General features: G+C 70.2%; 105 protein-coding genes, 1 tRNA gene and 1 other RNA gene (2 of these 107 cut by a window edge). 59 read left to right on the plus strand and 48 right to left on the minus strand.

Going from position 1 to position 113760, the window contains the following annotated elements:
• The 7 genes from ABZ795_RS03660 to ABZ795_RS03690 form a co-directional block, all read left to right on the plus strand.
• Positions 1-174, plus strand: partial view of a PadR family transcriptional regulator gene (locus ABZ795_RS03660; protein ID WP_327022593.1) — the final stretch only. 345 nt of this gene lie to the left of the window's left edge; 174 of the gene's 519 nt are visible here — the last part of the coding sequence; its start codon lies beyond the left edge, outside the window; its stop codon occupies positions 172-174.
• Between the two features lie 72 nt (positions 175-246).
• Positions 247-1368, plus strand: coding sequence for a peptide chain release factor 2 (gene prfB / locus ABZ795_RS03665; RefSeq protein ID WP_327022592.1), 1122 nt, complete (start codon positions 247-249; stop codon positions 1366-1368).
• Positions 1369-1486: 118 nt separating this feature from the next.
• On the plus strand, positions 1487-2167 hold the full coding sequence (ftsE, locus tag ABZ795_RS03670) for a cell division ATP-binding protein FtsE (protein WP_013731749.1): 681 nt from the start codon (positions 1487-1489) through the stop codon (positions 2165-2167).
• Positions 2168-2236: 69 nt separating this feature from the next.
• A complete protein-coding gene (gene ftsX / locus ABZ795_RS03675; RefSeq protein WP_327022591.1) occupies positions 2237-3112 on the plus strand; it encodes a permease-like cell division protein FtsX in 876 nt (291 codons plus the stop codon).
• A gap of 144 nt (positions 3113-3256) precedes the next feature.
• Entirely contained in the window at positions 3257-3736 is a 480-nt protein-coding gene (gene smpB / locus ABZ795_RS03680) for an SsrA-binding protein SmpB (protein WP_327022590.1), read from the plus strand.
• 107 nt (positions 3737-3843) lie between these two features.
• Positions 3844-4219: a transfer-messenger RNA gene (gene ssrA, locus ABZ795_RS03685) on the plus strand.
• A gap of 108 nt (positions 4220-4327) precedes the next feature.
• Positions 4328-5290 carry a hypothetical protein gene (locus ABZ795_RS03690; protein ID WP_357528558.1) on the plus strand — a complete coding sequence of 321 codons (963 nt, stop codon included), beginning with the start codon at positions 4328-4330 and terminating at the stop codon, positions 5288-5290.
• A 4-nt stretch (positions 5291-5294) separates the two neighbouring features.
• Here ABZ795_RS03690 and mdlC read toward each other — a convergent pair whose 3' ends face one another.
• The gene (mdlC, locus tag ABZ795_RS03695) at positions 5295-6890 is read right to left on the minus strand and encodes a benzoylformate decarboxylase (protein ID WP_357528560.1); all 1596 of its coding nucleotides are present in this window, start codon (positions 6888-6890) and stop codon (positions 5295-5297) included.
• Positions 6891-7144: 254 nt separating this feature from the next.
• Between mdlC and ABZ795_RS03700 the strand changes: the two genes are divergently transcribed.
• Together ABZ795_RS03700 and ABZ795_RS03705 are read left to right on the plus strand one after the other, a co-directional pair.
• Positions 7145-7735 carry a YqgE/AlgH family protein gene (locus ABZ795_RS03700; RefSeq protein ID WP_357529005.1) on the plus strand — a complete coding sequence of 197 codons (591 nt, stop codon included), beginning with the start codon at positions 7145-7147 and terminating at the stop codon, positions 7733-7735.
• Positions 7736-7825: 90 nt separating this feature from the next.
• Positions 7826-7898, plus strand: a tRNA-Ala gene (locus ABZ795_RS03705).
• 588 nt (positions 7899-8486) lie between these two features.
• On the opposite strand, the gene ABZ795_RS03710 is transcribed toward ABZ795_RS03705, so the two are convergent.
• The 4 genes from ABZ795_RS03710 to ABZ795_RS03725 form a co-directional block, all read right to left on the minus strand.
• Positions 8487-9677 carry an ABC transporter permease gene (locus tag ABZ795_RS03710; protein WP_357528562.1) on the minus strand — a complete coding sequence of 397 codons (1191 nt, stop codon included), beginning with the start codon at positions 9675-9677 and terminating at the stop codon, positions 8487-8489.
• A 10-nt stretch (positions 9678-9687) separates the two neighbouring features.
• Positions 9688-10374 carry an ABC transporter ATP-binding protein gene (locus tag ABZ795_RS03715; protein ID WP_357528564.1) on the minus strand — a complete coding sequence of 229 codons (687 nt, stop codon included), beginning with the start codon at positions 10372-10374 and terminating at the stop codon, positions 9688-9690.
• A gap of 2 nt (positions 10375-10376) precedes the next feature.
• The gene (locus tag ABZ795_RS03720) at positions 10377-10943 is read right to left on the minus strand and encodes a hypothetical protein (protein WP_357528566.1); all 567 of its coding nucleotides are present in this window, start codon (positions 10941-10943) and stop codon (positions 10377-10379) included.
• Positions 10944-12859: 1916 nt separating this feature from the next.
• Positions 12860-13429 carry a TetR/AcrR family transcriptional regulator gene (locus tag ABZ795_RS03725; protein WP_357528568.1) on the minus strand — a complete coding sequence of 190 codons (570 nt, stop codon included), beginning with the start codon at positions 13427-13429 and terminating at the stop codon, positions 12860-12862.
• 103 nt (positions 13430-13532) lie between these two features.
• On the opposite strand from ABZ795_RS03725, the gene ABZ795_RS03730 reads away from it, so the two are divergent.
• Positions 13533-14441: a chlorophyllase gene (locus ABZ795_RS03730; RefSeq protein WP_357528570.1), complete on the plus strand. Its 909-nt coding sequence runs from the start codon at positions 13533-13535 to the stop codon at positions 14439-14441.
• A gap of 103 nt (positions 14442-14544) precedes the next feature.
• On the opposite strand, the gene ABZ795_RS03735 is transcribed toward ABZ795_RS03730, so the two are convergent.
• The gene (locus tag ABZ795_RS03735; RefSeq protein ID WP_357528572.1) at positions 14545-17352 is read right to left on the minus strand and encodes an NACHT domain-containing protein; all 2808 of its coding nucleotides are present in this window, start codon (positions 17350-17352) and stop codon (positions 14545-14547) included.
• 372 nt (positions 17353-17724) lie between these two features.
• Between ABZ795_RS03735 and ABZ795_RS03740 the strand changes: the two genes are divergently transcribed.
• Entirely contained in the window at positions 17725-18693 is a 969-nt protein-coding gene (locus ABZ795_RS03740; protein WP_357528574.1) for an aldo/keto reductase, read from the plus strand.
• 24 nt (positions 18694-18717) lie between these two features.
• On the opposite strand, the gene ABZ795_RS03745 is transcribed toward ABZ795_RS03740, so the two are convergent.
• Positions 18718-19173 carry a GNAT family N-acetyltransferase gene (locus tag ABZ795_RS03745; RefSeq protein ID WP_357528576.1) on the minus strand — a complete coding sequence of 152 codons (456 nt, stop codon included), beginning with the start codon at positions 19171-19173 and terminating at the stop codon, positions 18718-18720.
• 82 nt (positions 19174-19255) lie between these two features.
• On the opposite strand from ABZ795_RS03745, the gene ABZ795_RS03750 reads away from it, so the two are divergent.
• Entirely contained in the window at positions 19256-19834 is a 579-nt protein-coding gene (locus tag ABZ795_RS03750) for a TetR/AcrR family transcriptional regulator (RefSeq protein WP_357528578.1), read from the plus strand.
• A gap of 8 nt (positions 19835-19842) precedes the next feature.
• On the opposite strand, the gene ABZ795_RS03755 is transcribed toward ABZ795_RS03750, so the two are convergent.
• Positions 19843-20241, minus strand: a complete 399-nt coding sequence (locus ABZ795_RS03755; protein WP_357528580.1) for a carboxypeptidase-like regulatory domain-containing protein — start codon at positions 20239-20241, stop codon at positions 19843-19845.
• Positions 20242-20479: 238 nt separating this feature from the next.
• Between ABZ795_RS03755 and ABZ795_RS03760 the strand changes: the two genes are divergently transcribed.
• Positions 20480-21907 (plus strand): sigma 54-interacting transcriptional regulator, encoded by a 1428-nt coding sequence (locus ABZ795_RS03760; RefSeq protein ID WP_357528582.1) that lies wholly within the window; start codon positions 20480-20482, stop codon positions 21905-21907.
• A 2-nt stretch (positions 21908-21909) separates the two neighbouring features.
• On the plus strand, positions 21910-23862 hold the full coding sequence (locus ABZ795_RS03765; protein ID WP_357528584.1) for a VWA domain-containing protein: 1953 nt from the start codon (positions 21910-21912) through the stop codon (positions 23860-23862).
• Positions 23863-23875: 13 nt separating this feature from the next.
• Here ABZ795_RS03765 and ABZ795_RS03770 read toward each other — a convergent pair whose 3' ends face one another.
• Entirely contained in the window at positions 23876-24574 is a 699-nt protein-coding gene (locus ABZ795_RS03770; protein WP_357528587.1) for an RICIN domain-containing protein, read from the minus strand.
• Between the two features lie 57 nt (positions 24575-24631).
• On the minus strand, positions 24632-24916 hold the full coding sequence (locus ABZ795_RS03775) for a DUF427 domain-containing protein (protein WP_327022562.1): 285 nt from the start codon (positions 24914-24916) through the stop codon (positions 24632-24634).
• A gap of 106 nt (positions 24917-25022) precedes the next feature.
• On the opposite strand from ABZ795_RS03775, the gene ABZ795_RS03780 reads away from it, so the two are divergent.
• From ABZ795_RS03780 to ABZ795_RS03820, 9 genes are all read left to right on the plus strand, one after another.
• Entirely contained in the window at positions 25023-26405 is a 1383-nt protein-coding gene (locus ABZ795_RS03780) for an FAD-binding oxidoreductase (RefSeq protein ID WP_357528589.1), read from the plus strand.
• Between the two features lie 52 nt (positions 26406-26457).
• On the plus strand, positions 26458-27801 hold the full coding sequence (locus tag ABZ795_RS03785) for a class I SAM-dependent methyltransferase (RefSeq protein WP_357528591.1): 1344 nt from the start codon (positions 26458-26460) through the stop codon (positions 27799-27801).
• Positions 27802-27969: 168 nt separating this feature from the next.
• Positions 27970-28527, plus strand: a complete 558-nt coding sequence (locus ABZ795_RS03790) for a helix-turn-helix domain-containing protein (protein ID WP_327022559.1) — start codon at positions 27970-27972, stop codon at positions 28525-28527.
• Entirely contained in the window at positions 28520-29359 is an 840-nt protein-coding gene (locus tag ABZ795_RS03795; protein WP_357528593.1) for an SRPBCC domain-containing protein, read from the plus strand. Before ABZ795_RS03790 ends, ABZ795_RS03795 begins: the two co-directional genes overlap by 8 nt.
• Positions 29360-29732: 373 nt before the next feature.
• Positions 29733-30914: a hypothetical protein gene (locus ABZ795_RS03800; RefSeq protein ID WP_357528595.1), complete on the plus strand. Its 1182-nt coding sequence runs from the start codon at positions 29733-29735 to the stop codon at positions 30912-30914.
• Positions 30911-32419, plus strand: coding sequence for a hypothetical protein (locus ABZ795_RS03805; protein ID WP_357528597.1), 1509 nt, complete (start codon positions 30911-30913; stop codon positions 32417-32419). Before ABZ795_RS03800 ends, ABZ795_RS03805 begins: the two co-directional genes overlap by 4 nt.
• A 214-nt stretch (positions 32420-32633) precedes the next feature.
• Positions 32634-34799, plus strand: a complete 2166-nt coding sequence (locus ABZ795_RS03810) for an EAL domain-containing protein (RefSeq protein ID WP_357528599.1) — start codon at positions 32634-32636, stop codon at positions 34797-34799.
• 37 nt (positions 34800-34836) lie between these two features.
• On the plus strand, positions 34837-35595 hold the full coding sequence (locus tag ABZ795_RS03815; protein WP_357528601.1) for a MerR family transcriptional regulator: 759 nt from the start codon (positions 34837-34839) through the stop codon (positions 35593-35595).
• A gap of 55 nt (positions 35596-35650) precedes the next feature.
• Positions 35651-35977 carry an antibiotic biosynthesis monooxygenase family protein gene (locus ABZ795_RS03820; RefSeq protein WP_327022553.1) on the plus strand — a complete coding sequence of 109 codons (327 nt, stop codon included), beginning with the start codon at positions 35651-35653 and terminating at the stop codon, positions 35975-35977.
• A gap of 26 nt (positions 35978-36003) precedes the next feature.
• Here ABZ795_RS03820 and ABZ795_RS03825 read toward each other — a convergent pair whose 3' ends face one another.
• Positions 36004-36258 carry a hypothetical protein gene (locus ABZ795_RS03825; protein WP_357528604.1) on the minus strand — a complete coding sequence of 85 codons (255 nt, stop codon included), beginning with the start codon at positions 36256-36258 and terminating at the stop codon, positions 36004-36006.
• Between the two features lie 220 nt (positions 36259-36478).
• Between ABZ795_RS03825 and ABZ795_RS03830 the strand changes: the two genes are divergently transcribed.
• The 3 genes from ABZ795_RS03830 (at position 36479) to ABZ795_RS03840 (ending at position 39430) form a co-directional block, all read left to right on the plus strand.
• Positions 36479-37582 (plus strand): hypothetical protein, encoded by a 1104-nt coding sequence (locus ABZ795_RS03830; RefSeq protein WP_357528606.1) that lies wholly within the window; start codon positions 36479-36481, stop codon positions 37580-37582.
• Positions 37583-37655: 73 nt separating this feature from the next.
• On the plus strand, positions 37656-38930 hold the full coding sequence (locus ABZ795_RS03835) for an RNA polymerase sigma factor (RefSeq protein ID WP_357528608.1): 1275 nt from the start codon (positions 37656-37658) through the stop codon (positions 38928-38930).
• Between the two features lie 119 nt (positions 38931-39049).
• Positions 39050-39430 (plus strand): YciI family protein, encoded by a 381-nt coding sequence (locus tag ABZ795_RS03840; RefSeq protein WP_327022549.1) that lies wholly within the window; start codon positions 39050-39052, stop codon positions 39428-39430.
• A gap of 40 nt (positions 39431-39470) precedes the next feature.
• Here the strand turns inward: ABZ795_RS03840 and ABZ795_RS03845 are convergent, their stop codons facing one another.
• A complete protein-coding gene (locus tag ABZ795_RS03845) occupies positions 39471-39914 on the minus strand; it encodes a MarR family transcriptional regulator (RefSeq protein WP_357528610.1) in 444 nt (147 codons plus the stop codon).
• A 69-nt stretch (positions 39915-39983) separates the two neighbouring features.
• Between ABZ795_RS03845 and ABZ795_RS03850 the strand changes: the two genes are divergently transcribed.
• Positions 39984-41195 (plus strand): multidrug effflux MFS transporter, encoded by a 1212-nt coding sequence (locus tag ABZ795_RS03850; protein WP_357529007.1) that lies wholly within the window; start codon positions 39984-39986, stop codon positions 41193-41195.
• 60 nt (positions 41196-41255) lie between these two features.
• On the opposite strand, the gene ABZ795_RS03855 is transcribed toward ABZ795_RS03850, so the two are convergent.
• The 4 genes from ABZ795_RS03855 to ABZ795_RS03870 all read right to left on the minus strand — a co-directional run bounded on the left by ABZ795_RS03855 (position 41256) and on the right by ABZ795_RS03870 (position 45675).
• The gene (locus tag ABZ795_RS03855) at positions 41256-41987 is read right to left on the minus strand and encodes a DivIVA domain-containing protein (RefSeq protein WP_357528612.1); all 732 of its coding nucleotides are present in this window, start codon (positions 41985-41987) and stop codon (positions 41256-41258) included.
• A gap of 51 nt (positions 41988-42038) precedes the next feature.
• Positions 42039-42392, minus strand: coding sequence for a nitroreductase/quinone reductase family protein (locus ABZ795_RS03860; protein ID WP_357528614.1), 354 nt, complete (start codon positions 42390-42392; stop codon positions 42039-42041).
• Between the two features lie 151 nt (positions 42393-42543).
• Complete coding sequence (locus tag ABZ795_RS03865; RefSeq protein ID WP_357528615.1) at positions 42544-44763, minus strand: choice-of-anchor J domain-containing protein; 2220 nt, start codon at positions 44761-44763, stop codon at positions 42544-42546.
• Between the two features lie 231 nt (positions 44764-44994).
• A complete protein-coding gene (locus tag ABZ795_RS03870; protein WP_357528617.1) occupies positions 44995-45675 on the minus strand; it encodes a lytic polysaccharide monooxygenase in 681 nt (226 codons plus the stop codon).
• A gap of 318 nt (positions 45676-45993) precedes the next feature.
• Here ABZ795_RS03870 and ABZ795_RS03875 point away from each other — a divergent pair, with 318 nt between their 5' ends.
• Positions 45994-46188 carry a type IV toxin-antitoxin system AbiEi family antitoxin domain-containing protein gene (locus ABZ795_RS03875; RefSeq protein WP_357529009.1) on the plus strand — a complete coding sequence of 65 codons (195 nt, stop codon included), beginning with the start codon at positions 45994-45996 and terminating at the stop codon, positions 46186-46188.
• A gap of 35 nt (positions 46189-46223) precedes the next feature.
• Here the strand turns inward: ABZ795_RS03875 and ABZ795_RS03880 are convergent, their stop codons facing one another.
• Positions 46224-49295, minus strand: coding sequence for a DUF3427 domain-containing protein (locus ABZ795_RS03880; protein WP_357528618.1), 3072 nt, complete (start codon positions 49293-49295; stop codon positions 46224-46226).
• 591 nt (positions 49296-49886) lie between these two features.
• Between ABZ795_RS03880 and ABZ795_RS03885 the strand changes: the two genes are divergently transcribed.
• A complete protein-coding gene (locus ABZ795_RS03885) occupies positions 49887-50069 on the plus strand; it encodes a hypothetical protein (RefSeq protein WP_357528620.1) in 183 nt (60 codons plus the stop codon).
• A gap of 170 nt (positions 50070-50239) precedes the next feature.
• Here ABZ795_RS03885 and ABZ795_RS03890 read toward each other — a convergent pair whose 3' ends face one another.
• Positions 50240-51046 carry an inositol monophosphatase family protein gene (locus tag ABZ795_RS03890; protein WP_357528622.1) on the minus strand — a complete coding sequence of 269 codons (807 nt, stop codon included), beginning with the start codon at positions 51044-51046 and terminating at the stop codon, positions 50240-50242.
• The gene (locus ABZ795_RS03895; RefSeq protein ID WP_357528623.1) at positions 51043-51858 is read right to left on the minus strand and encodes a DUF5919 domain-containing protein; all 816 of its coding nucleotides are present in this window, start codon (positions 51856-51858) and stop codon (positions 51043-51045) included. The genes ABZ795_RS03890 and ABZ795_RS03895 overlap by 4 nt, the downstream gene beginning before the upstream one ends.
• A gap of 220 nt (positions 51859-52078) precedes the next feature.
• On the opposite strand from ABZ795_RS03895, the gene ABZ795_RS03900 reads away from it, so the two are divergent.
• From ABZ795_RS03900 to ABZ795_RS03910, 3 genes are read left to right on the plus strand one after another with little or no spacing between them, the layout of a single operon-like run.
• Positions 52079-52333 carry a hypothetical protein gene (locus ABZ795_RS03900; RefSeq protein ID WP_357528625.1) on the plus strand — a complete coding sequence of 85 codons (255 nt, stop codon included), beginning with the start codon at positions 52079-52081 and terminating at the stop codon, positions 52331-52333.
• Positions 52330-52593 carry a DivIVA domain-containing protein gene (locus ABZ795_RS03905; protein ID WP_357528626.1) on the plus strand — a complete coding sequence of 88 codons (264 nt, stop codon included), beginning with the start codon at positions 52330-52332 and terminating at the stop codon, positions 52591-52593. The genes ABZ795_RS03900 and ABZ795_RS03905 overlap by 4 nt, the downstream gene beginning before the upstream one ends.
• Positions 52590-52841, plus strand: a complete 252-nt coding sequence (locus ABZ795_RS03910; protein ID WP_357528628.1) for a hypothetical protein — start codon at positions 52590-52592, stop codon at positions 52839-52841. The genes ABZ795_RS03905 and ABZ795_RS03910 overlap by 4 nt, the downstream gene beginning before the upstream one ends.
• 193 nt (positions 52842-53034) lie before the next feature.
• Here the strand turns inward: ABZ795_RS03910 and ABZ795_RS03915 are convergent, their stop codons facing one another.
• The 3 genes from ABZ795_RS03915 to ABZ795_RS03925 all read right to left on the minus strand — a co-directional run bounded on the left by ABZ795_RS03915 (position 53035) and on the right by ABZ795_RS03925 (position 55054).
• The gene (locus tag ABZ795_RS03915; protein WP_357528629.1) at positions 53035-53943 is read right to left on the minus strand and encodes a cellulose binding domain-containing protein; all 909 of its coding nucleotides are present in this window, start codon (positions 53941-53943) and stop codon (positions 53035-53037) included.
• A gap of 40 nt (positions 53944-53983) precedes the next feature.
• Positions 53984-54634: a hypothetical protein gene (locus ABZ795_RS03920; protein WP_357528631.1), complete on the minus strand. Its 651-nt coding sequence runs from the start codon at positions 54632-54634 to the stop codon at positions 53984-53986.
• Positions 54635-54733: 99 nt separating this feature from the next.
• Positions 54734-55054 (minus strand): GYD domain-containing protein, encoded by a 321-nt coding sequence (locus ABZ795_RS03925; protein WP_357528632.1) that lies wholly within the window; start codon positions 55052-55054, stop codon positions 54734-54736.
• A gap of 177 nt (positions 55055-55231) precedes the next feature.
• Here ABZ795_RS03925 and ABZ795_RS03930 point away from each other — a divergent pair, with 177 nt between their 5' ends.
• Positions 55232-56563 carry an AAA domain-containing protein gene (locus tag ABZ795_RS03930; RefSeq protein ID WP_357528634.1) on the plus strand — a complete coding sequence of 444 codons (1332 nt, stop codon included), beginning with the start codon at positions 55232-55234 and terminating at the stop codon, positions 56561-56563.
• Positions 56564-56569: 6 nt separating this feature from the next.
• Here ABZ795_RS03930 and ABZ795_RS03935 read toward each other — a convergent pair whose 3' ends face one another.
• Positions 56570-59806, minus strand: a complete 3237-nt coding sequence (locus tag ABZ795_RS03935) for an NACHT domain-containing protein (protein WP_357528635.1) — start codon at positions 59804-59806, stop codon at positions 56570-56572.
• A gap of 227 nt (positions 59807-60033) precedes the next feature.
• On the opposite strand from ABZ795_RS03935, the gene ABZ795_RS03940 reads away from it, so the two are divergent.
• A complete protein-coding gene (locus tag ABZ795_RS03940) occupies positions 60034-63282 on the plus strand; it encodes an AAA family ATPase (RefSeq protein ID WP_357528637.1) in 3249 nt (1082 codons plus the stop codon).
• Between the two features lie 32 nt (positions 63283-63314).
• On the opposite strand, the gene ABZ795_RS03945 is transcribed toward ABZ795_RS03940, so the two are convergent.
• Together ABZ795_RS03945 and ABZ795_RS03950 are read right to left on the minus strand one after the other, a co-directional pair.
• Positions 63315-64172: an ABC transporter permease gene (locus ABZ795_RS03945; protein WP_357528639.1), complete on the minus strand. Its 858-nt coding sequence runs from the start codon at positions 64170-64172 to the stop codon at positions 63315-63317.
• A complete protein-coding gene (locus ABZ795_RS03950; protein WP_357528641.1) occupies positions 64169-65182 on the minus strand; it encodes an ATP-binding cassette domain-containing protein in 1014 nt (337 codons plus the stop codon). The genes ABZ795_RS03945 and ABZ795_RS03950 overlap by 4 nt, the downstream gene beginning before the upstream one ends.
• Positions 65183-65405: 223 nt before the next feature.
• Here ABZ795_RS03950 and ABZ795_RS03955 point away from each other — a divergent pair, with 223 nt between their 5' ends.
• Positions 65406-65702 (plus strand): hypothetical protein, encoded by a 297-nt coding sequence (locus tag ABZ795_RS03955; protein WP_357528643.1) that lies wholly within the window; start codon positions 65406-65408, stop codon positions 65700-65702.
• Between the two features lie 292 nt (positions 65703-65994).
• Entirely contained in the window at positions 65995-67599 is a 1605-nt protein-coding gene (locus tag ABZ795_RS03960; protein WP_357528645.1) for a M28 family metallopeptidase, read from the plus strand.
• Between the two features lie 95 nt (positions 67600-67694).
• Here ABZ795_RS03960 and ABZ795_RS03965 read toward each other — a convergent pair whose 3' ends face one another.
• Genes ABZ795_RS03965 through ABZ795_RS03975 form a run of 3 tightly spaced genes read right to left on the minus strand, consistent with a single transcriptional unit; the run spans position 67695 to position 70101 of the window.
• Entirely contained in the window at positions 67695-68396 is a 702-nt protein-coding gene (locus ABZ795_RS03965) for a hypothetical protein (RefSeq protein WP_357528647.1), read from the minus strand.
• Complete coding sequence (locus tag ABZ795_RS03970; protein ID WP_357528649.1) at positions 68393-69169, minus strand: ABC transporter permease; 777 nt, start codon at positions 69167-69169, stop codon at positions 68393-68395. Before ABZ795_RS03970 ends, ABZ795_RS03965 begins: the two co-directional genes overlap by 4 nt.
• Positions 69166-70101: an ATP-binding cassette domain-containing protein gene (locus ABZ795_RS03975; RefSeq protein ID WP_357528651.1), complete on the minus strand. Its 936-nt coding sequence runs from the start codon at positions 70099-70101 to the stop codon at positions 69166-69168. The genes ABZ795_RS03970 and ABZ795_RS03975 overlap by 4 nt, the downstream gene beginning before the upstream one ends.
• Before the next feature lie 134 nt (positions 70102-70235).
• Between ABZ795_RS03975 and ABZ795_RS03980 the strand changes: the two genes are divergently transcribed.
• The 3 genes from ABZ795_RS03980 to ABZ795_RS03990 all read left to right on the plus strand — a co-directional run bounded on the left by ABZ795_RS03980 (position 70236) and on the right by ABZ795_RS03990 (position 72817).
• Positions 70236-71477 (plus strand): histidine kinase, encoded by a 1242-nt coding sequence (locus tag ABZ795_RS03980; protein WP_357528653.1) that lies wholly within the window; start codon positions 70236-70238, stop codon positions 71475-71477.
• The gene (locus tag ABZ795_RS03985) at positions 71474-72163 is read left to right on the plus strand and encodes a response regulator transcription factor (RefSeq protein ID WP_357528655.1); all 690 of its coding nucleotides are present in this window, start codon (positions 71474-71476) and stop codon (positions 72161-72163) included. The genes ABZ795_RS03980 and ABZ795_RS03985 overlap by 4 nt, the downstream gene beginning before the upstream one ends.
• Positions 72164-72274: 111 nt before the next feature.
• Positions 72275-72817 (plus strand): hypothetical protein, encoded by a 543-nt coding sequence (locus ABZ795_RS03990; protein WP_357528657.1) that lies wholly within the window; start codon positions 72275-72277, stop codon positions 72815-72817.
• Between the two features lie 89 nt (positions 72818-72906).
• Here ABZ795_RS03990 and ABZ795_RS03995 read toward each other — a convergent pair whose 3' ends face one another.
• Entirely contained in the window at positions 72907-73689 is a 783-nt protein-coding gene (locus ABZ795_RS03995) for a D-Ala-D-Ala carboxypeptidase family metallohydrolase (protein WP_357528659.1), read from the minus strand.
• A gap of 289 nt (positions 73690-73978) precedes the next feature.
• Here ABZ795_RS03995 and ABZ795_RS04000 point away from each other — a divergent pair, with 289 nt between their 5' ends.
• Positions 73979-74608 (plus strand): hypothetical protein, encoded by a 630-nt coding sequence (locus ABZ795_RS04000; RefSeq protein WP_357528661.1) that lies wholly within the window; start codon positions 73979-73981, stop codon positions 74606-74608.
• Between the two features lie 74 nt (positions 74609-74682).
• Here ABZ795_RS04000 and ABZ795_RS04005 read toward each other — a convergent pair whose 3' ends face one another.
• The 3 genes from ABZ795_RS04005 to ABZ795_RS04015 form a co-directional block, all read right to left on the minus strand.
• The gene (locus ABZ795_RS04005; RefSeq protein WP_357528663.1) at positions 74683-76134 is read right to left on the minus strand and encodes a M28 family peptidase; all 1452 of its coding nucleotides are present in this window, start codon (positions 76132-76134) and stop codon (positions 74683-74685) included.
• A 108-nt stretch (positions 76135-76242) separates the two neighbouring features.
• Complete coding sequence (locus tag ABZ795_RS04010; RefSeq protein ID WP_357528665.1) at positions 76243-76884, minus strand: NAD(P)H-binding protein; 642 nt, start codon at positions 76882-76884, stop codon at positions 76243-76245.
• 62 nt (positions 76885-76946) lie between these two features.
• Complete coding sequence (locus tag ABZ795_RS04015) at positions 76947-78179, minus strand: serine hydrolase domain-containing protein (RefSeq protein WP_357528667.1); 1233 nt, start codon at positions 78177-78179, stop codon at positions 76947-76949.
• Positions 78180-78249: 70 nt separating this feature from the next.
• Between ABZ795_RS04015 and ABZ795_RS04020 the strand changes: the two genes are divergently transcribed.
• The 4 genes from ABZ795_RS04020 to ABZ795_RS04035 all read left to right on the plus strand — a co-directional run bounded on the left by ABZ795_RS04020 (position 78250) and on the right by ABZ795_RS04035 (position 80992).
• Positions 78250-78846 (plus strand): pentapeptide repeat-containing protein, encoded by a 597-nt coding sequence (locus tag ABZ795_RS04020; RefSeq protein ID WP_357528669.1) that lies wholly within the window; start codon positions 78250-78252, stop codon positions 78844-78846.
• 119 nt (positions 78847-78965) lie between these two features.
• Positions 78966-79925 carry a hypothetical protein gene (locus ABZ795_RS04025; protein ID WP_357528670.1) on the plus strand — a complete coding sequence of 320 codons (960 nt, stop codon included), beginning with the start codon at positions 78966-78968 and terminating at the stop codon, positions 79923-79925.
• A 66-nt stretch (positions 79926-79991) separates the two neighbouring features.
• Positions 79992-80429 (plus strand): nitroreductase family deazaflavin-dependent oxidoreductase, encoded by a 438-nt coding sequence (locus ABZ795_RS04030; RefSeq protein ID WP_327022502.1) that lies wholly within the window; start codon positions 79992-79994, stop codon positions 80427-80429.
• A 281-nt stretch (positions 80430-80710) separates the two neighbouring features.
• Positions 80711-80992, plus strand: coding sequence for an adhesin (locus ABZ795_RS04035; protein WP_357528671.1), 282 nt, complete (start codon positions 80711-80713; stop codon positions 80990-80992).
• An 8-nt stretch (positions 80993-81000) separates the two neighbouring features.
• Here ABZ795_RS04035 and ABZ795_RS04040 read toward each other — a convergent pair whose 3' ends face one another.
• Positions 81001-82083 (minus strand): hypothetical protein, encoded by a 1083-nt coding sequence (locus tag ABZ795_RS04040; protein ID WP_357528673.1) that lies wholly within the window; start codon positions 82081-82083, stop codon positions 81001-81003.
• A 92-nt stretch (positions 82084-82175) separates the two neighbouring features.
• Between ABZ795_RS04040 and ABZ795_RS04045 the strand changes: the two genes are divergently transcribed.
• Positions 82176-83060, plus strand: coding sequence for a sulfotransferase domain-containing protein (locus ABZ795_RS04045; protein ID WP_357528674.1), 885 nt, complete (start codon positions 82176-82178; stop codon positions 83058-83060).
• A gap of 120 nt (positions 83061-83180) precedes the next feature.
• On the opposite strand, the gene ABZ795_RS04050 is transcribed toward ABZ795_RS04045, so the two are convergent.
• From ABZ795_RS04050 to ABZ795_RS04060, 3 genes are all read right to left on the minus strand, one after another.
• A complete protein-coding gene (locus tag ABZ795_RS04050) occupies positions 83181-83708 on the minus strand; it encodes a PepSY domain-containing protein (RefSeq protein ID WP_357528676.1) in 528 nt (175 codons plus the stop codon).
• Between the two features lie 186 nt (positions 83709-83894).
• Positions 83895-85169, minus strand: a complete 1275-nt coding sequence (locus ABZ795_RS04055; RefSeq protein WP_357528678.1) for a HAMP domain-containing sensor histidine kinase — start codon at positions 85167-85169, stop codon at positions 83895-83897.
• Entirely contained in the window at positions 85166-85861 is a 696-nt protein-coding gene (locus ABZ795_RS04060) for a response regulator transcription factor (protein ID WP_327022496.1), read from the minus strand. The genes ABZ795_RS04055 and ABZ795_RS04060 overlap by 4 nt, the downstream gene beginning before the upstream one ends.
• 103 nt (positions 85862-85964) lie before the next feature.
• Here ABZ795_RS04060 and ABZ795_RS04065 point away from each other — a divergent pair, with 103 nt between their 5' ends.
• The 3 genes from ABZ795_RS04065 to ABZ795_RS04075 all read left to right on the plus strand — a co-directional run bounded on the left by ABZ795_RS04065 (position 85965) and on the right by ABZ795_RS04075 (position 88960).
• On the plus strand, positions 85965-86456 hold the full coding sequence (locus ABZ795_RS04065; RefSeq protein ID WP_357528680.1) for a septum formation initiator: 492 nt from the start codon (positions 85965-85967) through the stop codon (positions 86454-86456).
• A gap of 254 nt (positions 86457-86710) precedes the next feature.
• The gene (locus ABZ795_RS04070) at positions 86711-87103 is read left to right on the plus strand and encodes a cupin domain-containing protein (protein ID WP_327022494.1); all 393 of its coding nucleotides are present in this window, start codon (positions 86711-86713) and stop codon (positions 87101-87103) included.
• Positions 87104-87169: 66 nt separating this feature from the next.
• Positions 87170-88960: a glycoside hydrolase family 15 protein gene (locus tag ABZ795_RS04075; protein ID WP_357528682.1), complete on the plus strand. Its 1791-nt coding sequence runs from the start codon at positions 87170-87172 to the stop codon at positions 88958-88960.
• 35 nt (positions 88961-88995) lie between these two features.
• Here the strand turns inward: ABZ795_RS04075 and ABZ795_RS04080 are convergent, their stop codons facing one another.
• Both ABZ795_RS04080 and ABZ795_RS04085 read right to left on the minus strand, forming a co-directional pair.
• Positions 88996-90189 (minus strand): threonine synthase, encoded by a 1194-nt coding sequence (locus tag ABZ795_RS04080; protein ID WP_357528684.1) that lies wholly within the window; start codon positions 90187-90189, stop codon positions 88996-88998.
• A 16-nt stretch (positions 90190-90205) separates the two neighbouring features.
• Positions 90206-91252: a DNA polymerase ligase N-terminal domain-containing protein gene (locus tag ABZ795_RS04085; RefSeq protein WP_357528686.1), complete on the minus strand. Its 1047-nt coding sequence runs from the start codon at positions 91250-91252 to the stop codon at positions 90206-90208.
• 112 nt (positions 91253-91364) lie between these two features.
• Here ABZ795_RS04085 and ABZ795_RS04090 point away from each other — a divergent pair, with 112 nt between their 5' ends.
• Complete coding sequence (locus tag ABZ795_RS04090; protein ID WP_357528688.1) at positions 91365-92153, plus strand: aldo/keto reductase; 789 nt, start codon at positions 91365-91367, stop codon at positions 92151-92153.
• A 28-nt stretch (positions 92154-92181) separates the two neighbouring features.
• On the opposite strand, the gene ABZ795_RS04095 is transcribed toward ABZ795_RS04090, so the two are convergent.
• The 5 genes from ABZ795_RS04095 to ABZ795_RS04115 are packed head-to-tail and all read right to left on the minus strand — an operon-like array spanning position 92182 to position 98048.
• Positions 92182-93390 carry an MFS transporter gene (locus tag ABZ795_RS04095; protein ID WP_327022489.1) on the minus strand — a complete coding sequence of 403 codons (1209 nt, stop codon included), beginning with the start codon at positions 93388-93390 and terminating at the stop codon, positions 92182-92184.
• On the minus strand, positions 93387-94877 hold the full coding sequence (locus tag ABZ795_RS04100; protein WP_357528691.1) for a condensation domain-containing protein: 1491 nt from the start codon (positions 94875-94877) through the stop codon (positions 93387-93389). Before ABZ795_RS04100 ends, ABZ795_RS04095 begins: the two co-directional genes overlap by 4 nt.
• A complete protein-coding gene (locus ABZ795_RS04105) occupies positions 94861-96405 on the minus strand; it encodes an amino acid adenylation domain-containing protein (protein ID WP_357528693.1) in 1545 nt (514 codons plus the stop codon). Before ABZ795_RS04105 ends, ABZ795_RS04100 begins: the two co-directional genes overlap by 17 nt.
• On the minus strand, positions 96402-96635 hold the full coding sequence (locus ABZ795_RS04110; RefSeq protein WP_357528695.1) for a phosphopantetheine-binding protein: 234 nt from the start codon (positions 96633-96635) through the stop codon (positions 96402-96404). The genes ABZ795_RS04105 and ABZ795_RS04110 overlap by 4 nt, the downstream gene beginning before the upstream one ends.
• A 45-nt stretch (positions 96636-96680) precedes the next feature.
• Positions 96681-98048 (minus strand): condensation domain-containing protein, encoded by a 1368-nt coding sequence (locus ABZ795_RS04115; protein ID WP_357528696.1) that lies wholly within the window; start codon positions 98046-98048, stop codon positions 96681-96683.
• A 147-nt stretch (positions 98049-98195) separates the two neighbouring features.
• Here ABZ795_RS04115 and ABZ795_RS04120 point away from each other — a divergent pair, with 147 nt between their 5' ends.
• Both ABZ795_RS04120 and ABZ795_RS04125 read left to right on the plus strand, forming a co-directional pair.
• Positions 98196-99308, plus strand: coding sequence for a histidine kinase (locus ABZ795_RS04120; protein WP_357529011.1), 1113 nt, complete (start codon positions 98196-98198; stop codon positions 99306-99308).
• Entirely contained in the window at positions 99305-99982 is a 678-nt protein-coding gene (locus ABZ795_RS04125) for a response regulator transcription factor (RefSeq protein ID WP_357528698.1), read from the plus strand. Before ABZ795_RS04120 ends, ABZ795_RS04125 begins: the two co-directional genes overlap by 4 nt.
• A 61-nt stretch (positions 99983-100043) precedes the next feature.
• Here the strand turns inward: ABZ795_RS04125 and ABZ795_RS04130 are convergent, their stop codons facing one another.
• The gene (locus ABZ795_RS04130; RefSeq protein ID WP_327022483.1) at positions 100044-101168 is read right to left on the minus strand and encodes a cellulose binding domain-containing protein; all 1125 of its coding nucleotides are present in this window, start codon (positions 101166-101168) and stop codon (positions 100044-100046) included.
• A gap of 312 nt (positions 101169-101480) precedes the next feature.
• Here ABZ795_RS04130 and ABZ795_RS04135 point away from each other — a divergent pair, with 312 nt between their 5' ends.
• Both ABZ795_RS04135 and ctaD read left to right on the plus strand, forming a co-directional pair.
• Positions 101481-102587 (plus strand): FAD-dependent monooxygenase, encoded by a 1107-nt coding sequence (locus ABZ795_RS04135; protein ID WP_357528701.1) that lies wholly within the window; start codon positions 101481-101483, stop codon positions 102585-102587.
• A 114-nt stretch (positions 102588-102701) separates the two neighbouring features.
• A complete protein-coding gene (gene ctaD / locus ABZ795_RS04140) occupies positions 102702-104459 on the plus strand; it encodes a cytochrome c oxidase subunit I (RefSeq protein WP_327022481.1) in 1758 nt (585 codons plus the stop codon).
• 183 nt (positions 104460-104642) lie between these two features.
• Here the strand turns inward: ctaD and ABZ795_RS04145 are convergent, their stop codons facing one another.
• The 4 genes from ABZ795_RS04145 to ABZ795_RS04160 all read right to left on the minus strand — a co-directional run bounded on the left by ABZ795_RS04145 (position 104643) and on the right by ABZ795_RS04160 (position 110521).
• Positions 104643-105872 carry an MFS transporter gene (locus ABZ795_RS04145; protein WP_327022480.1) on the minus strand — a complete coding sequence of 410 codons (1230 nt, stop codon included), beginning with the start codon at positions 105870-105872 and terminating at the stop codon, positions 104643-104645.
• A gap of 71 nt (positions 105873-105943) precedes the next feature.
• Entirely contained in the window at positions 105944-106525 is a 582-nt protein-coding gene (locus tag ABZ795_RS04150; RefSeq protein ID WP_327022479.1) for an isochorismatase family protein, read from the minus strand.
• Positions 106526-106539: 14 nt separating this feature from the next.
• On the minus strand, positions 106540-107826 hold the full coding sequence (locus ABZ795_RS04155) for a nicotinate phosphoribosyltransferase (protein ID WP_357528704.1): 1287 nt from the start codon (positions 107824-107826) through the stop codon (positions 106540-106542).
• 16 nt (positions 107827-107842) lie between these two features.
• Complete coding sequence (locus ABZ795_RS04160; RefSeq protein WP_357528706.1) at positions 107843-110521, minus strand: LuxR C-terminal-related transcriptional regulator; 2679 nt, start codon at positions 110519-110521, stop codon at positions 107843-107845.
• Between the two features lie 137 nt (positions 110522-110658).
• On the opposite strand from ABZ795_RS04160, the gene clpS reads away from it, so the two are divergent.
• The 6 genes from clpS to ABZ795_RS04190 form a co-directional block, all read left to right on the plus strand.
• On the plus strand, positions 110659-110949 hold the full coding sequence (gene clpS / locus ABZ795_RS04165) for an ATP-dependent Clp protease adapter ClpS (RefSeq protein WP_327022476.1): 291 nt from the start codon (positions 110659-110661) through the stop codon (positions 110947-110949).
• 2 nt (positions 110950-110951) lie between these two features.
• Positions 110952-111446 (plus strand): DUF2017 domain-containing protein, encoded by a 495-nt coding sequence (locus ABZ795_RS04170; protein ID WP_357529014.1) that lies wholly within the window; start codon positions 110952-110954, stop codon positions 111444-111446.
• 54 nt (positions 111447-111500) lie between these two features.
• Positions 111501-111989 carry a M67 family metallopeptidase gene (locus ABZ795_RS04175; RefSeq protein WP_357528708.1) on the plus strand — a complete coding sequence of 163 codons (489 nt, stop codon included), beginning with the start codon at positions 111501-111503 and terminating at the stop codon, positions 111987-111989.
• 64 nt (positions 111990-112053) lie between these two features.
• Entirely contained in the window at positions 112054-112392 is a 339-nt protein-coding gene (locus ABZ795_RS04180; RefSeq protein WP_327022473.1) for a MoaD family protein, read from the plus strand.
• Between the two features lie 11 nt (positions 112393-112403).
• The gene (locus tag ABZ795_RS04185; RefSeq protein ID WP_327022472.1) at positions 112404-113369 is read left to right on the plus strand and encodes a cysteine synthase; all 966 of its coding nucleotides are present in this window, start codon (positions 112404-112406) and stop codon (positions 113367-113369) included.
• A 268-nt stretch (positions 113370-113637) separates the two neighbouring features.
• Positions 113638-113760, plus strand: partial view of an MBL fold metallo-hydrolase gene (locus tag ABZ795_RS04190; protein WP_357528710.1) — the 5' end (the start) only. The gene runs 624 nt beyond the window's last position; only the first 123 of its 747 coding nucleotides appear in the window; the start codon lies at positions 113638-113640; its stop codon lies beyond the right edge, outside the window.

Raw genomic sequence — 113760 nt, forward strand, 5'->3', positions numbered from 1 at the left:
AGCCTCCAGGTCGCGGCGAACGAATACCACACCGAAGCCCTGGCCCGGGTACGCGAGCAGGTCAAGAACGCGCGCAAGGAAGGCGACATGTACGACGCCAGCGCGCTGGAGTTCGCCGTGGCGTACCACAAGGCCGCCCTCTCCTGGCTCAAGAGCGCACCCGTCGGCAGCTGATCAGTTCCTGTTTTGGCTCGGAGTGCGGGGCTCGCAAGCTCACTCCTCCTCCGAGCAGTACCCTTGTCTGTCGTGACAGCTGCCGATTACGCCGACCAGCTCAAGGATCTCGACGCCACCCTGCGCAACATCGAGGCGGTGCTCGACCTGGACCGCCTGCGGGCGGACAAGGCGCGCCTGGAAGAGCAGGCCTCCGCCCCGGATCTGTGGGACGACCAGGCCCGGGCCCAACAGGTGACCTCGCAGCTGTCGTACGTCAACGGCGAGATCGACAAGCTGGGTAGCCTGCGCGCCCGGCTCGACGACGCCAATGTGCTGCTGGAACTGGCCGAGGCGGAGGCCGACTCGGGAGTGCTCTCCGAGGTCGAGTCCGAGGTCGCCGGGCTGACCAAGGCCATCCAGGAGATGGAGGTCCGCACCCTGCTCTCCGGCGAGTACGACTCCCGGGAGGCCCTGGTGGCCATCCGGGCCGGCGCCGGTGGGGTGGACGCGGCGGACTTCGCGGAGATGCTGCTGCGGATGTACCTGCGCTGGGCGGAGCGGCACGGCTACCCGACCGAGGTCTACGAGACCTCGTACGCCGAGGAGGCGGGCCTCAAGTCGGCCACCTTCACGGTGAAGGTGCCCTACGCCTACGGCACGCTGAGCGTGGAGTCCGGCACCCACCGGCTGGTCCGGATCAGCCCCTTCGACAACCAGGGCCGTCGGCAGACCAGCTTCGCCGGGGTCGAGGTGCTGCCGGTGGTGGAGCAGACCGACCACATCGACATCCCCGAGAACGAGATGCGGATCGACGTCTACCGTTCGTCCGGGCCGGGTGGGCAGAGCGTCAACACCACCGACTCGGCGGTCCGGATCACCCACATCCCCACTGGCATCGTGGTGACCTGCCAGAACGAGAAGTCGCAGCTGCAGAACAAGGCCTCCGCGCTGCGGGTGCTGCAGGCCCGGCTGTTGGAGCGCAAGCGCCAGGAGGAGCAGGCCAAGATGGCCGGCCTGAAGACCGACGCGGCGGGCTCCTGGGGCGACCAGATGCGCTCGTACGTGCTGCACCCGTATCAGATGGTGAAGGATCTGCGTACCGAGCAGGAGACCGGTAACCCCAGTGCGGTCTTCGACGGTGAGCTCGATTCCTTCATCGAGGCCGGTATCCGCTGGCGCAAGCAGCAGCAACTCGCCGGCGACGCTGCGTGACCGATCGTGGGCGGAGTGCGTCATCGATCTCCACATGACGTGCGGGATCAATGACTCACCCCGCAATCGCGGGGCGTAGGACTTGGCACGACAGTTACACGGCGTAGACTCACCACCCGTGATTCAGCTTGAGCAAGTGACGAAGACGTACCCGAAGGCGTCGCGGCCTTCGCTCGACAACGTGTCCGTGTCGATCGACAAGGGCGAGTTCGTCTTCTTCATCGGCCCATCCGGCTCCGGCAAGTCCACGATCATCAAGATGCTGCTGCACGAGGTGACCCCCAACAAGGGTCGCGTCGTCGTCAACGGCAAGGACGTCACCTCGATGCGGTCCTGGAAGCGCCCGCACTTCCGCCGCTCGATCGGCTGCGTCTTCCAGGACTTCCGGCTGCTGCCCAACCGCACCGCGTACGAGAACGTGGCTTTCGCGCTCGAGGTGATCGGCAAGACCAAGGCGGTGGCCCGCCGGGTCGTGCCGGAGGTGTTGGAGCTGGTCGGGCTCGGTGGCAAGGAGCACCGCTACCCGCACGAGCTCTCCGGTGGTGAGCAGCAGCGTGTGGCGGTGGCCCGGGCGTTCGTGAACCGTCCCCTGATCCTGTTGGCCGACGAGCCGACCGGAAACCTGGACCCGGACACCTCCATCGAAATCATGCGACTGCTGGACCGGATCAACCGCACCGGCACGACCGTCGTGATGGTCACGCACGACTCCAACATCGTGAACCAGATGCGCCGCCGGGTCATCGAGATCGAGAGCGGCCGCATCGTCCGCGACCAGGCCCGCGGCGTCTACGGGTGACCTGGCGAACCCAGCGCACCCCGATCTGACGACGAACACCTCACGCCGGAGAGCCGGAGGAATATCCCGATGCGGATGAAATACGTCCTGTCCGAGGTACTGGTCGGACTGTGGCGCAACGTGACGATGACCATCGCGATGATCATCACGTTGGGCGTCTCGCTGACCATGCTCGGCGCCAGCGGCCTGATCTACACCAAGGTCGCTGACATGAAGGACCTGTACTTCGAGAACATCCAGGTGTCGATCTTCCTCAAGACCGACATCTCCGAGGAGGAACGCACCTCACTGGGTTCCCGGCTGGAGGCCGACCCGCTGATCTCGCAGGTCACCTACGTCAACAAGGACGAGGCGTACCAGCGCTTCCAGGAGATGTTCCGGGACTCGCCGGACCTGCTCAGCGCGGTCAAGGCGGACCAGTTGCCCGAGTCGTACCGGCTGAACCTGGTGGACCCGGAGCAGTACAAGTCGATCTCGGAGCAGTACTCCTCGGCCGCCGGGGTCGATCAGGTGGTCGACCAGAGTCAGGTGCTCGACAAGATCTTCAACCTGTTCACCGCCGGACAGAACGTCGCACTGGCCGCCGCCATCGCGATGGCGGTGGCAGCGTTGCTGCTGGTGGCCAACACGATCCAGGTGGCCGCGTACAGCAAGCGGCGCGAGGTGGCCGTCATGAAGCTGGTCGGCGCCTCGAACTGGTTCATCCAGGCACCATTCGTCCTGGAAGCCGTGGTCGCCGGCCTGATCGGCTCGCTGCTCGGCCTCGGGGCCCTGGTGGCGTTGAAGAAGTTCCTCTTCGACGACGCCCTGAGCGCCCTGCAAGGGCTGTTCGCCCCGGTCAGTTGGAGCGAGGTGCTGCTGACCTTCCCAGTGATGGCCGGCGTCGGTGGTCTGATCAGCGCGATCACCGCCTGGGTCACCCTCCGCTTCTACCTGCGGGTCTAGTTTTCGGTACGACCTTCGCGAGGGCCCTTCGGAGCGGGAACAAACCGCGCGGAAGGGCCCTTGTCATTCGGGTAGCATGATCTCCGCTCTCCGGCCGCCAGGCCGCCGAGGGCAGTGGGCTAGGGGAAAGGAGGTGGCGCGGCGATGCCACGGGAGAAGGGGCGCAAGGTCGTCGCCTCCAACAAGAAGGCCCGTCATGACTACGCCATCCTCGACACGTACGAGGCAGGCATGGCGTTGACCGGCACCGAGGTGAAGTCACTGCGGGCCGGGCGGGCCTCGTTGGTCGACGCCTTCGCCCAGGAACGCGACGGCGAGCTGTATCTGCACGGCATGCACATCCCGGAGTACACCCAGGGCACCTGGACCAACCATGAGCCCCGGCGTACCCGCAAGCTGCTGCTCAAGCGGTTGGAGATCGACCGGCTGATCGGCAAGGCCCGGGAGGGCGGGCTGACCCTGGTGCCGTTGCAGGTCTACTTCTCCGACGGCTGGGCCAAGGTGGAGATCGGCCTGGCCAAGGGCAAGAAGGCGTACGACAAGCGCCAGGACCTGGCCAAGCGGGACGCGGACCGGGAGATCCAACGGGCGGTCGGCCGACGCGGCAAAGGCATGAGTGAGTAGTTTGTCCGGTTCATTCATCCCTGGTGTCGGCGACCTGACCTCGGGATGAATCCGGTTGCGGCAGGCGTTACGCTTGTCAGAGCCGCCGGAAGATGGCGGCCCGTCGAGGGGGTGACTGGTTTCGACTTCGTACGTTGCGGCAGGGGAAGCGAGCCGAGGAAGCCGACGTCGTCTCGAGAATCGTTCGTCGGAAAACAATAAGCGCCAAGAGCAATCGCGCTGACTTCGCTCTCGCCGCCTGAGGCGAGTAGTGAGTCTGTCGGCCTGGGAGTGCCTTCGACCCAGTTAGCCGGCATCAGCTAGAAGGCTGGCCAACCGGACCCGGTCGCGGGGTCCGTGCGGCGAGATTAATCAGCGACTGGGCCCGTCACACCGACTCGCTCGCGTGATCGGAGGGGCCGAGTAGAGGCACAGCGAGCTGCGCTCGGAGAAGCCCTGACAAGGCGGCGAAGGACCCGGGTTCGATTCCCGGCACCTCCACCACCTGAACTGCGCGCCCCGGCCATCCGGCCGGGGCGCGCAGTCGTGTCTCCCCGGAAGGAATCGATCTTGTCAGGGAACCTGGTGCCGGGTAGGCCCGTCAGAGCAGGTATGCGTCGTCTCGCCGCCCGGTTGGGCCTGCCCCTGATGATCGTCGTAGCCGGTTGTGCACCGGCAGGCACCGGCCCGACCGGTCCCCTCCCCTCCGACCAGGACCAGGACCAGGACCAGGACCCCTTCGACCGGCGGGCCACCGCGGTGGCCGAGGGGTGGCGCCCCGGGCCCGGCTGGAGCACCGGCTACATCCCCCTTCAGGACCCCACCCTGCTGATCGGCGAGGCTGACTTCACCCCCGCCACCCAGACGGCGTTCCAGGCCGGCTGGTACCGCAAGCCGGCCGATCTGCCGGCCCGGCAGCCCGACTCGGGCACCATCCGCTTCCCGGACGGGGAACTGCGGGTACCGCTGGTCGACGCCGACGAAGCCTTCCGGACCCTCACCAACGGCGTCGAGCCGCCCTCCTGCCCGGGGGCGAAGAAGCCCGAGGTTCCGCCGCCGCCCGCCCCTGGTGGCGACCCGGACGGCACGGTCAGCAGCCGCCCCCAGGGCGAGTGTGTAGCACTCACCATCAGCAAGGTCGAACTGGGGACCGCGCCGCTGCACACCAACCGTGGCGAGGCACAGGTGCCGGCCTGGCTGTTCACCGTGGAGGAGATCGGCGCCGTGGTGGCCACCACCGCGGTCGCGCCGCAGGCGGTCGGTAGGGTGCCCGACCCGGTCGTCCCCTCCGACTCCGCTCCGGAGGGGCTGGTGGCCGCGCAGAACATCATCGAGGTCGACGGGACGAGGCTGGCCTTCCGGCTGGGGGTCGGCAGCTGCGACTCCGAGATCACCCCGCTGGTGCAGGAACGGGAGGACCTCGTGGTGGTGGGCGGCTCGGTGGTGCGTTCCACGGACGTCTGCGACGCCATGCTGAAGCTGGAGGAGGTCGAGGTGACCTTGAAGGAGCCGCTGGGCACCCGACCCGTCCTGGACGCCCTCACCGGCGCGCCGCTACGGGTCGGCGGCAACTGACCCCTCAGAGCAGCGGGGGGATGTCCGTCCGGATGGGTACCGGCAGCACGGTCGGGCCCTCCGCGCGCAGGGCGAGGTCGAGGGCCTCACCCAGGTGCTCGGGGGTCTCGACCACTGTGGTGGCGCAGCCGTAGCCACGGGCCACCGCGCTGATGTCGATGCCGGGAAGATCCAGCCCGGGTACCCCGGGGGTGTGTTTCAGCTCGGCGAAGGACTTGAGGATGGCGTACTGCTGGTTGACCGGGACGATCACGACCAGCGGCAGCCGCAGCTGGGCGGCGGTCCACAGGGCCTGCACGGAGTAGTGGAAGGCACCGTCCCCGATCACCGCAACCACCGGTCGGTGCATGCCGGTGTGGCGTTGAGCCAGGGCTATGCCGACCGCCGCCGGCAGGCCGTACCCTAGGCCCCCGCTGGCCATCGTGAAGTACGAGCCGGGTCGGCGCAGCCGCAGGCGCCGGCGCAGCGCGGAGAGGTTCGACGGGGACTCCTGCACCAGCACCCCGTCCTCGGGCCAGTGCCGGGCCAAGGCGGCGAAGAGGGCGTCCGCACTGAGCGGAAGGGAGTCCTCGACCGAGGGTGGGTCGGGTCGGGGAGCCGGTGGGGGCCGGTCCACCGGCGGCAGCAGTTCCACCAGGGCGGCGAGGGTGAGCCCGGCGTCGCCGAGCAGGCTGTCACCGACCGGGGCCCGGGCGGCCTCCTCCGGATCGTCCGTGACGTGCAACAGGCGGGCCCCCTGGGGCACGGTGGCCCCGGGAATGTGCGGGTAGTACCGGAACACCGGGGCGCCGACCACCAGCACGGTGTCGTGCCCCTCCAGCCGCTCGGCCAGTGGCCCGGCGGCGTAGGGCAGCACCCCCTGGAAGTACGGGTGGTCCTCGGGGAAGGCGGTGCGTTCGGGCGCGGGTGCCGACCAGACCGGCGCGACCAGCCGCTCGGCCAGGGCAGTAGCCGCCTCCCAGGCCCCGGCGCGGTCCACGGCCGCACCGAGCACCACCACCGGTGACCGGGCCTCCGTCAGCGCGGCGGCGAACTGCCGCAGCCGCTGCGGGTCGGGCGCGAACCGGGTAGCCACCGTCCGCGCCTCCGGCAGGGGGTCGGCGGGCTGCGCCCAGTCGTCCAGGGGCAGGGAGAGGAAGACCGGCCCGGCCGGTGGCTGGACGGCAGTGGCGTACGCCCGCATCAACGAGGCCGGTACGTCCTGGGCGCGGACCGGTTCGTGGGCCCATTTGACGTACGGCTGGGGCAGCTCGGTGGGACGGCGGGCGGTGAGGCGCGGTTCGAGCAGCAGCATCTGCCGGGTCTGCTGCCCGGCGGTGACGATCAGGGGGGTCCGGTTGTGCCAGGCGGTGACGATGTTGCCCATGGCGTTGCCGGTGCCCGGGGCGGTGTGCAGATTGACATGTGCGGGGCCCCCGGTCACCTGGGCGTACCCGTCGGCCATGCCGATCGCCGAGGCCTCGTGCAGCGCGTGCACGTACTGGAAGTCATCGGGGAAGGCCTGCAGGAAGGGCTCCTCGGTCGACCCGGGGTTGCCGAAGACGGTCGTCATGCCCAGTGCGCGGAGCAGCTCGTAGGTGGTGTCGCGGACCGTTGCCATCGCTCCTGAATCTAGCCCGATCGCTCCGGCCGGCAGGGGCATTCGGGATTGCCGGGAGCCCTTCGGTCGGGGCTGGCGCAGCGGGCAGAGCCGGCCCCGATGTCGATCACTCGGCGATCAGACCGTCGCCACGGCCGGGGTCGCAAGCTATCGTGCCAGACATGGCTACGACAGCGCGGATGGCACCGGTGGGGCCTGTCGTTGGTGTGCCGGACCGGCCCTGCCCGCCGCGACGAGGCTGACGGGTACGCGTGATGCAGGGAGAGGGGCAGGCGATCGGCGGGCGGGCCATGGAGTCGATGATCGGGAAACTGCTGGTGGCGACGCCCGCACTGAAAGATCCGAACTTCGACCGTACGGTGGTCCTGTTGGTCGCCCACGAGCCCGGCGGGGCCCTCGGGGTGGTGCTGAACCGGGCCACCGAGGTGCCGGTGGCCGACGTGCTGCGCGACTGGGGCGACCTGGCCCGGCACCCGGCGGTGTTGTTCGAGGGCGGCCCGGTGCAGCCCGAATCGGCGATCTGCCTGGCCCGGATGCATCCCCCGGTCCGCCGCCTAAAGGGCTTCCACCAGGTCTCCGGAGCCGTCGGCACCCTGGACCTGTCCGTCGATCCGGAGCGGCTGCGGGAGAACGTGCAGACCATCCGGGTCTTCGCCGGGTACGCCGGTTGGGGCGGCGGGCAACTGGAGCAGGAGATCGAGGAGGGCTCCTGGTTCGTGCTGGACGCCCTGCCCGGCGACGCCTTCGTCGAACGCCCCGACGACCTGTGGCCCATGGTGCTGCGCCGGCAGGGCGGCATGATGGCCGCGGTGGCACATTTCCCACCCGACGTGGCCCTGAACTGACCCGCCGGAGGGGGGTACCCCGCGAGATGACCATGCCGGGCGTCGTGTGTATAGTTCTTCCAGTGCCCGGGGAACCGGGCGCGAACGCAAGGGGCCGTGGCGCAGCTGGTAGCGCACCACACTGGCAGTGTGGGGGTCAGGGGTTCGAGTCCCCTCGGCTCCACCTTGTGTAGAAAATCGGCGTCGGTCTTTGATCGGCGCCGATTTTCTGATCATCATGCTTACACGATCGCCCCATACTGCTGCTCACGGACATGGTGAGGCGGTCCAGGCATTCGCTCTCCAACAGCTTCTGCCCGTCGAGTTCGTTGGTCGCGGTGCTGGCCGGGGCGCGCACGTTCGCCGCGATCAGCGACCGGGTCCGAGATCTGGACCGGTCGGCGTGGGGCCGACTCGGGTTCGCCGACCGGGCGCCCGCGGCCACGACGGTGGCGGCTGCTGATTCGTATCGACGCCGAGGTGCTGTCGCCGGTGTTGGCCCGGTGGCTGCGCGCCCGGACGGCGCCCGTGGCCGTTGCCGGGGCGGCGGTGGCGTCTTGTCGCCGTGCAGGGCAAGGTCGGAATCCGGGCCCGGCTCGCCGGCGGACGGGCGGGTGTGTGTGGACGAGTTCGGGCCGCTGAACCTGCAACCCCGCCCCGGCCGCGCCTGGCGACACCATGGGCAGCCGGTGCGGCTGCGGGCCACCTACACCCGCGACCAGGCGACGGTACAGGGTCAGATTTCCGCCGTCCATCTCGTAGTCAAAGCCTTTCACTCCCGCAGGACACGGATCATGTCAACGCGAGCGGCTGCTATTGCGGGAACCAACCCTCCGGAAAGCCCGGCGGCCACCGCAGCGATGAAGCCGTACACAGCAGCTTGCCACGGGAATCCGGGCTGATCGATGGCGGAAGCGGGATCCAGGACGCGCGGGACGTACCAGGTTACACCGATGTAGGCGATCCCGATCGCCAAAGCGGCCGCTAGTGTGCTGAGGGTCAGCGTGGTGGTGAGCACGAGCCCGAGTACACGTTTGCGTGTCGCTCCGATTGCACGACGAAGGCTGAGTTCGCGGGTGCGTTCTCGTAGTGTTGCGAGCCCAATATTGAGCAGTCCGACTACGGCGACGAACAGAGTGACTGCGGCCACGACGCTGATTAAGCGCTGGGTCCGCTCCAGGCTTATCAGGAAGTCTGCCAGGCTGCTGGTCAATTGTGGGTCTGCACCTTGGTCTTGTGCCGCCAGCGCGTCGTCGATATCGCGCATCTTCTCGCGGATCATTGCCTGGCTTGCCCCGGGGTAATGAACGAGGAGCTCTGGACCTTGCCCTGAGTGACTCGTGATCGACGGATTAAAGTGTAATGCCGATCGCAGTGACTGGTAAATTCGCGGTTCGCGGCGTCCATCGGCGACGACGCCGATCACTGGCCGATCGTAGGGAAGAAGGTTCCCACTCAGGCGGATCCTCAGTCTACTTCCTACGCTGCCCCCGAGTTGCCTGCTCGCAACGTCGTTCAGCACTACACCGTCAGGGAAGACTGCTTCCCCTGCTGGCAGCCACGTGCCGCCGAGAACGGGCATCCGCCGTACGAGGTTCAGGTCAACGGTTGCCAGCACTATACGCAACGACTCGGACTCTCCGGCGAAGTCGCCGAGGATGGGTGCCGCCTCACCGGGCCGCTCCATTTGAAGCGCGTAGTGTCCGCCGGTGGCGGACACTTGACGGTCGAGTTCCTTGGTGACTTCGGTCAGTCTGGCTTCCGTGATGAGCCCATAGTCCAAGGTCGTAGCCATTGTCCATAGGCGGCCGTTCATCTGCTCGTCTTGAGCGACAAAGACCTCGCGTACGACAGTTCCGATCGTAGTGACAGCGACCAGTGACAGAATCGCTATGAACAGGCCAAGCGCGGCCAAGACGGATCGCACTTTATGTGCACGCAGATCCAGCGCGGCGTCTCGCATCAATCGCATGTCATGCCACCGAGTCGTGCAGGGTGCCGTCGCGCAGGCGCATGACACGATCTGCCCTTGCCGCAACCTCTACATCGTGAGTCACCAGCACCAAAGCCGTCCCGTTGCCCCGCGCCTCGCCGATCAGGAGATCAAGCACGTCTTCCGCCGTCGCTTCATCCAGGGAGCCTGTGGGCTCGTCTGCCAGGATGACGCGTGGCTTTCTCACAAGCGCACGCGCCACCGCAACCCGTTGTTGTTCGCCCCCTGACAGCTGGCGAGGATAAGCATTTCTGCGAGCGTCGAGTCCGACCGACGCCAGCCCCTCATCCACTCGTCGCCGAATCTCCTTCGTGGGGATCCGTTTGCCTTGCATAAATGGCAGCGCCACGTTCTGGGCAGCCGTCAGGTGCGGCAACAGAGAGTAGTTCTGGAACACGAAACCGATATGCGCACTACGCAGATGCGACCTGGCTGAGTCGGTGAGCCCGGCGGTGTCGTGACCAGCGATGTAGACGGTTCCGCTGTCGGGCCGGGCGAGAAGTCCGAGCATTGCGAGTAGCGTGCTCTTTCCACTCCCTGACCGTCCTACCACGGCCACGAGCTCCCCACCGTGCACCGAAAGGTTCACATCACGCAAGATCTGCAAACGCTCGCCGAGGGCGAGGCCGACCGCCTTGTTCAGACCGTTGACTTGAAGGGCATGCATCGCTATCGCACAAGAGCCGGAGGCGAAGCGAGTACCCGCATACCAGCATCGAGTCCGGAAGTGATCTCCACGATTGCGCCGTCGGTTGCGCCGAGCCCAACCTCGCGAATGGTGACAGTCCCGTCATCCAGCACCAGCGACACCTCGCCTCGGTCGGCGGATCCCGCGACCGCTGTCACCGGAAGCGTGGGAACGTTGGTGACCTGCCCGCTCGTGATAGCGATCTGACCCTGAAGGCCAGCAAATGCACGAACGTCTTGCGGGACAGCGCAGACGACCGTCGGGCTGGCGGCAGAACCTGCCTCGGGGTTCGGCTCGACCGACGGCACCTCTAACAATGTGCAGTCGAACCCAGCCGGCCCACCTGTTATTGACCCAGTCGCCTTCAGATCTCCGCTCAGGAGACGGTACGCGTCGGTCGGGGGCAAAGCACCCTGTAGCCCAAACCCGAGATACCGCAGTTGCGCGACAGGCACACCACCCACGACCTCCCCGCCGTCGGGAACCAGCCATCGCTCGAACCGTGCTGCGACGGATGACCTGACATCTCGTGCCTTCAACCTGAACACCGGCGCACCCTCGCTTACTTCACCGCCTTGTCCACCGACCCAGGTATGCCGCACGATCCCATCGCTGGGCGCGAGAATGCTAAAGGCTGGGAGCGGGAGCATAGTGCCGTCAATAGCAACGACAGCGCTAATGTCGCGGCGCACAACTTCCACTGTGCGCGGATCTGGCGCCGAGGCCCCCGCGATGCCCGCCGTGGGAGATTGTCCGTCCTCCCTGAGTGCCAATGTAGCTACTACCCCACCAGCGCCCCCTATCGCCGCCAGAGTTAGGCCCACCAGAATTCCCAGTGCTTTCCTCACCGGGGTGGCACCGGGCAGTTCAACTCAGTGGTCTCTGTCAGCGGGCGGAGGTCGCCAGCACGGGTAGCCTCCAGCTTGGAATCCAGAGTCGCCCTATCATTCGGCAAGAGGCCGACTTTGTAAAATGGAGTCTCAGGGACCCGCAGCACCTGCGCCAAGGCGGCGGCTCGATCGGCTTCCACCGTCGCGTCAATTAGTGCGCGACTCCATGCGCAGAACCAATACGAAGTCGCATCGACGCTACCGGTATTGAGGCCGTAAACTATCCCAGCTCCATCAGCCGCTACGTCCTTGTAAACGGGCTCTGGCGGCCACTCCCAGTCGCTGGGAAGCGCCCACTTCTCGGCTTCGTCCCGGTACTCCCGCTCGGCCTCCTGATGTGTAAGCGCAGGAGGATTGCCGCTCCCCGCACCTTCAGCAGCGCTATTGCTGCAGGCGCTCGTCAACAGCAACACGCCAGCCAGAATAGTGGCCGGGGCAAAGTGAACCTTGCGTAAACCGAGTGCCTCGGAGTTCAGATTTGCGCTGGGGCTCTGCTTTGCGCGCTCTCGTGGCACCAAGAGCTGAAGCATTTTCCCCAATTCGTTGCCTTCCTGTTCAATCTCTCCGCACGAAACGTGCGGCCGCGAAAAGTTTGGAACTCCGAGCTCGCCAGTAGTCGCCTCGTAGAGTGGCGTGGTGATGCTGTCGCACCCATCCAATGAATCAATCGACCAGCTGGTGCGCTTCGCTCTACTGTTGATAGCGTAACTGGCTGGCGTGGCATGCGACCTAGTAGTACTGTTGTCCCGTGAAGTCGTTTGAACCGCAATTGAAATCGCACCAAGTAATTCGACGGAACATGTTCTTGAACTGGTATCCGTTCGACATGCCGGAGTAGAGTGTTTGCGTGTTGTTTAGGGTATGAAAATCGGAGTAGTTGAGTAGGCTGCAATTAGTGGAGGCGGGGCCGATCCTCAGCCCGCTAGTCGGGAGAGCGCTGAACTTTGCCTCAACGATCCCGTTGCCCTCCTTGTAGCGAATATTGCTAGAGCAGAAGTAACTCGCGTTGCTGTAAACGGTGCCCGAGATACTCCTCCACCTGGCGGCATGGGCTGGAGATGCCACCACCAATGTGGATGCAGCAGCGAGGAGAAGCCCAGCCGCAGCGGCTGCGATCTTTCGTGAACTAACTCTGATCCTCATTCTCGGATCCTCCGAAGAAATATTGCGATGGCTGGAACCCCGACACCTGCCTTCGCGCATTCCGGGCGTTGAGTCCTGCGCCAAACGGAATCGCGCAGTTGATCTTACGTCGACGGGCATCGCTGCGCAAGCGCATGTTCCCGAAGGTGCTGACTGGGGGCAGGTCCCAGGGCCGGTGTAGTTGGATGAGGTGTTTCCGACCTGGAGTTTTATGTCTGGGGTGGGTCTACTGCAGACGGGTGTGACTCCAGAGCCAAAGCAAAGTCTGTTTACTGTGGCCGGGATGTGTTGAGCAGGGCGGGATGGGCGTTTTGTCGGCGTGGTGGTTTTCCTCGTCGAACAGGACGTCACGGCCAGTGGGTAGCGGACCCCGTCCGGCATCGAGCTGACGCCAGACTATGGCCGGCGCCGATTTGTGATGGCGAGATGCCTCACCTTGCGCTGCGGCATCCGGCGAGCAGGCGGGCCACCATGTCCTGCGCCTGGGCCCGCTCGTAGCCCGGGCCGAGGATGCACAGGTTCCCCACCGCGCGCATGAGGGTGTACGCGGTCACGCCGGGGTCGATCTCGCCTGCGGAGACACCTGCGGCGATCAACGACGCGCAGGCCGGGACGAGCTCGTCGAGCATCAGCGAATGCAGGGTGAGCAGGCTCGGGTCGTCGGACTGCAGGGCGACCCCCAGCCCGTGCTTGGTCACCAGGAACTCCACGAAGGCCCCGATCCAGCGCGTCAGGGCCTCGCCGGGCGCGATGTCCTCTCGCTGCAGTGCCGAGGCCAGCGCCACGCACTCCTCGATCTGGTGGCGGTACACCGCAGTGACCAGTTCGGCGCGGTTCGGGAAGTGGCGGTAGACCGTGCCGAGACCCACTCCGGCCCGTCCGGCGATGTCCCGGATGGGTGCCTGCACTCCCTGCTCCACGAAGACCGCCGCAGCGGCGGCGAGAAGTGTCTCGCGGGTGCGGCGTACGCCTGCCTCGCGTGCCCCGGGCGACTCGGTCACGGTTCCTCCTTGTTGGCGGAACATTGTTCCGCTAGCTTTGACGGAACGGTGTTCCGCCAATTGTGGCAGGCGCCCTCCCCGCGGCAGAGGAAGCAGCGACATCATGCACCTGCACCAACTCGCCCAGCAGATCATGGCGATCAAGCCCGTCCCCGTGCCCACCACCGGACGTGACTTCGACCTGGCGGTCAAGGTCACCGCCCCGGTTTCCGGCCACGACCTCCCAGTGCTCGTGTTCTCGCACGGCAACGCCTGGTCCATGGACGCCTACGAGCCGCTCGTCGACCGGTGGGCCGCCACCGGCTTCGTCGTCGTCCAGCCGACCCACCTCGACTCCCGCCGCCACGGCCTGGGGTTCGACGACCCGCGATTCGGCACCATCTGGCGAGTCCGAATCGCCGACCTGCACGCCGTCCTGGACAACCTCGACGACATCCTCGGCCGAGCGGGGCTGGCCGGCCGCACCGACCGGGAGCGGGTCGCCGCCGTCGGGCACTCCTGGGGTGGTCAGAGCGTCGGCACCCTCCTCGGTGCCCGGGTGCTCGACGCCGACGGCACGCCCGGGGAGGATTTCTCCCATCCCTTGGTCAAGGCCGGGGCGCTGCTCACCGCGACCGGTACCGGCGACTCGCTGACCCCCTTCGCGGTGGAGCATCTGCCGTTCATGCGGCCGGACTTCTCCACCATGACCACGCCGGCCCTCGTCGTCGCGGGCGGCAAGGACCAGTCGGCGATGTCCACCCGTGGGCCGGACTGGTTCACCGACGCCTACCACCTCAGCCCCACGCCCAAGAGCCTGTTCACCATCACCGACGGTGAACACACCCTCGGTGGGGTGGCCGGCGAGCAGGTAGCCGAGACCAGCGACGAGGATCCCGCCCGCGTGGCCCTGGTAGCCGAGGCGGTCTCCGCCTATCTCCTCGACACCTTCGACCTCGACGGTACGACCTGGAAAGCTCTCACCGAAGGCGCTGCGGCCAGCGACTGCGCCTACCACGTCGAGCACAGGTGAGCCCTGGTGCCTACCGGGCCGGAGCGGGTGCGCCCCGGCCCGGTACCTGCTCAGTGGTGCCGGCGGAGGGCAGTCTTGCTCTGTGGGTGCTGATGCTGCCTGTTCAGCCGATAGGGGATGCCTCTCCATGTAAATACTTCGTGAGGAGGTCGAGGGCGTGCGGCTCGAGACACCACTGCTCGACCACGCGTGTCGCGTGATTGATGCGGTTGGGCTGGTGACGGGCGAGGCTCAGGAGGTTGACGATGTTACTCGGCGAAACGGTCTGGCCGGAGGCGAACAGTTGCGTGTAGGGGAGCAGCAGCAGGACTGCTGCCGACCGATGGAGTTGCGACAGCCGCATGAACCGTGTGGTCGACACCTGCGGGGCGAGAAGGGCGATCTCCTCGCGCATGGCCGCGAAGCCGTGCAGGCGTGACTCTGGGGCGGTCAGCCAAGGCCATGGCTGGCTGATCATAATGTCGTAAAGCTCGGACAGTCGCGATAGGAGCCAGCCGTCATGCGCATCGCCTCGGTCGTTCGTCAGCGCCAGCGTTAGCAGGAGCTGTGTTTTTGACGCTAGCCCGACCTGACCCACAAGGGTTTCCTGGTAAAGAATCCTGATCCCGTGTTCACGTAGGTGCTCGGGCCGGGGATCAAGCATCGCCTCCCACCGGTGTGCCTCGCTCGGCAGTTCAAGGTCATGCATGCGAGCGGCGATGTGCTCGGTCATCTCGTTGTCGTTGCGCGAGAAGTTCCTGAGGAACGCGAGTAGGAAGGCCGGAGTGTTCTTGGCCCAGCCGACGTCAGCGAACGCCGCCGATCGGCTGAGCAGTGCGTCGATTACAAAACTCGCGACACGGCTGGCGTTCTCCGGTAGCGAAACCAGCAGGAGATCAGATAGCGGCTGGTCGATGAACCGGATCTCGGATCGAGGGCCGTGAGGCAAGAAGAGGCGTCGGGAGTCGGCCGGGACCGCGCACGAGCGATTGATCGCACGTAGACACAGATCCTGGAGTGACGCGTTGTTGAGTGTCAGGTGGCTGGTGAGCCGAGCTGCGAAGCATAGCCGGACAGCATCTGTCGCCTTGTTGTCGTCGCGTACAAGGTGGGCTACGAACCGGTTGGCGCCGCCGTCGCTGTTGCGGTCCAGGATCTGCACTGCTAGTTCGCTCACCACCGACCAGGACGCGTCGCCGATGCGCGGGCGCAACGCTTGCCAGGTGGCCTCGACCGTCTCTTGCTTGCGTACCAGGTGCAGGGCGGCGAAGTACTCCAGGAAGGTGCTGTGTGTGAAGCCGTACAGCGGCCCCTGACTATCGGTTCCGGTCTCGGTGAGCACCCAAGCCCGACCGGCGCAGAACGCGAGGAAGTCCTCGGCAGCAGCGGCGGCCTCGTGGTCGGTGGCGTAACGTTCTTCTCGCAGGTACTTGGTCAGGAAGCCGAGAATTTCCCGCTTCCGCATCTTCTGCCCCTTAGAGGGGTCAGCGAATAGCTTCCAAGCAAGTTCGGTGATAGCCGGCCTGACGTCAACTACGTACTTCAGGGGCACGGAGATGTCGCGGCGTTTGTCCCAGCGCTCGAACAGCAGTTCGGCGCACTGCTCGTATATTTCGGTGCGGTGTCGCGGAATGTAATGTTTCGAGGCGTAAAGCGAGCAAAGCAGCGACAGGAGAAGTGGGTTGCGGCGCAGGTCGTCCACTGTCTCCGTTTCGGCCATGAGGCCGTGGGCCAAGCGCTCCCGCTGCGCCGGTGTCGAATCATTGTCGAGGGCGAACCATTTCACGGCGTACTGCTTGCACTGCTCGCCGGTGAACGGCCGTACCAGTGCGCGAGGGAAGGATCGAGGATCGAGCGGTGCTTCGTCATAACCGATGATTCGTGAGGTGACAACCATTCTGGTGTCGGGATATCGGTTGGAGAACGCCTCGACCAATTCGCCGAAACGGCAGCGGGCCTCACGCGTGCCGAGTTCGTCCACGCCGTCGATGATCACGACCGCGCTTCCCGATTTCAGTAGGTACTCCAGTCCGTGCTCGGGTGGTGTGACGTTATAGGGGTTGCGCGACGTTGCGTCCAGAAATTCGTTGAGCGTGTGACCGCCTTGGAGCAGGTGTGCATGATCCCGCGCGACCAGTAGGAAGGGCACCTTGTCGGTGAGCCCGGGAACATTATCGGTTGCCAGGTCAAAGGCCAGCTTTGCGGCAAAGGTTGATTTGCCGGCACCAGGATCGCCCAGTACGACGAGCCGGCGGTGAACCGCGAGCAGTTCGCGAATTCTGAACGATCGGGTGGGATCCGCGTTCTGGGCGAACGCGGGTTCGACGTGGAGGCTGCCATAGCTGGTTATCGGTCCGGTTGCGAGATGAGTCAGACGTAGAATGGACCGGAGCTCGCGGACCTGGCGACGCAATTGCATGCTGTACTGGTGGATGATCGAGAGGCCCCGTAGGTGCGCTACGAACTCGTTGTTGCGCAGTTGATGACAGGCCATCGCGGTTGCAGCGCTGGCCGCCTGGGGTTGTCTGGCCGCGTCAAAACGTTGCATTGTTCCTACAATGACGACCGTCAGGAACTGCAGGATTATATCACCGCCGATTCGGACGTCCCCCGAGTCGAGGGAGGTGACACGGCTCAGGCTGCTGCGGATCTCATGCAAAAGGTTCGTGTGTCGATCGTTATCCCAGCCAGTCGCCTGCCATAGCAGCACTTGATTTGCCAGGAATTCAAACTGCGCGGACTCGAGGAATCTGTGCAATTCGTCCGCGTTTGCAGGGTTCAGTCGTTCGAGGAATTCGGCGATAGTTTGCTGGGCGACGGGATGTTCGATTTTATCTTTGAGCCGTCTGGTCTTCCAGGTTTCCTTGATTGTGGCCCCGAGGTATTTCGCTGCCTGCGCGCTGGACCTTATGAAGATGCTCTCGATCGACACTCGTGCGATTATGCCATGGGCAATTGAATGAGCCCTATCTTTCGTGATCAAAGGCTCCTGAGCAGGCACTCGGCGGCGTGTCGCTGCTCCAGATAGGACGAATCTCTAGGCAGGGCGGCAGTCGACCAAGACGGAGGTGCGTCGTGGAGTTGGATCGTCAAGGCCATCGACCTGGCCACTGTCCCGGCGGATCCGTACCGCCACCTGTGCGGCATCGAATGGCTACGGCACGACGGGCCGCGAGTCGTGCGACAACGGGCGGTTGTCGCCGACCATGAACATTTGGCCTCGCGGTCCGACGACAGGTGCAGGAATCGGTGCGGCCGTGTCACTGGGGGTAAATCAGAGGTCGGGACGGGTACCGTTCCAGCCATGCGCTACGTGCGGCTCGACACCCCGAAACCCCTGTCCAAGATCGGCCTAGGCACCTGGCAGTTCGGGTCGCGGGAGTGGGGGTACGGTCCGGACTACGAGAAGTTGGCGGGGGCCATCGTCCGGCGGGCGGTCGAGTTGGGCGTCACCCTCTTCGACACCGCAGAGCTGTACGGTTTCGGTCGCAGCGAGCGGATCCTCGGCGCCGCCCTGACCGAGGCCCGGGACAAGGTCACCGTCGCTACCAAGATATTTCCGGTGCTGCCGGTGGCCGCCGTGGTGCAGCAGCGGGCGGTCGCCTCGGCGGCCCGGCTGGGGACCACCCGCATCGATCTCTACCAGGTGCATTCGCCCAACCCGGTGGTCAGCGATCAGAACACCATGCGGGGGATGCGGGCCCTCCAGGAGGTCGGCCTGGTCGGCGAGGTGGGGGTCAGCAACTACAGCCTGCGTCGCTGGCAGGTGGCCGAGGCCGCGCTGGGCCGTCGGGTGTTGAGCAACCAGGTGCGCTACAGCCTGATCGACCGCAAGCCGGAGGACGACCTTCTGCCGTACGCGGAGCAGGCCGGTCGCCTGGTCATCGCGTACAGCCCGTTGGCGCAGGGGTTCCTCTCCGGGCGGTACGACGCGAATCATCCGCCGGTCGGGGCGGTGCGCAGGGCCAACCCGTACTTTCTGCCGGAGAACCTGGAGCGCGGCACCGCCCTGATCGAGACCCTGCGTCAGGTGGCCGCCGCGCACGACGCCACCCCCAGCCAGATCGCCCTGGCGTACGTGTTGCGGCACCCCAACGTGGTGGCGATTCCGGGGGCCTCCACGGTGGAGCAGGTGGAACGCAACGCCGCCGCCGCGGAGATCGACCTGGCCGAGGACGAGTACGCCGCTCTGGTCAACGCGGCGCGGGCGTTCCGCCCGGTCACCGGGCTGGCCGCCGTACCGGGAATGCTCCGGGCCCGCGCCGGACGCTGACCAGCAGCCAGCGACGAGGGTCGGTCAGGGTAGGTCGCGGGCGTAGCAGATGGACAACGGCGCTCCCCGGTACGGGCCGAAGTTGTCGATGCGGTGGTAGCCCTCGCGCTCGTAGAAGCGCATGGCCTCGGGCTGGGCGGTGCCGGTCTCCAGCAGCAGGGTGCGTACGCCCAGCTCGCGGGCCTGGTGCTCCAGGGCGCGCAGGATGGCGACGGCGACCCCGGTGCCCCGGGCGGCCGGGATGACGTACATCCGTTTGATCTCGGCGGAGTCGGGGGTGAGCGGGCGCAGGCCGCCGCAGCCCACGGCGGTGCCGTCGGCGTCGCGGGCGACCAGGAAGACCGGGACGCTGGCGGCGGTGGGTTCCTCGCCGGGTTCGTGGTTGTCGTTGCCGTAGCGGGCGTCGAGTTCGACGCGCTGCGCCTCGCGCAGCCGGACCGCGTCGGTGGACTCCCACGGCTCCTGGTCGACGAGGACCATGACGACCTTCCTTCCGCCCAGACTCCGTAACAAGCGTTACCGTAACGTACGCTACGGATCGGCTCTCCCGGAAGGGGTACGGATGGCCAGACGACGTGACCTGGTCGACCAGCAGCAGCGGCTGTCGGCGGCCACCTGGTCGGTGCTGGCCGAGCGGGGTCTGTCCGGCCTGACCCTGCGGGCGGTAGCCGAGCGGGCCGGCTGCACCACCGGGATGGTCCTGCACACCTTCGCCGACAAGCAGGCTCTGCTGGTGCACGCCCGGGAACTGCTGCACCGGCGTACCGGCCAGCAGGCCGACGCGGCGCAGGCGGCCGCGGACAGCCCTCGGGCGGCGCTACGGGCCGTGCTGTGGCAGGCGGCCTCGCCGACCGAGGAGAAGCGGGAGCAGGCACGGGTGTGGGTGGGTTTCCTGGCCGCAGCCCTGGCCGACCCGGTCCTGGCCGACCTGCACCGCTCCTACAACCGCCGGTTCGTCGACCGGATCGCCGCTCTGGTCGCCGAGGCACGGCCGGACCGGTCGCCGACCGACTGTACGGCCACCGCGACCAGCCTGGTGGCCCTGGTCGAGGGGCTGAACGTGCTGGCGGCCGTCGATCCGGCCGTCTACTCCGACCAGGCCCAGCGCGAGGCCATCGACACCGCCCTGGCCGCTCTCTGACCCGTTGGTCAGGGGAGGGTGAAGTCCAGCCGGACGACTCCGCCGGCGGTGACGGTAGCGGTCTGCGGCGGGCTGTCCCGCTCCTCGCTGCTGATCACGATCTCGTAGCGGCCCGGCAGGAGTCGCCACTCGTACTGCCCGGTGTCCCCGGTGAGCACCCCGATCTCCGGTATCGCCGGAGCCGGATCGTCGAGGGCCCTGACCTGGACGGCGGCTCTCTCGACGGGGGCGCCGGCGGCGGTGGTGACGGTGCCGGTCACGATGCCGGTCGTCTCGTCCATGGTCGAGGGCGGTGCCGGGCCGTCGTCCGAAACCGGGCGATCACCGCCGACCATCAGCAGGCTCGCCCCGATCAACAGCGGCGTGGCGATCAGGAGTATGAGCACCCCGAGGCGCTTCCTGCTCATGACTGCTCCCCTCCAGGCATCCACGACGATAGCTGAATGCGCCGCCCGGGTCACCGGTTCCACGCCGGTCGATGTCGATCCCTGTCTCATGCGCCGCTACGGTTGGTTTCGGACAAATCGCGTAGCGCATCGATCATCTTTGTGGTCCGCGCCGCCACCCGGGGCCTTGCGGTATCGACAATCCGACCCGGTCGGGCTAGCGGGCCTGATCGCGGCGAGTGCGAGCTAGCGTGGTCTGGTGAGCAGCTTTCCGGCAACTCCGATCCCGTCGCCCGATCTGCCCGCCACCCTCGGCGCGTTACGCGCCGCCGGATGGCGATACCGCACCGTCAAGCAGGAGTTGCGGGACAACCTGCTGGCCCGGATGCGGGAAGGTGCGCCACGCTTCGCCGGCATCGTCGGGTACGACGACACCGTGCTGCCCGAGGTGGAACGGGCGCTGCTGGCCGGACACGACATGGTGCTGCTCGGCGAGCGGGGCCAAGGCAAGACCCGGCTGATCCGGTCCCTGGTGGAGCTGCTGGACGAGTGGACCCCGGTGATCGCCGGATCGGTGCTCAACGAGCACCCCCTGCACCCGGTCACCCCGTCATCCCGGGCGCTGGTCGCCGAGGCCGGCGACGACCTGCCGGTCGGCTGGCTGCACCGCTCGATGCGCTACGGCGAGAAGCTGGCCACCCCGGACACCAGCGTCGGCGACCTGATCGGCGACGTCGACCCCATCCGGCTGGCGCAGGGGCGCACCCTGGGCGACCCGGAGACGATCCACTTCGGTCTGGTGCCGCGTACCAACCGGGGCATCTTCGCGGTCAACGAGCTGCCCGACCTGGCCGAGCGGATCCAGGTGGCGTTGCTCAACGTGCTGGAGGAACGGGACATCCAGGTACGCGGCTACCAGCTGCGGCTGCCGCTGGACCTGCTCCTGGTGGCCAGCGCCAACCCGGAGGACTACACCAACCGGGGGCGGATCATCACCCCGCTCAAGGACCGGTTCGGCGCCGAGATCCGTACCCACTATCCGACCGACCTGGAGTTGGAGCTGGCGCTGATCCGGCAGGAGGCCGACCTGGTCGCCGAGGTGCCGGAGCACGTGCTGGAGGTGCTGGCCCGGTTCGCCCGGGCGGTACGCGACTCGCCCTCGGTGGATCCCCGCTCCGGGGTCTCCGCCCGGTTCGCCATCGCCGCCGCGGAGACGGTCGCCGCCGCCGCGTTGCGCCGCGCCAGCCTGCTGGCCGCCGATGCCGAGGCGGTCGCGCGGGTGGGGGATGCGGTGTCGGTGACCTCCACCCTGCGCGGCAAGGTGGAGTTCGAGAGCGGGGAGGAGGGCCGGGAGGCCGAGATCCTCGGGCATCTGCTGCGTACCGCCACCGCGGAGACCTTCCGGGCCCGGCTGGCCGGGCTGGACCTGTCCGGATTCACCACCCTGGTCGAGGACGGCAAGGCCATCGAGACCGGGGAGTTGGTCTCCGCGACCGACCTGCTGAGCCAGGTGGGCACGGTACCCGGCCTGGCCAAGGTGCTGGACCGGCTCGGTGTCGGGGACGCCCCCAGCCCCGGGCAGGCCGCCGCCGCGGTCGAGTTCGTCTTGGAAGGACTGCACCTGAGCCGTCGGCTGGGCAAGGACGTCACCGACTCGGGGCGGACCCGCTACGGCGGCCGGGACTGATCATGGCCGGCAACCGGTTCCGGTACGGGCAGTGGCGCGGCGGCCCCGACCCCCTGGCCCCGCCGTACGACGTGCAGGCCGCGGTGGATCAGGTGGGCCAGGAGGTGCTGGCCGGGGGCAGCCTGCGTCAGGCACTGCGTGACCTGCTGCGCCGAGGCCCCAAGGGGTCCCGCGGGCTGGACGAGTTGACCGCCCGGGCCCGCCGACTGCGGCGGGAGATGCTGCGTCGGGGCGAGCTGGACGGGGCGGTGACCCGGGCCCGGGGCCTGCTCGACCAGGCCCTGGCGGCCGAGCGGGACGAGTTGGCCAACCGGCAGGACGAGCCGGCCCGGTTCGCCGAGACCATGCTGAGCAACCTGCCCCGCTCCACCGCCCAGGCCGTACGGGAGCTGGCCGGCTACCAGTGGGCCAGCGACGAGGCCCGCCAGCTCTACCAGCGGATCCTCGACGGGCTGCGGGAGGAGGTGCTCGGCCAGCGGTTCGCGGGGCTGCGCGAGTCGGCGCAGTTGGCGGCCGACCCGGCCGTGCAGCAGCGGCTGGCCGAGATGATGCGGGACCTGAACGCCCTGCTGGCCCGGCACGCCCGCGCCGAGGACACCACGGACGCCTTCGCCGAGTTCATGCGCCGGCACGGCGAGTTCTTCCCGGAACGACCCGGGAACGTCGACGAACTGATCGAGCTGCTGGCCCGCCGGGCGGCGGCCGGGCAGCGGCTGATGAACTCGCTGTCCGAGCGGCAGCGTACGGAGCTGTCCGAGCTGATGCGGCAGTCCCTCGGTGACCGGCTGGCCGGGGAGTTGGCCGCGCTGGAGCAGAACCTGCGCTCCCTGCGACCGGACCTGCGCTGGGGGCGCGGCGAGCGGACCCAGGGCGGTCAACCCCTGGGGTACGGCGAGGCGACCGGGGTGCTCGACGAGGTGGCCGAACTGGATGACCTGCTGGACCAACTGGGCCAGGGGCACCCCGGGGCCACCCTGGACGACATCGACGTCGAGGCGGTAGCCCGGACGTTGGGTCGCGACGCCGCCGAGGACGTACGCCAATTGCGGGAGCTGGAGCGTGAGCTGCGTCGGCAGGGTTGGGTGACCCGGGATGCCGAAGGGCTGACCCTCAGCCCCAAGGCGCTGCGCCGGCTAGGGGGCACCGCTCTGCGTCAGGTCTTCGCCGAGCTGACCGCCGGCCCGCGCGGGCGACACGACCTGCGTTCGGCGGGAGCCGCCGGGGAGGTCAGTGGGGCCTCCCGCCCCTGGGAGTACGGCGACGAGCAGCCCCTGGACGTGGTGCGTACCCTCACCCGGGCGGTGGCCCGGTCCGGGCCGGGGGTGCCGGTGCGGCTGGCGGTGTCGGACTTCGAGGTGGTCGAGACCGAGCGGCGGGCCGCCGCGGCGGTGGCCCTCTGCGTGGACCTGTCGTACTCGATGATCTCGCAGGGCCGGTGGGGCCCGATGAAGCAGACCGCGCTGGCCCTGGCCCACCTGATGGCCACCCGGTTCCCGCAGGACGCCTTGCAGATCATCGGATTCGGCCGAGAGGCGGCGACCCTCAGCCAACAGGAGTTGGCTGCGGTGGAGCCGGACCGGGCCCAGGGTACGAACCTTCAACACGCGCTGCGGTTGGCCGGTCGGCACCTGAGTCGTCATCCGGACGCCGAGCCGGTGGTGCTGGTGGTCACCGACGGGGAGCCCACCGCCCATCTGGATCCCGAGGACGGGGAGGCGGTGTTCTGCTGGCCGCCGCTACCGGAGACGATCGATGCGACGATCCGGGAGGTGGACCGGCTGGGTCGGCGCGGGGCTACCCTGAACCTGTTCATGCTCGGCGACGACCCCGGGCTGCGTCGGTTCGTCGACGCGGTGGCCCGCCGCAGCGGTGGCCGGGTCTTCACCCCGGACACCGAGGACCTGGGCGAGTACGTGGTCAGCGACTATCTGCGGGCCCGTCGGGGTCGGCGCTAGCTGCTTCCCAGGATCACTGGAGGGTCCAGCGCTGGGCGGGGTTGCCGTCGCAGGGGGCCTGGACCAGGTCGTCGCCGGCCGCCGCGCCACCGCCGTTGACCTGGGCGCACTTGCCGCTGTGCACGGCGACCAGCAGGGCCGCGCCGCCGTCGACCGGCTGCAGGCGCCACTGCTGGTTGGCCTCGCCGTGGCAGCGGAACTGCAACACCCGGGCGCCGTCGTCGCCGCTGCCGCCCTCGACGTCCAGGCACTGGTTGTACGCGGCACTGGTCAGGGTGACCGTGTCCGGGCCGAACCGGTTGACCACCCACTGCTGTTCCGGCCCGCCGGAGCACCCGGCCAACTCGGCCAGGGCCATCTCGCCGGCACCGTCTAGCCCCAGGCACAGGCCCGAGCCGACACTGCGGACCACCCTCGTGCCGACCACCGGGTCCGGGGCGGGGGTGGGAGTGGGGCTTGCCGAAGGCGTGGCCTCGGGGTCCTCGACGATGGTCAGGGTCGGTTCCGTCTCGGTCGGGCTGGGCGTGACCGGGCTGCTCAGCACCGTGGGGGAGGATGGCGGGTCGCCACCGCCGAGCACCTCGGTGGCGAACAGCACCCCGACCAGGACGCCGACGAGCCCGACCCCCAGGGCCGTGCTCAGCAGCGGATCGCGGAGCAGGCCCCGACGGTGGGTGCCGTAGACCCGGCCCGATCCCTCGGTTTCCGACATGCCGGCATCCTGGTCCACGCCCGCCGGGCCGGGCCAGCCGCCCCCTGTCGCGGTGACTCAGTCGACGACCCGGACGTCCTTCCAGAAGGCCACCCGGTCGCGGACCATCTCCGCCTCCGGCAGCGGCTGCGGGTAGTACCAGACCGCGTCGGCGCTGGTCCGGCCCGCGTGTTCCAGCGTGTAGTAGGAGGCGGTGCCCTTCCACGGGCAGAAGGTGTGGGTGTCGGAGGCGCGGAGCAGGTCCTCCCGCAGGGCCGAGCGGGGGAAGTAGTGGTTGCCCTCCACCACCACGGTGTCCTCGCTCTCGGCGATGATCAGGTCGTTCCACACAGCTTTCGGCATGACTCCACGCTAGGCCCGCCCCACCGCAGGCGGATACCGCAGACACGGAGTATCCGAAATGCCCTCAGGGGCATCCCCACGCATCGTCGGCGCGTAAAGTGATCCCATGCGCGCTGTGCGTGATCACGACCGGGCGGTGGCCCAGCTGCGGCGGTCGTATTATGCGGTGCCACCGGGTCAACCGGTTCGGCTGGCCAAGCGCACCTCCAACCTGTTCCGTCCGCGTAACGCACCCCGCTCCACCGGGTTGGACGTCAGTGGGCTGGACGGGGTCCTGGGCGTCGACCCGGTCGCCCGCACCGCCGAGGTGCAGGGCATGTGCACCTACGAACGGCTGGTCGAGGCGACCCTGGCGTACGGGCTGATGCCCTTGGTGGTGCCCCAGTTGCGCACCATCACCCTGGGTGGGGCGGTGACCGGGCTGGGCATCGAGTCGACCTCCTTCCGCAACGGCCTGCCGCACGAGTCCGTCATCGAGCTGGACGTGCTGACCGGTGCCGGGGAGGTGATCAGTGCCCGGCCTGAGGGGGAGCACGCCGACCTGTTCGCGGCCTTCCCCAACTCGCTGGGCAGCCTCGGCTACGCCACCCGACTGCGCATCGAGCTCCAGCCGGTCCGCCGCTTCGTCGCCCTGCGCAATGTGCGCTTCACCGACCTGGCCGAGCTGACCGACGCGATCGGCCAGATCACGGCCGACCGCAGTTGGGAAGGGCAGCCGGTGGACGCCCTGGACGGGGTGATGTTCAGCCCCGAGGAGGCGTACCTGGTGCTGGGCACCTTCACCGACGAGGTGCCGGCGGTGTCCGACTACACCGGGCAGGAGATCTACTACCGCTCGTTGCGGCGACGCCGGGACGATGCGTTGACCACCCACGACTACCTGTGGCGCTGGGACACGGACTGGTTCTGGTGCTCGGCCGCCTTCGGGGTGCAGCATCCGGTGGTACGACGGCTGTGGCCGGCGCGGTGGCGGCGCAGCGACGTCTACCACCGCATCGTGCGCCTGGAGCACCGGCATCAGGTGGCCGCCCGGATCGACCGCTGGCGCGGCCAGCCGGCCCGGGAGCGGGTGGTGCAGGACGTGGAGATTCCGCTGGAGCGTACGGCGGAATTCCTGCACTGGTTCGCCGACCGGGTGCGGATGACCCCGGTGTGGTTGTGCCCGCTGCGGCTGCGTGAGCCGACGGGCGCCGGATCGGCCCGGTCCTGGCCCCTGTATCCACTACGGCCGGCGCAGGACTACGTCAACATCGGGTTCTGGGGAACTGTGCCGATCGCCGAGGGCGCCGCCGACGGCGACGTCAACCGGGAGATCGAGCGCGCGGTGTCGGAGGTGGGCGGGCACAAGTCGCTCTACTCCGACGCGTACTACGACCGGGATGCGTTCGACCGGCTCTACGGCGGCGACACATGGCGTGCCGTGCGGGACCGGTACGACCCGGAGCATCGCCTCACCGGACTGTACGAAAAGGCGGTAGCACGAGCATGAGCGAGCGAATCATCAGGCTCGGCGTGGATGCGGCGCGGAACGGAGTGCCGGCATGAGCCTGACGGACCGAGACCAGGGAACAGCCGGCGCCGCCGCCACCCCGCCGCCGGGGTCCGGGCGGCGCGGACCGACCGTGGCGGACGTCGTCCGGGCGGTCACCGCAGGACCCCTGCCGGTGCGGGTCACCGGCTACGACGGCAGCGCCATCGGGCCCACCGATTCCGGCATCACCCTGTCGATCCGCACCGAGCGAGGGCTGTCGTACCTGCTCACCGCCCCGGGTGACCTGGGCATGGCGCGGGCGTACGTCAGCGGGGATCTGGCCCTGGAGGGGGTGCACCCGGGCGATCCCTACGAGGCGTTGCGGGTGTTCAAGGACGAGTTGCGGCTGCGCCCACCGGCCCTGGCCGAGGGGCTGGCCCTGGTACGCGAGCTGGGCTGGGAGCGCCTGCTGCCGCCGCCGCCCCCGCCGCAGGAGGCGGTGCCGCGCTGGAAGCGGGTGATGAGTGGGCTGCGGCATTCGCGCCTGCGCGACAGCAGCGCCATCTCCCACCACTACGACGTGTCCAACGCCTTCTACGAGAAGGTGTTGGGACCCTCGATGACCTACACCTGCGCGGTGTACCGCAGCCCGGACGACACCCTGGAGCAGGCCCAGGCCAGCAAGTACGACCTGGTGGCGGGCAAGCTGGCGCTGCGCCCGGGGATGCGGCTGCTGGATGTGGGCTGCGGGTGGGGCGGCATGGTCCGGCACGCGGCCCGGGAGTACGGGGTCAAGGCCCTGGGGGTGACGTTGTCCCGGGCGCAGGCCCAGTGGGCCCAGGCCGCGATCGAGCGGGAGGGCTTGACCGGGCTGGCCGAGGTGCGGCACCTGGACTACCGGGACGCCCCACCCGAGCAGTTCGACGCGGTCTCCTCGATTGGCCTGACCGAGCACATCGGGGTCCGCAACTACCCGGTGTACTTCGGTGCCCTGGCCGACCGGCTGCGGCCGGAGGGGCGTCTGCTCAACCACTGCATCACCCGGGCGGACAACCGGGCGCCGCACCGCTCCGGGGCCTTCATCGACCGGTACGTCTTCCCGGACGGCGAGTTGGCCGGCCCGGGTCGGCTGATCAGCGAGATCCACGATGTCGGGCTGGAGGTGCACCATGAGGAGAACCTGCGCCAGCACTATGCCCTGACCCTGGCGGCCTGGTGCCGCAACCTGGTCGAGCACTGGGATTTCTGCGTCGGCGAGGTGGGCACCGGCACGGCCCGGGTGTGGGGGCTCTACATGGCCGGTTCGCGGTTGGCCTTCGAACGCAACGGCATCCAACTGCACCAGGTCGTGGCGACCCGCAACGGCCCCGACGGGGTGAACGGCTACCCGCTGCGCCCGGACTGGCTGGCCTGACCCGTTGACCCACTGACCTTCTGACCCACTGATCTCCTGACCCACTGATCTCCTGACCCACTGATCTCCTGACCTCCTGATCGACGAAGGCCGCGTCGGAATCGCCCGGCGCGGCCTTCGTCGAATCGATTGACAAACAGATTTTGTACGTACAAGCTGATTTTTGCTATGAGAGACGTCCTGTACCTGGAGCAGATCGAGCAGGCCGAGACCCTGCTCAAGCCGCAGCGTGTCGAGGTGCTGCGGCAGTTGGCCGAGCCGCGCACCTGCACCGAGGTGGCCGCCCGACTGGAGCAGACCCCGCAGCGGGTCTACTACCACGTCAAGCAGCTGGTCGGGGCCGGGCTGGTGGAGCAGGTCGACCAGCGCAAGGTCCGCGGCATCACCGAGGGCATCTACCAGGCCGCCGCCCGGTCGTACTGGCTCTCGCCCCGGGTGGTGGGGCGGATCGGGCTGCGTCGCACCCGCGACGAGTTGAGCCTGGGCTACCTGCTGGACCTGATGGAAGAGGTCCAGGCCGACGTCGCCGCCCTCGACCGCAGCGCACCCGAACTGCCCTCGATCGGCGTCTCCGGGGAGATCCGGGTGCCGGCCGAGCGCCGGCAGGAATTCCTGCACGACCTCCAGTCCGCGTTACAGGAGTTGTTCACCCGCTACGGCGGCGCCGAAGGCGACGCCTTCAAACTCGCCGTGGCCTGCTACCCGAAGGAGACCGACCGTGACTGAACCGATGACCTTCGCCGTACGCCTGACCGCACCGATCGCGCGGGTACACCAAGCCCTGACCGATCCGGCCGAGTTGCGGATCTGGCTGGCCGAGCATGTTGAGGTCGACCTGCCCAAGCGGTACGAGTTCTGGGGCCGCTACACCCCCGAGGGCGACGCCCCGCACCAGCGACTGCTGCACGTCGACGACGAGCGGCTGCGCTTCGCCTGGTTACTCGACGGGGAGGAGACCACCACCGAGATCACCCTGAGTCCGGACGGGCCGGACGCCACCGTGCTGCACCTGTCGCAGACCCACTACGACTTCAACGACGTCGTCAACGGCACCAGCATCCGGGGGGTGCTCCTGACCTACTGGGCCCTGGCGACCGCCAACCTGGGCGCCCACCTGGAAGGCAGCCCACTGCTGCCGAAGACGGACTTCACCAGCGCCGATTTCCGCGCCGAAATGGTCATCAACGCCCCGGCCGACAAGGTCTGGGAGTCGCTGACCGACTCGGAGCAGGTGACCGCCTGGTTCGGCTACCCGATCGGCATCGAGCCCTGGGTCGGTGGCCGGTACGCCATGGGCGGCCTCGAGCACGGCGACGCCGCCAAGATCGTCGACCTGGAGCCGGGCCGGCGGATGTCCGTCGACTGGGGAGAGCCCGGCGTGACGACCTTTGAACTGGCCGAGTCCGACGGCAAGACCCGGCTCACCTTCGTGCAGAGCGGCTTCGACGAGCAGAACCCTCCGTACGCCGCCTGGTCCGGCTCCGTCTCCGGCCTAGCCGAACTACGCCGCTTCCACGAGATCCCCAACTGGCAACCCATCTGGCTCCCCACCCCCTAACCCGCTCTCTCCCCCCACCCCACCCCCCACCCCACCCTCCCGCGCCGATTCGCCCCGTTGATCATGAGGTTGACGGCAGTCGTTGATCTCCGCACTGCCATCAACCTCATGATCAACGGGGTGTTTCGGGCGTGAGCGTGTATCGGCGACCGAAAGTGCAAGATCTGCGGGGTGAGGGCGGGGGGTGGGGCGCGGGGGAGGGGTGGCGGGGAGGGTGGGGATTGACAACTGCGGTGATGTCAGCAGTCTTTGGCGCTCTATGAACCCGGCACGACACCAGTCGGTCAGACCGGGACCGTCCCACCGCAAGGCGGGACTACCGATCATGCGCTCACCAAAACGCACTGAGAGGTAACGGCTAGGGTGGCGTGTCGTGACGAGCAGCGAGCAGCGGTTGGCGGCGATTCGGGGTGGATTGCCGCCGCGGCGGCACAACGCCCGGACGATCGCGGCGTTGACCGGTAACCCGGGTTGCAACCGCCGGGCGATCCTGGACGGGGCTGGGGTGGACAAGCCGTCGCTGGCCGAGCGGATTGGCTTTCCCGCCCGGTTCGGCCAATCCCGGTTCGCCATCACCCGAGGTAACGCGTTCGAGGCGCAGGTGAAGGCCGACGGGGGTGCCGAACTGCTGCGCCTGGTGGCCGAGCGGCTCGGGGTCGCGGTGCCGGCGGTGGCGAGCTGGATCGATCTCGGTGCCGGCGAGGAGGTGGCCGATCGGGCGCAGCGCTCCGCCGCCCTGCTCACCGCAGCCGTGACACCGCAGGTGCACGAGCCGGAAGTGCCGGTCCCGGGCCAGGCGCAGGGCATCGACCCGGCATCGACGCCCGGCCAGGCGGACCCGGACCAGGCCCAGGCTGCGGCGTTGTTCGATCATCCGTTGTTGGGGTTGGAGGTCGCCGGGCGGCGGGTGCATCTGGAACCGGACCTGGTGGCCGCGCGGCTGGGCGGCCGGTTCCACGTGGTCGAGATCAAGTCTTTCCCGGTCGTCGACGGGCAGGCCGACGGGGCCAAGCTGGCCGCCGCGGCGATCCAGTCGGCGGTGTACGTGCTGGCCCTGCGGGAGCTGCTCGCCGCGCGGGGGCACGATCCGCAGCTGGTGTCGCACGAGGTGGTGCTGATCTGCCCGCGCGACTTCACCAACCAGCCGGTGGCCCACCTGCTGGACGTCCGCAAGCAACTGCTGGTGGTACGCCGACAACTGGACCGGATGGATCAGCTCGACGAGTTGCTGGCTGCCGTACCCGCCGATTTCACCGCCGATCCGGCCGCTGACCCGGCGGCCCTGGTAGCGGCGCTGTCCCAGGTGCCGGCCCGCTACGCCCCGGATTGCCTGGCCGCCTGCGAGTTGGCGTACTTCTGTCGGCACGAGGCGCGTGGGCAGACCGGGGCGCTGGGCCGTCCGGTCCGCGAGGCCCTCGGTGGCATCGACCGGGTGGAGGAGGTTCTGGCGCTGGCCGCCGGTGACCCGGTGGCCGATCCCCAGCGGGCCGAGGCCGCGACCCTGCTCCGCACCGCCGCCCGCCTGCGCACCGAAGCCCTCGGTGGGGCGGCATGAGTAGCTTGCGGGCGTTGGCGGCGGCGCAGGCGGTGGCCGCCGGGGTGGCCCAGCCGGTCGCCACCGTCCGGCACCTGCATCTGTCGCGACGGCCCCTGGTGTTGGTGCCCCTGGCCATGGCGGGGGAGGCGAACGCCCCGCTGGCGGCGATGGTCGGCGCGGCACCGGGTGAGGGGCGGCTGCTGATCGTGCCGCAGCCGCGTAACCGGGATCAGCGGTTCGCCTTCGTGGCCGAGTTGGCGGCCACCGTACTGCCCTATGTGGACTCTCATCGGGGCGCCAACGAGGCGGTGTCGGTCGACCGGGGACGGGAGGTGCGGTACCGCTACCTGGACGCACCCCAGGTGCTGGTGCCGAATCCGGCCGGGGTTACCTTCCTGCGGCTGCTGGGTCGGGCCACCCGGTTCCGGCGGGTCGACGGGGAGTATCCGGTGCCGCCGCAGGTGCCCTTGCTGGGGCGGTGGCTGACCTTCTTCGCCGAGCGGGCCGAGCATCCGGGCTCGGCGACCCTGGTGGCGATGACCCAGGCGTTGAGTCTGCACTGGGCTACCGGGCAGAGCGCGGTGGAGGACCTGCACCTGCCGGCCCTGCTGGGCTGGATCGCCCCGCCGGCCGGGATGACCGGTGCCGAGGCGGCGGCGTACGCCGAGGACCCGGTCCGGTGTCCGCCCGCCGGTCCGGCCACCGACCCGGGTTTCGACAACGAGCGGCTGGCCCCGGCCATCGAGGCGTACGCGGCCGCCGAGGCGGACGAGGCGGCCCGGGGTGAGGCGTACGCGGAGCTGGAGAAGTTGCTGCGCGACCAGTTGACGCCCACCTGGGAGCTGATGTGGCGCGGGGTGGGGTTGTTGCGGGCGCTGCCGCTCGGCGCCCGGGTGCCCGCCCGGTGGGAGGGTGACCGGGACGCCTTCACCGCCTACACCGAGCATGTCGACGCCGACGGTGCACCCCAGCCGCGCCGCGACGGTGCGGTGGCGGCAGCCGCCCGGCTGCATCGGCTGGAACGGGCCGCAGCCCGGTACGCGGTGCAGCGCGCCTACGACGATCCGCTGGTGATGGCCGAGTACCGGTTGACCGGGGAGGCCTTCGTCGGGGAGGTGGTGTTGGCCGATCCGGGGCGGATCGACGACAGTGGTCGACGGCCGGTGTTGCGTCCTCGGATCCAGGTGGTCACCACCGATCCGGTGCTGGTAGGGGCCGGTGCGGCGCTGTCCAGCCCCACCCGGCCGGGGCAGAAGGCGCGGGTGGTCTTCGTGACTCCGGGGGCCGAGGGCAGGACCGAGGTGGTGTTGGAGCTCTCCGGCGGGATGGGGCGCGGGCTGACCGCCACCCCGGGCAGTGTGCCGGAGGTGGGGGAGCGGCTCTGCTACACCACCCTCAGTGAGGCGTACGTGCCGGCCGGGACCTTCCCGGCGTTGGAGGAGACCCCCTGGACCCACGGGGGTCCCCCCGGCCCGGCCGGGGAAGGGGACCATCTGCCGCGCCCCGAGGAGGCGTGGAGGTAGGCCCCGGAGGCAGGTGATCGTCGCCCAGCGTGTCCTCCCGCTCACTGCTGACGGTGATCAATTGATCGGAGGGGCCGTCGGGTTGCGGACTCCGACCGGCTGGATCTGGCGGCGCGGTCGTCGGCATGGCTAGTCTTTTCCGGATTTGCCAGGACCGGTCCTCGCCGTCGAGGGTGCGCGATCGAGAGAAAGCCGGAGCCACGACGTGTCGCGGATGGACATCGAGCAGGCACCTGCGGGGTCGGCCGGGCAGTCCCGGTCAGCCCGCGTCGGGGTGCTCGCCGCAGGCGCGGTCGTGGCCGTCGAGACCATCTGGTTGGCCCTGGCCCTGCCGGGTACGGCCCTGGTCAGTGACCTCGGTGCGCTCATCGTGGCCAGCTGGGCGGCACTGGCCTGTGTGGGGGCCGCCCGCCGGCATCCGCGGCCGTTGCGTCGGTTCTGGCTGCTGCTGGCCGCCACCATGCTGCTCTCGGTGGCCGGCCGGGCACTGTGGACCGTTCAACGGCTGGCCGGTCAGGAACTGCCGCACACCCTGCCGGTCGGGCTGATCTTCACGGCGAGTCTGCTGACCGGGACGGTAGCGGTGCTGTGTGCGCTGACCGCGCCGCGTACCTCCCCGGGGCGGGTGTTGGCCCTGCTCGACGGGCTGATCGTCGGGCTGGCGTTGATTCCGATCGGCTGGCTGCTGCTGTTCCGCAACGTGGCCCTGGTGGCCGATGCCATGTACGCGTCCTGGATGGCCGCCGGCACCTACCAGACCGGCACCCTGGTCGACGTGCTCTGGCCGCTGAGCTACCTGCTGATCGGGGCGGCCACCCTGCTTCCCGCCCCGCAGCGGTGTGATCAGGGCGAGGAGGCCAGCGAGGCGCCGCTGCCGCCGTGGTGGCGGGTGGCCCTGCCGTACCTGCCGGTGGGTGGGGTGATCGTGGCGGCCCTGCTGGCCCGGGACGTCTCCGGGCACAGCCCGCTGCCGGTCTTCCTGGCCCTGCTGGCCCTGCTGGCGGCCTTGGCGGTGCGACAGATCCTGGCGGCCAACGAGAACCTGCGTCTGGTGGGGCGGCTGCGGCAACTCGCCTATGTCGACCAGCTCACCGGGTTGCCGAACCGGTTGGCCTTCATCCGCCGGCTGCGGTCCGCCCTGGGTGGTGCCCAGCCGGTCGCCGTCCTGCTGCTCGACCTGGACGGCTTCAAGCAGGTCAACGACCGGTTCGGGCACACCACCGGGGACAACCTGCTGACCGGCCTGTCGAGCCGGATGCGGGGGGCGGTGGCCGACGACGGGCTGATCGCCCGGATCGGTGGGGACGAGTTCGCGGTGCTGGTCACCGGGCGCGCGGCCACCCCGGAGGGGTTGGCGGAACGGTTGTTGGCCTCCCTGCACCCCTCGGCCGGGGAGGAGGTGGTCGGGGTCCACCCCTCGGCCAGCATCGGCATCGCCGAGTACGGGCCGCAGCACGAGTCGTACACGGATCTGCTGCGTGACGCCGACATCGCGATGTACGCGGCCAAGGCGGCCGGCAAGTCGGCGTACCGGCGGTGCACCCCGGCCCTGCGGGAGTCCGCGGTCAGCCGGGCGGAGCTGATCGCCGACCTGCGGCGGGCGGTCGACGAGCAGCAGTTGCACCTGGAGTTCCAGCCGATCGTGGACCTGGCCACCGGCACGGTACGCAGCGCCGAGGCGTTGGTGCGGTGGCGTCATCCCCGGCTGGGCACCCTGAGCCCGGGGCGGTTCCTGCCGCTGGCCGAGGAGACCGGGCTGATCCTGCCGATCGACCGGTGGGTGATCCAGGAGGCGTGTCGGGCGGCGGCCACCTGGCAGGACCGGGTTCCGGCGGCCACCGTGGCGGTGAACATCGCGGCCTCCCACCTGCGCCGACCGGATCTCATCGCCACCGTCACCGAGGCCACCGCGGGGGCCGGACTGGCCCCGCGGGCCCTGACCCTGGAGCTGACCGAGTCGGCGTTGATCGAGGGCAGCGAGGCGGTGCTCGACCGGCTGAGTCAACTCCGTGAGCTGGGCATCCGGATCGCCATCGACGACTTCGGCACCGGCTACTCCTCGCTGAGCTACCTGCACCGGATCCCGGCCACCGAGTTGAAGATCGACAGGTCCTTCGTGGCCCGGCTCTCCGAGGACACCCGGGCGTACGCCACGGTGGAGATGGTCACCCGGTTGGCCGGGGCGTACGGCCTGGGGGTGGTGGCCGAGGGGGTGGAGACCGAGCGGCAGCACGACGCGGTGGCCGCGATCGGCTGCGTGCAGGGGCAGGGCTACCGGTACGGGCGGCCCGCCGCCCTGGACGAGTTGCGTACCGTCCTGGCCCGCTGCGGCCCCGCCCCCGTGGCCGATGTCGCAGAATCGGACTTGACCCTCACGTAACGGCAGGCGGGACCGTGGTTGCCGAAGGGAGGGAACCATGGCGTACACCGTGGGTCAGGTCGCCAAGCTCGCCGGGGTGACCGTGCGGGCCCTGCACCACTACGACCAGATCGGGTTGCTGTCGCCCAGCGGGCGCACCGCCGCCGGCTACCGCCGCTACAGCGAGGCGGACCTGGAGCGGCTGCAACTGGTCCGGTACTACCGCGAGCTGGGGTTCCCGCTGGAACAGATCGCCGAGATTCTCGCCGACCCGGCCGGTGACCGGGACGCGCATCTGCGCCGCCAGCACGAGCTGCTGACGGTACGGATCAAGCGGTTGCAGGAGATGGTCACGGCGATCGAGTTTGCGATGGAGGCGAGCAAGTTGAACATTCCACTGACCCCGCAGGAGCGTTTCGAGGTGTTCGGTGACTTCGAGCCGGAGGCGCACGCCGAGGAGGCGGAGCAGCGCTGGGGCGACACCGAGGCGTACCGGGAGTCGAATCGTCGGGTGTCCGGCTACGCCAAGGCGGACTGGCTGCGGATCAAGGAGGAGTCCGAGGACTGGGGGCGGCGGATCGTCGCGCTGATGGCCTCCGGGGCCCCGGCGGACAGCCCGGCGGCGATGGAGTTGGCCGAGGAGCACCGGCAGCACATCAGCCGATGGTTCTACGAGTGCTCGTACGAGATCCACACCGGGCTGGCCGACATGTATGTCGCCGACGAGCGGTTCCTGGCCCATTACGAGGCCATGGCGCCGGGGTTGGGGGCGTACCTGAACGAGGCGATCCACGCCAACGCGATCACCCGGGCGTGACCTGGGGGTGGCTGATCGCCGGTTCGAGGGCCGGGAGATGTCGGGGCGGGGGAGTATGACTGGCGTGGTCGATGTCCCGATCCGCGGAGGTCCGAAGGTGTTGATAGTCGCCGGCACGTTGTATGTCGATCCCGTCGAGCGGGACGACTACCTGGCCACCTGTGTCGAGATCGTCAAGCAGGCCAGGTCGGCGCCCGGCTGTGTGGATTTCGCCATCAGCGCCGATCTGGTGGAGCCGGGACGGATCAACGTCTACGAGCGGTGGGAGTCCGAGGAGCAACTGTTGGACTTCCGCGCTTCCGGCCCGGAACCGGAGCAGCAGGTCGCCATCGTCGGCGCCGAGGTGCACCGGTTCCGCATCATCGAGGTCGAGTCACCCTGACCCCTGCCGTCGGTCTGCGGCGGGGGTCACGGGGGACGCCGCCGGGTCAGTCGGGCCAGGAAGGCGGCCACCGCGGCGGGTTCCCCTTCGAGTTCGTGGGGGCGGGCGGGCCCGCACAGCGCCCGCAGCAGGGCGGCTAGCCGTCCGGCCCGGTTGAGGGCGTTCGGATCGCCGTCGAGGAGCAGGTCAGCGGTGTCCCGGTCGAGCCGGCGGGTCGGGATGCTCATCTCGTGGCGCCGTTCGTCATGCACCCGTCCGCCCTCGGCGACGGGTCCGTCCACTCGTTCGCTTGATTGGCGCTACCGCTGCTGGATGCGTCACACCCGGCCTTGTCCGAAGGCGGACAGGAGGAATTAAACCACCAACTCGTCCTTGTTAATCCCCCGATCGGGTAATTCGTCCCAGGTCAGCCGTGTCCATGGTGGTGACCTGCGCCGTTAATCACTGTGACACCCCCTCTGCTGGCCTGCGGTTGCCTACATGCGCGGCGAAGGAGTCGGCGTGGCGAGGACTGATTCGACGGGTTCGACCTGGCGGTACCGGTGGGCGCGCCGGCAGAACGAGCGCCGACGGCGGCTGTTCCGCAGCGCCGAGGGGGCCTGGCGGCGACGGGACGAGGAACTGCGCCGGCTGCGTACGCTGGCCGAACAGTGCCACGGTTCCGCCGCAGCGGGTGCCGGGCTGCCGCTGGAACTGGGCCCCGACGAGATCGTGCTCCGGGTGGTACCGGCGGCCCGCCTGGTGGAGGTACGGCACATCGCCGTGCTGCCCGCCCCGGAGTTGACCGTCGGAGAGGCGCCCCGGCGGATGCACCGCCGGCTGCCCGAGGGGGTACGAGCCACTGACGCCGGCATAGCGGTGATCACCAACCGGCGGCTGGTGCTGCTCGGTGGGCGCGGCCGGCGGGACTGGGCGTACGGGCGGATCACCGGCCTGGCCCACGACCCGCAGGCCCCGGTCACCCTGATCCAGGTGCTCGACCGGCGGCGTACCTCCGGGGTGTTGCTGCCCGCCGACGCGGCGGCCGAGTTCCGGTTCCTGCTGACCCTGGCCTTCGCCGACGCCATCGAGCAGCGCGAGGCGGTGATCGCCCAGCTCGACGAACTGATCGCCGAGCACGCCAAGGCCCGTCCGTGCCGACCGGGCATCGCCACCCCCGCCCAGGCCCGGCTCTCGGCCCTACTGCCGGGCGGTAGGCGGACCGTGGTGGTGGCGGTCGCCCTGGCCGTGCTGGTGCCGCTGGCCCTGGCCAACTCCGGCCCCTCGGGCCCGACCGGCCGGGAGCGGGCGGTGGCCGCCCCCCCGGCCCCGGCCGCCACCTCGAAGGCGCCCCGGCTCTCCGGCTCACCGCCGGCCCGCCGCGCCAGCCCCACCCCCCAGGGACGCTGCGGCGCCCCGGTCAACCCGATGGGGTACGACTTCTGCGCCGGTGAGCGGATCCGCAAGCCGGACCCCGAGGTGTGCGAGCACTTCGACTGTGTGCCCGGGTTCTGGCAGGGACGGGGTCACCTGGTGCAGTGCGCCAACGGCAAGATCAGCCTGGCCGGTGGCAGCCCCAAGGCGTGCGGCCTGCACGGCGGGGTCCGCCGTACCGTCTTCACCTGACCCAAGTTCGGCGAAACGGGCCTCCTTGCGGCGGATGGTTGCCCGGGGCTGACCGGTTTGGTCTGATGCGGTCATGGGAGTCACCGAGGTCAATCGGACCATCGACGCGGTGTGGCGGATCGAGTCCGCACGGGTGATCGCCGCCCTGGCCGGGTTGGTACGCGACATCTCCTGGGCCGAGGAGTTGGCCCAGGACGCGTTGGTAGCCGCCCTGGAACAGTGGCCGCGCGACGGCATACCGAACAATCCGGGTGCCTGGCTGACCGCGGTCGGCAAGCGGCGGGCCATCGACGGTCTGCGGCATCGGCAGGTACGCGATCGCAAGGTCGCCGAACTCGGCCGTGACCTCGGCGCGGAGACCTTCACCCCGGACTTCGACGCGGCCTTCGAGGAGACCATCGACGACGACCTGCTCCGGTTGATCTTCACCGCCTGCCATCCGGTGCTGACCCCCCAGGCCCGCGCCGCCCTGACCCTGCGGATGGTCGGCGGCCTGAAGACCGAGGAGATCGCCCGGGCCTTCCTGGTGCCGGAGTCCACCATGGCCCAGCGGATCACCCGGGCCAAGAAGACCCTGGCCGAGGCCAGGGTGCCCTTCGAGGTGCCCGGGGTGGCCGAACGCCCGCAGCGCCTGGCCAGCGTCCTGGAGGTCACCTATCTGATCTTCAACGAGGGGTACGCCGCGACCGCCGGGCAGGACTGGATGCGTCCGGCCCTCTGCGAGGACGCCCTGCGGCTGGCCCGGATGCTCCAGGCCCTGATGCCGGACGAACCGGAGGTGCACGGGCTGGCCGCCCTGCTGGAGATCCAGGCATCCCGGACCGGGGCGCGCACCGACGCAGCCGGGGAACCGGTGCTGTTGTTGGAGCAGGACCGCCGACGCTGGGACCGGCTGCTCATCCGCCGGGGCCTGGCGGCGCTGGAACGGGCCCGGGCGAGCGGGGACCAGCCTGGGCCGTACACCCTTCAGGCGGAGATCGTGGCCTGCCACGCCCGGGCGGGCACCCCCCAGGAGACCGACTGGGGACGGATCGCGGCGACCTACGCCGCGCTGGCACGGGTGGCACCCTCGCCGGTGGTGGAGCTGAACCGGGCGGTGGCGGTCTCCTTCGCGCAAGGGCCGGCCGCCGGCCTGGCCCTGGCCCGCACCCTGGTCGAGGACCCGGTGCTGGCCCGCTACCACCTGTTGCCGGCCGTGCTCGGTGACCTGTTGGCCAAGCTCGGCCGCTACGCGGAGGCCGCCGCGGAGTTCACCCGGGCGGCCGAGCTGACCGGCAATGCCCGGGAACAGCGGCTGCTGCGTGACCGGGCGGCGGACTGTGCCGCCGGAGGGCCGCCGAGGCGCTGAGAAAACTCCGGAAGAAATTCCGGTGGCGATGTCGAATCCCGGTCGGGCCGCCCGACGCGTCAGTGACAGCCCGCCTGACAGGCCCCACCGATCGACGAGAACCAGAAGAGGGACGACCGATGCGTTACATGATCATGCACAAGCTGGACGAGCAGACCCCCGAGCTGTGGCAGCCGGACGAGGCTTTCATCGCCCGGATGGGGGCCTTCATGGGGGAGGCCAACCAGGCCGGGGTCCTGCTCGCCGCTGAAGGGCTGCGGCCCAGCAGTGTGGACTCCGGCCGGATCACCGTCACCGGGGGCAAGGCGACCGTGACCGACGGACCGTTCACCGAGACCAAGGAACTGATCGCCGGGTTCGCCCTGCTCCAGGTGCGGGACAAGGCCGAGGCGATGCAGTGGGCTCAGCGGTTCACCGACATCTTCATCGCCGCCGGTGCCGAGGTCGAGGTGGATGTCCGCCGGGTCACCGAGTTCGAGGATCTGGCCCCGCCGGCCTGACCGCCGTCGCAGGGGACCGGCTCGGCCACCGAGCCGGTCCTCAGCGTTGCTCGGTTACCTGGTCGGCCAGTCGGGACAGCGCCGGTGCGGCGGCCAGCAGCCGCTCCCGGTCATCGGGGTCCAACTGCGCCAGGGCGTCGGCCAGCAGGTCGCTGCGGTGCCGGCTGTAGGCGGCCATCCGCTCCCGCGCCGCCTCGGTCAGGCCCAGCCGGACGGTACGCCGGTCGCCGGGATCCCGCTCCCGGCTCAGCAGCCCCGCCGAGGTCAGCCCACCGACCAGGGTGCTCACCGTGTTGGCGGCCGTGCCCAGGCGCTCGGCGGCCTCCCGGACACTGATCCCGGGCTGGCGCTGCACCAGGCGCAGCACCTCCACCTGCGCGTCCGGCAGCACCCGCCGACCGGTGCGCTGACTGGCCGTGCGGCGCAGCACCCGGTGCAGGTCACCCAGGGCCACGCCGAGTTCGGCGAGGGTCTCCTCCGTCACAGTGCGCCCCCGTCTCCGGCAAATGCCTCTGTAGGCAGAGCTATCGTAGCCGCCATGCCGCAGACCGTCATGCCCTCCGCCCCCGCGCCGGACCGAGTCGCCGTACCCACCGGCCGGGCCGCCATCGGGCTGCTGGTGCTGCTCGGCAGCCTCACCGCCATCGGGCCCCTGACGCTGGACACCTACCTGCCGGCCCTGCCCGAGATGACCCGCGACCTGTCCACCAGCCAGGCGACCATCCAACTCTCCCTGACCACCTGCCTGATCGGCATGGCCGTCGGTCAACTCGTCACCGGTCCCCTCAGCGACCGCTGGGGGCGGCGCCGACCGGTGCTGGTCGGGGTGGCCGCGTACACCCTGGTGTCGCTGCTGTGCACCCTCGCGCCGACCGCGGAGACCTTCGCCGCGGCCCGCTTCCTCCAGGGCTTCGCCGGCGGGATGGGCACGGTCGTGGCCCGCGCCATCGTCCGTGACCTCTACACCGGCCGCGCCGCCGCCAAGTACTTCTCCCGCCTCACCCTGATCTTCGGCCTGGCCCCGATGGCCGCCCCCGCCTTCGGTGGGCTGCTGCTCGGCCTCGGCAACTGGCGGATCATCTTCGTCGCCCTGACCATCATCGGGGTCCTGCTCGGCACGGTCGTCATCTGGCGGCTACCGGAGACCCTGCCGGTCACCCGGCGGAACGCCGGGGGCCTGGCCGCGATCGCCCGGGCCGCCCGCACCCTGCTCACCGACCGCATCTACCTGGGATACACCGTGACCCAGGGCCTGGCCTTCGCCGGACTCTTCGCCTACCTCTCCGGGTCCTCCTTCGTCCTCCAGGACGTCTTCGGCCTGTCCACCGGTGCCTACAGCCTGATCTTCGGCCTCAACGCCCTGGCCATGCTCGCCACCGGTCAACTCAACGCCCGACTGCTCGACCGGCGTAATCCCCGCCCACTGCTGATCACCGGTCTGAGTCTCGGCCTGCTGGCCGCCCTCGGTCTGCTGGCCGGAGTCCTGCTGGACTCCCGGCCGCTGGTCCTGGCCGCCCTCTTCCTCTTCCTGGGCTCGCTCGGCATGGTGATGCCCAACGGCACCGCCCTGGCCCTGGACCGGCACGGCAGCCACGCCGGCACCGCCGCCGCCCTGCTCGGCGGCATCCAGGCCGTGATCGCCGCCGCCGCCGCGCCGCTGGTCGGTCTGGGTGGGGAGGGCACCGCCCTGCCGATGGCCGTCGTGGTCCTCGGCGGCGCCGCCGGATCGCTGCTGATGGTGCTCACCCTGGCCCGCAGCCGCTGACCGCACCTGCCCGACTCAGCCGGCTAGCGGCCCCGGGCTGCGCCGGCACGCGGCCCGGGCTCAGTCCGCTCGTGGCCCCGGATCGGCGGCCAGGTCGGCCGACAGCCGGTCCAGATAGGCGTCGACCTCGGTGGTGTCGTATCCCCGCAGACTGACGGCCAGATCCGTGCGGGCCGACTCGATCTGCGCCCGGACCGCAGCACGTTGGGTCGGTATCCCGGAGGCGACCGCATCCAGGCCCCGCCCGACCAACTCGTCGATCTGCGCCTTGTCGTAGCCGCGCAGGGAGGTGGTGAACGACGGCGGCTCGGCGGTCGGCTGGCGGTGTCTGCGGCCGTCGACGAACCGGCCACCGCCGAAACGGGTCAGAGCAGCCGTGACCTCGTCGACCGGCTGCCGCACGGTGCCCAGGTCGAGCAGGAGCAGACCCTTGCGGCCGTCGACCGGGCTGGGATCGGTGAGCGGACGATCGAGGACACCCGCCGCCGGCACCAGCAGCAACCACGGCGACCAGCGGGGACCTGGCGGCCGGCACAGGACGATCGCGTCGATCTCGTGCCAGGCGAGCATCCGGCGAAGCCCGGGCACCCGTACGTCCAGCCCGTCGGCGTCGATCCGGAACCGGAACGGCCGGACCACGGCGACGACCAACAACCCCCCGCCGGCCACCACCAGCAGCCCGCCGCCGATCATCGCGAGCAGCTCGGACCCGGGGGTCAACAGCAACCACAGGCCGAGGAGGAGGTACCCGACCGCCATCACCAGCTGAGTCCGCTTGCGGGTCAGGTCCATCGCAACCCCCGATCATGAGCCGGCATCGACCCACAGCATCCCATCACGGCCTCAGCCCAGGGGGACCTGCACCGCCACGTCGTGCTTGGGGTAGAGGGAGTCGAACTCGTCCGGGCCGTACTTGTCGCGGAACATGGCCACGATGTCCGCGACCTGCCGGCTGTCCGTGATAGGGGTGGCGCTGGAACTCAACGAGGCACCGTCGACCGCCAGTTCGACCATCGGGGTCTGCTGGACGTTCTTGTACCACTGGGTGTCCGAGCCGGTCACCGGCACCAGGAAGACGTTGTCGTCGTGCTGCACGAACCACACCGGCCGGGGAATCTGCCGTCCGGTCCTGCGGCCGGTCACGGTCAGCTCGACCTCGCGTACCCCCGACAGTGCCTCACCGATCGCGTTGGTCATGGTGTCCTCCGGCAGCTTGCCCTGCGACGATGCCCTCGCCCGTCAGGGTAGGCAGCGTGGGAGGGGCGCGCCGCCGGTTCGGGCCCCGGTCCCCGGAACGGAAACGCCCGGCGCCGCAGGTCGCGGCACCGGGCGTTCCCTCTCGGCTGGATCAGCTCAGCGGGCCGCCGCCGGGCTGGACCACGTTGTTCACCGTCAGCTTGTACGGCGCGTACTGGGTGACCTGCTCGGTCGGGTCGTCGTAGGCGACGATCGCGACCACCTTCGGGAAGGCCAGCAGGGCCAGGGTCGGCACCGCACCGAGGGTGAAGCTCGACTTGCCGTTCACCTCGTGCTGGTAGGCGATCTTGTTCTTCTCGTCGAGACCGACGAACCGCACGTTCCAGTTCGCCACCGGGGTCGGGTAGATCTCCGAGGGCGAGTCGAACGGTGCCAGGCTCGACCCGTCGCTGACCAGGGTGCCGCCGACGGTGATGTCGTCGATCAGCACACCACCCTCGTTGACCCCACCGTCGCTGACGTACCGGAAGCTCAGCAGGATCTGCTGACCGGCGTACGCCGACAGGTCGAACGAGTGCGGCTCGAACCCGTCGGTGGTGCCGTTGAGCGCCGGACCCAGCGGACCGCTGACGGTCTTGTCCCCGGCGATCGGGGTGTACGACTTGCCGCCGTCGGTGGAGACGCTGACGTAGCCGTAGTCGTAGCCGATCTCCGCGCCGTACTTCGCCAGGAAGGTCAGGGTCGGGTCGGCGGCCGGCACGGTCACCGGGGTGACGGCGGCGGCGTCCGTGCTGTTGCCGTTGCCGGACCAGATCACCGGGTTACCCGGGCGATCCGGGTCATTGTTCACCGTCGTCCAGGCCAGCGGGATCGCCGGCAGGGTCTTAGCGCCCTGGAACTTGATCGAACGCAGATCCCCCCTACCCAACGGCTTGCCGTTGGCCTTGCGCAACTGCACATAGTCGGCACCGTTGGGAGCCGCCCCCGCAGTAGCGTACGAGGCCGGGTTGTCCAGGTTCACGGTGGCGTTCAGGCTGGCCGTGGTCACCCGCCGCTTGTCGACGCCGAGCATGATGCCCAGCTTCGAGTTGCCCACGATCCGGTCCACCAGGTTCATCGTCTGGTAGTCGTGCAGCACCTTGTACATGTCCTTGACGCCCTCGTCGGCCAGCGCCGCCTTCAGGCTGGCCAATCCCTGAAGGTCGCCGTCCTGGTGCAGCCGGGAGATGAAGTCCAGGCCGTAGCGGTCGTACAGGAAGAGGATCAAGGAGTACGCGTTGCCGTAGTCGGCCAGCACCCCGCTGCTGGTGCTGCCCTCGTTCCACAGATTGATCGAGTTCTCCGGGCCACCACAGTCCCGTGGGTTGGTGTTGTACGGCGTCTGGACCGTACCGAAGCCCTGGAAGCAGTAGATGTGGCTGTCCGTGCCGGGCTGGTCGATCCGGGCCCGGGCGTCCACATAGCCGGCGAGCGTCTGGGCGAAGTCCGCCAGCCCTTCGTTCAGCCAGACCGACTCGAAGGGGTCGGCGTGGTAGTGCGCCAGGTGCTGCCACTCGTGGATGAAGACGCCCTCGTAGAGGTTCGGCCGGGCCGGCCGGGAGGTGCACAGGTCGTCCGTGGGCTCGTCCGGCGGGTTCTCGCCGGTGCGGTGCGCCCAGTCGAAGGCGTCCACCGTCATGATGTTGCGGTCGAGCAGCTCGTCGAAGAGCGAGAAGTGGAACCCGGCGATGTAGCTGGGGGCGGCCGGGAAGTCATAGAAGTTGTCGTCCCGGACGTTGTCGATGAGGGTGACCGTACGGTTGCCGGCCCCGGTGAAGTCACCGGCCAACTGCGCGTTGCTGCCGTCGCGCTCCGGCGGGGTGCTGAAGGCCGCGATCGACTTCGGGTACATGTTCGTGTCGAACTCGCTGACCAGGCGGTTCACCTGGGCATCGGTGATCACCGTGGAGTTCGGGATCTGCCGACGGCAGTCGCCCTCCGGGAACTCGGTGTCGTTGGCGACCCACACCTCGATGTTGTCGCCCACCCCACGCAGGGTGTACGGCTTGAGGTACATGACACCCTGGTAGTCGTCGAGGGCCAACCAGTTGCGTACGGTCCCGACCGGCGGGGTCTCGGCCGCGGCCTGCGTCCGGCGAGACTGGGCCGGCGGCTGGTACTGGGTCGGCACCTCCACCGGCTTGCCGTTGAAGGTGAAGTCCTTGCGGGTCAGCTCGCGGATGTCACTGACGAGCCCGCCGGTGTCGGCGGCGGCGCTGGGCGCCGGCTGCGGGCCGGGAGCGGCCGACGCGGTCGCCGGTGCGGCGACGACAGAGAGAAACGGTAGGACAATGGCGCTTGCTGCTATCCCCGCAAAGCGGCGACGTGCCATGGAACCTCCTCATCGATGGAAGATCCAACCGATCCCTACGCTGGGTCGCGAACGGGATCAGTTGATCTACGTACGCTGATTGAGCGTCTTCGTGACCTCAACACAAGGAGATCGATCAGGCAAGGGGCTCCCGTCCCGGCACCGTCGGCTTTGACGACGGAAAAAACACCGCCGGCCCGGGAGGCCAAGGTCCCGGGCCGGCGGCGCGCCGAATGTATCGGCCATTGTGGATTAGACGAAGTTCACGTCACTGCACCACATGTACGCCTGGTCGAGGTGGGACGCCTGCCAGATGACGAAGAGAATGTGGTGTCCGGTGTAGCCGGAGGTCGAGACGTTGAACGAGATGTTCTGCGCCGGCGCGTACCGCCCGGTCTGGGTGATGAAATCGAGGTTTCCCCACCCGAGCTGCTGGGTAGCAGGGTTGAAACCCTGCTTGCTCACGTAGACCCGGAAGTAGTCAGCGCCGTGGCTAGCCTGGTCGTGCAGTTGGACGGTGAAGTTACGGCTGATGTTCGTGGTCTTCCACGCCCCAGGCCGGTTCAGGCTGTTGTTGCGCGACAGCGCGTTGCTGCACAACTGGCCGTCCGGCGTACGGGCCTGGAACTGCCCGCCGAGACCGTCGCGCAACGCGCTCATCCAGTTCCACATGGTGTCCGGGTTGGCCTGGAAGGCCTGCCAGCACATCGGGTCCTGCTGCTGCATCTGCGGGCTCATGTGGTTGTTGCCCCAGGTCTTCCAACACTGGTACGCACGAGAGGCCGGGTTGACGATGGTGCCGTGGGCCTGGGCCGTACCGGCCCAGGGCAGCATCCCCACCACCAGGGCGAGCAGCAGGACGAGCGCTCGTGCGGGCCGGCGGACAGCGGGCCGGGACTGCCGGCCGGACTGTTCGGATTCGAGTGATCGCACTTGCATCCTCCGTTCTAGACATCCATGGACGTCGATGGGAGCGCTTGGGCTGAGTCTGCCACTCCTCGCCCGATTTGGCAACGATCGTCTATTGACGTTGGGCTGGCGAGGATTTGATCTGGCTCGTTCGCCACGGTGTGCTTCTGTCCTCGTCTGCGGCGGAAGGTGTGCCTCCGGTTGCTGCGACCCTCGCGCGCTTGACCGGTAGTTGCCGGCGACGGGCAAGGAGACGCCAAGGAAATCCACTACAGGTGGCGGCAACGTGTATAGAGTTTCCCTGTGAAGGGCGGTTTGGAAGCTGAGAGCAGGCGGCTTGGCATGCTTCCGGCCACGTTCAGCTACTCCCAAGCCCTTGATGCTGGCTTCTCCGAGTGGCAGCTTTACCGGCTGCGAGACCAGGGGCTCATCGCATCTGTTGGCCGAGGTCTCTATCGGCGTGTCCCGGGCGCTGGCCGAACGCGGCTACGTCGAGGTGCTGTAGCGGCATCCTCGGGCTGGACAATGGCCTTGTGACAGACCCAGCCGCTTAGCAGCACATTCGGCCGTCGTTAGGCGGCGATGGCGCGGGCGGCGGTGTACAGGTCGGCGGGGAGTGGGTGGTGTAGCCGCCAGATGATGCGCATCGGCCGGTCGCCTTCGTGCTCCTGATAGGTCATCGGTCCGGCGTACAGGTAGGCCGGGGCGCCCAGGTCACGGTCGGCCACCTTGGTTTCGCGGATGAAGAGATGCACCGTCGAGCCCCGCTCGGCGTGGTGGATGTACCGCTGCCCGGTTGCCGATGCCGACGACGTGGTGCTCTGCGACTCCCACTGGAAGAGCGTCTCGGTGATGGCCCGGTCGGCATACATCGTCGTCGGGGAGTAGTGCTGCTCGGACTTGACCAGGGTGACGAAGAAGATGTCGGCCTGGGCGTCGGGCAGCCACTTCACCCCTTCGCGCAGCGAGCCCGGGTTCGGCATGCCGAAGGCGGCGCACGCCTCGTTGCGGCTGTACCGGGCGTGCACCCGAAGCGGTAGCCCGTCGACCGGCTCGGTGACCCGGTGGATGCGCTCGCGCAGCACCGAGACAACCTCCCGGAGCTCCCGGCAGCGGGCCGGCTCGGCCCACAGTCGGGCCAACCGCTCTTGCCGCTCGGCCAGCGATGCGTTCGGCCCCCACAGGTCGAAGTGCAGCAGATCCCAGAGTCGCCCGGCCTCCGGCGATTCGCCACCCGCCATCCGGGCAAGCAGGTCGAGCCGGTCCAGGTCGTCCAGGTGCAGCATCCGCCCGATCGCCCTACCCAACTCGCGATCGTTCGGGCCGGGTGGTGAGTTGTCCAGCCCGGCGAGCCGCCGCAACCCGGTCCACCCGCCGATGCTCGTGGACCGGTAGACGTCCTCGATCTCCACGCCCGCTTCGTGCAGGAACTCGCCCAGGCTCACGTCCCCGATCAGCCGCAACTCCCGTGCCAGGCCGGACTTCGAGGTGGGCACTGCGGATTTTAGGTTGGCCAGCACGATCTCCTTGGCCACCCGGTCGAGCTGGATGTGGCAGCCGCTGGGCAGGACCGGGAAGTCATCCCGTACGGCCTCGGTTATCGCGCGGCGAGTGACCCCGGTCAAAGCGCGCCAGCGCAGGTCGAAGCGGAAGTTGGCGTGCTGTCCGCCGATGAAGTCGAGCACCGTCAGGCAGGGCTTGTCGTCGGCCAGGCGCAGCCCACGACCGAGCTGCTGAAGGAAGATCGTGGCGCTTTCGGTGGGCCGCAGCATCAGGATTGTGTCGACCATCGGCAGGTCGACACCCTCGTTGAACAGGTCGACGGTGAACAGCACCCGCAGCGTGCCGTCCCGCAGTTGCTTGATCAGGGTTTGCCGATCGGCGGGACCGGTTCGGGAGGTCACCGCCGCCGAGGGGACACCATGCTTGCTGAACCAGTCCGCCATGAACTCTGCGTGGCCGATGCTCACGCAGAATCCGAGCGCCCGCATCCGGTCGACATCAACGGTGTCCCGAACCGCTCGCAGCACCATCCGCGCCCGCGCGTGGTTGCCGGTATAGACGCCATCAAGCTCGGCCGGGTCGTACCCCTGCCCGCGCTTCCAGTGCAGCTGAGACAGGTCGACATCGTCGTGCAGGCCGAAATACTGGAACGGCGCCAGTAACTGCCGCTCCAACGCCTCCCACAGGTGCAACTCCACGGCGGCGTGGCCGTCGAACCACCCCCGCACGTCGCCGCCGTCACTGCGGTCGGGAGTCGCCGTCAATCCCAGCAGTACGCGCGGACGCAGGTGCCTCAACAATCGGGCATACGTCGGTGCTTCCGCATGGTGAAACTCATCGATGATCACCATGTCGTACGCCTCGGGGTCGATCTCCCGCCGGTGCAGCGACTGGATCGAGGCGAAGACGTGCCGCCATTGCTGCGGCGCTCGACCCCCGACCAGCATCTCGCCGAAGCTACCGTCCCCCATGACCTGCCGGAACGTCGCCACGCTCTGCCGAAGGATCTGCTCCTGATGGGCGACGAACAGCAGCGAGTCGACAGCCTTCTCGCGCTGCAACCGGCGGTAGTCGAGGGCCGCGACCACCGTCTTACCCGTGCCGGTAGCCATCACGACCAGATTGCGCCAGCGGCCGTGGACCTTACGCTCGGCGTCGAGATCGGCCAGGATCTCGGCCTGGTACGGGTAGGGCCGGACATCCAGGTTGGCGATCTCAGTCGGTGCCTCGCCGTCGCGGCGCTCCCCACGCAGAGCTGTGCGGAGTCGGTCGGCGTCCTTGGTCGGGTCGTACTCCTCGAACGCCGGATCGTTCCAGTAGTCCTCGAAGGTCGCGGTGAACGTGTCGATCACGTACGGCTGCTCCAGGTTGGAGATCCGCACATTCCACTCCACGCCGTCGAGTAGCGCGGCCTTGGACAGATTCGACGAGCCGACGTACGCGGTGGTGGTGCCGGTGCGGCGGCGGAACAGCCATGCTTTGGCGTGCAGGCGGGTGGTTCGGGTCTCGTAGGAGACCTTGATGTCGGCGCCCAGGTCGGCTAGCCGGTCGAGGGCGCGCTGATCGGTCGCACCGAGGTAGGTGGTGGTGATGACCCGCAGCCGCCCGCCACGGTCGAGCAGGTCGCGGATCGCGGGTTCGAGGATGCGCAGCCCGTGCCACTTGATGAACGCGCAGAGCAGGTCCACCTGATCGGCGGAGGCCATCTCGTGGCCGACCTCGTGACCGATCCTGGGCTGATTACGACCGTTGACCAGCAGCGCACCGGCCGAAAGCGGAGTGGCAGGGCGATGCGGAAAGGTTGCTGTGGCAGGTTGCGTCGGCGGTGAAGCGATGGCGTGGAGCAGGCGCTCGGTGGCCGTGAGTTGGTCTTCGTCCCCGACCGAGCCTGGCTGGATCGCCGCAATGCTCTCGGCGATGCGATTCGCCAGCTCGACCTGTCGGGCAAGCCGACCATCACCACCAGGTACCGCCTTCAGCGCGCGCTGAGCGAGAGCAGCTATGTGTCGCGCAAGGACGTCATGCGCGTCGGCTGCGTCGAGCCGCCCGTGCTGCACAAGCGCCGGATCAACGTCCGCGAGCCGGCTGGCGAGCTGCCGAGTGAGAAGGTGCTCGTAAATGCCATGGTCAAAAGCTGCCACATGGTGAGTCAACCAGGAGTGACCGACAGGTGTGACAACCGGCCGGCTCGTGTCCTTGCGCCGACCGGTCCGCCACCGCGCCCGTCCGATTGGTGAGACCTCATCCGTTGTCAATGCCGGCCTGAAACCTTTAGCTGTCATCCGAGTGGCTCCACGGAGCTGACCGGATAATCAGCCGCGCTGCCGGAGTGGTACCCATGTTGGGTCGTAACGCTTGTGCGGGGTGAAGATATCCAACTGGCTGATTGTCGCTGTCACTGGACTGTCCGGCGGATGGCGGTCTCGTCGGCGGGAGCCAAGAGTGTCCTGGTGCCTCAAGAGCAACCGATGATTCCGGGGAATGACGGCTCATACCCACACGGCTCGGCCTATCCGCCCCCCGCTGTGCCGCATCCGGGCGTGCCCACCGGCTACCCGCCACAGTCAGCTGTTCCCTATTCGGGCCCGCCTGTAGTTCATCCGCCGCGCTCTGGGGTGCCCTACTCCGCGCCACCTGCTGCCTACCCACCGGGGCCGTACGCGCCCCAGCTGCCGTACCCGCCCCAGCCGCCGTACCCACCCCAGCAGGTGTACCCGTATCCAGCCCAGCCGATGCCCTATCCACAGTTCGCACCGCCGCCTTTGCCGGTCTATACCCGGGAATACATCGGCACCGGATTCCACGTGGTGCACATCATCCTGTGCGTTCTCACTGCTGGCTGCTGGCTGCCCATCTATGGCCTGGCGTACTACCTGAAGTCCCGGCCGAAAACCGTGACGACCTACGGTCGGTGATGAACTCATGGGGCGGCACAGGCCAGTGATGTCTTCCGGGATGTTGCCGACAGTCGCGGTTGTGGATCCTTCTCGATCACCTGCATCGCCAGCTTCGGGGCACCTGACGTGCAGCCCTAGCTTCGGCCGCTTTGGGTCAAGCTGATGGACAGAACGGCCCCCAGACCGCATTAACCTGTGCCTTTGACTGCGGCTAGCGCTCTTTGGTACGCGGCTAGGACAGCGCCGGACAGTGCCGGTGTGATCGCGAGCGTCACTGCTGAGGCGATGTTGTGCACAGCACCATCACCGTCGACCACCACGGCTCCCGCTTCCCTTGCGATGAGCACGCCGGCGGCCATGTCCCAGGGATGGTTTGACAGGGTCAGCGCCGAGTCGATTTTGCCCTCGGCGAGCCATGCCAGGTCGAGTGCAGCGCTGCCGGTCATCCGAATTCGCTGTGCCTCGGCTGCCAACTGAGCAGTGAGGGCTAACCGTAGCCGGTTCCGGTCCTCTGCACCGGAGCCGACCGCGTAGTCCCCGACAGCCACCAGGGCCTGACTCATGCTGGCGGTGTCGCTCACGGTGATCCGCTTTCCGTTGGCATGGGCGCCCGACCCTTGAGCAGCGGTGTAGCGAACGGAAAGGAATGGCAGCTCGATGACGCCGGCTACGGATGTGTCTCCGTGGGCGAGCCCGAGCGACACCGCACACAAGGGTAGGCCGCGCACGTAGTTTGACGTGCCGTCGATCGGGTCGAGAATCCAGCGCCAACTCGCCGAGCCGGTCAGCCCTTCCTCCTCGCCGAGGAAGCCGATGCCAGGTGTCTCGGTACTCAGAAATGCTCGGACATCCCGCTCGATCGCGTAGTCCAACTCGGAGGCAACATCCCGGTCGCCCTTAGAGGTGAGTGCACCAGGCGGTCGGCGCCGCATCGCATCCGCCGCTCGTCGGACTGCCTCGACCGCGACCGCCAGATGCTCCGCATAGTCGCTCACAGCGCCCGCCGACCCTGCCACTGCGATTCGAAGACCTGCTCGAACACCGGATAGAGCCCGGTGTCGGCAGATCCGCGATGCATGACGAAGGCAGGGGAGTCGACCCCACGGCTTGCCGTCAGATAGGGCTGGGCGACGCACAGGTCGTCCACCAGCATGATGTTGAAGCGAAGTGTCTCGTCGTATGTCCCCAGCTCCAGATGTTCCCGCAGCGAGACGGGTAGCCGGTCGCGAACTCGGAGCAGGGTCTCGATGTTCAGTTTGGTCAGTGCCGACAGCTGACCAGAGGGGAATCCCTCCTCCCGCTCGCGGGCTTGGATCGATGCCCCAGCGGGCTCCAGGAACAGGCAGCGGACCTGGGCGTCTCGCCCCAGGAGTTCATGCCAGCGTCGATCGGCATACTCCTGACAGAGCAAGTTGAGGGACAGGCCGACCGCGCGCACCACTCGTGCACCATCGAGCAGTTGGTCAGCGGGCATCGCGGCAGTGAAATCGCACCGGCTCTGATAAACCGCCATCAGGCCACCCAGAGGGTCAGCGGCAGGCGGTACCAGCGTCTTCGGTGGCTGCACATCAGCCGCGACGAGGGCGGCCTCGAAACGGCTCCGGACATCGTCGGCGGAGTTACCGAGCACGGTGTCGAGCGCGGCCTGCATCTCTGGTCGCGGCCGTACCGTTGCCTGCCCAGCCTCCCACTTGGACACGGTTCGCTCAGCCACCCCCAGGTGCGCGGAGAAGTCTCGAATGCTCATCCGTAGCGCCTGGCGTAGTGCTCGCGTTTCTCGGCCGGTCCACCGGTGCACCGTGGTCATCGTGCCGCCTTCGATCGTGTCGGCATCGGTCCGGGTGCAGCCTAACGCCAGCGGAGTGCAGTGCGGTTACCTTCAAGGTGCAGTGCGTAGTCATGTCATCGGCTCTGATCCTCGACAAGTCTGGCGGTGAGGCCCGGGGCGGGTGCTGGGCTCCGGCGGCGTCGACCCGAGCGACGTACGTCGTCCCCGCCCGCCTCGGTGCCGCTAGCCAGGGAGGGACATGGATTCGATCGACGAGGTGCTCGGCGAGTTGCCATTGCCGCCGTACGTGACCGCCGAGGATGTCGGCTTCGCCGTCAAGGCGCTGAGCGTGCATGCCGCAGAGCAGTGGCCGGAGGGGCCGCGGTGCCGCAACGACCGGGCACCGCATCCGTGCCGGCTGCACCGGTGGGGACAGCGGGTGTTGGACCAGCGTGGCCTGACCGAGCGGCAGGTGCGGTTGTTGATCGCCGAGCAGGAAGCACCCCGGCCATGATCTATCTGTCTGGGGAGCAACTGCATCCCCATCTGGTACGGGCCGCCACGTTCGATCGTCGCTGGCGGGGGTGGGACCCGGGTCAGGTCGAGGCGCTGCTCGGTCGGGTGGCCGACGAGATGGAGCGGTTGCAGCGGGAGGTGGTCACCGCGAACACCGAGGCTGAACGGATCCGGCAGGCGTTGCGGCAGTGGCAGTCCCGGCACAACGGCTGCCACCACCCGGCAGATCACCCGCAGGGCGGGCGGCGACAGCGATGAGCGCCCCACGCTGGGTCATCCATCTGCCCACCACATTGACCAGCCTGGAGCAGGCCGTCGACCTGGCGGTCGCGTTACGCGACTCGCTCGGCCATGTCACCGTCATCGACTTCGGCGAGACCACCCTCAGCGAGGAAGACACGCAGTACCTGCATACCCGAGTGTGGTGTGACGCCCGAGGCGGCGGACCCGGCCGCTGCCGAGGCCGCGACGAACACGACGGGCCCTGCGTCACCGTGACGGAGTAGCCTCCGGCGCATGTCCGCTTTCTCGATCGATGATCTGCTGTCCGGCTTCACGGCTGCCCCTGTCGCCGAATTCTGACGCACAGATCTTGGTACGAAACTGCCCTCGGAAGGGCGGTCTCGTACCAAGATCTAGAGCGGGTGGGGGAGAGGGTCAGTTGGCGGGTGTCGCGATCAGCGCGGCGGAGTGTGCGGCTTACGCGTTGGTGTCGCCGTACTCGCGGATGCCGTTGACGTCGAGGGTGATCCGGCTGTTCTCGGTCCAGCCGCCGGTGGCCTGCTGCCAGCTGGGGTCGTCGCGCTCGTCGATCGCCGTCCAGTTGAGGCGGTGGTGGCGTAGCTGGATGGGGCCGGTCGACGCGCCGGGCTCAAGCGTCCCGCCGGCGAAGGTCAGCTCGATCCAGCCGGGGATCGACGTACCGTGCGGCGGCAGGACCGTCCGAGTCGGAGTCGGGGTCGGAGTGCCGGTCGACGGCGGCGGCGGTGGCGGTTGGGGCAGCGGGAAGAACTGGATGTGGCGTTGCACGTTGGCGCAGCCGATCGCGGCCCAGTCGCAGTTGGTAACCAGCGAGGTGTTCCCGCCCTCGAACGTCACGTGGTAACGCACCCGCACCTCGGTCAGGTCCAGCGGGGTGCTGCCCGTGTTGACGATCTGGAGGGCGTGCTGGATCTGGTTGTCGGTCGGTGACCAGTCCATGTTCTGGTAACTCACTCTGGCCTTCCCGTACGCGGTGCGCACCGGGACCTGCGGTGAGTCGAGGGAGTATCCGCCGTTGGTGGAGGCCCAGACGGTGATCCGGTACTCGGTGCCCGGTGCCAGGTCGGTCAGGGTGAGGTCGGTGCCGGTGGTGGTGCCGAGGATGCGGTAGGTGTTGGGGCCGAGCCAGGCCCGCACCTCGTGCCGGATGGGGGTCCCGCCGGGCTCGCCGATCCAGGTCGAGGGTGCCCAGGTCAGGGTGAGCAGGTGCGGCTCGTTGGCCACCACCACGGGTGTGCCGGGGGTGGTGAGGATGACCGGGTCGTCGGCCGCGTACGCGATGGCCGTGCCGGAGAGCCCGAGCGCGACGGCGAGGAGCGCGGCGAGAGTGAAGCGGCGAGCACGCATGGTGAGAATGCTAAAGAGTTACATGCATGTTTATCAATGATTAAGTTTTCGGGGTAGGTGGCGCGCCGGCCGCGATGGCGGCAGCCGCCCAGGCGAGCAGTAGGCCCATGGTCAGGCCGGGTGGCAGGTACCAGAAGGTGAGGAAGCCGGCCGGCGGCGTCAGCGGCAGCGCGGCGACGAGCGCCCATGCGACCCGGCGTGGCAGCATCCCGCGACGCAGACCCTGGAGTCCGCACCACACAGTGCCCACCAACGCCGTCAACAGGGCCACGAGGTCGAACAGCCACCCGTACCCGGGGCTGTTGTATTCAAGGCCGATCGCGATGGTCGCGGCGAGGAGCCCGTACCTCGTTAGGCGTCGAGGTGCCGCGGTGGCGCGGCCGGTGACCGTCCAGACGAGCGGCAGTGCCAGCAGCACCGAGACGAAGAAGGGCCCGCGCCAGATCCACGCCGGTTCCGAACCCGCGAACAGCGGAAGGTTCTCGGCCATCCATCGCGCCGGAGCGGGTAGCGACCAGACGGCTCGTCCGCCGCCGACCTCCCACTGCACGGCCATCGCGGCGCCGAGCACCACCGCGACCAGCGGCGCGAGAACCGCCAGGGCGCGCCGCCAGCGGGCCACCAGCCACCCGTCCTCGACGCCGGACGAACCGGCGCGATCGGGTACGTGCTGCGGGTGGGTCGGTCGCATCGATTGATCGTCGCCGCGACGCCGGGAAATCTCATCGGCGAAACAGTCGGCACTCTGCGCCTGACGCGCAGTTCTTGGTACGACCGCAGGCGGGGCCCGTCAGCGTCCGGGTTGTTGGTAGGCGACCGGCAGGTTGACGGCGGCGTCGATCTGCTCCGGAGTGAGCAGGGGGATGAGGCGCCCGTTCACCAGGCCGCCCGCCCGTACGGCGATGGCCATGGCGGTGGCGGTGACGTGGTCGGGCATGTCGAACAGGACGTAGGTGTCGTACTCGCCGAACGAGAAGTACATCAGCTCCAGCTGGCCACCGGCGTTCTCGATCAGGGACCGGACGACCTCGACGCGCACCGTTCCGCCGTCCACGGTCAGCCCTTCCAACCCACCGCCCTGATAGGTCGCCGCGAGCAGGTACTTCGCCATCCCGGACCGCCTCTCGCCTGTCTGCGCGACGCGGCTACCCGCTACGCCGCCGAATATGCGCGAGGCGCGTACCTGGTCGGCGGGCCGGGCACCGACCGCTGCGGGACCGGCGTGCCGGGGCGGATGTCGGTGCCGCTGAGTAGGGTGCGAGGACCGCAGGGGTGAGGGTGGGCGAGGATGCTTCTCGAGTGGGATGTGCCGCCGGGTGTCGAGGCGGATCGGGTGATCACCGCGGTGCTGGCCGACCTGCGCTCCGGGGCGCATCGGGGGGTGGTGGTCGACTCGCCGCCGGGGGCGGGCAAGTCGACCCTGGTGGTGCGGGCCGCGGTGGAGTTGGCCGCCGCCGGCGAGCCCCTGATGGTCATCGCGCAGACCAACGAGCAGGTGGACGACCTGATCGACCGGCTGGCCCGTAAGGCCCCCGAGCTGCGGGTGGGGCGGCTGTCCGCGAGCGACTACCGGCCCTCGGCCCGGGTGCGGGCGCACGAGCAGGTCCGGGTCGCCGCCAAGGTCACCGACCTGGCCGCCTCGGCCGTCATCATCGGTACGGCCGCCAAGTGGGCCACGGTCACCGAGGGCTGCTGGCCGTGGGCGATCGTGGACGAGGCGTACCAGATGCGCTCGGACGCCCTGTTGCGCGTGGCCGGCAGGTTCGATCGGGCCCTGTTCGTGGGGGATCCGGGGCAGCTGGACCCCTTCTCCACGGTCGAGGTCGGTCGGTGGGCGGGGTTGACCTGGGATCCGATGCAGTCCGCGGTGACCGTGCTGCTGCGGCACAACCCTGACCTGCCGGTGCACCGGCTGCCGGTCTCCTGGCGGCTGCCCGCCTCGGCCGCCCCGGTGGTGTCGAAGGCGTTCTACCCCTTCACCGGCTTCCGGTCCGGGACGGCCCCCGCCGACCGGGCCCTGCGGCTGACCGGGGCCGGGCGGGGTGATGCCGTGGACCGGGCGGTGGAGTTGGCCACGGAGACCGGCTGGGCGCTGTACGAGCTGCCGGCCCGGCACACCCTGCGTACCGACGCGGAGGCCGCCGCGGCGTGCGCCGCGCTCGCGTTGCGGGTGCTGGCGCGCGGCGCGGTCGCGGTCTGCGAGCAGGCCCCGGACGGTGCGCCGGTCAGCGCGGACCGGATTGCAGTGGGAGCCGCCCACCGCGACCAGGTGGCGGCCATCCGGGCGCAGCTGGGCGAGGCCGGAGCGGGGGTCACGGTCGACACCGCCAACCGCCTCCAGGGCCGGGAGTACGACCTGACGATCGTGCTGCATCCGCTCTCCGGTCGACGTGACGCGACCGCCTTCCACCTGGAGTCGGGGCGGCTCTGCGTGCTCGCCTCCCGGCACCGGCAGGCCTGTGTGGTGGTGGCCCGGGCCGGCATCGGTGAGCTGCTGGACGCCCACCCCTCGACCGATGTGCCGCAACTGGACGTGCCGGTGAAGTTCCCGGACGGCTGGGAGGCCAACCAGGCCATCCTGGCCCACCTGGCCCAGGTGACCCATCCCGCGCGGTGGTGAGGCGGCCTACTTCCGCCAGGCCGGAATCATCCGCTCCGACATCTCCCGCCAGAAGTCGCGCAGATCCTCCCGGTCCACCTTCTGCCACCAGGCCCAGGAGGAGGGCTGACGCCACTGCCCGACGAGATCGGCCTGGTTGGCACAGAACGCCTCGTCCATCTGGTACGCCAACTCCTCGCCCTTGGGCGGCAACGGGCAGAGCCGGAAGGGGCAGTCGTCGATGCAGGTCGCACCGGGCTGGACATCCCGGGACTGCCGGCGGCTGAGATTGACCCGCATGGCGGTGCGGTCGATGGTCAGGCACGGGGGCAGTTCCGAGCGGTTGGATCGGCCCAGTCGGCGGGTGCGTTCGGTGTCGTCGCCACCCCGGTCGGCGAGATTGAGCAGCAGCATGACATCGGCGAGCAGGCGTTGTGCCCGTGGCTTCAGCACCGCCCAACCGTGCGAGGGCGGCAGCCACGATGCCTGCTGTCGACGGATGGCCGGCTGTGGACTGGCCGAGCCGACCCGACCGACGATCTCGTGCTCGTCGACCCAGCAGTGCAGCTCGGGGTGCCGGTCGACCAGCGCGGCGACGCACTCGTCGGCGACCGTCCGCACCAGTGGGTGCGCCGATTCGCCGTCCGGCTGCGGGGCGGCGTTCCCACCCCCGGCGATGGCCAGCCAGTAGTCGACCAGGCCGCGCGGGTCGGAACCGTGCCGGCCGATCTCACCCAGCGGCTCGGCGGGGTTCTCCGGCAGGGCCAGCAGGGTGAGCGCCTGGATGAGGGTCAGGTGCGAGTACCAGAACCGGGAGTGCCGAAGCGCCTCCTCGGCCGCTTCGGCGAGCCGACCACGGTGTGCCGAGAAGTGCCGGCAGTTGGCGGCCAGCCGGAAGCCCTGCGCCAGTTGGAGCTCCCAGACCCGGGTCGCCTCGTCGTCGGTGCGCAGTCGACCCACCCAGGCACGGAGGAGGTCTTCGGCCTCGGACCTGGGCCGCCAGCCGGGCCGTTCGGGTGGGTCGCCGGCGAAGAGGAACAGCGACGGGGCGAGCCAGGCCCGCAGTTGCCGAAGGCGCTCTCGACGGACCTGCGGGTCTTCGTCCGGCAGGTCGGCGTCCGGATCGTCCGGCAGGTCGGCGTCCTGGTCGTCGAGCAGGCTGCGCAGGGCGACCACGGCCGGGTCGCCGCCTCTGCCGAGTTCGCGGGCCGCCGCCAACCTGGTGAGGTACGAGGTCTCCGTCGCCATCATCCTGAACAGCGACTGGTACCCCGGCTCGGGCCCGCGCTCCTGGTCGATCAGCCGTGCGGCGTCGCCGAACCGGTGCACCAGGGCGATCTTGGCGTCCTCCAGTGGCCGGTCGGTGATCGAGCCGTCTCCCTGGTAGTGGCGCCAGGCATGGCGGATCTGCTGTGCCAGTTCACGGTGGGTGGGGTGGCCGATGGCGGCGTCCATCTCCAGGGCGGCGGCGAACATCTCCACCGCCCGGGTGCGGTTGCGGGTCCGGACCGCCTCCTGGCTGACCGTCCGGACCAGTTCCACTCGCCTGTCCCCGTCACCCGCCGACCTGGCGGTGGGGGGTTTCTGGCCGGAGTACAGGGTGAGGGCGGCCAGCAGTTCCCGGCCGGGCCCGTTGCGCAGTGCCCGGCGCAGAAAGCCCTCGTCCCGCAGCGCGGCGTCGAGGAAGCGACAGCCGAGGTACGCCTGCACCACCCCGTGTTGGAATCGGACGCCGTCCTGCTCCTTGACCACCATGTTGAGCCGGTCGCCGGTGGTCTCGGCCAGTCCGAGATCCTGCGGATTGTCCACACTGAGCTTGTCCAGTCGGGTGTCCAGTTCCTCCCGGATCCGCTGTCGGTCGCCGTCACCGGCCTGCCGGGGGACCGGATCGCTGTCCGGCCGGCGGCCGGTGTCGGCGTACTCTCCGGTCGGGCTGAGTTCGCTGGTGCGGACCTTGAGGGCGTTGTCGCGCAGGCCGAGGCAGGCCAGTGCGGAGAGCACCTCGATCGCCTCGCCGCGTTCCCTGGGCGGCAGGCCGTAGTCCTCGTACAGGTCCCCCTCCACCAGTGCCTGATGCCACTCGTCCAGCAGCCGTCGGCGGGTCACCGCCCGGCCCGGGCCCAGCGGCACCCGATCCAACCGGTTCACCTGGTAGAGCTTGCCGATGATCCGCAGGTAGAAGGGTGAGTCGGCGACATCGGCCATCTTGATCAACGAGGTGGCCTGATCCCATTTGGGTGTCGCGTCGACCTGGCGACCCTGGTTGCGTACGTATCCGAAGGCGGCGCCCTCGGAGAGGGGTTCCAGTTGGAGCAGCACCGCGTCCAGGGCGCGCAACGGGTCCTGGGGACGGGAGGTGATGATCAGTGGCAGGTTCTCCCGCTTGGCCTCGCCGACCGCCTGGCGGAGCAGGCTGTCCCGGTCATAGGGCTGTTCCGTGCCGGCCAGCACCTCATCCAGGCCGTCGGCGAGCACCACCAGCCGGTTCTCCCGCCACAACTGCCGCCAGGTCTTGTCCGCCTCGCCCTCGGCGTGCAGTTGGGTGTCGATGACAGCCTGAAAACGCTGCCGGGCCAGCGTGTGGAAGTTCAGGTCCGCCGGTGTCTGGACGTCACGCAGGTTGATCCCGACCGGGACCACCCCGACCTCCATCAGCATCTCGGCCAGCTTGACCAGGGTCGTGGTCTTGCCGGTGCCGATGCCGCCCACCAGCAGGAGGGGTCGACGGTTGTGCGGATCCCGCACCCGCCGGACCATCAGTTGACACAGGTCCTCCCGACCCACCACCTCGATGTCGCTGATGTCGTGCTCGGCGCTGGGCACCGCGAGTTGCTGCTGGTTGCGGGCCTGTTTCCGATACGACCGCAGCACCCGGCGGTATCGCCAGAACAGGAACACCGCCACGGCGAGGGCGGCCGCCAGCAGCCCCTTGACGAAATCGAGCACCTGCCCGCAGTAGTAGGGCCCGGCCTCCGAGCCGTTGCACCAGGTCGAAGGCCCACGACTGCCGAGCAGGTCCTTCCTCAGCACCGCCCCGACGAGTGAGTACACCAACCACAGGACCAGCAGAGTGGCGCCGCCGACGATCACCCACCACAGGACCCGGTGACCGCGTCGCCAACGCGGCGCACGAGCGGCCCGTTCGTCGATGCGCCGTCGGGTGCGACGTTCGTCGGCGCGTTCCCGACGGGTCCGCCATCGTCGCCGACGCTGCCGCAGCCACAGCCCGGTCTCGAAGACCGGGCCGCGTTTCGGTCGCCGCATGGACACCCCCGTGTCGCTTCGACGGTTACCGGACGCGTGGGAAGCGTCGCCCACCACCACGGTAGGTCCCGACCGTGGCGGCGGTGGCACGTTTGGGGTGACATCGCAGGTCGCGGACGACCCCCGCCGGCCGCCTTCGCAGGACAGCCGAACCGGGTCGGTATAGGGCGCAGGACGGCTGTTCGGAGCGCCCGCAATGTCGGCCCGGTCGGCTACCGTCGGTTTTCATGAGGGCGCAGTCCGGCGGAGTGCTGATCGGGCGGGAACACCCTGCCGGCCTGCTACGGGCGGAACTGGACCGCGCCACCGCCAGTCATGGCGGCCTCGTGCTGGTCGGCGGTGAGCCGGGCATCGGCAAGACCACCCTGGTGACCGCCGCCGCCGACGAGGCCCGCCGGCAGGGCACCCTGGTCCTCGGCGCCGCCTGTTGGGATTCGGCCAGCGCGCCCGGTTACTGGCCCTGGTTGCAGGTGCTGCGTGGGCTGCGCCGGTCGGCCGCCGACTGGGCGGTGGCCCGGGAGTCCGCCGAGCCGGCCCTCGCCCTGCTGCACGGCGAGCCGGCCGGTCATTCCGTGGTGGCCGGTCCGCACGGTGCGGGCGACGCGGCCGAGCAGGAGGCGTTCGCCCTCTACGACGCGGTCACCACCGCTCTGGTCGCCGTCAGCCAACATCGGCCGGTCGTGGTGGTCCTGGACGATCTGCACTGGGCCGACCCGGCGTCCATGCGACTGCTGCAGTTCGCCGCCCAGCACACCTGGTACGAGCGGCTGCTGTTCGTCGGCACCTACCGGGACGCCGAGGTCGAGGCGGGTGATCATCCACTGCGCCCGCTGCTGATGTCGCTGACCGCCAAGGCCACCACGATCACCCTCACCGGCCTGTCCCGGGACGACGTCGGAGTGTTGATCGCCCGCATCACCGGGCGGGAGCCCACCTCCGACTGCGTCGACGACGTCTACCGGCGTACCGGCGGCAACCCCTTCTTCGTCGAGCAGACCGCTCGGCTCTGGCACGTCGACGGCGCGACGAGCGGCATCGCGCCCGGTGTCCGGGAGGTGGTCCGCAGACGGTTGGATCATCTGCCGGAGGCGGTGGTCCATGCGCTCGTGGTCGCTGCGGTGCTGGGCCGCGAGTTCCACCGCGCGGTCCTGGCCGCCAGCGCCGGGCTGCCGCCGACCCGACTCGACCACCTCCTTGACGTCGCGGTGAGCGCGCGACTCGTGCTCGCCCACCCCGACGGCGGGTACGCCTTCGCCCACGACCTGGTCCGGGAGACCCTCTACGAAGGGCTCACCGACGACGATCGCAAGGATCACCACGCCGCCGTGGTCCGCGCCGTCGACGAGCACGCCGCGCTCACCGAGCGGCTGGTCCCCGCCGACCTGGCCCGGCACGCCTGGCTGGCCGGTGACCGTCTCGACCCGTACCGCTGCGCCGACCTGCTGATCGCCGCCGCCCGCGACGCCAGTTGCCGGCTCGCCTTGGAGGAGTCGACAGTGCACCTGCGTCGGGCGCTGGTGATCAGCCGAGACGAGGTGCAGCGGGTACGCATCATGATCGAGTTGGCCGATCGTCTCTTCCACACCGGCGACCAGGCCGAGGCGAGTCGACTGCTGGCCGAGACCACCGTGCAGGCGCTGGCGGTCGACGAACCTGCGCTGCTGGCCCGCTTCGCGCTCAGCGTCTATCGACACTGTCAGATCACCTCGCGGCCGGAGATCGACACGGAGGCGCTGGTGCGGGAGGCGTACCGGCGGCTCGTCGGGGAGCCGGGGTCCGACGTGCCGGTCGAGACCCTGGAAGTCGGCCTGATCAACGCCACCGAGGAGCTTGCCCGACGCAACCAGGACGACGGTGCGCTCAGCGTCAGCCTCTGGGCCCGCCACGACGCCGCATGGGGACCGGGAATGGCGGCCCGCCGAGCCGCGCTCACCGCCGAGATCCGCGAGGTGGCCCGCCGCTCCGGTGACCAGGAGACCCCGCTCTGGGCCACCTCCCTGCGTTGGGTCGCGCTACTGGAACTCGGTGACCCGCGCTACCTGGACGAGCTCACCGCCTTCGTGACCGCCGGCCGGCGGGCCGGCAAGGTCCGGCACCGGATGGCCGCCAACATCGACAGCGGAATCGTCAGCGCCTTCCGGGGCGACTTCGCGGCCGCCGAAGCCTGCTACGCCGAACTGCGCAGCCCCGAGGTGGAACCGTCGACGGGCTTGTGGTGGGAGGGGTGGGAGAACGACAAACACCTGTTCATCGATCGTCACCTGATCTGGTCGCTGTTGCTGCTGCGTGGGCGCCTCGACGAGGCCCAGGCGTTGCTCGACGGGCTTGATCCGGCCGAGCAACAGTTCCTCGAACTGCTCCACGCGGTCACCGCTGCCGAGCGTGGCGAGCACCGCCACGCCGCCCGGATCACCGCCCGGTTGGCAGCGGCCGGTGGCGCGTACCCGTCGGTGATCCTGCCGCTGTGGCTGCGGTTGCAGGCCCAGGTCACGGTGACCGACCCCGGTCGCTGCGAGGCCGCCCGGCAGGCCCTGCTGCCGTACCGGGGTCAATGGCTGGTCGCCGTGTACGGCTGCGACATCAGCGGCCCGGTCGACCACTGGCTGGCCGTGGTCGACGCGGCCGACAAACGCTGGGACGAGGCCGTGGCCGGCTTCACCGCCGCCCGGGACAACGCCGACCGGATGGGTTCGCGGCCCTGGTCGCTGATCGCCAGCACCGCACTGGCCGACGCCCTCACCGCCCGCAACGGTCCCGGCGACTCGGAGGTCGCGGCCGACCTGCGCCGCGAAGCCGAGCGCGAGGCCCGCAGCCTCGACATGCGACAGGTGCTCGCTCGGCTGACCGATCCCACACCGATCGGCTCCTCTCCGGAGCGGGCCGGTGGGCCACTGCTCGAAGCCGAGCCGGATGGGGCGACAACCGCCCTGGCGTACGAGTTCCGCCGGGACGGGGCGGTGTGGCGGCTCAGCTACGGCGGCACCACCGCGTACCTGCCGGACGCCAAAGGGCTCAACGACCTGCACCTGTTGCTCGGGTGCCCCGGGGTTGACATGCCCGCGGTCGGTCTGCTCGATCCGGCCGCCGGGCCGGAACTGGTCGCCGCTCGTCGGCTCGGCGGTGACGAGATCCTCGACGAGGAGGCCAGGAACCGCTACCGGCGGCACCTGGCCCTGCTCGACGAGGAGATCGACCGGGCGGCCCTGCGGGGCGACCAGACCAAGGTGGCGGCCCTGGAGGACGAGCGGCGGGCCCTGATCGAGCAGCTACGTTCGGCTGCCGGCCTGGCCGGCCGCAACCGCCGTCTCGGCGACGAGGCGGAACGGGCCCGCAAGACCGTCACCGCCCGGATCCGGCACACCCTGCGTCGTCTCGAGCAGCAACACCCGCCGCTCGCCGCCCACCTACGTCAGTCGGTCTCCACCGGTACGGCCTGCCGCTACCTGCCCACCGAGCCCGTGCCGTGGCGGCTGTGACCGGCCTGCCCGCCACGGCACGGTGTGTCTGATCAGCGGCGGTTGTAGCGGTACATGGTCAGGGTGCCGAACACCACCATGAACAGAGCACTCCACACCACCATCCAGGTCATGCTCGACACGTCCGTGGTACCGCCCATCGCGGCCCGCACCGACGACACCAGGTGGGTGATCGGGTTGGCCTTGACGAAGGCCTGGAGCCAGCCGGGCATGGTCGAGGGGTCTACGAAGACATTGCTGAGGAAGGTCAGCGGGAACAGCACCATCATGCTGGCCCCCATCACGGACTTCTCGCTGCGCAGCACCAGTCCGAAGAAGGTCCACACCCAGGAGAAGGCGAACGAGAAGACCACGAGCAGACCGATCCCGGCGAGTACCCCGAGCACACCTCCGTCGGGGCGGAAGCCCAGCACCAGCCCGACGGTCAGGATCACCACCGCGGCCAGTACGTAGCGCAGCACATCCCCGACGATCATGCCGACCAGGGCGGCGGGCCGCCACACCGGCAGGGTCCGGAACCGGTCGAAGACCCCCTTCTCGATGTCGGTGTTCAGCCCGACCCCGGTGTACATGGTGATCATCACGACGCTGGTCACCATGATGCCCGGCAGGAAGAACTGGAGGTAGTCACGCGGGCTGTCGGCGAGGGCCCCGCCGAACAGGTACGTGAACATCAGCACCATGATGATCGGGAAGGCCGTCACGTCGAACAGTTGCTCCGGCACATGCTTGATCTTCAGCAGGGCGCGCCAACTGAAGGCCAGGGAGGCGGCCAGTGGGCTGGGCCGGGGCGGTCGACCGCCCGGGGCGAGCACGGTCGCCAACGCCTCGGTCGAGGGGACGTAGACCGTCGGGGCCCGACCGGTCGAGGTGGTGGTGTCGCTGCTCATCGGGCTACCTCCACGGGGTCACGCTCGGTCTCCGTCGATACGGCGGGTCGGTCGGTCAGGGCCAGGAAGACCTCGTCCAGGCTCGGCTGGCCCAGGGAGAAGTCGTCCACCACGATCCCGGCGCGGGACAGCTCACCGAGTGCCCGGGCCGCCTGAGCGCTGGCGTCCAGGTCGCTGCCGTCCCCACCGACCCGGGCGGTGATCGCCACCGGATCGGGTTCCAACTGCACCGGCACACCGAGGGTGGTCTGCAACAGTTGTGCGGCCTCCGGCCGCTTCGCCGCCTCCCGCAGCCGCAGGTGGACCGTGCCGGAGCCGACCGACGACTTCAGCTCGCCCGGGGTGCCCTCCGCGATCACCCGGCCGTGGTCGACCACCGCTATCCGGCTGGCCAGCTTGTCGGCTTCGTCGAGGTACTGGGTGGTCAGCAGGACGGTAGTGCCGTGGGCCACCACCGCCCGGACGATCTCCCACACCTGGTTGCGGCTGCGTGGGTCCAGCCCGGTCGTCGGCTCGTCGAGGAACAGCAGGTCGGGGGTGCTGAGGATGCTCGCCGCGATGTCGATGCGGCGCCGCATGCCGCCGGAATACTTCTTCACCTGCCGGCCGGCGGCCTCGGTCAGCCCGAAGGCGGCCAGCAGCTGCTCGGCCCGCGCTCGGGCGGCCGGCTTGCGCAGGCCGAGCAGTCGGCCCAGCAGGATCAGATTCTCCGTACCGGTCAGGTCCTCGTCGACGGAGGCGTACTGGCCGGTCAGGCTCACCCGGGCGCGGACCGCGTCGGCCTCGGCGACCACGTCGTGGCCGAACACCCGGGCCTTGCCGCCGTCCGGGCGCAGCAGGGTGGCCAGCACCCGGACCGCGGTGGTCTTGCCGGCACCGTTCGGCCCGAGCAGCCCGTACACGGCGCCGGCCGGCACGGTCAGGTCCAGTCCGGCCAGCGCACGGGTCTCACCGAACGACCGGGTCAGCCCCTCGGCCTCGATGGCGAGGCCGGTGGCGCGTCTATTCATGATCTCGTTGTCCTTCCGTTAGCAGACTCCTGCGGGTCACCGGGGCATCGGCGGTGCGCCTGCCCTCTGGACCCGGATGCTGCCTCACCCCAGCGCACCCGTACGACAATTCCGGCCCACCCCCTACAACAACGACGGCGGCCGGTGGTCGGTCAGCTTCGCTTCACCGGCGCGAGACGGCGGCCGGTAGCCGCCAGATCAGATCTAGCGCGGCGGCGAGCAGGTGGCCCCGAGGGAGTTGGCCCGTCGGGTGCTCGACGCCGGCACCGAGGGGCTGACCCTGCTGGGTGGGGAACCCTTCGACCAGTCGGCCGCCCTGCTGGCGGCGACCGACCTGCTGGTGGCCGGTCCCTTCGAGGCGGACCGGATCGACACCGCCCGCCCCTGGGTGGGTTCCACCAATCAGGAGTTCGTGTTGCTCAGCGACCGGTTCCCGGGTCTGCTGGACGAGCTGTCGGTCAGCCCGGACCGGGTCGAGATCACCGTCGACCCGGCCGGTCGGGTCGCGGTGAACGGGTGAGCCGACCCGGACTCCCTGGACGAGTTGCTGGCCGGCCTGCGGGGTCCGCACCGCTGAACCGCCGTTGACCTGCCTCAATCGTCGCCATTGGACACCGTCGCTGCGGGCCAATCACCGAGGCAGATGGCGTACTGGAACGAACGTCTATGTGACCCGACTGAACAGATGCTTTGCCGTGTCCTGTCCGGTGCAGCAGGATGGCCACCAAACATCCGGCGCACGGGGGTGCGGGGAGCCGGATCTCCACAGAGGAAGGACGTGGCACATCGTGGTGCCTTTCTCAGGTAGGCGGGTGGTTGCCGCTATCGCGGCCAGCACCCTCCTGGGCACGATGGCGCTGGCCGGCCCGGCGCAGGCCAGCCCGAACAACAACACCGTCGCCAAGCTGACCAAGGCGGTGACGGTCAAGGGGGTACTCAAGCACCTCGACAAGTTCCAGGACATCGCGAACGCCAACAACGGCACCCGCGCCTCCGGGACCTCGGGTTACGACGCGAGCGCGGACTACGTGGTCCGGCTGCTGAAGAAGGCCGGGTACCAGGTGACCCGGCAGCAGTTCGACTTCGCCTTCTACGAGGAGTTCGGCTCCTCGTTCGCCCAGGTGGCGCCGACGGCCACGACGTATGTCGACGGGGTCGACTACACCCTGATGGACTACTCCGGCGCCGGGGTCGCCCAGGGGCTCGTCGTCCCGGTCGACCTGGCCCTCGACCCGCCGCGGGCCTCGACCTCGGGTTGCGAGGCCAGCGACTTCGCCGGGGTGGACGTGGTCGGCAAGATCGCTCTGGTGCAGCGCGGTACCTGCGCCTTCGGTGACAAGGTGGCCAACGCGGAGGCCGCCGGCGCGATCGGCGCGATCATGATGAACCAGGGCAACGGTACGCCGGAGGCCAACGCCGACCGGTACGACCTGTTCGCCGGCACCCTCGGCGCCCCGGTCGGCATTCCGGCGGTCTCGGTGTCCTACTACACCGGTGCGCAGTTCGCCACCACGCCGGGCCTGACCGTGCGGATCGAAGCCGACACCACCTCGGAGATCCGTAGCACCGAGAACGTCATCGCCCAGAGCAAGCACGGCCGCACCGACAACGTCGTCATGGCCGGGGCGCACCTGGACTCGGACCCGGCCGGGCCGGGCTTCAACGACAACGCCACCGGCAGCGCCGCGCTGCTGGAGGTGGCCCTGCAGATGGCGAAGGTCAAGCCGTACAACGCGGTCCGCTTCGCCTGGTGGGGCGCAGAGGAGGCGGGTCTGATCGGCTCGCAGTACTACGTGGACAGCCTGAGCCCGCAGCAGGTCGACGACATCGCCCTCTACCTGAACTTCGACATGATCGGCTCGCCGAACTACGTGTTCGGGGTGTACGACGGTGACGACTCGGCACAGGAGGGTTCCGGCCCGGGGCCGGAGGGTTCGGCGCAGATCGAGAAGGTCTTCGAGAAGTTCTTCGCCTCCCGGAAGCTGCCCACGGTGGCCTCCGACTTCACCGGTCGCTCGGACTACGGCGCCTTCATCGACGTCCAGATCCCCGCCGGTGGTCTGTTCACCGGGGCGGAAGGCGTCAAGACGGCCGAGGAGGCCGCCCTCTTCGGGGGTGTGGCGGGAGTCGCCTACGACCCCTGCTACCACCTGGCCTGCGACAGCCGTACGCCGGTCGCCGACGGCGGCGACCCGGCGGTGTACAAGTCGCTGGGCAAGAAGTACAAGCTGCACGGCAACGTCAACGTGTTCGCCCTCGACGTCAACTCCGACGCCGTGGCCGCCTCGGTGATCACCTTCGCCTTCGACACCTCGGCCGTGAACGGCGTGCCGGGCAAGGCACCCGGGAAGGGCAAGGGCAAGGGCAAGGGACACAAGCACCACCACAAGCACGGCCACAAGCACCACTGGAAGTAGGTCGGCTCAGCTCGAAAGGAGGGGCCCCTTCTTAACGCCTGCGGCAGAGGAGGGGCCCCTTTTTAACGCGTTCGGGTAACGCTAGGCGCAGACCGTCACTGTGGTGACCGGTCCGAGCGGGTCAACCGCCAGTACTGGCGCTTGGCGTCGTCGCGGACCACCACGCCGTAGCGGCCGAGTTCCGCGCGCAACTCCCGAGCCTCATCGCGCCGGTCCCGCTCCAAGGCCTCCTGCCGGGCGCGTAGCAGCGCGTCCGCGCCGGTCGGCAGGCCGGGCAGGCCGGGCACCCAGCGCCGGTACTCGTCCCGGTGCGGGTCGGCGTCCGCCCAGGGCCAGCCGTGCTCCTGCAACGCCGCGGCCAGTCGGTCGGTCGGCAGGTCGGACCGCTGCCGGACCAGTTCACCCGCGCCGCCGTCGAGCAGCACCAGATCCTTGCCGTCGACGAACACCACCCGGGTCTGCGACCGAGCGATCTCCTGCTCCTTGCCCTGGTGGCGCAACCGGACCCGGGTGCCGTCCACGGTGACCTGCACCCGGTCGGCCGTGCCCATCGCGGCGACCACCAGACCGGCCAGCACCCCCAGCCCCACCCCGCCACCCAGGGCGTACCCGTCGGGCAGGCCGTCGACCAGCCGGAACAGTCCCTGCGCGGGTGCCCAGGCCAGGTCGGTCACCCAGCCCGCGCCGGCCGCCAGCAGCCCTCCCACGGCGGCCCCGACGATCGGGAACCCGCCCCAGAGGACCACCAGTTCCCCGACACCGTCACTGACCACGGTCGGCTTCCCGTACGCCGTCACGTAACCTCCTGACGCATCGTGCGGACCAGACCGGCGACCAAGGGTACGACCAGCCACAACAGCAGCGACACCACCAGCCGCTGCCACTGGCCGCCGGTCATCTCGGGCGTGAACAGCGGTTCCATGGTCCGGTTGGTGTCCAGCCACTCCCCGGCGCGGTACAGCGGTTGGACCAGAGCGCCCAGGATGGACCACGCGATCGGCAGCACCAGGTAGGCCACGATGGCCAGGGGGGTGTGCAGCAACAGCAGACCGAAGGCCACCCCGATCAGGGCGGTGGACACCTGGAGCACGAGGGCGTGCACGAGCAGCATTCCGTCGAAACGCCAGGTGCCCGCCCCGCCGGTCGCCTCGGCGACCAGTGTTGCGACAGCCGCCACGGCCAGGCAGACCAGCACCGAGGCCAGCGCCGCCAGCACCACGGCGACCAGCTTGGCGATGATCACCCGCTCTCGCCGGGGGACCAGCGCGAAGGTGGTCAGCGCGGTGCGCTGCGACCACTCGGTGGTGACCGACAGGATGCCCAGCACCGGCAGCAGCACTCCGACCGGGAACAGGGAGGTGCCGAAGAAGCTGGCGAAGGTCTGCTGGTCGTCCGGTGCGTACGCCAGTTGCAGGGTGATGATGACGGCGGCGACCAGGCCGATGGCGATCAGCAGCCAGCGGCCGGCCCGGGTGTCGACGAGCTTGCGCAGCTCGACCCCGGTCAGCCGGACCAGGGAGGGTTTCCGGGTGGCTGCCGAGCCTACGGTCCGGGCGAGGGTGGTGGTCATCGGCGAGTCTCCTCGGTCGGTGCTACGGGGGCCAGGGGGCCGGCGAGCCGGTCCGGTGCCGTACCGGCGGTGAGGGTGAGGAACAGTTGCTCCAGGCCGCCGCCGCCGGCCGGGCGCAGCTCGGTTAGCGGCACCCCGGCCTCAGCGGCGGCCAACCCGACCGCCTCGCCGTCGGCGTCGACCAGCAGCCCGTCGGTGCCATCGCTGACCGGCAGCCCGGCCCGTAGCAGTGCCTCGCGCAACGCCTCCCGGTCGCGGGCCCGCACCAGGGTGCCGCTGTCGGCCAGTAGTTCCTCCTTGCTGCCCTGTGCCACGATCCGGCCACCCCCGATCATCACCAGCCGGTCCGCGACCGCCTCCACCTCGCGGAGCAGGTGGGAGGAGAGCAGCACGGTGCCCCCCCGGTCGGCGAAGTCGCGCAGCAGTCCGCGCATCCAGAAGATCCCCTCCGGATCCAGGCCGTTGGCCGGTTCGTCCAGCACCAGGACCTGGGGATCGCCGAGAAATGCCTGGGCCAGGCCGAGCCGCTGCCGCATACCCAGGGAGTACTTCCCGACCCGGCGGCCGGCCGCCGCCCCGGTCAGCCCCACCCGATCGAGCAACTCGTCCACCCGTCGCCGGTCGACCCCCATGGTGGCGGCGGCCAGGATCAGCGCCTCCCGGCCGGTCCGCCCGGCGTGCTGCGCGGAGGCGTCCAGCAGCACCCCGACCGTACGGCCGGGGTTGGGCAGGTGGCGGTAGGGGTGACCGGTCACGGTGGCGGTGCCGGAGGTCGGCGGGGTGAGTCCGCAGATCATTCGCATCGTGGTGGACTTGCCGGCCCCGTTGGGGCCCAGGAAGCCGGTCACCGTGCCCGGCTCGCAGTGGAAGGACACGTCATCGACTGCGGTGTGCCGTCCATATCTTTTGGTCAACTGCTCTACCGCGATCATGTCGGTCAGCCTGCCCGGGCCACCCGGTCGAGCACAGCGGCCGAGGGTCTGTCCTCGCCTCGACCAAGGTAGGCACCCAGGTGTCGACTTTGGTAGCTGGTCCGACTCTCCTAAGGCTGCCTACCATTGCGCCTGTGACCAGCGCCGTCATCCCCGAACATCCCGGGTTGCTGCCGGGGGCGCTCGATCCCACCCGTCCGGGCTTTCGGCGTACCCCCCGGGACTGGCTGGTCGACAGCCTCTGCTTCCTGGTGGCCATCGGCTGGGTGGTGGTGGCCACCCTGGACGCGGCCTCCCCGAGGCCGGCCTACGCCGAGCGGCTGCCGTACCCCTGGATGATCCTCGCGGACGCGGTGATCGGGGTGTCCCTGGCGGTGGCCCTGTGGTTCCGTCGCCGCTGGCCGGTCGGGCTGGCCGTGGCCACCCTGCCGTTGTCCGCGTTCTCGATGACCGCGGTGGTCTCGCTGCTGGTCATCTACTTCACGGTCGTGGTGCACCGGCGTACCGCGGTGGCCCTGGCGGTCACCGCGGGTGGCCTGGTCGCGAACATGTTCTTCGCGCTGCTGCGTCCCGATCCCGACCTGACCTACTGGCCGGCCACCATCTGGGGGGTGGTGATCACCCTGCTGGTGCTGGCCTGGGGGATGTTCGTCCGGGCCCGGCGGCAGTTGGTGCTCTCCCTGCGGGAGCGCGCCGAGCGGGCCGAGGCCGAGCAGCAACTGCGGGTGGCCCAGGCCCAGCAGGTGGAGCGCACCCGGATAGCCCGGGAGATGCACGACGTGCTGGCCCACCGGATCTCCCTGCTCAGCCTGCACGCCGGGGCCCTGGAATTCCGTCCGGACGCCCCCGCGGAGGAGGTGGCCCGGGCCGCCGGGGTGATCCGCAGCAGTGCCCATGCCGCCTTGCAGGATCTGCGCGAGGTGATCGGGGTGCTGCGGACGGAGGGTTCGCTGGCCACGGAGCCGGAGCGTCCCCAGCCCACCATCGCGGACCTGCCCACCCTGGTCGCCGAATCCCGGGCCGCCGGGGTCCGGGTAGAGCTGCGGGACGAGGTGTCCGCTGCGGCGGAACTGCCCGCCGCCACCGGTCGGACCGCGTACCGGATCGTGCAGGAGGGGTTGACCAACGCCCGTAAGCACGCCCGGGGGGCGGCCGTCACTGTGGGGCTGCGTGGCGCACCGGCCGAGGGGTTGAGCGTGGAGATCCGTAACCGGTGGCCGGTGGGCGAGCCGACCGGGGAAGCCATCCCCGGCGCCGGCACCGGCCTGATCGGCGTCGCCGAGCGGGTGCACCTGGCCGGCGGGCGGCTGGAACACGGCCGCGACCGCAGTGGTGACTTCCGCCTGGCCGCCTGGCTACCCTGGCCGGCGACATGACCGCCGAACAGCAGCCCGGTTCGGGTACCCCACCGGTGCGGATCCTCATCGTGGACGACGACGCCCTGGTCCGGGCCGGGCTGTCGATGATCCTCGGGGGTACCCCCGACCTCACCGTCGTCGGGGAGGCGGCCGACGGCAGCGAGGTGCTGGCCGCGACCACGGCCTGCCGGCCGGACGTGGTGTTGATGGACATCCGGATGCCCCGGATGGACGGGCTGGCCGCCACCGAGCTGTTGCGGGCCCTGCCCAAACCGCCCGAGGTGCTCGTGCTGACCACCTTCGACGCGGACGAGCACGTGCTGCGGGCGCTGCGCGCCGGTGCCGGTGGCTTCCTGCTCAAGGACACCCCACCGGCGGAGATCGTGCGGGCGGTACGCCGGGTGGCGGCGGGGGAGGCGACCCTGTCCCCGACGGTCACCCGCAGCCTGATCGAGCACGTCACGGCCGGTACGGTCGCCGATCCGCGGCGGGATCGGGCGGCCCGGCTGCTGGCCGGGCTGACCGAACGGGAACGGGCGGTGGCGGTGGCCCTGGGTCGGGGGCGGACCAACGCCGAGATCGCCGCAGAGCTGTTCATGAGTGTCGCCACCGTCAAGGCGTACGTCTCTCGGCTGCTGGCCCGCCTGGGCCTCAACAACCGGGTGCAGGTGGCTCTGCTCGTGCACGACGCCGGACTGGTCTGAGGCGAGAAACTCGTCCGTGCGGGCGGTTGAACCATCCCGCTGTGGGGACCGTACCAATGTCTGAGGTGCGCTGCTCAAGCGCACCGCCACCGGAGTTGCGGGAGGCCTGCCGTGCGAGTTGATGAGCAGTCGACGGATCCCATCGATCAGATTCTGGGTGAGTTGCCGGTGCCGACGCCGCTGACCCCCGAGGATGTCCGGCTGGCGGTCCGGGCGGTGGTGGTACACGCGGCCGAGGAGTGGCCCTCCGGGGCGCTGTGCCGCAACGACGGATCGCGGTTCCCCTGCCGCCTGCACCGCTGGGGCCGGCAGGTGCTGTTGAACCACGGGCTCAACGAGCGGCAGCTCGACGCCCTCATCCGGCACGGCAACCCGTTCGTGCACGTACCGTTCCCGTTCCTGGTGAACGGGCCCAACCCGGGACGTCCCCCGGCGGCGCGTCCGTCGGGTGGCGACCGGACCGTCTCCCACCCAGGGCAGGCCGACCGGGCCGCCGGGTATCCGCCACGTCAGGGCCATGTCACCGGCTATCCGGTGCGTGGTCAGGTTCCCCGGGTGGCGGTTCCCCCCGTGCGGGCCGGTGCCCGCGCCGCCGGGACCGGCCGGCCGGTGGCACCCCCCGCCACCGCGCCGCGCTGGCCACGGGCGAGTTGAGAGGGCTAGCCCACCGGCGGTACGACGTCGGCCCGGGGCGCGGGTCGTTCCCCCCGCCTGGCCCCGGGCCGACGTCGATGCTTCAGCGGTTACCCGGGTGCGATCCCGCAGTCCGGGGCGGCCCAGTAGGTGCTGTTCGTGGTGTTGTCCCGGTTGTTCTCCCGCCGTGAGTCGACATGCACGTGGGTGCTGTGTCCGGATACCCCGGGGCCGATGATGCCGCTGAACCCGTGGTTGCGGGCCGCGCGGGCCAGGTCGCACAGCGGCCGGTCCCGGGAGATGAGGTCGGCGGCGTTGCCGTAGAGGTGTTGGCTGTCCGTGGCCCCGCCGACCTGGTTGTTGCAGGTGCGACTGCGGAAGCCACTGGTGACGATGATCGGCTGGTCGCCGAGGCTGCGGCGCAGGGCCTCCAGCTTCCACATCGTGCGCAGGGCGTTCTGGCGGGTCTGTGCCGTGGTCAGCGGGCCCCCGGTCCACCCGCCCCGGCCGCAGCCGTCGTCCATCTCGGCGTAGCTGAAGTGCCGGGGCGTGCAGTCGTCGTTCTGGAGTTGGTACAGCTTGGCGAAGGTCTGCGGCCCGGCTATCCCGTCGGCGGTGAGCCCGTAGGCCGACTGGAACCGGCGGACCGCGGCTGCGGTCTTCGGACCGTACCGGCCGTCGAGTTCCACGATGTCGCGGTTGCCCGCCCAACCGGCCACCCGCAGTTGCAGCTCTCGTACGTCGCTGCCGGACCGCCCCTGGTAGAGGGTGCGGTCCCAGGTGTAACAGGCGTCGGCGTACGCGGCCGGGGCGGCGACCACCGCGGCGATCGCGGCGCCCGGCAGAGCCAGGGCCAGGGCGACCAGAGCCCGCTTCACAGTGTGTACGCGCACAGAAGTCCTCCCGATAGAGCGACAGGGATGGTATGCGGGAGTTTGACCAGGGTGGTCCCGCAGATTCACCCTCGCACCTGAGGGGCGGATTCGCGGCAGTTGACGCGAATTGTCCTCGGAAATTGGCTTACCTGAGGAATCGCTGAGAATTGTCGCCGTTTGCCATTCGGACAGTGCCGCCCAGCCGCGCCCTGGCGGTCCACAACCTCGCAGCTGGCCCGGGCATCGGTGAGGTTCCCTGACAGTGGTGATCCCGGTAACGTCAGCGCGGGTTGCGACGGGAGGCGGCGTGGCGCGCGGTGGCATCTTCTGCGTCGAGGGTCAGTGGCACCGGGATCTCAACGAACGAGGGTCCGTGCTGCCCACCCTCGAACTACTCGAACGGCTCGGGCGGATCCGCTTCATCCACAAGGACGCCGCCACCCGTGACGAGCTGTTCTACTTCGTCGACCGCTGGCTGCTCAAGCAGTACGCCGACTACCGGCTGGGCTTCTTCGCCATGCACGGCGAGCCGAACCGGCTCTGTCTGACCGACTGGCACTCCGTCGAGCTGACCGAGGTGGCCGAGCGGATGGCCGGGCGCTGCGAGGGACGACGACTCTACTTCGGCAGCTGCTCCGTGCTGCGCGCCCCCGAGCCGGTGCTGCGCGAGTTCCTGGCGGTCACCGGCGCGGCGTTGATCTGTGGCTTCACCCGCGAGGTGGACTGGGTGGAGTCGGCCGCGTTCGAGACCGTCCTGCTGGACGTGCTGGCCAACGGTCAGCGGCACAATGCCGCCGAGCTGCGGATGGGTTCGGCCCACTGGGCGCCCCTGGCGTCGTACCTGGGGTTCCGGGTCATCTACGCCAACGGCCGGGCCTGGCGGCCCTCGGTGCGACCCCGGGTGCCCAGCCAGTCCTCGGCCGGTCGGGTCGGCTGATCGGCGCAACCGCCCCCGAACGGGGGACGGGGCGCGGCCGACCGGCCGCACCCCGTCCGAGATGTTCCGAGAGATCAGGCCCGCGCGGTCGCGTAGGCGGCGGTGCCGATCAGCTCCATCGACACCTGGAGACGCTCCAGGCTGATGTTCTTGGCGATGGTGTCCTCCGGGGTGTGGTACGGAGGCTCCAGCAGCGCCGGGGACTCCTCGCCACGCCAGGAGAAGTTGGCGCTGGCGATGCCGACCTCCTGGAAGGACTGGTGGTCGCTGGAGCCGCGCTGGGTCACCGGGGAGATCTGCGGCTCGTAGCCGAGGCGGCGGGCCGCGGCGGCGACCTCGGAGGTGGCCCGGTTGTCCTGGCCGTCGAAGGAGAGCAGCCAGTACTTCGTCGCCGGGTCCCAGCTGGTGGCGACCATGTCGTTCTGGTAGACGGCGAGGATCCGGTCCCGCTCGGCCTGCGGCATCTGGCGGACGTAGTAGCGCGAGCCGATCAGGCCCTGCTCCTCCGAGCCCCACAGGCCGAACCGGATGGTGGCGTTGGTCGGGATCGACTTCAGCACCCGGCCCAGCTCCATGCAGAGCGCGGTGCCGGAGCCGTCGTCGTTGGCACCCGGGGCACCGATCACGGTGTCGTAGTGCGCGCTGATCATGACGATCGGGCCGTTCGCCCCCGACTTCCCGCGCCGCTCGGCCAGCACGTTGTTGGAGGTCAGGTTGCGGTGCGCGGTGGTGGCGATGGTGAGGGTGAGCGGTCCGGTGGCCAGCGCCTCGCGCAGCCGGTGCTTCTGGGACTGCGCGACGGCGAGCACCGGGATCGGCACCGGGTTGTTGGCCGAGCCGGGCAGGGTGGGCGAGAAGGTCCCGGCCAGGCGCGGCGGCGCCGCGTCGGCGGCCATCAGGATCACACCGGCGGCACCGGCCGCGACGGCGGTGGCTACCAGCTGCTCACGCCGGGCGGCGACGTAGTCCACCAGGACGATCTTGCCGCGCACGTTGGCCGGGTAGTCGCTGTCCGCGCCCGCGCGGACGTCGACCACGTCACCGGTGACCTTGGTGTCCAACGCCGCGTGGGCGCTGGCCCCGGTCTGCCAGTTCAGGTCCTTCGGCAGCTTGCGGCCGCGGGGCGGCGTGCTGATCTGGCCGGTGAACTTGTCGGCGACCGTGAACGGCTGAAGGGTGGTGTCGTAGCCCAGCTTGTCGAAGTGGCGGGCGATGTAGTCGGCGGCCTTCCGCTCCGACTTGGTGCCACCGATGCGCGGCCCGATGTCCTCCGACAGCTTGACCAGGTGCTCCAGGGCCCGGCGCGACGAGATCTGCGCGATGACCTTCCGGTCGTCCGGGGTGAGCTTCGGCGGCTGGTGCGAACCCGGCCGCTTGCCGTTGGCGGCCCACGCGGGCACGGGCAGCGCGACCGTGGCGGCACCGCCGAGGGCGACGGTCAGCACCCGGCGACGATTGAGGAACCCGGACCCGATGGAGTTGGACGATTCGTGCGAGGGTGTCACGGTGTCGTCGAATGAAGACAAGGCTGCGCCTCCTGAATTGCGGTCAGAACCGGGCGCAGAGGGGGCTGCCGCCCGGGTCATGGAGGCTTGAATCTAACTCGCGAGCTGCCCTTACTCAAGATCAGGGGGTCAGTAAGCGACAGTGAAACGGGAATCCAGAAATTGCGGATTCTCGATTTCATCAATGATCGCTACCGCCAGGTCCTCATAGCTGAGTGCACACCGGCCTTCAGCGTCGGTAACCGGGCTGTCGGTTCCGGTGCGATATCGCCCGGTACGTACACCTGGATGGAACTCCAGGGGCGGTGGCGAGACATAAGTCCAGCTCACCCCGTCGGCATGGGAGCGGTACAGCTCCAGCGCCTCCGCCTGGCCTTCAGCCGCGTCACGGTACTGCTCGGGGAAGTCGGGTTCGTCCAGCAGTCGGCGTCCTGAGGGGGACAGCAGGGTGGCCCCGCCGCCGACATGGATGACCCGGGGCGCGGCCGGCATCCCCCGTAACCCGTCGAGCAGGGCCCGGGTCGCGTCGGGCCAGAGGGTACGATCGCCGCCGCCGATCGCCACCACCAGGGCGTCCGCCAGCGGCGCCAACTCCCGTACGCTGCGTTCGCTGGTGGCGTCACCGGTGACCACCCGTACCCCGGCGGGCAGGTAGGTGGTGGCCTCCGGTCGGCGTACCGCGGCTACCACCCGGTGACCCCGGTCGAAGGCCTCGGTGACGATCCGTGAACCTGCGGTGCCGCCCGCTCCGAACACGACGATCTCGCTCACGGTCCCAGGCTATGGAGCGGGCCGGGTCGCCGTCGGCGGAACGCCCGATCCCGCTGCCTTGCTCAGCCGACCAGCGCGGCGTAGACCAGTTGCCGCAACTGAGGGCGGATCGGCCAGGTGCTCGACGGCATCAGCTGGGTGAAGAACATGGCCGTGACCTGCTCCACCGGGTCCACCCAGAAGGCCGTGCTGGCCACCCCGCCCCAGTAGTACTCCCCGACACTGCTCGGCACCCGGCTGGGGATGGGATCCTGCACCACCGCGAAACCGAGACCGAAGCCGACCCCCTCCAGGTTCGTCTCCGCGAACCCCCCGGTGGACAGGGCGCCCAGGTCCCGGCCGCCGGGCAGGTGGTTGCTGGTCATGAAGCGCACCGTGCGGGGGGCTAGCAGCCGCACCCCGTCCAGTTCGCCACCACGCAGCAGCATCTGGGTGAAGCGGTGGTAGTCGGCCGCCGACGAGATCAGGCCACCCCCGCCGGAGAGCAGGGTGGGCTTCTCGTACGCCATCGCACCGAGGGCGTCGTAGCGCACCGCCCGGCCGGTCGCCGGGTCCGCGGCGTACAGCGCGGCCAGGCGGGCGGCGTCGGCCCCGTCTACGTACCAGCGGGTGTCCTCCATGCCCAGCGGGCGCAGGATGCGCTCGGTGAGGAAGGAGTCCAGGCTCTGCCCGGAGACCACCTCGATCAGCCGGCCCAGTACGTCCGTGGCGACGGAGTAACCCCAGGCGGTGCCGGGCTGGAACAGCAGCGGCAGTTCGCCGAAGGCCCGGCAGGCCCCGGCCAGGTCGACGTCCGAGGGCGGGTACAGGTCGTAGCCGGCCGCCCGGTACAGGCCGTCGACCACCGAGGTCTGCATGAAGCCGTAGGTCAGACCGGCGGTGTGGGTGAGCAGGTGCCAGACCCGGATCGGTTCGACCGCCGGCACGGTGTACGGCTTGAGGGTCGACCCCTTGGAGTAGACCCGCATGTCGGCGAACTCCGGCAGCCACCGGCCGATCTCGTCGGTCAGCTCGAACCGACCCTCCTCCCAGAGGATCATCGCGGCCACCGAGGTGATCGGCTTGCTCATCGAGTAGATCCGCCACAGGGTGTCCGCCTGCACCGGGGCACCGGCCTCGCGGTCGCGCAGCCCGTAGGTCGAGCAGTGCGCGACCTCGCCCCGGCGGGTGACCACCACCTGCCAGCCGGTCAACCGGCCGTCCTCGACGTACCTGCCGAAATGCTCGTCGATCCGGGCCAGCCGGGCCGGATCGAAACCGACCTGGGCCGGGTCGGTGCTGCGTGCGATGCTCACCGGTCGAACCTACCGACCCGGTCGGTGCGCGGGGAAGATGGTTGTCGGTCGGGTTGGTTAACCTCCCGGTATGCCGGAGCCGATCGAGGATGTCACCTTTCACGACGAAGACTGGTACGCCGAGGACCTTGCCGACCGGCACTACCTCGGCTGCGCCTTCCACCGGGTCGACCTGACCGAGGCGACCAGTCGGGGGGCCACCTTCTCCGGCTGCACCTTCGGTGACGTGCGGTTCAACATCTCCCGGCATGTCGACTCGGCCTTCACCCGCTGCACCTTCGTCCGGTGCAACCTGTTCGAGGCCGAGTTCACCAGCTGCAAGTTCGTCGGCAGCACCTTCGACCGGTGCGACCTGCGCCCCCTGACGGTCACCGGCGGTGACTGGTCCTTCGTGAACCTGGCCGGGGCCGACCTGCGCGGCGCCCGGTTCACCGGGGTCCGGATGCGGGAGACCGATCTGGCCGGTGCCGACCTGACCGCAGCGACGATCACCGGCAGCGATCTGTCCGAGGTGAACTGGCGCAACGCCCGGTTGTCCCGGGCCGACCTGCGGGGCAGCGACCTGACCGGCCTGGACCCCACGGTGGTGCAGCGCGTCGACACCCTGGTCGATGTCGGACAGGCCATGGTCCTGGCCCAGGCCCTCGGCTTCGACGTCCGCGCCTGACCTTTCGGCGACCCCATCCATCGACTGGCGTCGAGGGTGTCCGTAATGTCAAGGTGGGTCGGCCCGTGTCCGGGTCGAGCAGACCGGTGCGAGTCCGGTCCGGCAGAAGTGGAGAGTCGGTGGCCGAGGAACCCGCCGCACCGACCGACGCGAGATCCCCCCGGACCCGAGGGACACGCCGCCGAGGCAGTGCCCGGCACCGCTCGCGCCCCGATCAGCCCGCCGGACCGCCGCTCGCCACCCGGGCCGCCGGGCGGTCGGCGCGGGCCGGGCGGCGACGCCGGTACGCGATGGAGGCCCTGGCCGCCTTCGCCGGTCTGCTGGCCCTGGTCGCCTTCGTCGGCTGGTGGTCCGAGCCCGCCCGGCAGGAGCCCCCGCAGCCCGGCGGCCTGCCGGCGGTGGTCGGTCGACCCAGCCTGCCCAGCCCGGTGCCCACCGCCCTGGCGGTACCCGGTCTCCGGCCCCGGGAACGGCCACCCAGCCCGAGCCCGACTCCGAGCGTCAGCCCGCCGTCGCCGGCACCGGTGGCCGTGCCGACCACCCTGACGGTCAGCCGGGCGGACATCCCCGAAACGGTGCACCTGACCGAGGCGGGCCGGCGCGACTGGATGCACTGGGGGCTGGGCGGTGCCGAGGGCACCGTACGCAAACGCGAGGGCACCGGCGAGCTGCGGGACCTGGGCGGCCCGGGGGACCGCAGCGGCTGGGACGGCAATCAGGAACTGTTCCGGTGGCGTGACGGCGCGCCGGTGCGGTCCGTCGAGGCCACCTCCGAGGGGGCCTACGTCTGCGGTACGGGCAACGGCTTCCAGTTGGCGGTCACCGCCGATGGCCGGCCGCGTACCGCCACGGTCTATCTCGGGGTGTGGATGGCCCGGGGCCGGCTGGACCTGCGGTTGGCCGAGGGCGGTCCGAGTCGCACCGTACGGCTGGAGGAGCGGCACACCAGCAGGTCCGCGCAGGTCACCATCCGGTTCCAGGCACCTGAGGGGACCCGGCTGCTGCTCTCCTGGACGGTGGAGGAGACCTTCACCCCGCACTGTGGCTTCGTCGGCCTTCAGGCGATGGCGCTGCGGTGATCCTGGGTTCGATGGCCGATCGGTCAGTAGCGTAGGTCCGGTGATGACCATCATCCAGGAGGACCGATGAGTACGAGTGAGCAGGTGTTGGACAGCCCGTCGGGCTGGGTGGCCGAGCACATCGACCGGTACGTGGCCACCGACGGCAAGCAGGGACACGAGTGGCGTCCAGGTGTCTTCACGCTGCTGCTGACCACCCGAGGCAGGCGCAGCGGGAACCTGCGCCGTACCGCGTTGATCTACGGGCGGGACGGGGAGGCGTACGTGATCGTGGCTTCCCAGGGCGGAGATCCCCGGCATCCGGCGTGGTATCTCAACCTGGCCGCCGACCCGACCGTCCAGGTGCAGGTAGGCCCGGACCGGTTCACCGCCCGGGCCCGGACCGCCACGGCCGAGGAGAAGGCCCGGCTCTGGCCGATCATGACCGACATCTGGCCGGCGTACGACGACTACCAGGCCAAGACGGAGCGGGACATCCCGGTGGTGCTGCTGGAACGGGTCTGACGCAACCCCCTCCGATACCCCCGATCACGGTGTCCACACCCGCAACCCCATCGGAACCAGCCGATTTGACGGATGGCTCGACGGGGGGCACCGTGGGCAGTGGAGGGGGCCCTGAGCTGCCCCGATGCGACGGTGTCTGGCCGTCCTCCGGCGACCACGTCGGCCCTGGCCAGCACCGGCCGCCGCCACATCTCCGGCGTGCGGGTGGCGGGTGATCCGCCCGCGAGCGACACCTCCCGCGTCCGTGCCGGAGCCGAGTGAAAGCCACGAGGAGTCCCACCATGCTCACGATGACCGACAACGCTGTTCTGGTGATCCGTGACCTCGCCGCCCAGCAGGACGTTGCCGAGGGCGGTGGGGTGCGCATCGCCGCCGACACCCAGGCCGGATCGCTCACCGTCGAGTTGGTCGCTGCACCCGTCGAGGGGGACCAGGTGGTCGACACCCAGGGTGCCCGGATCTTCCTCGACTCCGACGCCGCCGACCTGCTCGGGGACGCCTCGGTCGACGCCTCCGTCGACGACGAGGGAGTCGTGCAGTTCGGGTTCACCGAGAAGCAGTAGCCCGCGGCTCACCCGACGCGGCGGGTCTGGCCGCCGCGCGGGGCCCGACTGCGCGGCGGCTGCGGGCCGGAACGCCCGTGCCCGCCCCGGGTCGGCGGGCGCAGCGCCGCCAGCACCTGGGCCAGGTGGTGGGAGGTGCTCCAGGCCAGCCAGTTGGTCGTCGAGCCGGCTCCGGCCACCCCTCGGGCCCGCCGGAGGATCTCGTGGTCGCCCCAGGAGAAGTCCGCCCCGGCCGGCGGCCAGTGCGGCGCCGACACCAGGGCCCGGCACAGGTCGGCCATCCGCTCGTCACCCCGCCCGCCCCGCCGGGACCAGCGGTAGACCCACCAGGCGTCCTCGTCGGTGTAGCGCAGGGTCGGCAGTCGGTCGCCCGGAAGGGCCCCGCCGGGCGCCGCGGACATCACCCCGTAGTCGCCGAAGCCGACCTCCAGGTCGGCCAGCCCTTGCCAGAGCAGCCAGTCCCAGCGGCACACCCGCACCGGCTCGTCCGTGGGCAGCCGGGACAGGGCCGATGGCATACCCCCGGCCGCCACGCTCACCGAGCACCAGGGATGCCGGCGGGCCCACTCCAGCGCCCGGCGGGCCCGGGGCTCGACGGTCCGCAGGTCCGCCCGGCAGCCCACCTCCCCGCAGTCGACCAGCAGATCGCACTGCTCGGGAGCCAGCCGGGCGTACCGCCAGATCCGTTCCACGCTCGCGGTGGTGGCGTGCGGTCCCGCCCGGTCCTGGTCGATGCGCAGCCGCACCACCGCCCGCCCGGCGTACGCCCGGGCGGTGATCCCGTGCGCGGCCAGCCGCCGCTCACCGTCGGTCAGACAGATCACCGGCATCAGCGGTACGCCCCAGCGGACCAGTTCGGTCTCCACCCCGTCGGGCAGGGCGCTGACGTCGATGGCCGGCACCAACCCGGCCGGGAGTCGGTGCAGCAGATCGGGCAGTGGTAGATCTGTTGTGGACAATCGCAGGATCGGGACGACAACAGGGGTGTGGACGCCGTCGAGGTGACTGAGCGCTTCGAGTTCCCCGCGGGTGGCGGCTAGCAGGGGGCGATAGACCGGTTGCGTCGCCCGTCCTGCTCGGGCGGGCATCATAATTCAATGTAGCCAGGTGATTGCCCAGCTCACAGGGCAAACGGTGAGGAAATCCCGGGACCGTGGGCGACTGCCGGGATTACCGTCACCGGGTGCCTGATTCGCCGACCCGCTACCGATCCGTCGATGAGGACAGCATCCGTTGGGGTGAATTCCCGCTGCGTCCCGGCGACATCGTGATCAGTACCCGCTCCAAGAGCGGCACGACCTGGATGCAGATGATCTGCGCGTTGCTGGTCCTGCGTACCCCGGACCTGCCGGCACCCCTGCCCACCCTCTCGCCCTGGCTGGACTGGCTGGCAGAACCAGCAGACCAGGTGTACGCGCGACTGGCCGCCCAGCGGCACCGCCGGTTCATCAAGACCCACACCCCACTGGACGGTGTGCCGATCGATCCGCAGGTGCACTACCTGGTGGTGGCCCGTCATCCGCTGGATCTGGCGGTCTCCCTGTTCCACCAGGGCGCAAACCTCGACCGGGCCCGGCTGGCCGAACTCACCGGCCGGCCCCGGCCACCGGAACCGGATCGACCCCGCCCCTCCATCGCAGAGGCGCTCGTACGCTGGATCGACGCGGACCCCGACCCGCGCGAGGAACTGGACTCGCTGCCCGGGGTCATGTGGCATCTGCGCGACGCCTGGGCGCGACGCGACCAGCCCAACGTCCACCTGGTCCACTACGACGACCTGCGCGCCGACCTGGCCGGGCAGATGCGTCGCCTAGCCGAACTGCTGGATCTCGACCCGCCCGGCCCGGAACTGGTGGCGGCCGCCACCTTCGACCGGATGCGCGCCCGGGCCGACCGGCTCGCCCCGGATCCGGCCGGAGTGTTGAAGGACCGGCAGGCCTTCTTCCGCACCGGCCGCTCCGGCCAGGGCAGCGCCCTGCTCGACGCGGCCGACCGGGCCCGCTACCAGGCGCGGGCCGCCGCCCTGGCCCCGCCCGACCTGCTCACCTGGCTGCATCGCGGTCGCTGACCGCGCCCCGGGGCAACGCTCCGGGCCGGGTCGTCCTGCCCCCGAACCCTCGGCGGTCATACTCCGGGGCCGCCCCGGCACGGCGGATGCCATGCCGGGGCGGCCCCGTCAACGCTGTGATCAGTCGTCGTCCCGGTCGTCATCGTCGTCATCGTCATCGTCGTCGTCGACCGGCTCCTGCTCGGCCTTGAGGACCTCACCGGTCTCCCGGTCGATTTCGATCTCGTGCTCGATGTCGCCGTTGACGATCTCGACCTCCCAGACCGGTCGGTTGTCCTCCTGGTCCCGGTCGACCTCGGTGATCTGACCGCCGCCCACCTTGGCCAAGGCGATCTCACCGGCCCGCTCGGCGCTCACCGCGTCCTGCCCGCTGCCCGGGGTCGCCCCCTCGGTCGGCACCACCGGGCTGGTCTGCGGCGCGGCCGGGTCACTCGGGGCGGCCGGGACGGTGGCGGCCGGGTCGCTCGGCGCGGCCGGGGTGGCCTCGTCCGGCACCTCTTCGGTCGTCGGGGAGCTGGTCGCGGCGATCAGCTTCGTGGGCCGGGCCTGGTTGCTGTCGGCGGCGGTGACACCCAGGAACACTCCGGTAGCGGCGAGCACCGCCGCCGTACCGCCGACCGCCACCAACAACATGGGGTTGCGCTTCATCGTCTTCACCCTTCCTCGGTTCTTGTCTTAGAGGATCGGTGTCGGCGGGATAGCCGCGCGCTGTGCGAACACTAAGGCCGGGTTAAGGACCCCGGTCTGCCCGCCGTTACGCCGAAACGGCGGTGTCGGAGGCGGTGGGACCCCGCCGTTACGGCGTAACGGAGTCGATCACGCCGCTGGCGGGGGTCAGGCTTTCGGGGGGCCCAGGTAGAGGGTGATCTCGGCGCCGCCGCCGGGGCGTTCACCCAGTTCGAGGTGGCCGCCGCTGGCCTGGGCCGCCCGGCGGGCGATGTCCAGTCCCAGGCCGGTGGAGCCGGCCTGGCTGGCGCCCCGGCGTACCGAGTCGGCCGCGATGCCCGGTCCCTCGTCGGCGACCGTCAGCGCGACCTGGTGGCCGGCGGGGGCCAGCCGTACCGCGAAGGCGGTGCCGTCCGGGGTGTGCGCGAAGACGTTGCCCAGCAGCGCGTCGACCGCCGCGGCCAACTCGTCGGCGGGTACCCCGACCGGTAGGGGACCGGGGGCCAGGTCCAGCTCGATCGCCCGGCCGGTGTCCTCGGCGAGTACCGACCAGAAGGCCACCCGGTCGGTCACGGTGGCCACGGCGTCCGTGGCCACCGCCCCGTCGGCCGGGGTACGCCAGCGGGCCTGCCGGATCAGCCCGGTCACGGCCCGTTCCAGCCCGTCCACCGCCTCGGTGACCCGGGCGGCGTCCTGGGGGTCCCGCAGGGACTCCGCCTCCAACCGTAGGGCGGTCAGAGGGGTACGTAGCCGGTGGGACAGGTCGGCCACCTGCTCCCGCTCCTGCACCAGCAGTTCCTGGATCCGGCCGGCCAGATGGTTGAGCGCGCCGCCCACCTCGCGTAGCTCCGCCGGCCCGGCCGGTTGCACCCGGGCGTCCAGTTCGGCGTTGGCCAGCCGGTGGGACACCGCGGACAGTTCACTGATCGGCCGCACCAGGGTCCGGGCCAACCGGTCGGCCACCGCCAGGCCGATCAGCACCAGCACCACCCCGAGCAGGGCCAGCACCAGCCAGGCCCGACCCACCCCGGCGGTCATTTCGGCGGAGGGCACCACCGTACGGATGACGGCCGTGCCGTCGGCTCGGCCCAGCACCGCGATCACCACCTCCCGTCCGTCGGAGGTCTCCGCGGTGAGGCTCTGCCCCCGGGCGGCCAACTGCACCGCCGGGGTGGGTTCGGCGGGCGAGCCGAGCACCGTGCCGTCGGGCAGGAACACACTGACCGGTCGACCGGACTCGGCGACCAGCTGGTCGACCGTCAGCCGGATGGTGTCCGGGTCGGCGGTGCCGACCACGGTGGCGAGGCTCTGCGCGTCCCCGGTGGCGCGTACGGTGGCCCGTTCCTCGGCGGCGGTACGCAGCAGCAGGGCCAACGGCACCAGGAAGGCGATCACGATCAGTACGCTGACCGCCGCCACCAGCAGCGCCAGGCGGGCCCTCACCCGAGCACCTCCGGGGCGACCAGACGCACCCCGACCCCCCGTACGGTGTGCAGGTAGCGCGGCTGCTGGGCGTTCTCGCCGAGCTTGCGGCGCAGCCAGGACAGGTGCACGTCGACGGTCTTGTCCGCCCCGCCGTAGGGAATCTGCCACACCTCGGTCAGCAGTTCCCGCTTGGTCACCACCTCACCGGCCCGGCTGGCCAGATGTCGCAGCAGGTCGAACTCGCGGGGGGTCAACTCGACCGGCGTCCCGTCCAGGCTGACCTGCCGGGCGCGGGGGTCGATCCGCAGGCCCCCGACGACCAGGGTGGGGTCCTCCTCGGCCGGTCCGCCGGGCCCTCGGCGCAGCACCGCCCGCACCCGGGCGTCGAGTTGGGCCGCGGTGAAGGGTTTGACCACGTAGTCGTCGGCCCCGGCGTCCAGCACCCGGACGATCTCCCGCTCGTCGTCGCGGGCGGTCGCCACGATGACCGGTACCGCGCTGACCGCCCGCAACATCCGCAGCAGTTCCCGGCCGTCCAGGTCGGGCAGGCCCAGGTCGAGGACGACCAGGTCCGGCCGGTCGTCCAGGGCGTCCCGCAGGCCGGTCATCGCGGTGGAGGCGGCGGCCACCGCGTGGCCCCGCTCACGCAGGGCCCGCACCAGCGGGGTACGGATGGTCAGGTCGTCCTCGATCAACAGCAGGCGGGCCACAGCAGGCAGGGTATCCCCGCCGAGGCCGCGAAACCGGTGACGTTAACCCGTTCTTAGGGTTGGCTGAACCTCGGCCCAACCGGCGATCGGGGATAGTCGGGGCATGGGCCGTCGTACTCTCCTCGCCGTTGCCGGGTGGCTGGCCACCGCGGCCGTCGCCATGCTGATCGGGGTCGCCGCGATCCAACTGGTGGGGGAGAGCCTCACCGGCACCCCCGGCGGGGTCCGCAGCCAGGAGGAGGTGGCCCGGGCCCTGGCCGAGCCGCCCCCGGTCGCTCTCGGCGCCACCACCTCCGCCGCACCGACCCCGGGTCCGACGGCGCCGACCGGTACGCCCGCCACCCCGGCCAACCCGAGCGCCGAGGCCGGTGGTCGGCGCAGCTTCACCGGGTCCGGTGGCAGTGTGGTGGCCGAATGCGTACCGGGCGGGGTGTACCTGGTGTCCTGGACTCCCCGGCAGGGTTACCGGGTCGACGACTACGACCGGGGGCCCGACGACGACGCCGAGGTGAGCTTCGTCGGCCCGAGCGGGGAACACGAACTCTCCGTACGCTGCGTCAACGGGGTACCGGTCCTGGAGCCCGACAACGACTGACACCCGGCGGCGGGCCCGGTGGGAGGAATGAGCGCGCGGCGCCGTTCGATCCGAGGATCGAGACGTCGCCGCGCTCGGCCGTCTCCCACCACCGCAGCCGTACGGCGGTACGTCAGCGGGGACCTGGCTCGCCGGAGCTTGCCGGCCGAGATAGCGATCCCCGTTCGAGGGCGTGACAAACCCGGGATCCGGGCTCAATTGCACCATCTGCCGATCCCGGCGTGGCGAGGCCTGCGAGGGGGTATGTGCCGGGCATGGAGCACTTCACTATCGCGACCGTCGCCGAGAAGAGTCCGGATTTCCGCCGCGTGCTGTGGACCGGAGAACACACCCAACTGGTGATCATGACGATCCCGGCGGGGGGTGAGATCGGCGAGGAGGTCCACGAGGACACCGATCAGATCCTCACCTTCGTCAGCGGCACCGGGGAGGCTCGGGTGGCCGGTGAGAAGCGGGAGGTGGCGCAGGGCGACCTGGTGGTCGTACCGGCCGGCACCAAGCACAACTTCGTCAACACCGGCCCCAACCCGCTGGTGCTCTACACGGTCTACGGCCCGCCGGAGCACGCCGATCAGGCGGTACACCGGACCAAGGAGGAGGCCGACGAGGCCGAGGCCGCCGGGAAGGACGAACCACCGACCTCCTGATCCGTCGGCCACCGCAGCGGCCCGGCCCGGAGGTGAGGCCTCTCGAAGACCGGGTACGCGCCTGGGATGCGGCCCATCTCCGACTACGGCTTCCTGTCCGACCTGCGTACGAGCGCACTGGTGGGCACGGACGGCGGAGTCGACTGGTGGTGCCCGCAGCGGTTCGACTCCCCGTCCGTCTTCGCCCGCCTGCTCGACCCCGACGGCGGCCACTGGCGCATCGCACCGGCCGCCGTCGGGTCCGCCGGGCACCGGGTGCAGCGGTCGTACCTGCCGGACACCCTGGTGCTGCGGACCGTGCACCACACCCCGGAGGGCAGTGTCGCCGTCACGGACGCACTGGCCGGGGAACCGGGGGCCCGGGCTCACGAACTCGGCATGAACTCCCCGGCCGTGCTGGTGCGGGTGGTGGAGGGGCTGTCCGGCCGGGTGCCGATGACTGTCGACTTCCGACCCCGACCGGAGTACGGCCTGACCATGCCGTACCTGCGGGAACGGGCCGACGGGACCGTGCAGGTGGCGGCTGGCCCGGTCGACCTGGTGCTGCGCTGTACCAAGCTGCGCCTGCGCGCCGAGGACGACCGGGTACGACAGGACTTCGAGATCGCCGAGGGCCAGGTGCTCGGCTTCGACCTGGCCTACGCCGCCGCCTACGGCGGTTCCCCGGTCGGCCTGGACCCGGTAGCGGCCGTTGCCGACACCGCCCAGGCCTGGCAGGCATTCCGGGAGAGCCACCGGTACACCGGCCGCTACCCCGAACTGGTCCGGCGCAGCGCGACCGTGCTCACCGGCCTGACGTACGCCCGCAGCGGTGCGGTCACCGCGGCGGCCACCACCTCACTGCCGGAGGTGATCGGCGGCGACCGCAACTACGACTACCGCTACGCCTGGTTGCGGGACTTCGCGATGACCCTGCGGGCCCTGTGGGTGGCGGCCTGCCCGACGGAGTCCTCCCGACTGTTCGCCTGGGCCACCCGCTCGATCGGCCGCATCGGCGCCGACCCGATCCCGGTGCTGTTCGGGCTGGAGGGCGAACGCGACATCAACGAGCACCTCTGTCCCCACCTCGCCGGGTACGCCGGCAGCACCCCGGTGCGGGTCGGCAACGATGCCTGGCGGCAGCACCAGGCGGACGTGCCCGGCGAGATCGTCTCCGCGGTCTGGCTGCTGCGCAGCTACCTGGGGGAGGAGTTCGACGCCGAGCTACGCGAGTTGGTCCTGGGGCTGACCGAGCAGGTGGCGGCCACCTGGCGGCTGCCGGACCGGGGCATCTGGGAGCCGCGTGACCGGGAACGGCACTACCTGTCGTCCAAGGTGATGTGCTGGGTGGCGTTGGACAAGGCGGTGCGGCTGGCCCCCCGGCTGGGGGAACGCGCGGACGTGCGGCGGTGGGCGGCCGTGCGGGACGAGATCCGGTCCACCGTGCTGCGCGAGGGGTTCCACGAAGGCCGGGGGATCTACACCGGCGCCTTCGGCTCACCGGAGTTGGATGCCGCCGTGCTGTACCTGCCGGTGATGGGTTTCCTGCCGGCCGACGACCCCAGGATGCGGGCCACCATCGCGGCCGTGGAACGGGAGCTGGGCACTGCCGGTGGGCTGGTCCGCCGCTGGCGGGACGAACCCAGCGGCTTCCTGCTCTGCTCGTACTGGCTGGTGGAGTGCCTGGCGATGGCCGGTGAACCCGAGCGGGCCGCCCGGCTGTTCGAGCAGGTCACCGGGCACGCCAACGACCTGGGGCTGCTCAGTGAGCAGATCGACCTGGACAGCGGGGCCCACCTGGGCAACACCCCCCAGGCGCTGTCGCACATCGGCCTGATCAACGCCGCCTGGCGGTTGACCGAGCTGGCCGGGGGCTGACCGAGGCCCGGCCAGGCGAGGCCAGGTGAGAACGGTCAGGCGGGCAGCACCGGCACCCCGGAGACGTCCACCGTGTCCGGGTACTTCACCCCGGCCCCGGTGTTGAGCACCACCACCCGTTCCCCGGCGCGGATCCATCCGCCGGCCCGCAGCTTGCGGGCGGCGGTCAGGCAGGCGGCCCCCTCCGGGCAGAGCAGCAGGCCCTCCCGGGCGGCGAAGTCCCGCAGGTCGGCCAGGATCTCGGCATCGTCCACCGCGATCGCGGTGCCGGCGGTGGCCCGCAGGGCGGACAGGATCAGCTCGTCGCCCAGCGGCGCGGGCACGGTGATGCCGAAGGCCACCGTGTGGGCGTCCGACCAGGGCCGGGCCCGGTCCTCCCCGGCGGCGAAGGCCCGCACGATCGGCGCGCAGCCGGTGGACTGCACCGCCACCAGGCGGGGCAGCCGGTCCTCGATCCAGCCCAGCTCCCGCAGCTCGCCTAGGGCCTTGTGGATGCCGATCAGCCCCACCCCACCCCCGGTCGGGTAGACGATCACGTCGGGCACCTGCCAACGGAGCTGCTCGACGATCTCGTACCCCATGGTCTTCTTGCCTTCCAGGCGGTACGGCTCGCGCAGGGTACCGGCGTCGAAGACGGCACCGCCGGAGGCCGCTACCAGGGCGGCGATCTGGCGCCCGGCGTCGCTGATCAGCCCGTCGACCAGGCGTAGGTCCGCTCCGGCGGCCACGCACTCGCGGCGGCAGATGGTCGGGGCGTCGACCGGCATCGCGATGATGGCCCCCAACCCGGCCCGGGCCGCGTAGGTGGCCCAGGCGGCTCCGGCGTTGCCGTTGGTCGGCAGGGCGATCCGGCGGATGCCCAGCTCCCGGGCGCGGCTGATCCCCACGGCGGCCCCGCGCGCCTTGAAGGACCCGGTAGGGATCAGCCCTTCGTCCTTGACCAGCAGTTCGTCGACCCCGATTCGGACACCGTAGGACGGTGCCCGCAGCATCGGGGTCCACCCCTCGCCCAGGGTGGTGACGTGCCGGGGGTCGGCCACCGGCAGCAGTTCCCGATAGCGCCACAGGTCGGCCGGGCGCAACCCGAACCGCTCCGGCTGGAGGATCCCGGCCACCCGGGCCAGGTCGTAGCGGGCCAGCAGGGGTGAGCCGCAGTCGCACAGGTTCTGCGGTACCCCGGCGTCGTGTTCCCGGCCGCAGCGCGGGCATTCGAGATGGGTCAGGTACACGATGCTCCTCGCCGTCTCAGCTTGCCTCGATGCGACGCCAGTCCCGACTGCGCCGACCCGGCTCGTAGACCGAGTCCAACCGTTTCGCGATCACCCCGGGCAGGCCCTGCTCACGGGCCGCCTGCCGGGCCTCGGCGCCGGTGCCGGGAAACCACGGCGGGGTCTGCCAGTGCGTACCGGTCAGGGTCAGCCCTTCCAGCAGTTCCCGGCGCTGCCGATAGGGCAGTTGGCCGCTGGTGGCCCCCTCCAGCCAGAGCAGGTCGACCAGGAGGTACTGGGCGTCCGGGGTGCCGCGTCCGCCCCGGACCGGCCGGACCCGTCCGGCGCGGTCGATGCGCACCAGCACCCCGTCGAGTACGGCCTCCGTGGGCGCCAGGGCCTCGGCCATCGGCCGCAGCCAGGAGTATTCGGTGGTGATGTCGGTACCGGTGTCGGAGAGCAGCCGCAACCGGCCCCCGGAGACGTACGCCATCGCCCGGACCCCGTCCCAGCGCAGCTCGTACCCCCAGTTCTCCGGGTCGCTGGGGAGCCGGGCGGCCGGGGTGGTGCGCATCGGGGCTACCAGGTCGGGCATGGTGGTCCAGCCCGGCGGCGCCGGATCGGTGCGCCGCACCATCCAGTCCCGGCCGTCCCGGCCGCCGGTGGCGAACAGCACGTACCGGCCGGTCGTCCGGTCGCCGTGCAGGTGCACGACCACCTCACGGTCCTGCCACTTCTCGCAGTGGTACGTGCCCCGGTCGTGAATGATCATCTGTCCGCCGCCGTACTCACCGGCCGGGATCTCCCCGGCGAAGTCGAGATACTCCATCGGGTGGTCCTCGGTGTGTACGGCCAGGTGGTTACGGCCGGGCTCGCGGGGCAGGCCACGCGGCACCGCCCAGGAGGCGAGCGCCCCGTCGTGTTCCAGCCGCAGGTCCCAGTGCAGGCTGCGGGCGTGGTGCTGCTGGATGACGAACCGGCTCCGGTCGCGGCCGGCCCGGCGGCGGGGTCGCTCCGCCGGCACCGGTTCCGGGGTACGCGTAGCGTCCCGCTTGCGCCGGTACTCCTCCAGCCGGTCAGCCACACCCGCATTCTCCGGCAAACCGGGCGGTCGTGCCTGCCCACCGGCCGGGTCGAGCAACCCGACGGGACCGTTTTCGGGCGTGGCAGGACCCGAAGGGGGTACAACGGTCGGTATGGACCAAGCTGACCACCCCACCGCCCTTCTTCCCGGCGACGTCCGGATCCCCCTGCTCGGCTTCGGCACCTGGCAGGCCACCGGCGAAGCCGGGTACCAGGCCGTCCTGGCCGCCCTCGACATCGGCTACCGGCACATCGACACCGCCACCATGTACGGCAACGAGGAGGAGGTCGGCCGGGCCCTGCGGGACAGCGGGCTGCCGCGGGAGGAGGTCTTCCTCACCACCAAACTGCCGCCGGAGCGGGTCGGCCGGGAACGGGAGACCATCGAGCAGAGCCTGCGGGCCCTCGGGGTCGACCAGGTCGACCTGTGGCTGGTGCACTGGCCGCCGAGCGAGCCGGGCGACCTGATCCCGGTCTGGCGGGAGATGCTGGCCGCGCGGGACGCCGGGCTGGCCCGCGCGGTGGGGGTCAGCAACTTCAGCACCGGGCAGATCGACGAGCTGATCCAGGCCACCCAGGAACCCCCGGCGATCAACCAGATCAAGTGGAGCCCGCCGCTGTACGACCGGCAGCGGCACCTCGAACTCCGGGACCGTGGGGTGGTCCTGGAGGGGTACAGCCCCTTCAAGGCCAGCAACCTGTCCGACCCGGTGCTGACCCGCATCGCCGCGGCGCACGAGGTGTCCCCGGCCCAGGTGGTGCTGCGCTGGCACCTGGATCACGAGATCGTGGTCATCCCGAAGTCGGTGACCCCGGAGCGGATCCGCGCCAACGCGGACGTCTTCGGCTTCTCGCTGACCCCCGAGGAGATGCGCGACATCGACGCCCTCGGCAAGGTCTGACCCCTCGGCGGTGGTGGCTCGCGGAGGGCTAACTCCGGTCGCCGCTCGGCTCGGCCGTGCGATGGGGTGCCTGCGGCCCGGTGTCGGCGACCCCGACCGCCTGCGGGGCAGGCCGCACCGCGCCGGCCAGGGCGGCGACCAGCATCGCGAGCACGACCGGCACCAGCATCGCCGTTCCGATGCCGAACAGATGGGAGGTGCCCCCGATGATGGCGGGACCGACCAGCAGACCGACATGCCCGGCGGCCGTGACCGACGCGATCATCCGGCCGCCGTGGCGTCCGGCCGCGCTGTAGCAGGCCGGTGCCACCACGCACATGCCGAGTCCGAACAGGGTGAACCCGGCCAGTGCGGCGGGTAGCGACCGCGCGGTCACCCCTAGCGTGAGCGCGACCCCGGCGAGCAGGGAACCGGCCCGGACCGCCCACACCGCGCCGATGGTGTCGACGATCCGGTCGCCGAACAGGCGGCCGACCGCCATGGCGACACAGAACCCCGCGTATCCCGAGCCGACCAGCGCTGCCGGGGCGGCCAGGGAATCGTGCAGGTAGATGGCGCTCCAGTCGTCGATCGCCGCCTCGGCGATGTAGAAGCAGAACGCCATCGCGCCGAGCAGCAGGGTCACCCGGGGCCCACCGGAACCCGACCGGTCCGCCGCCGGCTCGTCCCCGGTGCCGGCGGTACCGGGCGGGCCGCCGCGCAGGACGACGCCGAGCACCAGACACAGGAGAGTGAGCACGGCGAAGTGCTCGGCCACGGTCGCACCGGCCCCCGCCGCCAGGCCGCCGGTGACCGCGCCGAGCAGTCCGCCGCCGCTGAACAGGGCGTGCATGCCGGACATCACCGATCGGGCCAGCAGCCGCTCCACACCGGCGGCCATGCTGTTGGCCGCCATGTTGAGGGCGACGGCCGCGACACCGAAGGCCACCAGGAGCCCGCCGAGGGCCACCAGTGACCCGGCGAACGACAGCAGGAACATCGACGCCGCGGTCGCGAGCATCGCCAGCCGCGCCACCGGTCCCTCGCCGTAGCGCACGATGGCCGTTCCGGCGGGCTTCGCGAAGGCGACAGCCCCGACAGTGGCGGCGGCCAACGCCAGGCCGAAGGGACCGTCGGTGGCCTCCAGGCCGTGTTTCAGATCCGGCAGCCGGGTCGCGAAGCTGCCCATCAGCATCCCGTTGACGCAGAAGAGCACCGCCGTACGGATTCGGCTCCGACCGGCCTCGGTCGCGGTCATCGACACACCCCCGGCAGCGCGGTGACCGGTGCCGGTTGCCGACCGGCGTACCGGCGGAGGTTGTCGCGGAAGCCGGTCAGCAGGGCGGCGGCCTCGGCGGCACCGATCCAACCCGGCCCGTAGCTGAACACTGCGGTGTCGGTGGTGTCGCTGTAGCCGCTGCCGGCCGGCCAAATCTCGGTCATGGTCCGGTTCGCCAGGGCCGGGTAGGGGCTCCGGACGAATCGGGCCCGTGTCCCGGGTAGCTCGATCCGGGGAGCCGGATTGTTCTGTAGCGCGAAGACATGCTGGTGGATGTGCCCGGCCGAGCCTGCCGCCCGGACCACCTCCTCGAAGTCCAGGTCCTGGCGGGACAGCGCGCTGGCCCAGGCGGTCGCGGTCGCGGTCAGGTCCCCGGCCGGATCGGGAGCGGCCGGCAGCATGATCCGTACCGGCAGCATCTCGACGAAGTTGCCGACCACCAGGTCGAGCCCGGCGGCACCCCGGCGGTTCACCGGCACCACGAAGGAGATGTCCCGCTGGCCGGTGACCGTCCCGACGGCGCGGGCGTAGGCCGCCATGGCTACGGAGACGGCCGGGACCGGGGCCAGGGCGGCGGTGAGTACGGCCGGTGTCTCGGACGCCTCCCGGCCGGTACGGCTGCCGGTGGCCCCGGGGAAACGGAGTTCGGTGGCCCCGGACAGGGCGGCGCGTACCCGGGCACCCTGCCGATCCAGGTCTCCGGCGGCGCGTTGCCGCCGGTAGGACTCGTTCGCCGTACGGGCGTCCGGGGCCGCCGGCCAGTCGACCGGGCGCCTGTCGAGGCGGGCCCGGTACGCCCGGCCGAGATCGGCGGCGACGACACTCTCGCTGTAGCCGTCGAACGCGACATGATGCGCGACCAGGCCGATGACCGCCCCGGTCGGCGTGCTCACGACCACCGAACGGAAGACCTCACCCGCTGCGGGTCGCAGCGCCACGGTGAGCAGGGGCTGGCACCGCGCCAGCGCCTCGGCGGCGGTCTCCGCGACCATCCGGGCCGGGGCGACCGGCGGACCTGCGGGCACCGCACCACCGCGCAGGGTGTACGCGCACCGCAGCAGTTCGTGACGCTGCTGCACCTCCATGATCGATTCCGCTAGCAGGTCGGCGTGGACCGGGCCGTCGAGGGTCCACAGCAGGATGCAGTTGCCGGCGATGTCGGCCGGGGAGACGAGCTGGCGGAGCAGGCAGCCGCGAGCCAGGGAGGTCAGCGGAATCCCCGCACCGGTCGCGCGGGGGAGCACCGGCACGCCGCCGTTGCGCCAGTGCTCGGCCAGCGCGGTGACCGTCGGGGCCGTCATCACGTCGGCCAGGGAGAGCGTGACCCCGGTCCGGTGCTCCAGTTCGGCGCAGACCCGCAGCAGGTCCAGGGAGGTCACCCCCAGTCGGCTCAGCGAGTCCTCCGTTGCCGCCGTGCCGAGCACGGCATCGACGATCCTGCCGACCCGGTCACCTGGCGTCGACATCCGGCCTCCTGGCGGGCGGGAACCCCGTCGTGGCGGCGGCGAGTCGGTCTCGGACGATCTCGACCAGCGCAGGGCGGTCGAGCTTGCCGGACGCGTTCTGGGGCAGCCGGTCGAGCAGGAGGTACCGGTCGGGACACATCGCCTCCGGCAGGGTCCTCGCCACGGCGTCGCGCAGCGCCCTGATCCCGTGCGGGTCCAGCAGTCCGGTCACCGTGGTGACGCATGCGGTCAGGAACCGCGCGGGGCCCACCTCGCCGAGGCACACCCCGGCGTCGGCGACCAGTCCGGTACGACGCAGCACCTCCTCGATCTCCTCCGGCTCGATCCGGTGGCCGCGCACCTTGAGTTGCTGATCGAGGCGGCCGAGGTGTTCGAGTGACCCGTCCGGCAGCCACCGGCCGAGGTCGCCGGTCCGGTACGCGGGCGCCCCTTCCCACGACACGAAACGATCGGCCGTCAGCTCCGGCCGGTGCAGGTAGCCCAGGCCCACCGTCTCGCCGGTGATCCAGAGCTCCCCGGTCTCCCCGGGCGGCGATACGCTGCCGTCGGGGCAGACCACTACGACCCCGGCCTTCGGCAGTGGGTGGCCGATCGGTGACCGGATCCCGGACCGCAGATCGGCCTCGGTGATCTCCTTCATGGTGGCGAAGACCGTCGTCTCCGTCGGGCCGTACATGTTCACCACGGCCGGTTCCGGGCCGCCCACGATCCGCCGCAGTTCGGCCACCAGGTCCAGCCGGATCGCCTCCCCGACCGAGAACAGGTACCGCAGGTTCAGCGGTGCCGTTTCCGGTCCGGTGCAGCCGCGTCGGGCGAGCGCCGGGAGCAGGTACTGGAGTGCCGAGGGGACCTGCGACACGACGGTCACGCGGTGCTCGGCCAGCAGTCCGGCGAAGACCGCCGGGTTGCGCAGCGCCGGGGTCGGCACCAGCACGGCGGTAGCGCCGGTGGCCAGCGCTCCCCACAGTTCCCAGACCGAGGCGTCGAAGGCCAGCGAGTGGAAGACCGTCCAACGGTCCTGCGGGGTCAGGTCGAACAACGGCACCGTCTCGTCGAGGAACGCCGTGACATTGTGCTGGGTGATCAGGCAACCCTTGGGTCGACCGGTGGAGCCGGAGGTGTAGGCGAGGTAGGCCAGGTCGGCGGGCAGCGGATCGCGGCGGGGGACTGCCTGCCCGGTGACCGTCGGCGGGTCCGCGTCGCCGGAGCTGTCGACTACCAGGCCGATCCCGGCGTCCCTGCGGATGAACTCGATCCGGTCGGCCGGACAGGACGGATCCAGGGCGACATAGGCGGCCCCGGTCCGCAGCACCCCGAGGATCGCCGCGACGGTCTGGGTGTTGCGGCCCACCCGGATGCCGACCAGGTGGCCGGCCCCGGCCCCGGCGGCTTCGAGGTCACCGGCGATCGAGTCACCGGCCTGGCGTAGCTGTCCGTACGTCATCGTCCCGGCGGAGTCCACCACGGCCGTTCTGTCCGGGTGCCGACGGGCGACCTCGTCGAGGCGGTCGGCGAGGGAGCCGGTCACCGACTCGCCTCCAGATCGACCTCGAGAGCCGCGGCCAGCGCCGCCGGAGTGCGGTGGTCGAATACCTGCTCGGGCCCGAAGTGCAGCCCGGCCTCCTCGGCCTGGATGACCATCTCGATGAGCAGCAGCGAGTATCCGCCGTTGTCGAAGAAGTCGTCGTCGGGACCGATGGGGGTGGCGAGCAGGCGACTCCAGATCTGGCAGAGCAGGGCGACGTTCGCCGATGTCATGGCAATCCTCCAAAAGACTGTTCCGCACAGTGGTCGCGCGATGGTCTACAGCGGTGTCGCGCCGGTCAGGGCGGCCATCCGGGCGTCCGGGACGGGCCCGGTCGCGGCGGCGAGCAGCAGCCGTTCGATGCCGCGCAGCAGCCGTGCACTTCCGGTCGCGGAGAACAGGTGTGAGTCCGTCACGAGCAGCAGGTCGTACGCGGTACCGGCCGAGGTGATCCGGAGGTAGAACCGCATGTCGTTGTCGTCGAGCCCGTCGAGCCGGGTGAGCACGCCGCCGGTCTCGGCCGACCGGCCCCGGGGCAACGGCGGCTCGACCGCCCGCCCGTCCGGCTGCATGGTCCGGGCGTCGTTGAAGTAGGCGCTGAGGTCGAAGGTGGTGTCCGCAGCCGCCTCGATGCGGGCCCGGAGGCGATCGAACTCGTCCGGCGGATAGCGCGAGTGGCAGCACGCGATGGTCGCCGACCGGTACGCCAGCCGTACGGTCTCGTCGAAGTCGGTGTCGCCCAGCGGCACCACCGCGAGCGCGTCCTGGGCCATCGCGGCGGCGAGCGAGCGGTATCGCGGGGTGAACCGGTTGGAGGTGATGATCTTTATCGGCACCTGCCGGTCGGCGCAGGAGGCGGCGAGGGCTGCGGCGGTGGCCGCCAGGAAGACCGCCGCAGTCGAGGTTCCACATCGGTCGGCGATGGTCCGCGCGGCGGAGACGATCGTGGTCGACCGCAGGGTGTGCGCGTGGAAGCGCGGCAGGTCGGCCTCGCCGACGAGGGTGGCGAACACCGACGGCCGCACCGATCGGAGACACTTCTCCAGGTACGCCCGGGTGCTGGACCTGATCCCGACGGCCTCGTGCCGGGCGTGCTCGATCGGCCCGTACCGCTCCGGTCGCAGCCGGTGCCGGCCGTCCAGGCAGTGCAGCAGGTCGGCTAGCAGCCGATCGGTCGCCCAGCCGTCCAGCGCCACATGCGAGGCCACGAACGCCACCCCGACCACCGCGTGCCGCTCGACCAGCAGGCAGAACCGGACCGGCCAGTCCCGAGCCAGGTCGATCCGGCCGGTGGCCAGCTCGGCCGTCGTGCGTACCGCGATGCGGCGAGCCTGTGAGCGGGGTACCGGGACGACGGTGACCCGGTGCGTTCCGTCGGTGGCTACCTGCTGGCGGGGACCGTCCGCACCGGTCACGAACCGGGTCCGCAACACCTGCCGGCGCTCGACGAGCACTCGGATCGCCTTCACGGCGCGGGCCAGCGGCACCGGGCGGGACAACAGCCGCCAGCGCGGCAGGTTGAATCGCTCGGCCGCGCCGCCGAAGCGCTCCACCGCACGCCACATGTTGGCCTGACCCCAGGTCAGGTCCACCTCGCCGCCGACACAGCTGTGGAACGGAACGGCGATCGTCGTCGTATCACCCATCGGTCACCCCTGCCCTCCTCGGGACGCTTCGACGCTATGGCGGTGATCGATCGCCGTCGTCCCGTCGGGGTGGTACCTCCGACTACCCCCATGGGGGTAGTGACCCATCGATGCCTGTTGCCTGGCCGCTATCGTCTGGCCGTGCGGATGCTCCTTCGTTCCGTCCCGGTGGACGTGTTGCTGGCGGTGACGCTCACCGGCCTGACGGTCGCGACGATGCTCGGGCAGCGCGACGGTGCACCGCACTGGGCGGCGGTCGTGCTGGCGGCACTCACGGTCGCGCCGATCGCGCTGCGCCAGCGCGCCCCCGTACTCACCACGGTCGTGATCCTGACCGCCCTCATCGGGTTGAGCCTGTTCCGCTACGACGACTTCCCCAACGGCGGGCTCGGGATACTGATCGGGATGTTCACGGTCGCCACCCTGCGTCCGCGGCGGGTCGCGGGCCTGGTGTTCCTGGCCGCGGTGGCGGTCACCGCGTTCGTCTACTGTGTGCACTTCACCGCGCCGGTCTACTGGTCACAGGTGGCACAGGTGACGCTCATCGTGCTCGGGGCGTGGGCACTCGGTGAGAGCACGAAGATGTGGTCCAGACGAGCCGAGCGGCTGGCCGCCCAGGCGGCCCGGGCCGCGTCCGAGGAACGGATGCGTATCGCCCGGGAGATGCACGACATCGTCTCGCACCACATGTCGGTCGTCTCACTCCAGGCGGGACTGGCCGAATGTGTTGTCCGCACGGATCCGGACACCGCGCACACCGCGATCGCCACGGCCGGTGAGGCGAGCCGTCAGGCCCTGTCCGAACTGCGCCGCCTGCTCGACGTGCTCCGGCTCGAACCCGAATCCGGCCCCGAAGAGCGTTCCCGGCCCGGCCTGGCGCAACTGGAGGAACTGGTCACCGGCGCCCGCAGCGCCGGCCTGCCGGTCGACCTCTCGGTGGTGGGAGGAGTGTTCCCGCTGCCTCCGGGGCCCGACCTCTGCGCCTATCGGGTGGTGCAGGAGTCGCTGACGAACGTCCTCAAGCACGCCGGTCCGGCTGTCGCGAAGGTCGACCTCGAATACGGAACGCGTGCGCTGACCGTCCGGATAAGCGACAACGGCACGTGGGGCGACCGCCCCCGTCAACTGTCGCCGACCTCCTACGGAATCCAGGGCATGCGCGAGCGCGCCGAGCTGTACGGAGGTGTCCTCACCGCCGAACACGCCGAGGACGGCGGCTTCACCGTCCTGTTGCGTCTCCCCGTCGGGGCGCCCCGGTGAGCGGGGCGATCCGGGTGCTCGTCGCCGACGATCAGGCGCTGATCCGGGCCGGGCTGGTGTCGCTGCTCCGGCTGACACCGGGAACGGAGGTCGTGGGGGAGGCCGCCGACGGGGCCGAGGCCGTGGCGCTGGCCGCCCAGACCCGGCCGGATGTCGTACTGATGGACATCCGCATGCCGGTCCTCGACGGGATCGCCGCCACCCGGCGAATCCTCGACGGGGTCGGGGAGCACCTGCCCCGGGTCGTCGTGCTCACCACGTTCGACCTGGACGAGTACGTCTACACGGCGCTGCGGGCGGGGGCGTCCGGATTCCTGCTGAAGGACATGCCACCGCAGCGGATCATCGCGGCCGTGCACACCATCGCCGGGGGTGACATCCTGGTAGCGCCGCAGATCACCCGACGGCTGATCGAGGCCTACGCCAGCCGGCAACGGGCGGCCGGCATCGGCGGGAAGCGCCTGCGTGAGCTGACCGCCCGGGAGACCGAGGTCCTGCGGCTGGTCGGTAGCGGCCGGAACAACACCGAGATCGCCGATCATCTGGTGCTCAGCGAGGCGACCGTGAAGACCCACGTCAAGCGGCTGATGGCGAAACTGGGCCTGAACAGCCGGGCGCAGGCGGTCGTGGTGGCCTACGAGAGTGGACTGTGCGTGCCGTCGGCCCAGTGTTGAGGCCCCTGCCCCGGTCTGTGGCCCCGGGGTGTGGCGGAGGCCGCACCCCGGGGCGGATCGGTCAGGAGCGCGAGCAGGCGGTGCCGTTGAGGGTGAAGCTGGTGGGGTTGGCGTACGCCCCGTTCAGGGTGCCCTGGTAGCCGAAGCTGGCCGTACCGCCGGGGGCGATCGTGCCGTTGTGACCGACATTGCGGGCGGTCACCGACGAACCGCTCTGGCTCACGGTGGCGTTCCAGGAGTTGGTCACCTGCTGACCGGACGGCAGCGAGTACGCCAGGGTCCAGCCGTTGAGGGTGCTCGACCCGGTGTTGGTGATCTGCACGTCGGCGGTGAACCCGTTGTTCCACGAGTTGGCGGTGTACTTCACCGCGCACGCGCCACCACCGGAGGGCGGAGGAGTGGTGGTGGGCGGCGGGTTGTTGTTGCCGCCTCCGTTGACCGCTGCGGAGAAGTTGGTCACCGCCAGCCCGGCGCCGCCCTGCCAGGGCTCGAAACCGGCCTGGATGCTGGTCAGGTACCAGGAGTTGGTGATCGCGCCCCGGTTACGGGTGTCGTTGATGAAGGCCAGCAGGTTGAGGTTCGCGCTGCTGATCGCCGAGGGGGAGACGTACGAGATGACGTTGTTGCCGCCGTTGTTGCCCCGCCAGACCTCCCAGTTGCGCCCGTCGATGTTGGCGTTGCCGACCGGGGAGCCGATGGGCTGGATGGAGCCCTGCCGGTTGAGCCAGATCATGATCTCCATCTGGTTCACCCCGTCCCGCTTGGGCGAGGGGTCCAACCAGATGTCGTACGAGGCGTTGTAGATGGCGTTGCTCACGTACCGGTAGTTGATGCTGCTGGTCGCACTGCTGATCTGGCTGACCTGGATGGGCAGGTTGGTGCCGGGGGAGCAGTTGGTGTAGTGGCAGCCGAGGAAGACCGAGGGGTACGCCGTCGGGGCCCCGTTGGTCGGGTTGCTGCCGTTCTGGGTGGTGATCTCGAAGCCGTTGCTGGTGACGTTGATGCACTGCTGGGCGGTGGTGCCCCACTTGTTGTTCTGCACCACGTAGCGGTTCTGGATCACGGTGCTGCCGTACTGCTCGCAGATGACCGTGTCGGCGGCGGCGGTGCCACCGAGAGCCACGGCGACGACCGCGCTCGCGGCGAGCAGGCCGGTGGCCATCAGGGCTCGCAGGGTACGTCTCATGGATGCTCCTTGCGTTGCGGCGTCGCGCGGACGCCGGGACGGGAGGTGCGGACGAGCGGTCGGGAGCGTGGACGGTGGTGGGGGTCCGGGAGCGCTCCCACATTCATCGTCACATTTACATCCTTCGAGCTGATGGTGCAACTGGCGAGGGGAAATGCGGCAGAAGGTGAGGTGTGCCACCGCCCGCACGGGTGGCCGACGGCGATCGGCGGGCATCGGGGGTGACCGGATTGCCTCTGGCGTGCACCGATTGCGCCGAGTAGTGTCTTGCCTCCGACGCGTTCCGAACCCCCTCCGGAGGCGTACACCCCCATGCGTGGCTCCCCCCTGCGCATCCTCGTCGTCGGTGCGGGCATCGCCGGCCTGTCCGTGGCCCGGGCCCTGCGCCTGGCGGGCTTCCGCCCGGATGTCACCGACAGAGCGGCGCCGAATGACCTCGACGACGCCGGTCTCTACCTCCCCGGCAACGCCGCCCGGGCGCTGCGACGACTGGACCTCGACGGGCCGGTCCGCCCCTTCGGACAGGTCATCCACCGGCAACACTTCCTGGACTCGGCCGGGCTGCCGCTCTGCGAGGTGGACCTCGACGCCCTCTGGGCCGGGGTCGGCGAGTGCCGGGCCCTGTCCCGCGCCGACCTGCACCGGGTGCTGCTCAGCGGAGCCGGCGGTGCGGTCCGGCACGGCGCCGAGGTCAGCGGCATCGAGCTGCTGCCGGCCGGCGTCGGGGTCACCTTCGTCGACGGCACCCGGACGGAGTACGACCTGGTGATCGGCGCGGACGGACCCCGTTCCTCGATCCGCTCCCTGGCCGCCCTCGGCGGCCCACCCCGCCCCGCCGGTCAGGTGGTGTACCGCAGCATCGTGCGCGACGGGCCGGTGGTCGAGGAGTGGACCGCCCTGCTCGGGCAGCGCAGCGGCTTCCTGGTGGTGCCGATCGGGGCCGGCCGGCTGTACTGCTACGCCGACGAGGCCGGCACGGAACTGCCCAGGGACCCCCGGGCGCGGCTGGTGGAACTGTTCGGGGACTACGGCGGGCCGGTGCCGGAGGTGCTCGAGGCCCTGGACCGGGTGCAGGCCACCACCACCGACGAGGTCGAACTCGGGCGCTGGTACCGGGGGCGGGTGCTGCTGGTGGGTGACGCCGCCCACGCCACCGCCCCGACCCTGTCCCAGGGGGCGGCGATGGCCCTGGAGGACGCGGTGGTGCTCGCCGAGTCACTGCGGGCCGCGTCGAGCGTGGATGCGGCACTGACCGCGTACGAGAGTCGTCGCCGGCCGCGTACCCGATGGGTGCGGGACCGTACCCGGGACCGCAACCGGACCCGGGACGTGCCGCCCGCACTGCGCGACCCGTTGCTGCGCGGTCGCGGTGATCGCATCTTCGGCGAGCATTACCGGCTGCTACTCGGCCCCCTGTGATCCACGGTCGGTAACCCCGCGCGGCGCTCTCACCTGCCGGGGACTATCCTCCTTGCGGATGACGGCCGCCCCGACAGCGTGCCGAGCGGGACAACCCAGAACCGGAGGCCACTCGTGACCACCGTCGCACCCAAGCCGGTCGTGACCCGGCCCTGGCCGGTCCGGGAGCCGGTCAAGGGGTCGGCCATCGCGCGGATGCTGCGGACCACGGACGCGAAGCAAATCGGGATCATGTACATGGTCACCGCGTTCGTGTTCTTCATGATCGGTGGTCTGATGGCCCTGATCATGCGGGCCGAGTTGGCCCGGCCCGGGCTGCAGTTCCTGTCGCCCGAGCAGTACAACCAGCTGTTCACCATGCACGGCACGATCATGCTGCTGTTCTTCGCGACGCCGATCGTGTTCGCGTTCGGCAACTACATCGTGCCGATCCAGATCGGCGCGCCGGACGTGTCGTTCCCGCGGCTGAACAGCTTCGCGTACTGGCTGTACCTGTTCGGTGGCACCCTGGCCACCGCCGGCTTCCTCACCCCGGGTGGTGCGGCCGACTTCGGCTGGACCGCGTACACCCCGCTGAGCACCACCGAGCACGCCCCTGGTGTCGGCGGGAACATGTGGGTGATGGGTCTGGCCATCTCCGGTCTGGGCACCATCCTCGGCGCGGTCAACCTGATCACGACCATCCTGACCCTGCGCGCACCGGGCATGACCATGTTCCGGATGCCGATCTTCACCTGGAACATGCTGGTCACCAGCCTCCTGGTGATCCTGGTCTTCCCGCTGCTGGCCGCCGCGCTGTTCGCCCTGGCCGCCGACCGTCTGCTCGGGGCGCAGGTCTACAGCCCGGACACCGGCGGGCCGATGCTGTGGCAGCACCTGTTCTGGTTCTTCGGGCACCCCGAGGTCTACATCATCGCGCTGCCGTTCTTCGGCATCATCAGCGAGATCATCCCGGTCTTCTCCCGCAAGCCGATCTTCGGCTACAAGGGCCTGGTCGCCGCGACCATCGCCATCGCCGGTCTGTCGATGAGCGTGTGGGCGCACCACATGTTCGCCACCGGCCAGGTGCTGCTGCCGTTCTTCAGCTTCCTGAGCTACCTGATCGCCGTGCCTACCGGTATGAAGTTCTTCAACTGGATCGGCACCATGTGGCGCGGCCAGATCAGCTTCGAGTCGCCGATGCTGTTCTCCATCGGCTTCCTGGTCACCTTCCTCTTCGGTGGTCTGACCGGTGTGCTGCTGGCCGCCCCGCCGCTGGACTTCCACCTGCACGACTCGTACTTCGTGGTGGCGCACTTCCACTACGTGCTGTTCGGCACGATCGTGTTCGCGGTCTTCGCCGGCATCTACTTCTGGTTCCCGAAGATGTTCGGCCGGATGCTCGACGAGCGGCTCGCCAAGATCCACTTCTGGCTGACCATGATCGGTTTCCACACCACCTTCCTGGTGCAGCACTGGCTGGGCAACGAGGGCATGCCCCGGCGTTACGCCGACTACCAGGCCATCGATGGCTGGACGACGCTGAACATGATCTCCACGATCGGCGCGTTCATCACCGGTATCTCCACCCTGCCCTTCCTCTGGAACTGCTGGAAGGCCTACAAGGCCGGTCCGGTGGTGGAGGTCGACGACCCCTGGGGTCACGGCAACTCGCTGGAGTGGGCGACCAGCTCCCCGCCCCCGCTGCGCAACTTCGATCGGATGCCCCGGATCCGCTCCGAGCGCCCGGCCTTCGACGCGAAGTTCCCCGAGCTGGCGGCTGGCCAGAGCATCGCCGGCCCGCCTGAGGGTGGCTCCAAGCCGCTGACCCGGGAGTCCGACGGTGGCGCCAGCTACACCGAGGACGTCTCCAGCGACATCGACCGCCGCTGACCCACTCCGTACGCCGAACGACGGGCGCCGCCCCCACCAGGGGCCGGCGCCCGTCGCCTTTCCGTGCCCGTCGTTTCCCCGACCTTCTCTCCTCCGTGCGTGGTGGGGCTCGCGTCTGGGATCAGCACTGCGTCAGCTGGAGGCGAGGCGAGGCGAGGCGACGGGAGGCCGGGCGGGCAGGCTTCAGGCGGACGTGGAGGCGGGGGTGGGGGTTGGGGTGGGGTCGGCGTTGGGGAGGGGGGCTTTGTCGGCGCGGCGACGGCGTAGTTCGATGGGTAGGACTGCCAGGGCCACCAGGGCGCCGATCGCGCCGATCAGGGCGAAGCCCCACGCCGGAGCGGTGGCGTCGATGACCGCGCCGGCCAGGGGGGCGCCGACGGCGGTGCCGATGGTGACCGCGGAGCCGTGCAGGCCCATCGCTTCGCCGCGGACGCTCGCCGGGGCCAGTCGGCTGACCGCGTCGGAGGTGGAGGCGATGGTCGGGGCGCAGACCAGGCCGGCGGGGATCAGGGCCAGCCCTAGCAGCCACCAGTGTGATCCGCCCAGGCCGACCGGGATGGTGAGCAGGCCCAGGGCGCCGATCAGGACGACCGGGGGGATCAAGCGGCGGGCCGCGCCGTAGGCGAAGCCGCCCACCAGCGAGGCGATCGCCCAGACCGCTAGCACCAGGCCGGTGAAGGCGGTGTCGTCGTTCTCCCGCAGGGTGGCGATGACGGCCACATCGCTGCCGCCCAGGACCAGGGTGGCTGCGGCGCTCACCGCGAACACGGCGACCAGCCGGGAGGTGAGCCACTGTCGGCGGGCCAGTCGGGGCTGGGGTCCGCTGGCCACCTCGCTGGCGCTGCGTACCGGGGGGTTGAGCAGCCACAGCAGCACACCGGAGGCGACGATGCCGGCACCGACCACGTAGAGGGTGAGCCGGGCCGAGATGGTGGTGACGCCGACCGTGGCCAGTGCCGGGCCGATCATGAAGGACAGTTCGACCGACATCGAGTCCAGGGCGTACGCCGGGCGTCGCTTCTCCAGCGGCACCAGGGCGGCGATGGACTGCCGGATCACCGAGAAGATCGGCAACGCCAGCAGGCCGGCCAGGAAGGCGGCCGGCAGCAACAGGGCGTACGAGAGCAGCGGCGCGCTGAACCAGAAGATCGCCTCGGCCACCACGGTGAGCACCAGTACGGGACGCAACCCACCGCGGTCCACCAGTCGGCCCAGCAGGGGAGCCCCGATCGCGGCACCGACCGTGATCGCTCCGCCGACCAGCCCGGCCGCACCGTAGCCGCGCCCCAGATCCTGCACGACGTAGAACGTCAGCGTGATCCCGGTAGCGGTCAACGGCACCCGGGCCAGGATCGCCACCAGCAGCAGCGACCGTAGACCGGGCAGGGCCAGGGCCTCCCGGTAAGGCTTCATGTTCACGTCGGTCCGTACCTCCGCCGGACATCCTCAGCCCGGGCGGGGGCGACCGCCAAACGATTAAGCCCTCATGCGGTCCCGATCACAGCGGTGCCTTCCAGGGTGATCCCGGCCCCCTCGAACGCCCGCAGCGCGACATCCAGGGTGTCCGGGGCCACGGCTGCGGTCAGGTCCAGCAGCACGGTGGTGGCGAAGCCCTCCCGGGCGGCGTCCAGGGCGGTGGCGCGTACGCAGTGGTCGGTGGCGATGCCGACCACGTCGACCCGGTCGACGTCATGCCGGCGCAGCCAGTCGGTCAGGGTCTCGCCGTCCTCGGCCTGGCCCTCGAAGCCGGAGTACGCGGCGGCGTACTCGCCCTTGTGAAAGATCGCCTCCACCCGATCGGTGGCCAGTTCGGGGTGGAACTCCGAGCCCGGGGTGCCGACCACGCAGTGCCGTGGCCAGGTGCTCACGAAGTCCGGCGGATCGCCGAAGTGCGTGCCGGGGTCGACGTGGTAATCCTTCGTCGCCACGACGTGATCCCACCGGTCCGGCTCGGCGGCCAGCAGTCGGGAGATCCCGGCGGCCACCCCCGCGCCACCGGCGACGGCCAGCGAACCGCCCTCACAGAAGTCCTTCTGCACGTCCACGATGATCAGGGCATTGGGCACGGAATCGCTCCTCATCACTGGGCCGGTACGACGGTGACCGGGATGGCGGGATCGCCTGCGGAGAGCTTCAGACCCTCCCACGGGATGGAGATCAGGCACTGCCGCAGGTGTTCCCGCGACTCGTCGAGGGTCGGCAGGGTCACCGTCTGGCCGCCGGTCACGTACGACCGTTGCAGCAACCGGTCGTGGGGCTGCCGGTCCGGCACCCCCTGCGGGACGATGATCTCCTCGGTGGCGGTGCCGGTCGGCTTGTGTCGGCGGACGGCGACCTTGCGCCCACCGATGGTGGCCTTCTGCTCGGATCGCTTGACCACCGGGCGTCCGTCGACCTCGACCAGCTTGTAGACCAGGCCGGCGGTCGGGGCTCCGGAGCCGGTCACCACGGAGGTGCCGGCGCCGTACATGTCGACCGGCTCGGCGGCCAGCGCCGCGATGGCGTACTCGTCCAGGTCACCGGAAACGATGATCTTGGTCTCGGTGGCGCCCAGGGAGTCCAGCAGCTCCCGGGACTGCTGGGCGATCACCGCCAGGTCACCGGAGTCGATCCGGACCGCCCGCAGCTGCGACCCGGCCACCTCGATCGCGTTGCGGATGCCCTGGCTGATGTCGTACGTGTCGACCAGCAGGGTGGTCTGACTGCCCAGCGTGGCGACCTGCGAGGCGAAGGCCGCCCGCTCGTCGTCGTGCAGCAGGGTGAAGGCGTGCGCGGCGGTGCCGGCGGTGGGGATGCCGTACCGCTGCCCGGCGGCCAGGTTGGAGGTGAACTGGAACCCGACCAGGTACGCCGAGCGGGCCGCCGCCACCGCGGCCTCCTCGTGGGCCCGCCGGGACCCCATCTCGATCAACGTCCGGCCCCGGGCTGCGGTCACCATCCGGGCCGCGGCGGCGGCCACCGCACAGTCGTAATTGAGCACCGACAACACCACCGTCTCCAGCACCACACACTCCGCGAAGGTGCCCGAGACGGTGAGGATGGGCGACCCGGGGAAGAACAGCTCGCCCTCGGCGTACCCGTCGATGTCGCCGGTGAACCGGTAGTCCGCCAGCCAGGCGGCGGCCTGCTCGTCCACCACCCCGGTACGCCGCAGGAAGTCGATCTCGGCCGGGTCGAAGCGGAACTCGCGGATCAGGTCGATCAGCCGGGCGGTGCCGGCGACCACCCCGTACCGGCGTCCGCTGGGCAACCGGCGGCTGAACACCTCGAACACGCACTGGCGGTGCGCGGTGCCGTCCCGTAGGGCGGCACTGACCATGGTCAGCTCGTAGTGGTCGGTCAACAACGCGGGACGAAGGGTGTGCACGACCTCAGCCTAGAGTTCAGCTGCTCGTCGTGCCGCCACGGCCCGGGATCGCCCGCAGGGCCGCCTTCAGCTCCGCCCGACCGGTCAGCCCGAGCTTGCCGTACACCCGTTGCAGGTGGTTCTCCACCGTCCGGGCGGACAGGAAGAGTCGCTCGGCGATGGCCCTGCTGGTCTCCCCCTCCGCCGCCAGCCGGGCCACCTCCCACTCCCGTTCGCTGAGCGCCGGGGTGGCCGCCCGCAGGGCCGGGGTCTGCACGGTGTCGCAGCAGCCGAGCAGGAAGGCCAGTCGCTCACCGGCCATGCCGATCTCCGGGGAGCGCCGCTGCCGCAGCAGGTGTACGGCGCCGGCGGCGGCCTCCGCACCCAGCAGGGCCAAGCCCCGGTCCAGGAAGCTGTCGGCCACCGAGAGCAGTTGCTCGGGTGAGCCCTCCACGGCGGCCCGGGCATGCCGGGCCAGCAGCGGGGGAAGGTCCCCGTCGATGCGCTCCGACAGCTCCGTCAACCGCTGGGCGACCGTACGCCGGTTGGCGTCGGAGCAGGTCGGCCCGGTCGCCGCCGGGGCCGCGCCGAGCCGCACCAGGTCGTGCAGGGCCAGGGCCTCGTGTCCGGCGAAACCGTCCGCGCGTAACCGGTCGACCAGCCCGTGCAGGTGGGCGACCGCACCGGGCAGGTCACCCGTGGCGGCCAGGGTGGCCGCCCGGGCCTGCTCCAGCCAGGGGTACAGCACCGCCATGCCGGGGGCGTGGGTGCGGTCGGCCTCGGCCATCGCCTCGACCGCCTGTCGGGCGTCGCCGCGCAGGGCGGCGGCCTGCGCCCGCTCGGCCTGGGCCAGTCCGGCGTAGACCCGGCTGGTCGCCAGGATCGCGCAGGCGCCCAGGGCGGCCCGCAGGGCGGTCTCGCTGCGCCCCCGCAGCCGTGCCGCGTACGCCCGCAGGATCGCCAGGTAGCCGCTGCCTAGCCGGAAGTCGCCCGCGTCGGCCAGGTCGGCGAACTCGTCCGCCACCAGCCGGTCGATGCCGGCCAGATCGCCGGAGAGGGCCAGCCGGGTGCCCCGGGCCAGCTCCACGGCCAGTTGCAGGTACGGCATGTCGGCCCGCCAACTGGCCGCCTTCGCCTGGACCAGGTCAACCGTGGTGGCGCTGCGGCACAGTTGGCCCTGCACGGCCTGGAGGTGGGCGATGGTGCACCGGGCCAGTTCCCGGGCGGCCGTGCCGGCCGCAGGTCGGTCCAGCACCCCCTGGGCGAGCCGCCGGGCGGCCGGGGCCTCCAGCCGGTGCAGGCGCATGATGGCCTCGAAGGAGTGGATCCGGGCCTGGGCGGCGAGGTCGGTCAGACGGGCCCCGCGCCGGGCGATCTCCTCCACGGTGGACTCCTGGCTGAGCCCCCAGTAGCTGACCATGCCCCGGGCGGTCAGCCAGCGGCTGAATCGCTCCTCGTCCTCCTCCTCGGGGGCCACCGCGTCGAGCACCCCCAGGGCCTCGGCCGGCCGGTCGGCGAACATCAGGATGGTGGCCAGCAGTTCGGCCGCGTGGAAACCCCCGTCGGCCGCCAGCGCCGCGCGGGCCAGCCGGGTGGCCAGCGGTACGTCGTACCGGGCGAACGCCTGCTCGGCGGCGTTGACCAGCATCGACGGGTCCTGGGCGGTGCCGGAGTCCAGCCGCCACACGGCCACCCGGAGCAGATCCTCCCGGCGTCGTTTGCCGGCCCCCTCCAGCAGGGCGGCCAGTTCCGCGTGCAACCGGCGGGTCCGGCTGACCGGGCACTGTCGGCGTACCACCTCGCCGTAGAGCGGGTGAGCCAGTCGGACGTCCAGCCGCCGGTCGGACCGGACCATGGTGATCAGGCCGCGTTCCTCGGCGGTCTCCACGGCGGTGTGGTCGGCGGCCGTGTCGAGCAACCGCAGCCCCAGCGGCTCCCCGAAGGCGACCAACTCGACCACGGCCCGGACCTCGGGACTCAGCCGACCGATCCGGACGTCGATCAAATCGGTGAGGCTGGGTGCCAGCTCCAGACGTCCGGTCCAGGTCCAGATGCCGTACCGGGGGGTTAGTTCCCCGCTGCCCTGGGCGGCGTGCACCAGCTCGCGGAGCAGCAGCGGGTTTCCGGCGCTGAGCCGGCCCAGCCGGTCCGCCGAGCCGTCATCGACCGGGCCACCGAGGATGGCGGCTAGCAGCCCGGCGGTCTCGGTCGGCGCCAGTGGGCTCAGCTCGGCGTGCTCCACCAGGCCGTCGGTCCACAGTGCCCGGATCGGCACCGGGATCTGTTCACCGTCGCGCAGGGTGCCCACCACGCAGGCGTTCTCGGCGCGGGCCACCAGGTGCACCAGGGCGGCCGAGGGTGGATCCAACAGGTGGGCGTCGTCGACCGCGAGCACGATCCGCCGGCCGGTGGCCTCCTGCTGCAACGTCTCCACCGCCCAGCGCAGGATCCCGGCCGGTGGCAGCCCCGGGGGCTGCTCGACGGCGAGGATCTGCACCAGGCCACCGAAGGGGATGGCCGCGGTGGTGGCGCCGGCCGCGATCCACCAGACCGCGTAGTCCTCGGCGGGCAGGGCGTGCACCCCCTCCCGCAGCAGCCGACTCTTGCCGATCCCGGCGCTGCCGGTGAAGAACACTCCCCGCGCCGGTGTACCGGTCACCGCGGCCCGTAGGCGGTCGAGTTCCATCGTGCGGCCCACGAACCTCCAGGGAGTCATCCGCGCAGCATATCGACGTGCCTGCTTTCCGGCCGGTGGCCGCAAAGGGCGAGGTCGGGGTGTCCGGGCGGGCCGTTGAAGCTTCCTCCGGCGTTCCGGTTCCTCGGTTGCGCCGATCCGGTGGCACGATGGGGGGCATGGCGGCTCCGCAGGTTGCACCGGTCGAGACTCCGGACACCGATGAGGTGCCGGCTTCGGACCGGCCGTGGGTGACGATCGTGTGGGACGACCCGGTCAATCTGATGAGCTATGTGACCTGGGTGTTCCAGAAGCTTTTCGGCTACAGCCGGGAGAAGGCCGAGCAACTCATGCTGGACGTGCATCACAAGGGCAAGGCCGTGGTCTCCAGCGGCGCCCGGGAACGCATGGAACATGACGCCTCGCAGTTGCACGCCTACGGGCTCTGGGCGACGGTGGAGCGGTCGTGAGCATGTTCCGCCGCCGGGGGAACCGGTATGTCGCCACCTTCGCCGTCGACGAGGTACGGGTGCTGCGCAAGGTCGCCTCCGAGGTGGTCGGCCTGCTCACGGACGGGTTCGACCACGTCGATCCGGTGGTCTGTCGGCTTTTCCCCGATGTGTACCCGGATGACGCCGCCGGGACCGCAGAGTTCCGCCGCTACACCGAGGGGGACCTGAAGACCGCGAAGATCGACCAGGCCGGGGCGATCCTGGCCGCCCTGCCCGGCGAGGGCGGCGGCGAGGTACGCCTGGACGCCGAGGCGGCCGAGGCCTGGCTGCGGGCCCTCAACGACGCCCGGCTGGCGATGGGGGTACGGCTGGAGATCAAGGACGGCACGGACCTGGGTGCCGAGCTGGACGACGCGGTGGCCGAGGATCCCTCCTCCAGCCGGGTGTTCCAGCTTTCGGTCTACGCCTACCTGGGCTATCTCCAGGAATCCCTGCTCAACGCCTTGATCGAGTGACTGTGACCAGCGCCGCCTCGCATAGCGTCAGCGACGGGCGCTAGGCTTGGCGGCGTGCTGAGCATCGACCGGTCGATCGTTGACGCGATCGTCGCCCACGCTCGTCGGGATCACCCCGACGAGGCCTGTGGCGTGGTCGCCGGTCCGGTCGGCAGTGACACGCCGACCCGGCACATCCCGATGGAGAACGCCGCCCGCTCGATGACCTTCTACGAGTTCGACTCGATGGAGCAGCTGCGGGTCTGGCGGGAGATGGACGATCGGGACGAGGAGCCCGTCGTCATCTACCACTCGCACACCGCCACGGAGGCGTACCCCTCGCGGACGGACATCGCCTTCGCCGGTGAGCCGGGCGCTCACTACCTGCTCGTCTCCACCCGGGAACCGGACACCGAGGAGATCCGCTCCTTCCGCATCGTGGACGGGGTGGTGACCGAGGAGCCGGTGCGGATTCTCGACGCCGGGGTGGATCCGCACGCCGTGCAGTCCTACATGTTCGGGCAGAGCCCGGCGACGGTCGACTACGAGTGTTCGGGCAACTGATCCCAGCCCCGCACACCCTTTTCCGGCACGTCACCGCGCACACCTGATCAAGGAGTAAGACATCATGGCCATCGAGGTTCGCATCCCCACCATCCTGCGCAGCTACACCGGCGGCGCGAAGGTCGTCGAGGGCAGCGGAGACACCCTGAGTGACCTGCTCGCCGACCTGGACTCCCGGCACGCCGGGCTGCGGGGGCGGCTGGTCACCGAGGCGGGTGCCCTGCACCGCTTCGTCAACGTCTACGTCAACGACGAGGACGTACGCTTCCTCGGCGCCCTGGACGCCAAGCTCTCCGACGGCGACAGCGTGACCATCCTGCCGGCCGTGGCCGGCGGCGCGTTCGGCTTCGCCGCCGCCGCGGCGATCGCGCAGCACAGCCGTACCTCCGTCACCGCCCGCTGAGGCTAGCGGCGATGGCGCGGTACGACAGCCTGCTGGACGCCTGCGGCGGCACACCCCTGGTGGGCCTGCCCCGACTGTCGCCGACGGTGCCCGAGGGGGCGCCGCCGGTGCGGCTGTGGGCCAAGCTGGAGGACCGCAACCCGACCGGTAGCGTCAAGGACCGGGCGGCGCTGTTCATGGTCCGGGCCGCCGAGGAGGCCGGCCGGCTCCGTCCGGGCGACACCATCCTGGAACCGACCAGCGGCAACACCGGCATCTCCCTGGCCATGGTGGCCAAGCTGCGCGGCTACCGGCTGGTCTGTGTGATGCCGGAGAACGTCTCCACCGAGCGGATCCAGTTGCTCCGGATGTACGGCGCGGAGATCATCTTCTCCCCGGCGGCCGGCGGCTCGAACCAGGCGGTGGCCACCGCCAAGCAGATCTCCACGGAGCACCCGGACTGGGTGATGCTCTACCAGTACGGCAACGAGGCCAACGCGCGGGCCCACTACGAGACGACCGGCCCGGAGCTGCTGCGCGACCTGCCGACGATCACCCACTTCGTGGCCGGACTGGGCACCACCGGCACTCTGATGGGGACCGGGCGTTACCTGCGGGAGAAGGTCGAGGGCATCCAGATCGTGGCCGCCGAGCCGCGGTACGGGGAGCTGGTCTACGGCCTGCGCAACATCGACGAGGGGTACGTCCCGGAGCTCTACGACGCCACCGTGCTCAACCGACGGTTCTCGGTTGGCACCCGGGACGCGGTGCTGCGGACCCGGCAGCTGGTCGAGGTCGAGGGGTTGTTCGTCGGCTTCTCCACCGGCGCGGTGCTGCACGCGGCGTTGGCCGTGGCGCACGAGGCGGTCCGCGACGGTCGCCGCGCCGATGTGGCCTTCGTGGTCAGTGACGGCGGCTGGAAGTACCTCAGCACCGGGGCCTACGGCGGCACCCTGGCCGATGCCGAGGAGGCCCTGGAGGGGCAGCTCTGGGCCTGACCCGGAGCGGTCGATGACGGACCCGAGGGCCATCGGCGACACGCCGGTGGCCCTCGCCGCGTCGGCCCTAGCTGACTGGACACTCAGCCAACCCGGACTCGATCGGACGGCCCGAGCGGGTGTCACGTTGATGACAACTTCGAGCGGATCATTCTTGCCCTCGCATCAGCGGGCGTAGGCTGCGCAGCGTGGCGTACGCGTCGGTTGTGATCACCACCGGAGCGGTGGCCCGGAGAATCACCACCTACCGTGACAGCGAGACAACTCGATGCGACTGACCGTCCTGGGCTGTGCGGGCAGCTTCCCCGGACCCGAGTCCCCCTGTTCGGCCTATCTGATCGAGGCCGAGGACTTCCGGCTTCTGATCGATTTCGGCCCGGGCTCGCTGTCC

Source organism: Micromonospora sp. NPDC047134 (assembly GCF_040643455.1).
GTDB lineage: Bacteria > Actinomycetota > Actinomycetes > Mycobacteriales > Micromonosporaceae > Micromonospora.

Coding starts and splice junctions, on each gene's coding strand:
- ftsX (WP_327022591.1), top strand. CDS start 2,237: ATGCGGATGAAATACGTCCTGTCCGAGGTACTGGTCGGACTGTGGCGC.
- smpB (WP_327022590.1), top strand. CDS start 3,257: ATGCCACGGGAGAAGGGGCGCAAGGTCGTCGCCTCCAACAAGAAGGCC.
- ABZ795_RS03690 (WP_357528558.1), top strand. CDS start 4,328: ATGCGTCGTCTCGCCGCCCGGTTGGGCCTGCCCCTGATGATCGTCGTA.
- mdlC (WP_357528560.1), bottom strand. CDS start 6,890: ATGGCAACGGTCCGCGACACCACCTACGAGCTGCTCCGCGCACTGGGC.
- ABZ795_RS03700 (WP_357529005.1), top strand. CDS start 7,145: ATGCAGGGAGAGGGGCAGGCGATCGGCGGGCGGGCCATGGAGTCGATG.
- ABZ795_RS03710 (WP_357528562.1), bottom strand. CDS start 9,677: ATGCGAGACGCCGCGCTGGATCTGCGTGCACATAAAGTGCGATCCGTC.
- ABZ795_RS03715 (WP_357528564.1), bottom strand. CDS start 10,374: ATGCATGCCCTTCAAGTCAACGGTCTGAACAAGGCGGTCGGCCTCGCC.
- ABZ795_RS03730 (WP_357528570.1), top strand. CDS start 13,533: ATGCACCTGCACCAACTCGCCCAGCAGATCATGGCGATCAAGCCCGTC.
- ABZ795_RS03740 (WP_357528574.1), top strand. CDS start 17,725: ATGCGCTACGTGCGGCTCGACACCCCGAAACCCCTGTCCAAGATCGGC.
- ABZ795_RS03745 (WP_357528576.1), bottom strand. CDS start 19,173: ATGGTCCTCGTCGACCAGGAGCCGTGGGAGTCCACCGACGCGGTCCGG.
- ABZ795_RS03750 (WP_357528578.1), top strand. CDS start 19,256: ATGGCCAGACGACGTGACCTGGTCGACCAGCAGCAGCGGCTGTCGGCG.
- ABZ795_RS03755 (WP_357528580.1), bottom strand. CDS start 20,241: ATGAGCAGGAAGCGCCTCGGGGTGCTCATACTCCTGATCGCCACGCCG.
- ABZ795_RS03765 (WP_357528584.1), top strand. CDS start 21,910: ATGGCCGGCAACCGGTTCCGGTACGGGCAGTGGCGCGGCGGCCCCGAC.
- ABZ795_RS03770 (WP_357528587.1), bottom strand. CDS start 24,574: ATGTCGGAAACCGAGGGATCGGGCCGGGTCTACGGCACCCACCGTCGG.
- ABZ795_RS03775 (WP_327022562.1), bottom strand. CDS start 24,916: ATGCCGAAAGCTGTGTGGAACGACCTGATCATCGCCGAGAGCGAGGAC.
- ABZ795_RS03780 (WP_357528589.1), top strand. CDS start 25,023: ATGCGCGCTGTGCGTGATCACGACCGGGCGGTGGCCCAGCTGCGGCGG.
- ABZ795_RS03785 (WP_357528591.1), top strand. CDS start 26,458: ATGAGCCTGACGGACCGAGACCAGGGAACAGCCGGCGCCGCCGCCACC.
- ABZ795_RS03790 (WP_327022559.1), top strand. CDS start 27,970: ATGAGAGACGTCCTGTACCTGGAGCAGATCGAGCAGGCCGAGACCCTG.
- ABZ795_RS03805 (WP_357528597.1), top strand. CDS start 30,911: ATGAGTAGCTTGCGGGCGTTGGCGGCGGCGCAGGCGGTGGCCGCCGGG.
- ABZ795_RS03810 (WP_357528599.1), top strand. CDS start 32,634: ATGGACATCGAGCAGGCACCTGCGGGGTCGGCCGGGCAGTCCCGGTCA.
- ABZ795_RS03815 (WP_357528601.1), top strand. CDS start 34,837: ATGGCGTACACCGTGGGTCAGGTCGCCAAGCTCGCCGGGGTGACCGTG.
- ABZ795_RS03820 (WP_327022553.1), top strand. CDS start 35,651: ATGACTGGCGTGGTCGATGTCCCGATCCGCGGAGGTCCGAAGGTGTTG.
- ABZ795_RS03835 (WP_357528608.1), top strand. CDS start 37,656: ATGGGAGTCACCGAGGTCAATCGGACCATCGACGCGGTGTGGCGGATC.
- ABZ795_RS03840 (WP_327022549.1), top strand. CDS start 39,050: ATGCGTTACATGATCATGCACAAGCTGGACGAGCAGACCCCCGAGCTG.
- ABZ795_RS03850 (WP_357529007.1), top strand. CDS start 39,984: ATGCCCTCCGCCCCCGCGCCGGACCGAGTCGCCGTACCCACCGGCCGG.
- ABZ795_RS03855 (WP_357528612.1), bottom strand. CDS start 41,987: ATGGACCTGACCCGCAAGCGGACTCAGCTGGTGATGGCGGTCGGGTAC.
- ABZ795_RS03860 (WP_357528614.1), bottom strand. CDS start 42,392: ATGACCAACGCGATCGGTGAGGCACTGTCGGGGGTACGCGAGGTCGAG.
- ABZ795_RS03865 (WP_357528615.1), bottom strand. CDS start 44,763: ATGGCACGTCGCCGCTTTGCGGGGATAGCAGCAAGCGCCATTGTCCTA.
- ABZ795_RS03875 (WP_357529009.1), top strand. CDS start 45,994: ATGCTTCCGGCCACGTTCAGCTACTCCCAAGCCCTTGATGCTGGCTTC.
- ABZ795_RS03885 (WP_357528620.1), top strand. CDS start 49,887: ATGCCCTATCCACAGTTCGCACCGCCGCCTTTGCCGGTCTATACCCGG.
- ABZ795_RS03895 (WP_357528623.1), bottom strand. CDS start 51,858: ATGACCACGGTGCACCGGTGGACCGGCCGAGAAACGCGAGCACTACGC.
- ABZ795_RS03900 (WP_357528625.1), top strand. CDS start 52,079: ATGGATTCGATCGACGAGGTGCTCGGCGAGTTGCCATTGCCGCCGTAC.
- ABZ795_RS03905 (WP_357528626.1), top strand. CDS start 52,330: ATGATCTATCTGTCTGGGGAGCAACTGCATCCCCATCTGGTACGGGCC.
- ABZ795_RS03910 (WP_357528628.1), top strand. CDS start 52,590: ATGAGCGCCCCACGCTGGGTCATCCATCTGCCCACCACATTGACCAGC.
- ABZ795_RS03915 (WP_357528629.1), bottom strand. CDS start 53,943: ATGCGTGCTCGCCGCTTCACTCTCGCCGCGCTCCTCGCCGTCGCGCTC.
- ABZ795_RS03920 (WP_357528631.1), bottom strand. CDS start 54,634: ATGCGACCGACCCACCCGCAGCACGTACCCGATCGCGCCGGTTCGTCC.
- ABZ795_RS03925 (WP_357528632.1), bottom strand. CDS start 55,054: ATGGCGAAGTACCTGCTCGCGGCGACCTATCAGGGCGGTGGGTTGGAA.
- ABZ795_RS03930 (WP_357528634.1), top strand. CDS start 55,232: ATGCTTCTCGAGTGGGATGTGCCGCCGGGTGTCGAGGCGGATCGGGTG.
- ABZ795_RS03935 (WP_357528635.1), bottom strand. CDS start 59,806: ATGCGGCGACCGAAACGCGGCCCGGTCTTCGAGACCGGGCTGTGGCTG.
- ABZ795_RS03940 (WP_357528637.1), top strand. CDS start 60,034: ATGAGGGCGCAGTCCGGCGGAGTGCTGATCGGGCGGGAACACCCTGCC.
- ABZ795_RS03945 (WP_357528639.1), bottom strand. CDS start 64,172: ATGAGCAGCGACACCACCACCTCGACCGGTCGGGCCCCGACGGTCTAC.
- ABZ795_RS03950 (WP_357528641.1), bottom strand. CDS start 65,182: ATGAATAGACGCGCCACCGGCCTCGCCATCGAGGCCGAGGGGCTGACC.
- ABZ795_RS03970 (WP_357528649.1), bottom strand. CDS start 69,169: ATGACCACCACCCTCGCCCGGACCGTAGGCTCGGCAGCCACCCGGAAA.
- ABZ795_RS03975 (WP_357528651.1), bottom strand. CDS start 70,101: ATGATCGCGGTAGAGCAGTTGACCAAAAGATATGGACGGCACACCGCA.
- ABZ795_RS03985 (WP_357528655.1), top strand. CDS start 71,474: ATGACCGCCGAACAGCAGCCCGGTTCGGGTACCCCACCGGTGCGGATC.
- ABZ795_RS04020 (WP_357528669.1), top strand. CDS start 78,250: ATGCCGGAGCCGATCGAGGATGTCACCTTTCACGACGAAGACTGGTAC.
- ABZ795_RS04030 (WP_327022502.1), top strand. CDS start 79,992: ATGAGTACGAGTGAGCAGGTGTTGGACAGCCCGTCGGGCTGGGTGGCC.
- ABZ795_RS04035 (WP_357528671.1), top strand. CDS start 80,711: ATGCTCACGATGACCGACAACGCTGTTCTGGTGATCCGTGACCTCGCC.
- ABZ795_RS04040 (WP_357528673.1), bottom strand. CDS start 82,083: ATGATGCCCGCCCGAGCAGGACGGGCGACGCAACCGGTCTATCGCCCC.
- ABZ795_RS04050 (WP_357528676.1), bottom strand. CDS start 83,708: ATGAAGCGCAACCCCATGTTGTTGGTGGCGGTCGGCGGTACGGCGGCG.
- ABZ795_RS04065 (WP_357528680.1), top strand. CDS start 85,965: ATGGGCCGTCGTACTCTCCTCGCCGTTGCCGGGTGGCTGGCCACCGCG.
- ABZ795_RS04070 (WP_327022494.1), top strand. CDS start 86,711: ATGGAGCACTTCACTATCGCGACCGTCGCCGAGAAGAGTCCGGATTTC.
- ABZ795_RS04075 (WP_357528682.1), top strand. CDS start 87,170: ATGCGGCCCATCTCCGACTACGGCTTCCTGTCCGACCTGCGTACGAGC.
- ABZ795_RS04090 (WP_357528688.1), top strand. CDS start 91,365: ATGGACCAAGCTGACCACCCCACCGCCCTTCTTCCCGGCGACGTCCGG.
- ABZ795_RS04095 (WP_327022489.1), bottom strand. CDS start 93,390: ATGACCGCGACCGAGGCCGGTCGGAGCCGAATCCGTACGGCGGTGCTC.
- ABZ795_RS04100 (WP_357528691.1), bottom strand. CDS start 94,877: ATGTCGACGCCAGGTGACCGGGTCGGCAGGATCGTCGATGCCGTGCTC.
- ABZ795_RS04110 (WP_357528695.1), bottom strand. CDS start 96,635: ATGACATCGGCGAACGTCGCCCTGCTCTGCCAGATCTGGAGTCGCCTG.
- ABZ795_RS04115 (WP_357528696.1), bottom strand. CDS start 98,048: ATGGGTGATACGACGACGATCGCCGTTCCGTTCCACAGCTGTGTCGGC.
- ABZ795_RS04120 (WP_357529011.1), top strand. CDS start 98,196: ATGCTCCTTCGTTCCGTCCCGGTGGACGTGTTGCTGGCGGTGACGCTC.
- ABZ795_RS04130 (WP_327022483.1), bottom strand. CDS start 101,168: ATGAGACGTACCCTGCGAGCCCTGATGGCCACCGGCCTGCTCGCCGCG.
- ABZ795_RS04135 (WP_357528701.1), top strand. CDS start 101,481: ATGCGTGGCTCCCCCCTGCGCATCCTCGTCGTCGGTGCGGGCATCGCC.
- ABZ795_RS04145 (WP_327022480.1), bottom strand. CDS start 105,872: ATGAAGCCTTACCGGGAGGCCCTGGCCCTGCCCGGTCTACGGTCGCTG.
- ABZ795_RS04160 (WP_357528706.1), bottom strand. CDS start 110,521: ATGACTCCCTGGAGGTTCGTGGGCCGCACGATGGAACTCGACCGCCTA.
- clpS (WP_327022476.1), top strand. CDS start 110,659: ATGGCGGCTCCGCAGGTTGCACCGGTCGAGACTCCGGACACCGATGAG.
- ABZ795_RS04170 (WP_357529014.1), top strand. CDS start 110,952: ATGTTCCGCCGCCGGGGGAACCGGTATGTCGCCACCTTCGCCGTCGAC.
- ABZ795_RS04180 (WP_327022473.1), top strand. CDS start 112,054: ATGGCCATCGAGGTTCGCATCCCCACCATCCTGCGCAGCTACACCGGC.
- ABZ795_RS04185 (WP_327022472.1), top strand. CDS start 112,404: ATGGCGCGGTACGACAGCCTGCTGGACGCCTGCGGCGGCACACCCCTG.